Source organism: Pseudomonas vranovensis (assembly GCF_040438935.1).
Taxonomy (GTDB): Bacteria; Pseudomonadota; Gammaproteobacteria; order Pseudomonadales; family Pseudomonadaceae; genus Aquipseudomonas; species Aquipseudomonas vranovensis.
This window is the reverse complement of the sequence record NZ_CP159259.1, coordinates 4760001-4870479: the sequence shown is the minus strand read 5'-3', so window position 1 is coordinate 4870479 and position 110479 is coordinate 4760001. Positions and strand designations below refer to the sequence as shown.

110 protein-coding genes and 1 pseudogene (2 of these 111 only partly in view) are annotated in these 110479 nt (G+C 61.5%); 53 read left to right on the top strand and 58 right to left on the bottom strand.

The window, feature by feature from the left end:
• On the top strand, window positions 1-379 hold the 3' portion of the coding sequence (locus tag ABVN19_RS22540; RefSeq protein ID WP_028942575.1) for a transporter. It extends 569 nt beyond the left edge of the window; 379 of the gene's 948 nt are visible here — the last part of the coding sequence; its start codon lies off the left edge, out of view; it ends in the stop codon at window positions 377-379.
• A gap of 160 nt (window positions 380-539) precedes the next feature.
• Here the strand turns inward: ABVN19_RS22540 and ABVN19_RS22535 are convergent, their stop codons facing one another.
• Both ABVN19_RS22535 and ABVN19_RS22530 read right to left on the bottom strand, forming a co-directional pair.
• Window positions 540-1157 carry a hypothetical protein gene (locus ABVN19_RS22535; RefSeq protein ID WP_105641125.1) on the bottom strand — a complete coding sequence of 206 codons (618 nt, stop codon included), beginning with the start codon at window positions 1155-1157 and terminating at the stop codon, window positions 540-542.
• Between the two features lie 206 nt (window positions 1158-1363).
• Window positions 1364-2662: a sigma-54-dependent Fis family transcriptional regulator gene (locus ABVN19_RS22530; RefSeq protein WP_028942577.1), complete on the bottom strand. Its 1299-nt coding sequence runs from the start codon at window positions 2660-2662 to the stop codon at window positions 1364-1366.
• 270 nt (window positions 2663-2932) lie between these two features.
• Here ABVN19_RS22530 and ABVN19_RS22525 point away from each other — a divergent pair, with 270 nt between their 5' ends.
• The 3 genes from ABVN19_RS22525 to ABVN19_RS22515 are packed head-to-tail and all read left to right on the top strand — an operon-like array spanning window position 2933 to window position 5945.
• Window positions 2933-3817 carry an MBL fold metallo-hydrolase gene (locus ABVN19_RS22525; RefSeq protein ID WP_028942578.1) on the top strand — a complete coding sequence of 295 codons (885 nt, stop codon included), beginning with the start codon at window positions 2933-2935 and terminating at the stop codon, window positions 3815-3817.
• A gap of 38 nt (window positions 3818-3855) precedes the next feature.
• Entirely contained in the window at window positions 3856-5130 is a 1275-nt protein-coding gene (locus tag ABVN19_RS22520) for an FAD/NAD(P)-binding oxidoreductase (RefSeq protein ID WP_028942579.1), read from the top strand.
• Window positions 5127-5945, top strand: a complete 819-nt coding sequence (locus tag ABVN19_RS22515; RefSeq protein ID WP_028942580.1) for a sulfite exporter TauE/SafE family protein — start codon at window positions 5127-5129, stop codon at window positions 5943-5945. Before ABVN19_RS22520 ends, ABVN19_RS22515 begins: the two co-directional genes overlap by 4 nt.
• Before the next feature lie 3 nt (window positions 5946-5948).
• Here ABVN19_RS22515 and ABVN19_RS22510 read toward each other — a convergent pair whose 3' ends face one another.
• Window positions 5949-6836, bottom strand: coding sequence for a LysR family transcriptional regulator (locus ABVN19_RS22510; protein ID WP_028942581.1), 888 nt, complete (start codon window positions 6834-6836; stop codon window positions 5949-5951).
• A gap of 138 nt (window positions 6837-6974) precedes the next feature.
• On the opposite strand from ABVN19_RS22510, the gene ABVN19_RS22505 reads away from it, so the two are divergent.
• Both ABVN19_RS22505 and ABVN19_RS22500 read left to right on the top strand, forming a co-directional pair.
• On the top strand, window positions 6975-8624 hold the full coding sequence (locus ABVN19_RS22505; RefSeq protein ID WP_105641126.1) for a GMC family oxidoreductase N-terminal domain-containing protein: 1650 nt from the start codon (window positions 6975-6977) through the stop codon (window positions 8622-8624).
• 100 nt (window positions 8625-8724) lie between these two features.
• Entirely contained in the window at window positions 8725-10347 is a 1623-nt protein-coding gene (locus ABVN19_RS22500) for an MFS transporter (RefSeq protein ID WP_028942583.1), read from the top strand.
• 173 nt (window positions 10348-10520) lie between these two features.
• Here the strand turns inward: ABVN19_RS22500 and ABVN19_RS22495 are convergent, their stop codons facing one another.
• The 4 genes from ABVN19_RS22495 to glyQ all read right to left on the bottom strand — a co-directional run bounded on the left by ABVN19_RS22495 (window position 10521) and on the right by glyQ (window position 14888).
• Window positions 10521-11291 carry a lysophospholipid acyltransferase family protein gene (locus ABVN19_RS22495; protein WP_028942584.1) on the bottom strand — a complete coding sequence of 257 codons (771 nt, stop codon included), beginning with the start codon at window positions 11289-11291 and terminating at the stop codon, window positions 10521-10523.
• 61 nt (window positions 11292-11352) lie between these two features.
• Window positions 11353-11886 (bottom strand): D-glycero-beta-D-manno-heptose 1,7-bisphosphate 7-phosphatase, encoded by a 534-nt coding sequence (gmhB, locus tag ABVN19_RS22490; RefSeq protein WP_028942585.1) that lies wholly within the window; start codon window positions 11884-11886, stop codon window positions 11353-11355.
• Between the two features lie 3 nt (window positions 11887-11889).
• Window positions 11890-13944: a glycine--tRNA ligase subunit beta gene (gene glyS, locus ABVN19_RS22485; RefSeq protein WP_028942586.1), complete on the bottom strand. Its 2055-nt coding sequence runs from the start codon at window positions 13942-13944 to the stop codon at window positions 11890-11892.
• Entirely contained in the window at window positions 13941-14888 is a 948-nt protein-coding gene (gene glyQ, locus ABVN19_RS22480; RefSeq protein WP_028942587.1) for a glycine--tRNA ligase subunit alpha, read from the bottom strand. The genes glyS and glyQ overlap by 4 nt, the downstream gene beginning before the upstream one ends.
• An 82-nt stretch (window positions 14889-14970) precedes the next feature.
• Between glyQ and ABVN19_RS22475 the strand changes: the two genes are divergently transcribed.
• Complete coding sequence (locus ABVN19_RS22475) at window positions 14971-15522, top strand: DNA-3-methyladenine glycosylase I (protein WP_028942588.1); 552 nt, start codon at window positions 14971-14973, stop codon at window positions 15520-15522.
• Between the two features lie 39 nt (window positions 15523-15561).
• Complete coding sequence (locus ABVN19_RS22470; protein ID WP_028942589.1) at window positions 15562-16449, top strand: lysophospholipid acyltransferase; 888 nt, start codon at window positions 15562-15564, stop codon at window positions 16447-16449.
• A gap of 61 nt (window positions 16450-16510) precedes the next feature.
• On the opposite strand, the gene ABVN19_RS22465 is transcribed toward ABVN19_RS22470, so the two are convergent.
• From ABVN19_RS22465 to def, 5 genes are read right to left on the bottom strand one after another with little or no spacing between them, the layout of a single operon-like run.
• On the bottom strand, window positions 16511-16822 hold the full coding sequence (locus tag ABVN19_RS22465; protein ID WP_028942590.1) for a tetratricopeptide repeat protein: 312 nt from the start codon (window positions 16820-16822) through the stop codon (window positions 16511-16513).
• A gap of 11 nt (window positions 16823-16833) precedes the next feature.
• Window positions 16834-18207 carry a Trk system potassium transporter TrkA gene (gene trkA, locus ABVN19_RS22460; protein ID WP_028942591.1) on the bottom strand — a complete coding sequence of 458 codons (1374 nt, stop codon included), beginning with the start codon at window positions 18205-18207 and terminating at the stop codon, window positions 16834-16836.
• Between the two features lie 19 nt (window positions 18208-18226).
• Window positions 18227-19537 (bottom strand): 16S rRNA (cytosine(967)-C(5))-methyltransferase RsmB, encoded by a 1311-nt coding sequence (rsmB, locus tag ABVN19_RS22455; RefSeq protein WP_105641127.1) that lies wholly within the window; start codon window positions 19535-19537, stop codon window positions 18227-18229.
• Window positions 19534-20466, bottom strand: coding sequence for a methionyl-tRNA formyltransferase (gene fmt / locus ABVN19_RS22450; RefSeq protein WP_028942593.1), 933 nt, complete (start codon window positions 20464-20466; stop codon window positions 19534-19536). Before fmt ends, rsmB begins: the two co-directional genes overlap by 4 nt.
• A gap of 57 nt (window positions 20467-20523) precedes the next feature.
• Window positions 20524-21030 carry a peptide deformylase gene (def, locus tag ABVN19_RS22445; RefSeq protein ID WP_028942594.1) on the bottom strand — a complete coding sequence of 169 codons (507 nt, stop codon included), beginning with the start codon at window positions 21028-21030 and terminating at the stop codon, window positions 20524-20526.
• Window positions 21031-21272: 242 nt separating this feature from the next.
• Here def and dprA point away from each other — a divergent pair, with 242 nt between their 5' ends.
• Window positions 21273-22379, top strand: coding sequence for a DNA-processing protein DprA (gene dprA, locus ABVN19_RS22440; RefSeq protein ID WP_028942595.1), 1107 nt, complete (start codon window positions 21273-21275; stop codon window positions 22377-22379).
• Between the two features lie 37 nt (window positions 22380-22416).
• Window positions 22417-22974 (top strand): Sua5/YciO/YrdC/YwlC family protein, encoded by a 558-nt coding sequence (locus ABVN19_RS22435; protein WP_028942596.1) that lies wholly within the window; start codon window positions 22417-22419, stop codon window positions 22972-22974.
• A gap of 67 nt (window positions 22975-23041) precedes the next feature.
• On the opposite strand, the gene ABVN19_RS22430 is transcribed toward ABVN19_RS22435, so the two are convergent.
• Window positions 23042-24019 carry an NADPH:quinone reductase gene (locus ABVN19_RS22430; protein WP_105641128.1) on the bottom strand — a complete coding sequence of 326 codons (978 nt, stop codon included), beginning with the start codon at window positions 24017-24019 and terminating at the stop codon, window positions 23042-23044.
• Window positions 24020-24146: 127 nt separating this feature from the next.
• On the opposite strand from ABVN19_RS22430, the gene hemF reads away from it, so the two are divergent.
• Both hemF and aroE read left to right on the top strand, forming a co-directional pair.
• Window positions 24147-25073 carry an oxygen-dependent coproporphyrinogen oxidase gene (gene hemF / locus ABVN19_RS22425; protein ID WP_028942598.1) on the top strand — a complete coding sequence of 309 codons (927 nt, stop codon included), beginning with the start codon at window positions 24147-24149 and terminating at the stop codon, window positions 25071-25073.
• A 55-nt stretch (window positions 25074-25128) separates the two neighbouring features.
• Window positions 25129-25953 (top strand): shikimate dehydrogenase, encoded by an 825-nt coding sequence (aroE, locus tag ABVN19_RS22420; protein ID WP_105641129.1) that lies wholly within the window; start codon window positions 25129-25131, stop codon window positions 25951-25953.
• Between the two features lie 61 nt (window positions 25954-26014).
• Here the strand turns inward: aroE and ABVN19_RS22415 are convergent, their stop codons facing one another.
• The 3 genes from ABVN19_RS22415 to betC all read right to left on the bottom strand — a co-directional run bounded on the left by ABVN19_RS22415 (window position 26015) and on the right by betC (window position 30109).
• Window positions 26015-27586 carry a SulP family inorganic anion transporter gene (locus ABVN19_RS22415; RefSeq protein ID WP_028942600.1) on the bottom strand — a complete coding sequence of 524 codons (1572 nt, stop codon included), beginning with the start codon at window positions 27584-27586 and terminating at the stop codon, window positions 26015-26017.
• A gap of 72 nt (window positions 27587-27658) precedes the next feature.
• Window positions 27659-28579 carry a choline ABC transporter substrate-binding protein gene (choX, locus tag ABVN19_RS22410; RefSeq protein ID WP_028942601.1) on the bottom strand — a complete coding sequence of 307 codons (921 nt, stop codon included), beginning with the start codon at window positions 28577-28579 and terminating at the stop codon, window positions 27659-27661.
• Window positions 28580-28597: 18 nt separating this feature from the next.
• Window positions 28598-30109, bottom strand: coding sequence for a choline-sulfatase (gene betC, locus ABVN19_RS22405; RefSeq protein WP_105641130.1), 1512 nt, complete (start codon window positions 30107-30109; stop codon window positions 28598-28600).
• 114 nt (window positions 30110-30223) lie between these two features.
• Here betC and ABVN19_RS22400 point away from each other — a divergent pair, with 114 nt between their 5' ends.
• Window positions 30224-31129: a LysR family transcriptional regulator gene (locus ABVN19_RS22400; protein ID WP_105641131.1), complete on the top strand. Its 906-nt coding sequence runs from the start codon at window positions 30224-30226 to the stop codon at window positions 31127-31129.
• On the opposite strand, the gene ABVN19_RS22395 is transcribed toward ABVN19_RS22400, so the two are convergent.
• Window positions 31126-31743, bottom strand: coding sequence for an NAD(P)H-binding protein (locus ABVN19_RS22395; RefSeq protein WP_105641132.1), 618 nt, complete (start codon window positions 31741-31743; stop codon window positions 31126-31128). The genes ABVN19_RS22400 and ABVN19_RS22395 overlap by 4 nt on opposite strands.
• Window positions 31744-31820: 77 nt before the next feature.
• Here ABVN19_RS22395 and ABVN19_RS22390 point away from each other — a divergent pair, with 77 nt between their 5' ends.
• On the top strand, window positions 31821-32150 hold the full coding sequence (locus ABVN19_RS22390; RefSeq protein WP_028942605.1) for a DOPA 4,5-dioxygenase family protein: 330 nt from the start codon (window positions 31821-31823) through the stop codon (window positions 32148-32150).
• A 48-nt stretch (window positions 32151-32198) separates the two neighbouring features.
• On the opposite strand, the gene trpA is transcribed toward ABVN19_RS22390, so the two are convergent.
• Both trpA and trpB read right to left on the bottom strand, forming a co-directional pair.
• Window positions 32199-33011 (bottom strand): tryptophan synthase subunit alpha, encoded by an 813-nt coding sequence (trpA, locus tag ABVN19_RS22385; protein WP_028942606.1) that lies wholly within the window; start codon window positions 33009-33011, stop codon window positions 32199-32201.
• Complete coding sequence (gene trpB, locus ABVN19_RS22380) at window positions 33008-34225, bottom strand: tryptophan synthase subunit beta (protein WP_028942607.1); 1218 nt, start codon at window positions 34223-34225, stop codon at window positions 33008-33010. The genes trpA and trpB overlap by 4 nt, the downstream gene beginning before the upstream one ends.
• A 108-nt stretch (window positions 34226-34333) precedes the next feature.
• Here trpB and ABVN19_RS22375 point away from each other — a divergent pair, with 108 nt between their 5' ends.
• Window positions 34334-35230: a LysR family transcriptional regulator gene (locus ABVN19_RS22375; RefSeq protein ID WP_028942608.1), complete on the top strand. Its 897-nt coding sequence runs from the start codon at window positions 34334-34336 to the stop codon at window positions 35228-35230.
• Here the strand turns inward: ABVN19_RS22375 and ABVN19_RS22370 are convergent.
• Window positions 35227-35553 carry a DUF883 family protein gene (locus tag ABVN19_RS22370; RefSeq protein ID WP_028942609.1) on the bottom strand — a complete coding sequence of 109 codons (327 nt, stop codon included), beginning with the start codon at window positions 35551-35553 and terminating at the stop codon, window positions 35227-35229. The two genes, ABVN19_RS22375 and ABVN19_RS22370, sit on opposite strands and share 4 nt — an antisense overlap.
• 154 nt (window positions 35554-35707) lie before the next feature.
• Here ABVN19_RS22370 and ABVN19_RS22365 point away from each other — a divergent pair, with 154 nt between their 5' ends.
• Both ABVN19_RS22365 and ABVN19_RS22360 read left to right on the top strand, forming a co-directional pair.
• Window positions 35708-35923, top strand: coding sequence for a dodecin (locus ABVN19_RS22365; protein ID WP_028942610.1), 216 nt, complete (start codon window positions 35708-35710; stop codon window positions 35921-35923).
• 105 nt (window positions 35924-36028) lie between these two features.
• Window positions 36029-36250 carry a DUF1161 domain-containing protein gene (locus ABVN19_RS22360; RefSeq protein ID WP_028942611.1) on the top strand — a complete coding sequence of 74 codons (222 nt, stop codon included), beginning with the start codon at window positions 36029-36031 and terminating at the stop codon, window positions 36248-36250.
• A gap of 66 nt (window positions 36251-36316) precedes the next feature.
• On the opposite strand, the gene ABVN19_RS22355 is transcribed toward ABVN19_RS22360, so the two are convergent.
• Entirely contained in the window at window positions 36317-37321 is a 1005-nt protein-coding gene (locus tag ABVN19_RS22355) for an LLM class flavin-dependent oxidoreductase (RefSeq protein WP_028942612.1), read from the bottom strand.
• Between the two features lie 183 nt (window positions 37322-37504).
• Here ABVN19_RS22355 and ABVN19_RS22350 point away from each other — a divergent pair, with 183 nt between their 5' ends.
• Both ABVN19_RS22350 and ABVN19_RS22345 read left to right on the top strand, forming a co-directional pair.
• A complete protein-coding gene (locus ABVN19_RS22350) occupies window positions 37505-37930 on the top strand; it encodes an OsmC family protein (RefSeq protein WP_028942613.1) in 426 nt (141 codons plus the stop codon).
• A 73-nt stretch (window positions 37931-38003) separates the two neighbouring features.
• Window positions 38004-38237, top strand: a complete 234-nt coding sequence (locus tag ABVN19_RS22345) for a DUF1161 domain-containing protein (RefSeq protein ID WP_028942614.1) — start codon at window positions 38004-38006, stop codon at window positions 38235-38237.
• A gap of 3 nt (window positions 38238-38240) precedes the next feature.
• On the opposite strand, the gene ABVN19_RS22340 is transcribed toward ABVN19_RS22345, so the two are convergent.
• A complete protein-coding gene (locus ABVN19_RS22340) occupies window positions 38241-38654 on the bottom strand; it encodes a hypothetical protein (RefSeq protein WP_028942615.1) in 414 nt (137 codons plus the stop codon).
• 53 nt (window positions 38655-38707) lie between these two features.
• Window positions 38708-39121 carry a hypothetical protein gene (locus tag ABVN19_RS22335; protein ID WP_028942616.1) on the bottom strand — a complete coding sequence of 138 codons (414 nt, stop codon included), beginning with the start codon at window positions 39119-39121 and terminating at the stop codon, window positions 38708-38710.
• A gap of 68 nt (window positions 39122-39189) precedes the next feature.
• Here ABVN19_RS22335 and ABVN19_RS22330 point away from each other — a divergent pair, with 68 nt between their 5' ends.
• A complete protein-coding gene (locus ABVN19_RS22330) occupies window positions 39190-40311 on the top strand; it encodes an aminopeptidase (RefSeq protein WP_105641134.1) in 1122 nt (373 codons plus the stop codon).
• Between the two features lie 5 nt (window positions 40312-40316).
• Here ABVN19_RS22330 and ABVN19_RS22325 read toward each other — a convergent pair whose 3' ends face one another.
• A complete protein-coding gene (locus tag ABVN19_RS22325; protein ID WP_028942617.1) occupies window positions 40317-40967 on the bottom strand; it encodes an HAD family hydrolase in 651 nt (216 codons plus the stop codon).
• Between the two features lie 29 nt (window positions 40968-40996).
• Window positions 40997-41545, bottom strand: coding sequence for a gamma carbonic anhydrase family protein (locus ABVN19_RS22320; RefSeq protein ID WP_028942618.1), 549 nt, complete (start codon window positions 41543-41545; stop codon window positions 40997-40999).
• 91 nt (window positions 41546-41636) lie between these two features.
• Between ABVN19_RS22320 and prlC the strand changes: the two genes are divergently transcribed.
• The 5 genes from prlC (at window position 41637) to ABVN19_RS22295 (ending at window position 47790) form a co-directional block, all read left to right on the top strand.
• Window positions 41637-43688 carry an oligopeptidase A gene (gene prlC, locus ABVN19_RS22315; protein ID WP_028942619.1) on the top strand — a complete coding sequence of 684 codons (2052 nt, stop codon included), beginning with the start codon at window positions 41637-41639 and terminating at the stop codon, window positions 43686-43688.
• On the top strand, window positions 43685-43966 hold the full coding sequence (locus ABVN19_RS22310) for a YheV family putative zinc ribbon protein (RefSeq protein WP_028942620.1): 282 nt from the start codon (window positions 43685-43687) through the stop codon (window positions 43964-43966). The genes prlC and ABVN19_RS22310 overlap by 4 nt, the downstream gene beginning before the upstream one ends.
• Before the next feature lie 76 nt (window positions 43967-44042).
• A complete protein-coding gene (locus tag ABVN19_RS22305) occupies window positions 44043-45104 on the top strand; it encodes a PA0069 family radical SAM protein (RefSeq protein ID WP_105641135.1) in 1062 nt (353 codons plus the stop codon).
• 246 nt (window positions 45105-45350) lie between these two features.
• Window positions 45351-46070: a carbonic anhydrase gene (locus ABVN19_RS22300; protein WP_028942622.1), complete on the top strand. Its 720-nt coding sequence runs from the start codon at window positions 45351-45353 to the stop codon at window positions 46068-46070.
• Between the two features lie 187 nt (window positions 46071-46257).
• Window positions 46258-47790, top strand: coding sequence for a SulP family inorganic anion transporter (locus tag ABVN19_RS22295; protein ID WP_028942623.1), 1533 nt, complete (start codon window positions 46258-46260; stop codon window positions 47788-47790).
• A gap of 56 nt (window positions 47791-47846) precedes the next feature.
• Here the strand turns inward: ABVN19_RS22295 and ABVN19_RS22290 are convergent, their stop codons facing one another.
• Entirely contained in the window at window positions 47847-48494 is a 648-nt protein-coding gene (locus ABVN19_RS22290) for a hypothetical protein (RefSeq protein ID WP_028942624.1), read from the bottom strand.
• Between the two features lie 369 nt (window positions 48495-48863).
• Here ABVN19_RS22290 and coxB point away from each other — a divergent pair, with 369 nt between their 5' ends.
• From coxB to ABVN19_RS22270, 4 genes are read left to right on the top strand one after another with little or no spacing between them, the layout of a single operon-like run.
• The gene (coxB, locus tag ABVN19_RS22285) at window positions 48864-49991 is read left to right on the top strand and encodes a cytochrome c oxidase subunit II (protein WP_028942625.1); all 1128 of its coding nucleotides are present in this window, start codon (window positions 48864-48866) and stop codon (window positions 49989-49991) included.
• Window positions 49992-50043: 52 nt separating this feature from the next.
• Complete coding sequence (ctaD, locus tag ABVN19_RS22280) at window positions 50044-51633, top strand: cytochrome c oxidase subunit I (protein WP_028942626.1); 1590 nt, start codon at window positions 50044-50046, stop codon at window positions 51631-51633.
• Window positions 51634-51658: 25 nt separating this feature from the next.
• Window positions 51659-52228: a cytochrome c oxidase assembly protein gene (locus tag ABVN19_RS22275; protein WP_105641136.1), complete on the top strand. Its 570-nt coding sequence runs from the start codon at window positions 51659-51661 to the stop codon at window positions 52226-52228.
• Window positions 52229-52240: 12 nt separating this feature from the next.
• Window positions 52241-53128 carry a cytochrome c oxidase subunit 3 gene (locus tag ABVN19_RS22270; protein ID WP_105641137.1) on the top strand — a complete coding sequence of 296 codons (888 nt, stop codon included), beginning with the start codon at window positions 52241-52243 and terminating at the stop codon, window positions 53126-53128.
• A gap of 6 nt (window positions 53129-53134) precedes the next feature.
• Here ABVN19_RS22270 and ABVN19_RS22265 read toward each other — a convergent pair whose 3' ends face one another.
• The gene (locus tag ABVN19_RS22265) at window positions 53135-53338 is read right to left on the bottom strand and encodes a twin transmembrane helix small protein (protein WP_028942629.1); all 204 of its coding nucleotides are present in this window, start codon (window positions 53336-53338) and stop codon (window positions 53135-53137) included.
• 63 nt (window positions 53339-53401) lie between these two features.
• Here ABVN19_RS22265 and ABVN19_RS22260 point away from each other — a divergent pair, with 63 nt between their 5' ends.
• From ABVN19_RS22260 to ABVN19_RS22240, 5 genes are read left to right on the top strand one after another with little or no spacing between them, the layout of a single operon-like run.
• The gene (locus ABVN19_RS22260) at window positions 53402-54142 is read left to right on the top strand and encodes an SURF1 family protein (RefSeq protein WP_028942630.1); all 741 of its coding nucleotides are present in this window, start codon (window positions 53402-53404) and stop codon (window positions 54140-54142) included.
• Complete coding sequence (locus ABVN19_RS22255; protein ID WP_028942631.1) at window positions 54108-54701, top strand: hypothetical protein; 594 nt, start codon at window positions 54108-54110, stop codon at window positions 54699-54701. The genes ABVN19_RS22260 and ABVN19_RS22255 overlap by 35 nt, the downstream gene beginning before the upstream one ends.
• Window positions 54702-54710: 9 nt before the next feature.
• Window positions 54711-55793, top strand: a complete 1083-nt coding sequence (locus ABVN19_RS22250; RefSeq protein WP_028942632.1) for a COX15/CtaA family protein — start codon at window positions 54711-54713, stop codon at window positions 55791-55793.
• Window positions 55778-56677, top strand: a complete 900-nt coding sequence (gene cyoE, locus ABVN19_RS22245) for a heme o synthase (protein ID WP_028942633.1) — start codon at window positions 55778-55780, stop codon at window positions 56675-56677. Before ABVN19_RS22250 ends, cyoE begins: the two co-directional genes overlap by 16 nt.
• Window positions 56674-57306 (top strand): SCO family protein, encoded by a 633-nt coding sequence (locus tag ABVN19_RS22240; RefSeq protein WP_028942634.1) that lies wholly within the window; start codon window positions 56674-56676, stop codon window positions 57304-57306. Before cyoE ends, ABVN19_RS22240 begins: the two co-directional genes overlap by 4 nt.
• Before the next feature lie 66 nt (window positions 57307-57372).
• Here ABVN19_RS22240 and ABVN19_RS22235 read toward each other — a convergent pair whose 3' ends face one another.
• The 3 genes from ABVN19_RS22235 to ABVN19_RS22225 form a co-directional block, all read right to left on the bottom strand.
• Window positions 57373-58143, bottom strand: a complete 771-nt coding sequence (locus tag ABVN19_RS22235; protein WP_028942635.1) for a MetQ/NlpA family ABC transporter substrate-binding protein — start codon at window positions 58141-58143, stop codon at window positions 57373-57375.
• A gap of 62 nt (window positions 58144-58205) precedes the next feature.
• Window positions 58206-58877: a methionine ABC transporter permease gene (locus ABVN19_RS22230; RefSeq protein ID WP_028942636.1), complete on the bottom strand. Its 672-nt coding sequence runs from the start codon at window positions 58875-58877 to the stop codon at window positions 58206-58208.
• Window positions 58877-59884, bottom strand: a complete 1008-nt coding sequence (locus tag ABVN19_RS22225) for a methionine ABC transporter ATP-binding protein (protein WP_028942637.1) — start codon at window positions 59882-59884, stop codon at window positions 58877-58879. Before ABVN19_RS22225 ends, ABVN19_RS22230 begins: the two co-directional genes overlap by 1 nt.
• 105 nt (window positions 59885-59989) lie before the next feature.
• Here ABVN19_RS22225 and katE point away from each other — a divergent pair, with 105 nt between their 5' ends.
• The gene (gene katE / locus ABVN19_RS22220) at window positions 59990-62248 is read left to right on the top strand and encodes a catalase HPII (RefSeq protein WP_353632772.1); all 2259 of its coding nucleotides are present in this window, start codon (window positions 59990-59992) and stop codon (window positions 62246-62248) included.
• Between the two features lie 37 nt (window positions 62249-62285).
• Here katE and ABVN19_RS22215 read toward each other — a convergent pair whose 3' ends face one another.
• From ABVN19_RS22215 to zur, 4 genes are all read right to left on the bottom strand, one after another.
• Entirely contained in the window at window positions 62286-62999 is a 714-nt protein-coding gene (locus ABVN19_RS22215) for a PA5502 family lipoprotein (RefSeq protein WP_028942639.1), read from the bottom strand.
• A 129-nt stretch (window positions 63000-63128) separates the two neighbouring features.
• Window positions 63129-63911, bottom strand: a complete 783-nt coding sequence (gene znuB / locus ABVN19_RS22210; protein WP_028942640.1) for a zinc ABC transporter permease subunit ZnuB — start codon at window positions 63909-63911, stop codon at window positions 63129-63131.
• On the bottom strand, window positions 63904-64683 hold the full coding sequence (znuC, locus tag ABVN19_RS22205; RefSeq protein ID WP_028942641.1) for a zinc ABC transporter ATP-binding protein ZnuC: 780 nt from the start codon (window positions 64681-64683) through the stop codon (window positions 63904-63906). Before znuC ends, znuB begins: the two co-directional genes overlap by 8 nt.
• Window positions 64683-65165: a zinc uptake transcriptional repressor Zur gene (gene zur / locus ABVN19_RS22200; RefSeq protein ID WP_028942642.1), complete on the bottom strand. Its 483-nt coding sequence runs from the start codon at window positions 65163-65165 to the stop codon at window positions 64683-64685. The genes znuC and zur overlap by 1 nt, the downstream gene beginning before the upstream one ends.
• Window positions 65166-65231: 66 nt before the next feature.
• On the opposite strand from zur, the gene ABVN19_RS22195 reads away from it, so the two are divergent.
• Window positions 65232-66155 (top strand): zinc ABC transporter substrate-binding protein ZnuA, encoded by a 924-nt coding sequence (locus tag ABVN19_RS22195; protein ID WP_028942643.1) that lies wholly within the window; start codon window positions 65232-65234, stop codon window positions 66153-66155.
• Window positions 66156-66216: 61 nt separating this feature from the next.
• Here the strand turns inward: ABVN19_RS22195 and ABVN19_RS22190 are convergent, their stop codons facing one another.
• Window positions 66217-67167 carry a homoserine kinase gene (locus tag ABVN19_RS22190; protein WP_028942644.1) on the bottom strand — a complete coding sequence of 317 codons (951 nt, stop codon included), beginning with the start codon at window positions 67165-67167 and terminating at the stop codon, window positions 66217-66219.
• A 64-nt stretch (window positions 67168-67231) separates the two neighbouring features.
• A complete protein-coding gene (locus ABVN19_RS22185; protein WP_028942645.1) occupies window positions 67232-67519 on the bottom strand; it encodes a DUF2782 domain-containing protein in 288 nt (95 codons plus the stop codon).
• Window positions 67520-67593: 74 nt separating this feature from the next.
• Between ABVN19_RS22185 and polA the strand changes: the two genes are divergently transcribed.
• Window positions 67594-70356, top strand: a complete 2763-nt coding sequence (gene polA / locus ABVN19_RS22180) for a DNA polymerase I (RefSeq protein WP_105641139.1) — start codon at window positions 67594-67596, stop codon at window positions 70354-70356.
• 301 nt (window positions 70357-70657) lie between these two features.
• Here the strand turns inward: polA and yihA are convergent, their stop codons facing one another.
• On the bottom strand, window positions 70658-71290 hold the full coding sequence (gene yihA, locus ABVN19_RS22175; protein WP_101293813.1) for a ribosome biogenesis GTP-binding protein YihA/YsxC: 633 nt from the start codon (window positions 71288-71290) through the stop codon (window positions 70658-70660).
• A gap of 193 nt (window positions 71291-71483) precedes the next feature.
• On the opposite strand from yihA, the gene ABVN19_RS22170 reads away from it, so the two are divergent.
• The 7 genes from ABVN19_RS22170 to ABVN19_RS22140 all read left to right on the top strand — a co-directional run bounded on the left by ABVN19_RS22170 (window position 71484) and on the right by ABVN19_RS22140 (window position 78633).
• The gene (locus tag ABVN19_RS22170) at window positions 71484-71786 is read left to right on the top strand and encodes a cytochrome c5 family protein (protein WP_028942648.1); all 303 of its coding nucleotides are present in this window, start codon (window positions 71484-71486) and stop codon (window positions 71784-71786) included.
• Between the two features lie 33 nt (window positions 71787-71819).
• Complete coding sequence (locus ABVN19_RS22165; RefSeq protein ID WP_028942649.1) at window positions 71820-72437, top strand: c-type cytochrome; 618 nt, start codon at window positions 71820-71822, stop codon at window positions 72435-72437.
• A gap of 173 nt (window positions 72438-72610) precedes the next feature.
• Window positions 72611-73243, top strand: a complete 633-nt coding sequence (dsbA, locus tag ABVN19_RS22160; RefSeq protein WP_028942650.1) for a thiol:disulfide interchange protein DsbA — start codon at window positions 72611-72613, stop codon at window positions 73241-73243.
• Between the two features lie 12 nt (window positions 73244-73255).
• On the top strand, window positions 73256-74110 hold the full coding sequence (locus ABVN19_RS22155; RefSeq protein WP_028942651.1) for an endonuclease/exonuclease/phosphatase family protein: 855 nt from the start codon (window positions 73256-73258) through the stop codon (window positions 74108-74110).
• Between the two features lie 28 nt (window positions 74111-74138).
• The gene (locus ABVN19_RS22150) at window positions 74139-76100 is read left to right on the top strand and encodes a GGDEF domain-containing protein (protein ID WP_105641140.1); all 1962 of its coding nucleotides are present in this window, start codon (window positions 74139-74141) and stop codon (window positions 76098-76100) included.
• Window positions 76101-76161: 61 nt separating this feature from the next.
• Window positions 76162-76938 (top strand): N-acetylmuramoyl-L-alanine amidase, encoded by a 777-nt coding sequence (locus ABVN19_RS22145; protein WP_028942653.1) that lies wholly within the window; start codon window positions 76162-76164, stop codon window positions 76936-76938.
• A 75-nt stretch (window positions 76939-77013) separates the two neighbouring features.
• Complete coding sequence (locus tag ABVN19_RS22140; RefSeq protein WP_105641141.1) at window positions 77014-78633, top strand: EAL domain-containing protein; 1620 nt, start codon at window positions 77014-77016, stop codon at window positions 78631-78633.
• A 12-nt stretch (window positions 78634-78645) separates the two neighbouring features.
• Here the strand turns inward: ABVN19_RS22140 and ABVN19_RS22135 are convergent, their stop codons facing one another.
• Window positions 78646-80433 (bottom strand): KinB sensor domain-containing domain, encoded by a 1788-nt coding sequence (locus ABVN19_RS22135; protein WP_105641142.1) that lies wholly within the window; start codon window positions 80431-80433, stop codon window positions 78646-78648.
• Window positions 80430-81776: a sigma-54-dependent response regulator transcription factor AlgB gene (gene algB / locus ABVN19_RS22130; RefSeq protein ID WP_028942656.1), complete on the bottom strand. Its 1347-nt coding sequence runs from the start codon at window positions 81774-81776 to the stop codon at window positions 80430-80432. Before algB ends, ABVN19_RS22135 begins: the two co-directional genes overlap by 4 nt.
• Window positions 81777-81984: 208 nt before the next feature.
• On the opposite strand from algB, the gene ABVN19_RS22125 reads away from it, so the two are divergent.
• From ABVN19_RS22125 to ABVN19_RS22100, 6 genes are all read left to right on the top strand, one after another.
• The gene (locus ABVN19_RS22125) at window positions 81985-82821 is read left to right on the top strand and encodes a BON domain-containing protein (RefSeq protein WP_105641143.1); all 837 of its coding nucleotides are present in this window, start codon (window positions 81985-81987) and stop codon (window positions 82819-82821) included.
• Between the two features lie 172 nt (window positions 82822-82993).
• Window positions 82994-83266, top strand: coding sequence for a hypothetical protein (locus ABVN19_RS22120; RefSeq protein ID WP_028942658.1), 273 nt, complete (start codon window positions 82994-82996; stop codon window positions 83264-83266).
• Between the two features lie 39 nt (window positions 83267-83305).
• Complete coding sequence (locus ABVN19_RS22115) at window positions 83306-83470, top strand: DUF1328 domain-containing protein (protein WP_009401691.1); 165 nt, start codon at window positions 83306-83308, stop codon at window positions 83468-83470.
• Window positions 83471-83472: 2 nt separating this feature from the next.
• On the top strand, window positions 83473-83943 hold the full coding sequence (locus tag ABVN19_RS22110) for an inhibitor of vertebrate lysozyme family protein (protein WP_028942659.1): 471 nt from the start codon (window positions 83473-83475) through the stop codon (window positions 83941-83943).
• A 750-nt stretch (window positions 83944-84693) separates the two neighbouring features.
• Window positions 84694-86025, top strand: coding sequence for a glutamate/aspartate:proton symporter GltP (gene gltP / locus ABVN19_RS22105; protein WP_028942660.1), 1332 nt, complete (start codon window positions 84694-84696; stop codon window positions 86023-86025).
• A gap of 126 nt (window positions 86026-86151) precedes the next feature.
• On the top strand, window positions 86152-87381 hold the full coding sequence (locus ABVN19_RS22100; RefSeq protein WP_028942661.1) for a spore maturation protein: 1230 nt from the start codon (window positions 86152-86154) through the stop codon (window positions 87379-87381).
• Here ABVN19_RS22100 and ABVN19_RS22095 read toward each other — a convergent pair.
• The 9 genes from ABVN19_RS22095 to ABVN19_RS22055 all read right to left on the bottom strand — a co-directional run bounded on the left by ABVN19_RS22095 (window position 87363) and on the right by ABVN19_RS22055 (window position 97446).
• Window positions 87363-87992 carry an ABC-type transport auxiliary lipoprotein family protein gene (locus ABVN19_RS22095; protein ID WP_028942662.1) on the bottom strand — a complete coding sequence of 210 codons (630 nt, stop codon included), beginning with the start codon at window positions 87990-87992 and terminating at the stop codon, window positions 87363-87365. The two genes, ABVN19_RS22100 and ABVN19_RS22095, sit on opposite strands and share 19 nt — an antisense overlap.
• Window positions 87989-88927, bottom strand: coding sequence for an MlaD family protein (locus tag ABVN19_RS22090; protein WP_105641144.1), 939 nt, complete (start codon window positions 88925-88927; stop codon window positions 87989-87991). The genes ABVN19_RS22095 and ABVN19_RS22090 overlap by 4 nt, the downstream gene beginning before the upstream one ends.
• Window position 88928: 1 nt before the next feature.
• A complete protein-coding gene (locus tag ABVN19_RS22085) occupies window positions 88929-89732 on the bottom strand; it encodes an ATP-binding cassette domain-containing protein (RefSeq protein WP_028942664.1) in 804 nt (267 codons plus the stop codon).
• Complete coding sequence (locus tag ABVN19_RS22080) at window positions 89729-90871, bottom strand: ABC transporter permease (RefSeq protein ID WP_028942665.1); 1143 nt, start codon at window positions 90869-90871, stop codon at window positions 89729-89731. The genes ABVN19_RS22085 and ABVN19_RS22080 overlap by 4 nt, the downstream gene beginning before the upstream one ends.
• 42 nt (window positions 90872-90913) lie before the next feature.
• The gene (locus ABVN19_RS22075) at window positions 90914-91936 is read right to left on the bottom strand and encodes a DUF5924 family protein (RefSeq protein ID WP_028942666.1); all 1023 of its coding nucleotides are present in this window, start codon (window positions 91934-91936) and stop codon (window positions 90914-90916) included.
• 50 nt (window positions 91937-91986) lie between these two features.
• Entirely contained in the window at window positions 91987-93378 is a 1392-nt protein-coding gene (locus ABVN19_RS22070; RefSeq protein WP_105641145.1) for an insulinase family protein, read from the bottom strand.
• Between the two features lie 37 nt (window positions 93379-93415).
• The gene (locus tag ABVN19_RS22065) at window positions 93416-95074 is read right to left on the bottom strand and encodes a Na/Pi cotransporter family protein (protein WP_028942668.1); all 1659 of its coding nucleotides are present in this window, start codon (window positions 95072-95074) and stop codon (window positions 93416-93418) included.
• A gap of 217 nt (window positions 95075-95291) precedes the next feature.
• Window positions 95292-96065, bottom strand: coding sequence for a TerC family protein (locus tag ABVN19_RS22060; protein ID WP_028942669.1), 774 nt, complete (start codon window positions 96063-96065; stop codon window positions 95292-95294).
• A gap of 73 nt (window positions 96066-96138) precedes the next feature.
• Window positions 96139-97446 (bottom strand): CitMHS family transporter, encoded by a 1308-nt coding sequence (locus ABVN19_RS22055; RefSeq protein WP_028942670.1) that lies wholly within the window; start codon window positions 97444-97446, stop codon window positions 96139-96141.
• A gap of 305 nt (window positions 97447-97751) precedes the next feature.
• Here ABVN19_RS22055 and ABVN19_RS22050 point away from each other — a divergent pair, with 305 nt between their 5' ends.
• Window positions 97752-98153: a GFA family protein gene (locus tag ABVN19_RS22050; protein ID WP_036989540.1), complete on the top strand. Its 402-nt coding sequence runs from the start codon at window positions 97752-97754 to the stop codon at window positions 98151-98153.
• Between the two features lie 3 nt (window positions 98154-98156).
• On the opposite strand, the gene ABVN19_RS22045 is transcribed toward ABVN19_RS22050, so the two are convergent.
• The 10 genes and pseudogenes from ABVN19_RS22045 to ABVN19_RS22000 all read right to left on the bottom strand — a co-directional run bounded on the left by ABVN19_RS22045 (window position 98157) and on the right by ABVN19_RS22000 (window position 107914).
• Window positions 98157-100115 (bottom strand): DUF4105 domain-containing protein, encoded by a 1959-nt coding sequence (locus tag ABVN19_RS22045; RefSeq protein ID WP_105641146.1) that lies wholly within the window; start codon window positions 100113-100115, stop codon window positions 98157-98159.
• Window positions 100112-100432 (bottom strand): DUF2388 domain-containing protein, encoded by a 321-nt coding sequence (locus tag ABVN19_RS22040; RefSeq protein ID WP_028942672.1) that lies wholly within the window; start codon window positions 100430-100432, stop codon window positions 100112-100114. Before ABVN19_RS22040 ends, ABVN19_RS22045 begins: the two co-directional genes overlap by 4 nt.
• A 26-nt stretch (window positions 100433-100458) precedes the next feature.
• The gene (locus tag ABVN19_RS22035; RefSeq protein ID WP_028942673.1) at window positions 100459-100752 is read right to left on the bottom strand and encodes a DUF2388 domain-containing protein; all 294 of its coding nucleotides are present in this window, start codon (window positions 100750-100752) and stop codon (window positions 100459-100461) included.
• 120 nt (window positions 100753-100872) lie between these two features.
• Entirely contained in the window at window positions 100873-101190 is a 318-nt protein-coding gene (locus ABVN19_RS22030; protein ID WP_028942674.1) for a DUF2388 domain-containing protein, read from the bottom strand.
• Between the two features lie 296 nt (window positions 101191-101486).
• Window positions 101487-101702, bottom strand: coding sequence for a DUF1127 domain-containing protein (locus ABVN19_RS22025; protein WP_028942675.1), 216 nt, complete (start codon window positions 101700-101702; stop codon window positions 101487-101489).
• A gap of 319 nt (window positions 101703-102021) precedes the next feature.
• The gene (locus ABVN19_RS22020; RefSeq protein WP_028942676.1) at window positions 102022-103515 is read right to left on the bottom strand and encodes an acetyl-CoA hydrolase/transferase family protein; all 1494 of its coding nucleotides are present in this window, start codon (window positions 103513-103515) and stop codon (window positions 102022-102024) included.
• A 177-nt stretch (window positions 103516-103692) separates the two neighbouring features.
• Window positions 103693-105128, bottom strand: a pseudogene (locus tag ABVN19_RS22015) (NAD(P)(+) transhydrogenase (Re/Si-specific) subunit beta).
• Window positions 105129-105130: 2 nt separating this feature from the next.
• Complete coding sequence (locus ABVN19_RS22010; RefSeq protein WP_028942678.1) at window positions 105131-105448, bottom strand: NAD(P) transhydrogenase subunit alpha; 318 nt, start codon at window positions 105446-105448, stop codon at window positions 105131-105133.
• Between the two features lie 11 nt (window positions 105449-105459).
• Entirely contained in the window at window positions 105460-106581 is a 1122-nt protein-coding gene (locus tag ABVN19_RS22005; RefSeq protein WP_028942679.1) for a Re/Si-specific NAD(P)(+) transhydrogenase subunit alpha, read from the bottom strand.
• Between the two features lie 406 nt (window positions 106582-106987).
• Entirely contained in the window at window positions 106988-107914 is a 927-nt protein-coding gene (locus tag ABVN19_RS22000; RefSeq protein ID WP_028942680.1) for a LysR family transcriptional regulator, read from the bottom strand.
• 160 nt (window positions 107915-108074) lie between these two features.
• Between ABVN19_RS22000 and ABVN19_RS21995 the strand changes: the two genes are divergently transcribed.
• On the top strand, window positions 108075-109256 hold the full coding sequence (locus ABVN19_RS21995; RefSeq protein ID WP_028942681.1) for an acyl-CoA dehydrogenase: 1182 nt from the start codon (window positions 108075-108077) through the stop codon (window positions 109254-109256).
• Between the two features lie 14 nt (window positions 109257-109270).
• A protein-coding gene (locus ABVN19_RS21990; RefSeq protein WP_028942682.1) for a CaiB/BaiF CoA-transferase family protein crosses the window boundary here: on the top strand, window positions 109271-110479 show its 5' portion. Its footprint extends 12 nt past the window's final position; the window shows 1209 of its 1221 coding nt (coding positions 1-1209); the start codon lies at window positions 109271-109273; the stop codon falls past the right edge of the window.

The following is a 110479-nucleotide window of genomic DNA, read 5'->3' as shown; positions in this document are numbered from 1 at the left end:
GGCGTTCACACATCTCGACGGAAAAGGTGGCGAGTTCACCGTGTCCAGTGGGCTGGAGTTTTATACCGAGAACGATGCAACCAACTACCAGAACGGCGAGTTGTTCACCCTAGAGGCATTGTGGACCCATGGCTTGGGCGACGGCTGGGCCGCCGGCATGGCGGCAGGTTATATCCAGCAAATCAGCGATGACACCGGAGAAGGCGCCACCAGCGGCTTTCGCGGACGCTCCGTCGGTGCAGGTCCGGTAGTTGCCTGGACAGGTAAGTTTGCTGACACGCAGGTCAACATCAGTGCCCGCTGGGTACCAGAATTCGATACCAAGAATCGTCCTGAAGGCGATGGCTTTAGCATCAATCTAACACTGGCGTTTTTATAGAGGTGCAAGGCACGTTATTCGCACCGATGTGCGCCTAACGTGCCTCGAGGAGAAAGAGTTCGCCTAAAAACAGCGCCCCCTTTCTCTTTGTCGCTGTTGACTAGAAAGTTACCAGACCCTCAGCGACTCTCGTCAGTGAAACTGGGAGTTCTCAATCGACTTAACGGATGATCCGCGTGAGTTCATAGGGAGGATTCTGGATTTCACATGTACCTGTCCCATTTTTGAAGCCCTGAAAGTAAACAGTTTTACCGACGTAGTCCGGCTGCATCAGTTCCCCTGTACCACATGGACCAAAATCAGCTGAGACCTCGTAAAGCCGCTTGGAGAAATCAGCACCCTTTCCGGGCGAAACCGTCCCCTTAGCAGTACGACGGTGGCCGTTGGCATCGACAGTTACAAGCTCGATCCATTTGGTTCCACCGCTCTCATAGGCCTGAACGTAATTCCCTTGATTCGCTGGAAACTCAACACGTGCGATTTCGCTCGCTTCACTGGTGCCGGCGAGCATAGCCAGGGGAACAGCCAACGAAAACACAGCCTGAAGCATCAAACGCATAGATCTTTCCTCACTGTGGATGACAGCGGTGCGCTGGCCCTGCAACACAAGATGGGGGGCTACCTGTGTATTTAACCAGTGGATGAGGAGTTTTTTGAGGGGCCTGGTCGTGCTGGTGGATGTGTTCAGGAAAACAAGGGGCGATTCAATCAGCGCCGACAAGCTGCCATCAATAAGCACGGTTTCACCGTTCCTCAGCCGGTTCGCCTGCGCGCTCATGTTCCACGTGGAACCAACTATTGTGTGAGGCGAATAGGCTCTTCTCATTTTTTTTGTGAGTCCTAACCGGCGGTCTCACAAAAAAGGTGAGTTTTCGTCAATGTTTGCAGGGGCAACCGAATCATCTATTTTGTGAACCTACATCAGGTTCCCACACCCCAAAAACAAACCCCGGCCTCTGCCGGGGTTTGTTGTTTCTGGGGGACTTAAAGTCCAAGCTCGCGCAAACGCCGATACAGCGTGCGCTCACTCAACCCCAGGTGTTGCGCCAGCTCACTGCGAGAACCATCAAAGCTCTCCAGCGCATGAGCCAGTTGTCCGAGGGTGTCCTTGCTGCGCCGTCGTCCTGGTTGTTGTGCGTGCCTACCCTCCTCGCTTGCCAACTCGGCTGGCAGGTGTTCTGGGCGGATGACACCGTCATCGGCAAACAGGCGCGCCCGCTCAAGGATATTACGCAGCTCTCGGATATTGCCGGGGAAACTGTGCAGGCTGAGCTGCTTCATCACTTCGCTGTCGACCTGCGGCGCGGTCTTGCCGGCCATGCGCTGCAGCAGGCTTTCGACCAACAGTGGCAAGTCGTCTACCCGCTCCCGTAACGCCGGTAGGCGAATGGGAAAACCGCTGATACGGTAGTAGAGGTCTTCACGGAAAGTGCCGGCGGCGGCCATTTCCTTGAGCGGCTTGTGCGTCGCCGAAATCAGGCGGAAGTCGGAGTGGACGGTACGCAGGCTGCCCACCGGGCGAAAGCTTCCCGACTCGATCAGGCGCAGCAGTTTGACCTGCATGGCCAACGGCACTTCACCAATCTCATCAAGGAACAAGGTACCGCCATGCGCGGCTTCGGCCAGGCCGATCTTGCGCTGCAAGGCGCCGGTGAAGGCGCCCTTCTCGTAGCCAAACAGTTCGCTCTCGAACAGCGACTCGGTGAGGCCGGTGCAGTCGACCACTACCAGCGGACCATTGGCCCGCGGGCTGCCCAGGTGCAAGGCGCGGGCAAAGAGCTCCTTGCCGGTACCGGACTCGCCCTGCAAGAGCACAGGAATCTGCGCGGGTGCAGCACGCTGCAAGCTGGCCAGCGATGCCTGGAATGCCGGAGAGCGCCCTACCAACCCTTGCTGCTGTGGCTGTGCCGATGCAACGGCAATGCTGGTCAGACGCTCGACAAAGGCCACGACCTCACCCTGCTGATCGAGGATCGGCCGCAGTTCGACATCAACGTGTTCAGGCCCGCGCGGCGTGTGATGTACATGCAGCACCCGCTCCGGCGTGCGGCTCTCCCAGGCTTTGCGCATCGGACACAGCTCGCCTGCCTGGTCGCAGGGCACGGCGTAATGGTGGGAAACCCGATGGCATTTGCTGCCCACCGGGGGCTGGCCTTCGACACCGAACTGGCGTTGATACGCCGCGTTGGCCGCCAGAATGTTGTAGTCGGTGTCCAGCACGATGGTTGGCTGTGCGTCATGCTCAAGGTAGGACACCAATGCTTGGACGGCGGGGTCGGGCATTGCTCGCGAAGAATAAGACATAAGGCACCAGGAAAAGCACCCGAGCAGCTTAACTGAAGGCGAGAGCGACTGCCAAAAACTGCCAGGGACTGCCATGAGCTGACAGACCGAACGGCAGTCTGTCGCCGGGCACGCCATGAACCGCCACTGAAACCGGCGTTTTAGCGCAACCAAGGTCCGCTTGAACGGTGGCACACATCTTGATGACAGCTTGGCCAATGCCCATACACGGCTCGAAGCCATGGCACCTGGAAATTCTGGAGAGCGGTAATGATCATCGGCGGCAATTTGTATGTGGAAGCGTTGTTCGACGACGCGACCTCGACCATCAGTTATCTGGTGATGGATAGGAGCAGTAGTCAGTGCGCGTTGATCGACAGCGTGCTGGACTACGATCCCAAGTCCGGCCGTACCAACACTGCGTCGGCCGACAAGCTCATCGCCCGGGTCAAGGCGCTCGGCGGCCAGGTGCAGTGGATTCTGGAAACCCATGTGCATGCCGATCACTTGTCGGCAGCGGCCTATCTCAAACAGTCCCTCGGTGGCCAGGTCGCCATCGGCAATCAGATCACCCAGGTGCAAAAGGTGTTTGGTGCCCTGTTCAATGCCGATCAGGGGTTTGCCCGAGACGGTAGCCAGTTCGATGTGCTGTTCGAGGACGAGCAGGCATTTGCCATCGGCACTTTGCGTGCCCGCGCCCTGCATACACCTGGCCATACACCGGCCTGCATGACCTATGTGGTGGAGGTCGACGGGCAGTGCGTCGCGTTCGTCGGCGACACCCTGTTCATGCCCGACTACGGCACCGCTCGCTGTGATTTCCCTGGCGCCAGCGCGCGCACCCTGTACCGCTCGATCCAGCGCATCCTTGCCCTGCCCGCGGATACATGGCTGTTCATGTGCCATGACTACCTGCCCGGCGGCCGCGAGCTGCGCTACATGACGACAGTGGCCGAACAGCGCGCCAGCAATATCCATGTGCGCGAAGGCATCAGCGAAGACAGCTTCGTGGCCATGCGCGAAGCCCGCGATGCCACCCTCGATATGCCGGTACTGATCCTGCCGTCCGTCCAGATCAACATGCGTAGCGGCCAGTTGCCAGAGCCTGAAGCGAACGGTGTGCGCTACCTGAAGATTCCGCTCAACGCACTCTGAGCAACACCCCAGAATTATTATTAAAGGAATACCTTGCCATGCCTGCCTGCTCTACCCAATCGCCCCAAGGCGATCATCACAAGGTCCTGATTGTCGGCGCAGGGGCTGCCGGTATCGCTGCCGCCTCCAGCCTGATCTGCCGAGACCCGGCGCTGGATATCGCCATCATCGATCCGGCCGACACCCATTACTACCAGCCCGGCTGGACCATGGTTGGCGCGGGTATCTTCAACGCCCCCAGCACAGCGCGCAGCATGGCCTCGACCATTCCTTCCGGCGTTCGCTGGATCAAGGCGCGCGTCGAAAGCTTCGATCCCCAGGCGCAGACCGTCAGCCTGGATGATGACCGCGTGCTCAGTTACGAACAGTTGGTGGTGTGTCCGGGGCTGAAGCTCGATTGGAACGCCATCGAAGGCTTGAGCGAAACCTTGGGCCGCAATGGCGTTACCTCCAACTATCGCTATGACCTGGCGCCTTACACGTGGCAACTGGTGCAGAACCTTCGCGAGGGGTGCGCCGTGTTCAGCCAGCCGCCAATGCCGATCAAGTGCGCCGGCGCGCCACAGAAAGCCCTGTACCTGTCGTGTGATCACTGGTTGCGCAATGGTCGTCTGGGCAGCATCCAGGCGCAGTTCTTCAACGCGGGTGCAGTGCTGTTTGGCGTGGCGGACTACGTACCGGCGCTGATGGAATACATCGACAAGTACGCCGTGGATCTTCAGTACGCTCATCGCCTGGTGGCGGTCGACGGTCCGGGCAAGCAGGCCACGTTCATCCGCACCCTGCCCGATGGCAGCAGCGAACCCCATGTGCAGCCCTTCGACATGCTGCATGTGGTCCCACCGCAAGTCGCCCCCGACTTCATCCGCAACAGCCCCCTGGCTGACACTGGCGGCTGGATCGATGTCGACCCTGCCACCCTGCGTCATCGCAAATTCTTGAACATTCACGCGTTGGGGGATGGCATCAACACCACCAACGCCAAGACCGCCGCCGCCGCGCGAAAGCAGGCGCCGGTGGTTGCCAACAACGTGCTGGTCGCCCTTGGCCGCCTGCCAAACGTCGCGCACTACGACGGCTATGGTTCCTGCCCGCTGACCGTCGAGCGAGGCAAGATCGTACTGGCCGAGTTCACCTACGGCGGCAAAGTAGCGCCGAGCTTTCCGCGCTGGCTGCTGGACGGCCGTCGGCCAACGCGGCTGGCGTGGTTGCTCAAGGCGCAGATCCTGCCGCCCCTGTACTGGCGCTGCATGCTTAAGGGGCGGGAGTGGCTGGCCAAGCCCCAGGCTGCACCGGTCGAGGTTCGGCAGTGATCGAACAGCCTTTTGTTGCGACTGGGTTGGGGGCAATCATTGGCGCCGTGTTGGCATTGACTGGCGCCGGCGGCGGCATACTGGCCGTGCCGCTACTGGTCTTCGGCCTTGGCTTGTCGATGGTCGAGGCGGCGCCGGTGGGCTTGTTGGCCGTCGGTATGGCTGCCGCGGTAGGCGCGGCGCTGGGGCTGCGCCAAGGGGTTGTGCGTTATCGAGCGGCGGCCTTTGTCGCGCTGATCGGTGTTGTTGCCGCCCCGATTGGCTTGATGCTGGCGCACCAACTGCCGAACGGGCCACTGGCCTTGGCCTTCGCCGCCGTGCTGGTGTACGCCTGCGGGCGCATGTTGCTCAAGGCGCGCCGTGAGTTGCGCGGCGAGCCGCCCCTGGGCGAACGCAGCCTGATGCCTTGCGTACTGAACCCCTTGCAGGGACGTCTGCGCTGGACCCTGCCCTGCGCCCGGGCGCTGGCGTTCACCGGGCTGTTGTCGGGACTGCTTTCCGGGCTGCTAGGTGTGGGCGGCGGCTTTGTAATCGTCCCGGCCCTGAGCCGCTACACCAACCTGCCGATGAAGAGCATCGTCGCCACCTCGCTGGCGGTGATTGCCCTGGTATCCACTGGCAGTGTGGTCAGCGCCAGCATCGGCGGTGTAATGCATTGGGCGGTGGGCGCGCCGTTTGCCTTGGGCGCGGTGCTGGGGCTGCTGCTCGCCCGTCCACTGGCGAGTCGCCTGGCCGGGCCGCGTCTGCAGCAACTGTTTGCGACGGTGGGCATCTGCGCGGCAGTGCTGCTGGCGGCCAAAGCCCTGGGCAACTGAGGGCTACTCTGCGAGCAAGGCGCCCTGCTCTTCAGCGCACAGTGCCAGGAGGAAGTCCCAGACCACCCGCAGGCGGACTGACTTGTGCAGTTCGCGGCGGGTACAGATCCAGTAACTGCGCTGGATGGTCTCGCTGGGCAGCACTCGGACCAGCGCCGGGTCATGCCGGGCCATGTAGTTGGGGAGCACGGCAATGCCCAGCCCTGCCCGAGCGGCCTGTTGCTGGGCAATTACACTGGTGCTGCGAAACACCACGTTCGGCGCCCGGCAGAAGCTGTTGAGGAACAGCAGCTCCTGGCTGAACAGCAGGTCGTCCACGTAACCAATCCAGCTGTGCCTGGCCAGGTCTTCGCGGTGATGGAGTGCTGGCGCCTTGGCCAGGTAGTCGGGGCTGGCGTACAGCGCCAGCCGGTAGTCGGTGAGTTTGCGGGTGATCAACAGGTCTGCGTTGGGCCGTTCAAGGTGGATGCTGATTTCCGCCTCGCGGTTGAGGATGCTGACAAAGCGCGGCACTGCCACCAGCTCCACCTCCAGACCCGGGTAACGCTCGAACAGGCTGCCCATGCGCGGGGTGAAGAACATGATGCCGATGCCTTCGGTTACCCCCAGGCGAATCTTGCCCAACGGGGTGATGGCCTGGGTGATTTCCTCCTGCGCCAGCAGGGCAACGTTTTCCATGGCTTCGGCGTGCTTGAGCAGGGCCTGGCCGGAAGGCGTCAGTTCATAGCCCTGGGCGTGCTGAACGAACAATGCAGTGCCCAGGCTCTGCTCGATATTGTCGATATGCCGGGCCACGGTGCTATGGGTGGTGTTGAGGCGTTTAGCCGCGGTCAGCAGGCGACCGCTACGCTGCAACTCGAGAAAAAACCGCAGATCATTCCAGTCGAACATGCTTTTCCTTGTGAATGAATCGTTCACGAGACGTTGTTCTAAAACGCACAGCACTTGAGTGAAATCTAACGTTTTCATCTCGAAATTAATCAATAACATGGGTGGGGACAAGAATAATAATCAGGCGCGAGGTTGCCCATGCCATCAGCCGATCCTGTCTACGACTATGTGGTCGTGGGTGCCGGCCCAGCCGGATGCCTGCTGGCCAATCGTTTGTCCGCCGACCCGGGCTGCCGGGTGTTGCTGCTCGAAGCGGGCGGTCGCGACAACTATCCCTGGATTCACATACCGGTGGGTTACCTCTATTGCATCGGTAATCCCCGCACCGATTGGTGCTTCAAGACCGAAGCCCAGCCCGGCCTCAACGGGCGAGCCCTGGGGTATCCACGGGGCAAGGTGCTCGGTGGCTGCTCTTCCATCAACGGCATGATCTACATGCGTGGCCAGGCCGGTGACTACGACCGTTGGGCCGAGCAAGGCAATGCCGGCTGGGCCTGGAAAGATGTCTTGCCCTTGTTCAAGGCCAGTGAGAACCATTTTGGCGGGGCCAGTGAGGTCCACGGCAACGAGGGCGAGTGGCGGGTTGAACAGCAACGCTATTCCTGGGCCATTCTCGATGCCTTTCGCGAAGCCGCGGCACAGAGCGGAATCGATACCGTGGACGACTTCAATGGCGGCGATAACCAGGGCTGTGGATACTTTCAGGTCAACCAGCGTTCCGGCATTCGCTGGAACTCGGCCAAGGCATTCTTGCGGCCGGTACTCAAGCGACCCAATCTGACCGTCCTGACCGATGTGCTGGTGGATCAGGTGATCCTCGACAACGGTCGCGCTTCGGCGGTGCGGGCACGCTGGCAGGGTAACTGGCAACACTTCAGTGCCCGCCGGGAAATCATCCTGTGCGCGGGATCTGTGGGGTCGCCAGGCATCCTGCAGCGCTCGGGCATCGGCCCGCGTGGTTTGCTCGAAAGCCTGGGGATCGCCGTCCGTCATGAGTTACCCGGTGTCGGCGGCAACCTGCAAGACCACCTGCAGCTGCGCCTGATCTATCAGGTCAGCCAGGCGCGCACCCTCAATCAAGTTGCCAATAGCACCTGGGGCAAGCTGGGTATGGGCCTGCGCTACCTGTACGACCGCAGCGGCCCGCTGGCCATGGCACCCAGTCAGCTTGGGGCGTTTGTACGTTCAGGGCCAGAGCAGGCGTCAGCCAACCTCCAGTACCATGTCCAGCCGCTGTCACTGGAGCGTTTCGGCGAGCCGTTGCATCACTTTCCGGCCTTCACCGCCTCGGTGTGCAACCTGCGCCCGGCCAGCCGCGGGCGTATCGATATCCGCTCGGCCAACCCGGACGATGCCCCGCTGATCGACCCCAACTACCTCAGTGACACTGAGGACCTGCGCGTAGCCGCCCAGGCCATCCGCATCACCCGCAAGATCGTCCAGGCCCCTGCCCTGGCCGCGTTCAGCCCGAAGGAATATTTGCCCGGGCCAGATCTGCAGAGTGAAGAGCAACTGCACGAGGCCGCCGGCCAGATCGGCACCACCATTTTTCATCCAGTGGGTACCTGCCGCATGGGCAACGGGCCACTGGGTGTGGTCGATGACCAACTGCGCGTGCATGGCGTGCCGGGGCTGCGCATCGCCGACGCCTCGATCATGCCGCAGATTGTTTCCGGCAATACCTGCTCACCCACGTTGATGATTGCCGAGAAGGCGGCGCAACTGATTACACGGGGGACGTTATCCACAACCCGAATCGACGAAGAAAGCGCAATACCGACGCCCTGACCAGGGTGCGTAGCAGTAACGACGCCGGACGCGGTCTGCCAGCGTCGACAGTGGAACAACAAGAATAATCACTGGGGCCTTCAGGCCGAGGACAGCAACGATGTCGGATTACATTCAGGAGCAGGGCGCGACGACGGCCAGCAACAGTCGGCGTGAAGAGCGCAAGATCATTTTCGCGTCATCCCTCGGGACAGTGTTCGAGTGGTATGACTTTTTTCTCTATGGGGCACTGGCGGCGGTCATCAGCAAGCAGTTCTTTGCCGGCGTGAACGACACCACTGCCTTTATCTTTGCCTTGATGGCCTTTGCCGCCGGTTTTCTGGTGCGCCCGTTCGGCGCACTGGTGTTCGGGCGCCTGGGTGACATGATCGGGCGCAAATACACCTTTCTGGTGACCATCGTGCTGATGGGCCTGTCGACCTTCGCGGTCGGCCTGCTGCCTACTTACGCCAGCATCGGTATTGCCGCGCCGATCATTCTGGTGATTCTGCGCATGCTCCAGGGGCTGGCCCTGGGTGGTGAATATGGTGGTGCGGCGACCTACGTGGCCGAGCATGCGCCACCGGGCAAGCGTGGCTTTCACACCGGTTTCATCCAGTCCACGGCCACCCTCGGTTTGTTGTTGTCACTGCTGGTCGTTCTGGGCAGCCGCTACATCAGTGGAGATCAGTTCGAAGTCTGGGGCTGGCGCCTGCCGTTCTTGCTCTCGATCGTGCTGCTGGCGATCTCGACCTGGATCCGCATGAGCATGCACGAGTCGCCTGCCTTCGTGAAAATGAAGGCCCAGGGCAAGGCAAGCAAAGCGCCGATCCGTGAGTCCTTCGGCTCGTGGGCCAACCTCAAGGTGGTGCTCACGGCGCTGTTCAGTATCAACGCGGGGCAAGCGGTCACCTTTTACACCGCGCAGTTCTACGTGCTGTTCTTCCTCACCCAGATGCTCAAGATGGACCCCGCCCAGGCCAATACGCTGTTGATCATCAGCGTGGTAATCGGTGCCCCGTTCTTCGTGTTCTTCGGCTGGTTGTCGGACCGGATCGGGCGCAAGCCGATCCTGATGCTTGGCCTGTTGTTGGCCACCCTGCTCTACTTCCCGCTGTTCAAGGCCCTGAGTCATTACGCCAACCCGCAGATCGATGCCGCCAGCCGCCAGGCACCGATCGTGGTCATGGCCGATCCACAAGGCTGCACCTTCCAGTTCGACCCGGTGGGCAAGGCGCGCTTTGACAGCCCTTGCGACAAGGTCAAGACCTTCCTGGTCAAGCAAGGCCTCCCGTACAGCTCCGAGTCGGTTGCCACTGGCAGCGAAGTGGTAGTGACGGTCGGTGACCAGCGCATCAATGGTTTCGATGAGGCGGCACTGCGTGCAGCCATCGAGAAGGCGGGCTACCCGGCCAAGGCCGATCCTGCTGCCGTCAACGAAACTATGGTGGTGGTACTGATCGTGGCGATGATCCTGATCGCGACCATGACCTATGGTCCGTTGGCGGCGGTGATGGTCGAGCTGTTCCCGACGCGCATCCGCTACACCTCGATGTCGCTGCCCTATCACATTGGTAACGGCTGGTTCGGCGGCTTCCTGCCCACGGTGTCGTTCGCCCTGGTGGTCTACACCGGCGATATCTTCTATGGGCTGTGGTACCCGGTATTGATCACGGGGGTGAGCCTGGTGGTGGGGCTGTTCTGCCTGAAAGAAACCCGCGATGTGGATATCGACAAGGTCTGAGGTTTCCACGGGTACAAAAAAACCGGCGTAAGCGCCGGTTTTTTTATGCCGAGAGAAAACTTATGCACGATTTTCAGAAAACAGTCATACAGAAAAATAAGTATTTAAATTAATGGCTTAGCGAGTTTTTTGGCAAGAAATCCAAATACTGTACACACGTTATCCACAGAACGTCAGGCAACGCCTTCAGCGGTGTTTGGTGCGGCTGCCGGCAACGAACCCAGGTCGCGTTGGGTTTGCTCGTTCCAGGCGGCTGCACGGTCATTGAGGGCGGCGATAGCCCGAGGACCTGTGCCTTCGGCATACATGGGCTCGCCAATCACTACCTCGATGGTGCCAGCGCGCTTGCCCCAGCCCTGCTTGGGCCAGAACTTGCCGGCGTTGTGCGCAATTGGCAGCACCGGCAAGCCGGCATTCACAGCAAGGGCTGTACCGCCGCGGGAGAACTTGCCGATCTGGCCGAAGGGCACGCGAGTACCCTCCGGGAAGATCAACACCCAGACGCCGTCCTTGAGCAGCTTGTCGCCTTCGCTGGCGACCTGCTTGAGGGCCGCCTTGGGGTTGTCGCGGTCGATGGCAATCGGCCGCAGCATAGCCATGGCCCAGCCGAAGAACGGTACATACAGCAATTCGCGCTTGAGCACCTGGCTCAGGGGCGAGAAATAGGCGGAGAGGAAGAAGGTCTCCCAGGTGCTCTGGTGATTGGACAGAATCACGCAGGGAGTCTTGGGAATGTTCTCAGCCCCGCTGACCTTGACCTTGATGTTGAGAAACACCCGCGCCAGCACCAGTGCAAAGCGGCACCAGTAGACGTTGATGAAGCGATAGCGTGCGCTGAAAGGCAGAAACGGCGCGATGAAAAAGCTCAGGGTGCACCACAGCAGGGAGCTGGTGCCCAGCAGCAGGTAAAAAAGAAAAATTCTGATCGCCTGCAGGATCGACATAGCGGCATGTACCGTTGCGGGCTTGCCCGCCTAGTAAAAGTGCGCCTGGTTTGCAGGCGCGCTATTTGTGGATAAGTTCTCTGGCGATGGCTGCCAGATCATCGAAAATCAGCGTGTTCTCTGGAATGCCCTTGCTCAGGGTCTTCTCGCCTTTTCCGGTTTTTACCAGAATCGGTTGAGCATCGACGGCCAAAGCGGCCTCCAGGTCACCCTTACTGTCACCGACAAACCATACACCGGCCAGATCTGCCTGGTAGTGCGCGGCGATAGTGCGCAGCATGCCGGGCTTGGGTTTGCGGCAATCGCAGCCGTCATCCGGGCCATGGGGGCAATGGATAATCAGGCCGACTTCACCACCCTGCTCGGCCACCAATGCACGCAGGCGTGCATGCATGGCGTCGAGGGTGGCCAGTGGGTAGTAGCCGCGAGCGATGCCGGACTGGTTGGTGGCCACCGCCACCGTCCAGCCAGCCTTGCTCAACTGCGCAATTGCCTCGATGGAACCAGGGATCGGTATCCACTCGTCCAGCGACTTGATGTAGGCGTCGGAGTCCTGGTTGATCACACCGTCCCGATCGAGAATCAGCAGCTTCAAGACTTACCCCAGCAACGAAATGTCGGCCACGCCCAGGAACAGACCGCGCAAGCGGCTGAGCAAGGCATAACGGTTGGCCCGTACATTGGCGTCGTCGGCGTTGACCATCACCGCCTCGAAGAAGGCGTCTACCGGCTCACGTAGGGCTGCCAGGCGTGCCAGCGACTCGCTGTACTGACGGGCGGCGGCCATAGGCTGCACAGCTTGGTCGGCCTGCTGGATGGCCGAGTACAGAGAGAACTCGTTGGCATTGTCGAAGTACTTGGGCTCGACCGTGGCGGCAACCGTGCCTTCGGCCTTGCTCAGCAGGTTCGATACACGCTTGTTCACTGCTGCCAGGGCAGCCGCTTCAGGCAACTGACGGAAGGCTTGCACGGCCTGTACGCGCTGGTCGAAGTCCAGTGCAGAACCCGGCTTGAGTGCGCGCACCGACAGGTAGGTGGCAACGTCGATGCCTTCATCTTCATAACGCGCACGCAGGCGGTCAAAGACGAATTCCAGCACCTGGTCGGCCAGGCCGGCAGCTTTGACCTTGGCGCCGAACTGGGCAACGGCGAACTCCACCGCTTCGTTCAGGTTCAGGTCCAGCTGCTTCTCGATCAGGATACGCAGCACGCCCAGCGCGGCGCGGCGCAGGGCGTAGGGGTCTTTACTGCCGGTAGGCAGCATGCCGATACCGAAAATACCGACCAGGGTGTCGAGCTTGTCGGCGATGGCCACTGCCGCGCCCGTCAGGGTCGATGGCAATTCGGCACCGGCGCCGCGCGGCATGTATTGCTCGTTCAGGGCCAGGGCGACGTCTTGCGGCTCACCGTCGTTGAGGGCGTAGTAGTAGCCGGCAACGCCCTGCATTTCCGGGAACTCGCCGACCATCTCGGTGGCCAGGTCGCACTTGGACAGCAGGCCGGCACGGGAGGCGCGCTGGGCGTCGCCGCCGATGCGCTGGGCGATGAAGGCTGCCAGCTTGGCAACACGCTCGGCCTTGTCGTAGACGCTGCCCAGTTGAGCCTGGAACACCACGTTCTTGAGGCGTTCGTTGAAGGCTTCCAGCGGCTGCTTCTTGTCTTGCTTGAAGAAGAACTCGGCGTCGGTCAGACGTGGGCGTACCACCTTCTCGTTACCTTCGACGATCTGCTTCGGATCGCGGCTTTCAACGTTGGCGACGGTGATGAAGCGTGGCAGCAGCTTGCCGTCGGCATCCAGCAGGCAGAAGTACTTCTGGTTGTCCTGCATGGTGGTGATCAGTGCTTCCTGCGGCACTTCGAGGAAACGCTCTTCGAACGAGCACACCAGCGGTACCGGCCATTCGACCAAGGCGGTCACTTCATCGAGCAGTGCTGGCGGCACGATGGCGGTGCCTTCCTGCTGCATCGCCAGTTCGGCGGTACGCTTGCTGATGATTTCGCGCCGCTCGGCGAAATCTGCCAGCACATAGGCGCTGCGCAGGTCTTCGAGGTAGTTCGCCGGGGCGCTGATGCGCACGTCTTCCGGGTGATGGAAGCGGTGGCCGCGCGAGTCGCGGCCAGCCTTCTGGGCGAGGATGGTGCAGTCGATGACGTTGTCACCGAGCAGCATCACCAGCCACTGGGTCGGACGCACGAACTCTTCCTTGCGCGCACCCCAACGCATGCGTTTAGGGATCGGCAGGTCGTTGAGCGAGTCCTCGACGATGGTCGGCAACAGGCTGGCAGTCGCCTTGCCCGGAATGTGCTGGGAGAAGCGCAGCTTCGGGCCGCTCTGGTCGATTTCGTCCAGCTCGACGCCGCATTTCTTGGCAAAGCCCAGGGCCGCCTGGGTCGGGTTGCCTTCGGCGTCGAAGGCCGCCTGGCGTGGCGGGCCGTCGAGGTTGACGCTGCGGTCCGGCTGCTGGGTGTCGAGCTGACGGATCAGCACGGCCAGACGGCGGGGGGCTGCGTACACGTGCTTGGCGGTGTAGTTCAGGCCAGCGGCCTGCAGGCCTTTCTCGATACCGGCGAGGAAGGCATCACCGAGGCTGCTGAGGGCCTTGGGAGGCAGTTCTTCGGTGCCCAGTTCTACCAGGAAATCTTGAGCACTCATTGTGCAGCCTCCAGCTTGGCCAACGCTTCATCACGCAATTCAGGGGACGCCATCGGGAAGCCCAGCTTGGCGCGGGCTTGCAGGTAGCTTTGTGCCACGGCCCGGGCCAGGGTCCGTACACGCAGGATGTAACGCTGGCGCTCGGTTACCGAAATGGCGCGGCGGGCGTCCAGCAGGTTGAAGGTGTGCGAGGCCTTGAGCACCATTTCATAGGTCGGCAGCGGCAGTTCCAGTTCGATCAGGCGGTTGGCTTCGCTTTCATAGAAATCGAACAGCTCGAACAGCTTCTCGACGTTGGCGTGCTCGAAGTTGTAGGTCGACTGCTCCACTTCGTTCTGGTGGAACACGTCGCCGTAGGTCACCTTGCCGAAAGGGCCGTCGGTCCAGATCAGGTCGTAGACCGAGTCGACGCCCTGCAGGTACATGGCCAGGCGCTCCAGGCCATAGGTGATTTCACCGGTGACTGGCATGCATTCAATGCCGCCCACTTGCTGGAAGTAGGTGAACTGGGTGACTTCCATGCCGTTGAGCCAGATTTCCCAACCCAGACCCCAGGCGCCGAGGGTTGGCGATTCCCAGTTGTCTTCGACGAAGCGGATGTCATGAACCAGTGGGTCGAGGCCGATGGCCTTGAGCGAGCCCAGGTACAGTTCCTGGAAGTTCGCCGGGTTCGGCTTGAGCACCACCTGGAACTGGTAGTAGTGCTGCAGGCGGTTGGGGTTTTCACCATAACGGCCATCGGCAGGGCGACGGCTAGGCTGCACATAGGCGGCGTTCCAGGTTTCCGGGCCGACGGCGCGCAGGAAAGTGGCGGTATGGAAAGTGCCGGCGCCTACTTCCATATCGTAGGGCTGAAGTACCACACAACCTTGCTCGGCCCAGTAGTTCTGCAGGGCGAGGATCAGGTCTTGGAAGGTACGCACGGCTGGCGTAGGCTGGCTCACGAAATTCACCTGTTTCTAGGGCTGCGAATATAAAGAGCGGGAGTATAACCCGATTCGCGCAGGCCTCTACCCTTGGAGCCTTATGCCACGCTGCTTTTGGTGTACCGACGATCCGCTTTATCTGGCTTACCACGATAAGGAGTGGGGCACGCCCCAGCGCGACCCGACGCAGCTGTTCGAGATGCTGCTGCTCGAAGGCTTCCAGGCCGGGCTGTCGTGGATCACCGTGCTGAAAAAGCGCGAGCGCTACCGTCAGGTGCTGTTCGGATTCGACCCACAGCGCCTGGCGCAAATGAGCGACGAGGAAATCGAAGAGCGCATGCTCGACCCGGGCATCATCCGCAATCGCCTCAAGCTCAATGCCGCGCGGCGCAATGCCCGCGCCTGGCTTGAGCTGGAAAACCCGGGCGAATGGTTGTGGTCGTTCGTTGGCGGCTCACCGAAAATCAATCATTTCACCCAGCGCAGTGATGTGCCGGCCGTTACCGACGAAGCCAAGGCCATGAGCAAGGCCCTGCAGAAAGCCGGCTTCACCTTTGTCGGCCCGACCATCTGCTACGCCTTCATGCAGGCCACCGGCATGGTCATGGATCACACCAGCGACTGTGATCGCTACGCCGCGCTGCTGCGCTGAGGGGTACAATGGCCGGCTTGCAGAAAGAGGAACCAGCCTGTGGATAAATTCAAAGGCGCCTTGATGGTCGGGGCGTTGCGGTTGTTTGCCAAGCTCCCATGGGGTGCGGTGCAGCGGGTCGGTGCAGCGATCGGCTGGATCATGTGGAAGGTGCCGAACAGTTCGCGCAACGTGGTACGCATCAACCTGGCCAAGTGTTTTCCAGCGATGGACCCGGTAGAACGCGAAAAACTGGTGGGCCGTACCCTGATGGACATCGGCAAGTCGTTTACCGAAAGTGCCTGTGCCTGGATCTGGCCGGCCCAACGCTCGATCGACCTGGTTCGCGAAGTCGAAGGCCTGGAAGTCCTGCACGCCGCGCTGGCGTCGGGCAAGGGCGTGGTCGGCATCACCAGCCACCTGGGTAACTGGGAAGTGCTCAATCACTTCTATTGCAACCAGTGCAAACCGATCATTTTCTACCGCCCACCCAAGCTCAAGGCGGTCGATGACCTGTTGCGCGAACAGCGCGTGCAACTGGGCAACCGCGTGGCGGCATCGACCAAGGAAGGCATCCTGAGCATCATCAAGGAAGTGCGCAAAGGCGGTCAGGTGGGCATTCCCGCCGACCCCGAGCCGGCCGAGTCGGCTGGGGTCTTCGTGCCGTTCTTCGCTACCAGGGCGCTGACCAGCAAGTTCGTGCCCAACATGCTGGCGGGCGGCAAGGCGGTTGGGGTGTTCCTGCATGCCCTGCGCCTGCCGGATGGTTCCGGGTTCAAGGTGATCCTGGAAGCGGCACCCGAAGCGATGTACAGCGAAGACACCGAGACCTCGGCTGCAGCCATGAGCAAGGTGGTCGAGCGCTATGTGAGCCAGTACCCGAGCCAGTACATGTGGAGCATGAAGCGCTTCAAGAAGCGTCCGCCTGGGGAGGCGCGCTGGTATTGAAGTCGCTGTCGCGGGGCCAGCCCGCTCTTACACTGTAGGAGCGGGCTGGCCCCGCGATCACTTAACCGGCTTTATCCAGTTTCTTGAGAAACACAGTCATCTCTTTCTCGGCCTGCTTGTCACCATGAGCCTGGGCCGCCTCCAGCCCTTGCTGCCAAGCCCGCCGCGCCGCTTCCGGGTCACCGTGCAGTTGATGGGCCTTGCCCAGCAGCTTCCACGCCGCCGAATACTTCGGATCAAACTCGACGCAGCGCTGCAGGTGAACGGCGGCCTCGGCACCATTGCCTTCATCCAGCCAGGCTTTGCCCAACCCGAAGCGCAACAGGGCGTTATCCACACCCTTGGCCAGCATTTTTTCCAGTGATTCGCGCATGTCCTGCTCCTTCAGAAGAAGCTCAACCCTACATGGAACAGCTTCTCGACGTCACGGATGTACTTTTTATCCACAACGAAGAGGATCACATGGTCGCCCGCCTCGATCACGGTATCGTCGTGGGCGATAAGCACTTCTTCGTCACGAATGATCGCGCCGATGGTGGTGCCGGGCGGCAGGGCGATGTCTTCGATGGCCTTGCCGATCACCTTGCTCGATTTGGAGTCGCCGTGGGCGATGGCCTCGATGGCTTCCGCCGCGCCGCGCCGCAGCGAGTGAACGCTGACGATGTCGCCGCGGCGCACGTGGGCCAGCAAGGTGCCAATGGTCGCCAGTTGCGGGCTGATGGCGATGTCGATATCGCCGCCTTGCACCAGGTCGACATAGGCCGGGTTGTTGATGATGGTCATCACCTTGCGCGCCCCCAGGCGCTTGGCCAATAGCGAGGACATGATGTTGGCCTCGTCGTCGTTGGTCAGGGCCAGGAAGATGTCGGCCTCGGCGATGTTCTCTTCAAGCATCAGGTCGCGGTCCGAGGCGCTGCCTTGCAGGACCACGGTGCTGTCCAGGGTGTCGGAGAGGTAGCGGCAGCGGGCCGGGTTCATCTCGATGATCTTCACCTGGTAACGGCTTTCGATGGCCTCGGCCAGGCGCTCACCAATCTGCCCGCCTCCGGCGATGACCACGCGCTTGTTGGTTTCATCGATGCGGCGCAGCTCGCCCATCACTGCACGGATATGGGCCTTGGCGGCGATGAAGAAGACCTCGTCATCGGCCTCGATCACGGTGTCGCCCTGGGGCAGGATCGGCCGGTCACGGCGGAAGATTGCTGCCACCCGGGTGTCGACGTTGGGCATGTGCTCGCGGATCTGGCGCAATTGCTGGCCCACCAGCGGGCCGCCGTAGTAGGCCTTGACCGCTACCAACTGAGCCTTGCCGTCGGCGAAGTCGATCACCTGCAGGGCACCGGGGTGCTCGATGAGGCGCTTGATGTAGTGGGTCACCACCTGCTCCGGGCTGATCAGCACGTCGACCGGGATGGCTTCGTTGTCGAACAGGCCCGCACGCGTCAGGTAGGCCGACTCCCGCACCCGGGCGATCTTGGTCGGGGTGTGGAACAGGGTGTAGGCGACCTGGCAGGCGACCATGTTGGTTTCGTCGCTGTTGGTCACCGCCACCAGCATGTCGGCGTCATCGGCGCCGGCCTGGCGCAGTACGGTCGGGAACGAGGCGCGGCCCTGGACGGTACGAATGTCCAGGCGGTCGCCGAGGTCGCGCAGGCGCTCGCCATCGGTGTCGACCACGGTGATGTCGTTGGCTTCGCTGGCCAGGTGCTCGGCCAGCGTACCGCCGACCTGCCCTGCGCCCAGGATGATGATCTTCATCCGCTCTTCCCTTCTCTATTTATCCGCGCGCGGCGGCGATTTTGATCAGCTTGGCATAGTAGAAGCCGTCGTGTCCGCCTTCCTGGGCCAGCAACTGGCGGCCATGGGGCTGACGCAGGCCGGCCTGGGTCGCCAGGTCCAGCTCGCGAGCGCCGGGGGTGCGGGCGAGGAACGCCTCGATGACTTCGGTGTTTTCAGTCGGCAGGGTCGAACAGGTGGCGTAGAGCAGGATGCCGCCGACCTCCAGGGTTGGCCACAAGGCGTCGAGCAGCTCGCCCTGAAGGCTGGCCAAGGCCGGAATATCGTCGGCCTGGCGGGTCATCTTGATGTCCGGGTGACGGCGAATCACACCCGTGGCCGAGCACGGCGCATCGAGCAGGATGCGCTGGAAACCCTTGCCGTCCCACCAACTGGCGGTGTCGCGGGCGTCACAGGCAATCAGCTGGGCATCCAGCCCCAGGCGGTCGAGGTTTTCCCGCACACGGACCAGGCGCTTGGCTTCCAGGTCGATGGCAACCACAGCATCGAGACCGGCCTGGGCTTCGAGCAGGTGACAGGTCTTGCCGCCTGGGGCACAGCAGGCATCGAGCACGCGCTGGCCGGGGGCGAGATCAAGCAGGTCGGCGGCCAGTTGCGCGGCTTCGTCCTGGACGCTGATCCAGCCCTGATCGAAACCGGGCAGGCTGCGTACGTCACAGGCCTGGGCGAGCACAAAGCCATCGACGCTGAACTGGCACGGCGTGGCTTCGATGCCTGCCTCGCTCAGCAGCTGCAGGTAGGCATCACGGCTGTGATGACGACGGTTGACCCGCAGGATCATCGGCGGGTGCGCGTTGTTGGCGGCACAGATGGTTTCCCATTGCTCGGGCCAGAAGGCCTTGAGCGATTTCTGCAGCCAGCGCGGGTGGGCGGTGCGCACCACTGGATCGCGTTCGAGCTCGGCGAGAATGTCGCTGCTCTCGCGTTGTGCGCGGCGCAGCACGGCATTGAGCAAGGCCTTGGCCCAGGGCTTTTTCAGCTTGTCGGCACAGCCCACGGTTTCACCCAGGGCGGCATGGGCCGGAATGCGGGTGTACAGCAGTTGATACAGGCCTACCAGCAACAGCGCCTCGACATCGGCATCGGCCTTCTTGAAGGGCTTTTGCAGCAGGCGCTCGGCCAGGGCCGACAGCCGTGGTTGCCAGCGTGCAGTGCCGAATGCCAGGTCCTGGGTCAGACCGCGGTCTCGTACGTCGACCTTGTCCAGTTGCGCAGGCAGTGAGCTGTTCAGCGATGCTTTGCCGCTCAGCACTGCCGCCAGGGCGCGGGCGGCCGCCAGACGTGGGTTCATTGGCCGAGCACCGTGCCGGTGGCGAATTTTTCGCGGCGGCTGTTGAACAGGTCGCTGAAGTTCAGCGCCTTGCCGCCGGGCAGTTGCAGGCGGGTCAGGCACAGGGCCTGTTCACCGCAGGCGACGATCAGTCCGTCCTTGCTGGCGCCGAGGATTTCGCCCGGTTGGCCCGTGCCTGTGGATAACGTGGCGGCCAGGACTTTCACGGCTTCACCGGCCAAGGTGCTGTGGCAGATCGGCCAGGGGTTGAAGGCACGGATCAGGCGCTCCAGCGCAACGGCCGGGCGGCTCCAGTCCAGGCGGGCTTCGTCCTTGTTCAGCTTGTGTGCATAGGTGGCCAGGCTGTCGTCCTGCACCTCGCCTCGCAGCGTGCCGGCGGCCAGGCCAGCAATGGCCTGCAGCACGGCGGGTGGGCCCATTTCGGCCAGGCGGTCGTGCAGGCTGCCCCCGGTATCGGTGGCGCTGATGGGCGTGGTCACCTTCAGCAGCATCGGGCCGGTGTCCAGGCCTGCTTCCATGCGCATCACGGTCACACCGCTCTCGCTGTCGCCGGCTTCGACGGCGCGCTGGATTGGCGCGGCACCGCGCCAGCGAGGCAGCAAGGAGGCGTGGCTGTTGATGCAACCCAGGCGCGGGATATCCAGGACGGCCTGCGGCAGGATCAGGCCGTAGGCGACCACCACCATGAGGTCGGGCTTGAGCGCGGCGAGTTCGGCTTGCGCCTCGGCATTGCGCAGGGTCGGCGGTTGCAGCACCTGGATGCCGTTATCCACAGCCAGTTGCTTGACGGCGCTGGGCATCAGTTTTTGCCCGCGACCGGCCGGACGATCCGGTTGGGTGTAGACCGCCACCACGTCATAGGGGCTGTCGATCAGGGCCTTGAGGTGTTCGGCGGCAAACTCTGGGGTGCCTGCGAAGACAATGCGCATGGAGTTCTCGCTTAAAAAGAAAAAGGCTTGCCGGAGCAAGCCTTCTGGAAGAGGGGATCAAGCTTGCTGGCGATGCTGCTTTTCCAGCTTTTTCTTGATGCGGTCGCGTTTGAGCGTCGACAGGTAATCAACGAACAGTTTGCCGTTCAGGTGATCGCATTCGTGTTGGATGCAGACGGCCAGCAGGCCTTCGGCGATTTCCTCGAACGGTTTGCCGTCGCGGTCCAGCGCCTTGATCTTGACCCGTACCGGGCGATCGACATTCTCGTAGAAACCCGGCACCGACAGGCAGCCTTCCTGGTACTGGTCCATGTCGTCGGTCAGCGTTTCGAGCTCGGGGTTGATGAACACCCGTGGCGCGCTGCGATCTTCGCTCAGGTCCATGACCACGACACGCTTGTGTACGTTGACCTGGGTCGCGGCAAGGCCAATGCCAGGGGCTTCGTACATGGTTTCAAACATGTCATCGACCAACTGGCGGATGCTGTCGTCGACTTCCGTCACCGGTTTGGCGAGGGTACGAAGGCGCGGGTCCGGGAATTCGAGAATGTTCAGAATGGCCATAAGCGTATGAGCTGCACTGTGCGATGAAATACAAACATGAACACACATAATAAAGGGATTCGCCGGATTCGGCACCTGGCAAAGGTCGGCTAAGGTGTTTCAAGACAACCGCAGCCCTGTTTCGACAAGCCTGAAAGGCTGCCGCTCAGGGAGATCCTTCAACCGGTTGTCAAAGTATTATCAACAGAGTTATCCACAGCTTGTGCAAGGTGTGGATTCTCCCTCGATCAAGGATGATCGTCATGGCGCAGTTACCTTCCCCGGGCTGTTCGCCCGCCGAACTCGAGGCGCGTTTGCGCCTGCACCGGATGCCGGCACTCGGTCCGCATCGCTTCAACGTCCTCATTCAAGCCTTTGGCAGTGCCTCGGCAGCGCTGAGCGCGCCGGCGGGTGCCTGGTATTCGCTGGGTATTCCAGCGGCCAGCACCGAATCGCGCCGCAGCCCGCAAGTGCGCGAGGGCGCTGCGGCTGCATTGGCCTGGCTAGAGCGGCGCGACCAGCATTTGCTGATGTGGGACGACCCTGCCTATCCCGCCTTGCTGGCCGAAGTGGATGCAGCCCCGCCGCTGTTGTTCGTGGCCGGCGACCCTGCCCTGTTGGAGAAACCACAGCTGGCGATCATCGGCAGTCGCCGTGCGTCACGACCTGCACTGGATACCGCTGCCGCCTTTTCCCGCCGCCTGGCGCGGGGTGGTTTTGTCATCACCAGCGGCCTGGCCCTGGGCGTCGATGGTGCTGCCCACCAGGCGGCGCTGGATGTCGAAGGGCACACTATCGGGGTGCTGGGCACCGGCTTGCAGAAATTTTATCCACAACGTCACCGGGCCCTTGCCACGGCGATGATCGAGCGCGGCAGCGCGGTGGTTTCGGAGTTTCCCCTGGATGCGGGGCCGGTGGCGGGCAATTTCCCCAGGCGCAATCGCATCATCAGTGGGCTGTCGTTGGGCGTGCTGGTGGTCGAGGCAAGCCTGGCCAGTGGTTCGCTGATCACTGCGCGGCTGGCAGCCGAGCAGGGCCGTGAGGTGTACGCCATTCCGGGGTCGATTCACCATCCGGGGGCCAAGGGTTGCCACCAGTTGATTCGCGATGGTGCGTTGCTGGTCGAAAGCGTCGAACAGATCATGGAAACCCTGCAGGGCTGGCAGCGCTTACCGCCTGCAATCGGTGGTGAAACGACCGGTACGCGCCATGTTCTGGAGGAACTGCTGCTGGCGGCACCGCAAACCTGCGAAGCGCTTGCCAATAGCAGCGGCTGGCCGTTGCCCAGGGTGCTGGCGGCGTTGACCGAGCTTGAGGTGGCTGGCCGAGTCTGTAATGAAGCTGGACGTTGGTTTGCCCGGCCTGCCTAAGTACACTGCTCGTCAGCCTTTACGCGGAGTGATATCAATGGTGAGCAACTGGCGTGTGCAACAAGCTGCGCGTGAAATTCGAGCCGGTGCGGTAATTGCCTACCCAACCGAGGCGGTCTGGGGCCTGGGCTGTGACCCGTGGAACGAAGAAGCCGTGGACCGTCTGCTGGCGATCAAGTCTCGCTCGGTCGACAAGGGGCTGATCCTGATCGCCGATAACATCCGCCAGTTCGACTTCTTGTTCGACGACTTCCCGGAAATCTGGCTCGACCGCATGGGCAGCACCTGGCCTGGGCCCAATACCTGGCTGGTACCGCACCAGAACATGTTGCCGGAGTGGATCACCGGGGTGCATGACACCGTGGCCCTGCGGGTCAGCGACCATCCGGTGGTGCGTGACCTGTGTGCGCTGGTCGGGCCATTGGTGTCGACCTCGGCCAACCCTCAAGGGCGGCCAGCGGCGCGTACCCGGCTGCGGGTGGAGCAGTATTTCCGCGGCCAGTTGGACCTGGTGCTGGGCGGCGCCCTCGGCGGGCGGCGCAATCCAAGTGTGATTCGCGACCTGGTGACCGGCGATATCGTTCGGGCCGGTTGAGGCGGTAAGACCATCGCGGGGCAAGCCTGCTCCAGGCGCTGTAGAGCAGGCTTGCCTCGCGATCAATTCAAGGCAACAACACTGTAGACCCCACCGTACGCCGGGCCGACAACTCGGTCTGCGCCTTGGCCGCGTCACTCAGCGCATAGCGCTGCTGGATATCCACTGTCACCTTGCCGCTGGCGATCATTGCGAACAAATCATCGGCCATCACCTGGGTGTTGGCCGCGTTGTTGGCATAGGAGGCCAGGGTCGGGCGGGTGACATACAGCGACCCTTTCTGCGCCAGAATCCCCAGGTTGACGCCGCTCACCGCGCCCGAGGCATTGCCGAAGCTGACCATCAAACCCCGTGGTGCCAGACAGTCGAGGGAGGTCAGCCAGGTGTCCTGGCCGACGCCGTCGTACACCACCGAGCACTTCTTGCCATCGGTCAGTTCCAGTACCCGCTGCGCTACATCTTCACGGCTGTAGTCGATGGTTGCCCAGGCCCCCAGCGCCTTGGCGCGCTCGGCTTTTTCGGCGCTGCTGACGGTGCCGATCAGCCTGGCGCCCAGGGCCTTGGCCCACTGGCAGGCCAGCGAGCCGACACCGCCAGCGGCGGCGTGGAACAGAATGGTGTCGCCAGGCTGCACGGCGTAGGTCTGCTTGAGCAGGTACTGCACGGTCAGGCCTTTGAGCATCACCGCGGCGGCTTGCTCGTAGCTGATACTGTCGGGCAGCTTGACCAGGTTGGCCTCGGGCAGCACATGGACTTCGCTGTAGGCACCCAGCGGGCCGCCACCGTAGGCCACGCGATCGCCTACCTTCAGGCGCGTCACCTGATCGCCCACGGCTTCGACCACCCCGGCGCCTTCGGTGCCCAGTCCGGATGGCAACGCCGGTGGCGCATAAAGCCCACTGCGAAAGTAGGTATCGATGAAGTTCAGGCCGATCGCATGGTTACGGACCCGCACTTGCTGCGGGCCGGGGGTCGCGGGTTCGAAATCGACCAGATGCAGGACCTCGGGGCCCCCATGCTGGCTGAACTGGATACGCTTGGCCATCTGCACTCTCCTGTCGGTTCGCAAACCCCTATCGGACGCCTTTGCTTGATCGCCGTCAACTGCGGCCCGCCTGCAGCCGGTGGTATGCTACGCGCCGAATTTGTTCATGCCCGCTCCAGGTGACCTGATGACTAGCCGCACCGAGGCCGTGAAAGCCTACCTGCTCGACTTGCAAGACCGTATTTGTGCCGCCCTCGAAAGCGAAGACGGCGGTGCCCGCTTTGTCGAAGACGCGTGGACCCGCGAAGCCGGCGGCGGCGGCCGTACCCGAGTGATCGGCGAGGGCAAGATCATCGAAAAAGGCGGTGTGAACTTCTCTCACGTCTTTGGCAGCGGCCTGCCACCGTCGGCCAGCGCCCATCGCCCGGAACTGGCTGGCCGTGGATTCGAGGCATTGGGTGTGTCGCTGGTGATCCACCCGCACAACCCCCATGTGCCAACTTCCCACGCCAACGTGCGTTTCTTCATCGCCGAGAAAGAAGGTGAAGAAGCCGTATGGTGGTTCGGTGGCGGTTTCGACCTGACCCCTTACTACGGCAACGAAGAAGACTGCCTGCATTGGCACCAGGTGGCCGAGCGCGCTTGTGCACCGTTCGGTGCGGACGTCTATCCACGCTACAAGGCTTGGTGCGACCGCTACTTCCACCTCAAGCACCGTGGCGAGCCGCGCGGCATCGGTGGCCTGTTCTTCGATGACCTGAACGAGTGGGACTTCGACACCTGCTTCGCCTTCATGCGCGCTATCGGCGATGCCTATATCGAGGCCTACCTGCCGATCGTCCAGCGCCGCAAGGCCCAGGCCTATACAGCCCAGCAGCGCGAGTTCCAGGAGTTCCGCCGGGGCCGGTATGTCGAGTTCAACCTGGTCTACGACCGCGGCACGCTGTTCGGCCTGCAGTCGGGTGGCCGCACCGAGTCGATCCTGATGTCGCTGCCGCCGCAGGTGCGTTGGGGGTACGATTGGAAACCTGCATCGGGCAGTCAAGAGGCTCGCCTGACCGAGTACTTCCTGCAGGATCGTGACTGGATTGGCGAGGCCAAGCCCGTTCGCTGATACCGTTGTGGATAACTTTTCCGGCCAGACCGGCCCCGACTCAGGAACCGCGTGAATGGACCAGTACGTTGTATTTGGCAACCCGATCGGCCACAGCAAGTCGCCGCTGATTCACCGGCTGTTTGCCGACCAGACCGGCCAGCAGCTGGAATACAACACCCTGCTGGCGCCACTGGATGACTTCACCGCGTGCGCCCTGGGATTCTTCAAGCAGGGCCTGGGCGCCAATGTCACCGTGCCATTCAAGGAAGAAGCCTACCGCCTGGTCGATAGCCTGACGCCACGGGCCAAGCGCGCGGGGGCGGTGAACACCTTGAGCAAACTGGCCGACGGCAGCCTGCAAGGCGACAACACCGACGGTGCGGGCCTGGTGCGTGACCTGACCGTCAATGCCGCTGTGCAGCTCGCAGGCAAGCGTATATTGCTGCTGGGCGCCGGTGGTGCTGTTCGCGGGGTGCTGGAGCCGTTGCTGGCGCATAACCCGGCTTCGCTGGTGATCGCCAACCGCACCGTGGAAAAGGCCGAGCAACTCGCCCGAGAGTTCGCCGACCTCGGCCCGGTTGCGGCCAGTGGTTTCAGTTGGTTGCAGGAGCCTGTCGACCTGATCATCAATGCCACCTCCGCCAGCCTGGCCGGTGAGCTGCCGCCCATTTCCGCCCACCTGATCGAGCCGGGCGTCACCGTTTGCTACGACATGATGTATGGCAAGGAGCCGACGCCGTTCTGCCAGTGGGCCAGCGCACACAAGGCGGCCAAGGTGCTGGATGGGTTGGGCATGCTTGCCGAGCAGGCGGCTGAAGCGTTCTTCATCTGGCGTGGCGTGCGGCCCGAGACCGGGCCGGTGCTGGATGAGCTTCGCCGTCAGTTGGCGCGGGGTTAGGTCATTGAATCGCGGGGCAAGCCCGCTCCTACGATGGGAGCGGGCTTGCCCCGCGAAGGTTTCACCCCTCGAACCGTATCGGACAGTTCGCAGCGCCTTCCAGCTTGTGCAGTTCCTCGATCACCTGCGGCCGCGCCCGATGCAGCGTCAGGCTGCCTCCTGCCCGGCCCAGGCGCCGGGCCTCACGGTGCAGCATGTCGACCCCGGAATAGTCGATGAAGTTGATCTGCCGGGCGTCGATGATCACATCAGGACCTTGGCAGCGCTGCAGGCGCACTTGCAAGTAATGGCTGGCGCCAAAAAAAATCGACCCCCCTACCCGCAGCACGTCGGCATCACCTTCCCGTGATTGCTGCACCCGTGGGCGCGAGGTGCGCTTGAGGTAGAAGAACAGTGACGCCAGCACTCCGGCGTAGATGGCGGTCTGCAACTCCAGCAGCAAGGTCGCCGCCGCAGTCAGCGCCATCACCAGAAACTCGGAACGGCTGACCCGCCAAAGCGCGCGCATGCCCCGGTGATCGATCAATCCCCAGCAGATCAGCAGGATGCTGCCGGCCATGGCCGGGATCGGAATGTGCGCGATCAGGCCAGCGCCCGCCACGGCAAACAACGCCACCCAGAGCGCCGAGAACACCCCGGCCAGTGGCGAGCGGGCGCCGGCGTCATAGCTGAGCCCTGAACGGGTGAAGGAACCTGAGGACAGGTAGCCGGAGAAAAAGCTGCCGACCATATTCGACAGGCCCTGGGCACGGATCTCCTGGTTGGCATCGATCAACTGCTCCGAACGTGACGACAACGAGCGGGCAATCGACAGGCTGGTCACCAGGCCCAGCATGCCTACGGCCACGGCACTGGGGAGCAGGCGCAGGATCAGCTCCAGGTCCCATAGCGGCAATGGGCTCAAGGGGGGGAGTTGGCCGACGAAGCCGGGCACCAGCAGCACATGGCCAAACACGCCGGGTAACAGCCACACCAGCGCACTGGCGACGGCCAGGGTTATCAACAGGCCGGGCCAGCGCGGACGCAGCAGCTTGAGGGTAATGCCAAGGAGCAGGGTGCCAAGCCCCAGCCCAAGTGAAGACCAATCGACCTCGCCGGCATGGTCCATCAGGCTTTCCAGGGTTTTCAGGGCGGTGGCCTGGCTGGGCAGGTCGAGCCCCATCAGGTTCGGCAGTTGTCCCAGGGCAATGACCACGGCGGCGCCGAGGGTAAAGCCCAGCACCACCGAATGAGACACGAAGTTGACCAGCGCGCCGAAGCGCAACAGTCCCAGCAACCACTGAAAGACCCCTCCCAGAAACGTCAGCAGCAGAATCAGGGTGATGTAGTCGTCACTGCCGCTGATGGCCAGGGGGCTGACGCTGGCATAGAGCACGATGGAGATCGCCGCAGTCGGTCCGCAGATCAGGTGCCACGACGATCCCCAGAGGCAGGCGATCAGCACCGGTACAATGGCGGCGTACAGTCCGTACTCGGCGGGCAGGCCGGCGATAAGGGCATAGGCGATCGACTGCGGCAAGGCCAGGATCGCGCCACTCAGGCCCACCAGCAGGTCGCGGCGCACACTGCTCCGGGTCTGCTGGGGCAGCCAACTGAGGAACGGCAACAAGTGGTGGCGGTCAGGCCGGGCCATGAGCAGTCTCTATCGCAAGCACAAGCTGCACAGGGTGCGGTGTCTGCTGCGCCGGTGCAAGTCGCTGGGCCATTACAGGCTGGCTTTCACGGCTGACCGTGCATCGCCACCATCCAGGCGTGTCACACCTTCGAGCCAATGGTCGAGCTGGGCCGGATGCGCTTGCACCCAGGCCTTGGCCGCCGTTTCATAGCTGACCTTGTTATCCACAACCTGCGCCATGATGGTGTTCTCCATGTCCTGGCTGAACTTCAGGTTGTCGAACAGCCGCGCCACGTTCGGGCAGGCCTGTGGATAACCCTTGCGGGTCAGGGTGTAGACGCTGCCATTGCTGCCAAACCACTGTTCGCCTCCGCTCAGGTAGCGCAGCTTCATCTGCACGTTCATCGGGTGCGGTGTCCAGCCGAGGAAGGCGATGAACCGCTGGCGCTTGGCCGCGCGATGGACCTGGGCGAGCATCGCTTGTTCGCTGGACTCCACCAGCTTCCAGTCGCCGAGATTGAAGGCATTCCGCTTGATGATGTCCTTGAGTGACAGGTTGGCTGGTGACCCTGCGCCGATGCCATAGATCTTCTGATCGAATTGATCGGCAAAGTGCTGAAGGTCGGTAAAGTCTCGAACGCCTGCCTCCCACACATACTCGGGGACCGCCAGGGTGAACTGGGTGCCTTCAAGGTTGCGCGCCAGTTGTTGCACCTCGCCGCTGGCCACGAACTTGTCGTGAAAACCCTGCTGGGCCGGCATCCAGTTGCCGAGGAATACGTCCACCAAGCCATCCCTGAGCCCGCCATAGATGATGGGCACCGCCAGGCTGTCGACCCTGGTCTTGTAGCCCAGGCCTTCGAGCAACAGGCGGGCCACGGCGTTGGTGGCGGCGATATCGCTCCAGCCGGGGTCGGCCATTTTCACGGTGGTGCAATCGCTCTCGGCGCGGGCGCCGAGGCTGGCAAGGCTCAAGACAACCGCAATGATGCTTGTGGATAACCTTCTCATGACAGCCTCGCAGGGTGATTACTGGGCGGGTTGTGGATAACGTGCCTTGCGTTCCAGGTCGTCGAGATCGATGTGATTGCGCATGTACTGCTGGCTGGCGTCGACCATGGGCTGGTGGTCCCAGCTCTGCAGTTTGCCGATGGCCAGCGCCTCGGCCACCAGGCGGCGGCGATGCTGACTGTCGAGTACTCGCTGGCGCAGCAGCGGGATGTTCCAGCGTTGCCGGGCTTCATCGACAAAAGCCTGCAGCAGCGTCTGGTGGTCGGGACTACCGGCGAGGTTTTCGCGCTCCTGGGGATCGTGCTCCAGGTCGAACAGCAGGCAAGGATCGTCTTCGCTGTAGATGAGTTTGTAGGCGCCGCGGCGAATCATCATCAACGGCCCGACGGTGCCTTCGGCCATGTATTCGCCGATCACTTCATCGTGCCCGCCCTGCCCCTGCAGATGGCCCAGCAGTGAACGACCGTCGAGTGGCAACTGGGGGTCCAGGCTGCCTCCGGCGAGTGCTACGAAGGTAGGCAAGAGGTCGCAGGTGGAGACGGCCGCACCGACCCGTGCAGGCTTGAACTGCCCCGGCGCATGCACCAGCAGTGGCACCCGTGCCGACATCTCGAACCAGTGCATCTTGTACCAGAGACCGCGGTCGCCAAGCATGTCGCCGTGATCGCCGGAGAAGACAATCACCGTGTCGTCCGCCAGCCCGGTTTCCTCCAGGGTCTGCAGCAGCTTGCCGATGTTGCTGTCGATGTAGCTGCAGGCACCGAAGTAGGCACGACGTGCATCGCGAATCTTATCCACAGGTAGCGGCTTGTCCCACAGGTCGTAGACCTTGAGCAGGCGTTGCGAGTGGGGGTCCAGATCTGCTTGGGGGCAGTGCTGGCTAGGCAATGGAATCTCGTCGTCCTGATACAGGTCCCAGAAGGCCTTGGGGATGGTGTACGGGTCGTGAGGATGGGTCATCGACACGGTCAGGCAGAACGGTTGCTCACCGGCCTCGCGCACGTGATCGAACAAGTACTGGCGGGCCTTGAACACCACCTCTTCATCGAAATCCAGCTGGTTGGTGCGTATGCATGGTCCGGCCTGCAGCACCGAAGACATGTTGTGGTACCAGCTGGGGCGTTCGTCGGGTGCATCCCAATTGACCGACCAGCCATAGTCCGCGGGGTAGATGTCACTGGTCAGCCGCTCTTCGTAGCCGTGCAACTGGTCGGGTCCGCAGAAGTGCATCTTGCCCGAGAGGGCGGTGCGGTAGCCGAGACGGCGCAGGTAATGGGCGTAGGTGGGGATGTCGGCAGGAAAGTCCGCAGCGTTGTCGTAAGCGCCGATCTTGCTCGGCAGTTGGCCGCTGACCAGGGTGAAGCGTGAAGGCGCGCACAGCGGGCTGTTGCAGTAGGCGGCATCGAAAACCACGGCCTCGGCGGCCAGGCGACTCAGGTTCGGCATCCGGATTGGCGAGGGCGCGTAGATGGGCAGCATTGGCGCAGCCATTTGGTCGGCCATGATGAAAAGAATGTTCTTGCGCTTCATGGAGTCACCGCGTTCCATAGGTGTTCGTTATGGGAAACTGCTGTCATCGAGCATGCGGCTGTGGATAACAGGGGTAAAGCCTATGGCGGGCAATGACTGGGATTAGCAAAGCTTATGTTTGAAAGCCTTGATGGTTTATCACTGGACGCCTTGCGGGTGTTTGAAGCCGCTGCTCGCCAGCGCAGTTTCACCACGGCGGCGGTCGAGTTGGGTACTACCCAACCTGCCGTCAGCCAGCAGATCAAGCGACTGGAAAAACAGTTGGGCGCTCGCCTGTTCGATCGTATTTATCGCGGCATCGAACTGACCGAGGCCGGTCAGGTACTGTTCGACCAAGTCCATCAGGGCATGGCCTGCTTGGACGAGGGGGTGGCGCAGGTCAGCGGCCGCGACCAGCATGAGGTGCTTCAGGTCGCTACCGATTTCGCCTTTGCGGCCTACTGGCTGATGCCACGGTTGCAGCGCTTTCACCAGGCCAACCCGCAGGTGGATGTCAGCCTGGTGACCAGCGAGCGCAGCCACGCCATGTTGCGTCCGGACATCGATGTGGCAATCCTGTTTGGCGATGGGCGCTTCCCTCAAGGCGAAAGCCACTGGCTGTTCGATGAGGAAGTATTCCCTGTATGCAGTCCGCGGCTGGTCGAGCAGCACACTCTGCCCTTGCCGGCGCACAGCTTGCGGCAAATGCCCCTGCTGCATTTACGCGGCGAGAGTGCCAGCCGCTGGTTCGACTGGAGCGGTGTGTTTCGCCAGTTGAGCATTGCCAGCCCGCCGAGTCCCGGCCCGTTGCGTTTTGACAACTACACCCTGCTCATCCAGGCAGCCATCGCTGGTCAGGGCGTCGCCATTGGCTGGCGCCATCTGGTGGATGACCTGCTGGAGCAAGGCTTGCTGTGCCGGCCGATCCGCGAACAGGTGAGCTCTTCGCGTGGCTATTACGTGGTGCTGCCACCGCGCAAACGCCGGGGCGCGCTGATCGAGCGTTTTGTCGAATGGCTGCGCGACGAGCAGGCGCGCTAGAGTACGAAGTTCACATGCTCGCTGTGGTGCAGTTTGAGCTCCAGGGTATCGACCATCCCCGCAGCGACCCGCGCCAGGCGTTGCAGTGGCTCGGCAAGGCCCGGTTCGAGGGTGCCGTGGGTGTGATGGAAGTGCTCGATGCCCAGGCCAGCGACCGCCTGCGGGGCATTGATCAGCGTCCATTGCAGGGTGCTGCGCTGCAGCAGGTCGACCATATGGCCGATGCACTGGCGGTGTTGCTCGCTATGACCGTCGGGATGCTCGAGCACGCTGAAATCGCCGACCAGCAGGAGCCGGCGTATAGTCGTGCGAGACATGCCATCGACCAACGCGTGGACGGCATGAAGTTGTTCACGAGGGTCATCAGGTGCCAGCGCAGGCAACAGGCAGATGACCGCCGAGCTCCCTGCTGCACCTTGTTCGGCCTGGTCGGCATCCTTGAGCCCGCCATGCTTGCAGTGCAAGCCCGGCCGGGGTGCCAGTTGGTTGAGATCGTCGACGATCACGATCACTTCGTGCTGGCGCTTGAGCAGCTCGGCCATCAGCGCACTGCCCAGGCTGCTCAGGGCGCCGAACAGCGTGACCTTGAGGATGTAGGTTTCGGCATTTTTCACGTCATCACTCCGTTGCGTACGGGTGATTGTTTGACTCCCGGACTAAGGCCGGGGTTCGCAGAGATTCAGGAGTTTTCGTGCAGAGGATCAAGGGATATCACGCCCACGTGTACTACGACGCCAGCACCCTGGAGCAGGCCCGGCAGTTGTGTGAAGAGGCGGCCACGTTGTTTCCGGTGACCATGGGGCGCATGCACCAGAAGCCGGTCGGACCGCATCCGGACTGGAGCTGCCAGCTGGCGTTCGGGCCTGAAGTGGTGGGAGTGGTATTGCCATGGCTGGCGTTGTATCGGCGGGGGCTGGTGGTGTTTTTGCATCCGCTGACCGGGGATGAGCTGGCGGATCACCGGGATCATGCGATCTGGATGGGGGCTGTGCGGCCTCTGGATCTGTCGATCTTTGAATAGTCATCGCGGGGCAAGTCGAGACGTCTCGACTTGCCTCGCGATCAGGCTTCAAGCCTTGCGCGCAGCCCGCACACCCTGGGCCAGCGCCGAGCACAGCTCCAGCACATCACCCACGGCCTGCTCGGCCGTCTTGGCAGTGGCGATCTTGTCGACCAGCGCCGACCCTACCACCACGCCATCGGACAACCTGGCAATCGCGGCCGCTTGTTCTGGCGTACGAATACCAAAACCAACGCTGATCGGCAGGTCGGTATGCCGACGCAGGCGCTCGATTGCGCTGCTGACGTGTTCGGTGGTGGCCGAACCTGCACCGGTCACGCCCGCTACCGACACGTAGTAGACGAAGCCGGAGCTGCGCTCCAGCACACGCGGCAGGCGCACGTCGTCGGTGGTCGGGGTGGTCAGGCGGATGAAGTCGATGCCGGCAGCCTGGGCCGGGGTCGCCAGCTCGGCGTCGTGCTCGGGCGGCAGGTCGACGATGATCAGGCCATCCACACCCACTTCCTTGGCCTGGGCCACGAAGGCCTCGACGCCAAAGCGGTGAATCGGGTTGTAGTAACCCATCAGCACGATCGGGGTGGTCTGGTTGTCGACACGGAATTCGCGAACCATCTGCAGGGTTTTGGCCAGGGTCTGGCCGGCATCCAGAGCCCGCAGGGTCGCCAGCTGGATGGCTACGCCGTCGGCCATCGGGTCGGTGAACGGCATGCCCAGTTCGATCACGTCGGCACCGGCAGCCGGGAGGCCCTTGAGGATTGCCAGCGAGGCGTCGTAGCCCGGGTCGCCTGCGGTAATGAAGGTAACCAGTGCGGAGCGGCCCTCGGCCTTGAGCTCTGCGAAGCGTTGTTCAAGACGGCTCATGCCTGTTTCTCCTGGGCGGCCATATGGCTCATCACGGTTTGCATGTCTTTGTCGCCACGGCCGGACAGGCACACCACCATCAAGTGTTCCTTGGGCAGGGTCGGGGCGCGTTTGATCGCTTCTGCCAGCGCGTGGGAGGTTTCCAGGGCTGGAATGATGCCTTCCAGGCGGCAGGTGGTGTGGAACGCGGCCAGGGCTTCGTCGTCGGTGATGCTGACGTATTCGACGCGTTTCACTTCATGCAGGTAGGCATGTTCCGGGCCGATGCCAGGGTAGTCCAGGCCTGCAGAAATCGAGTGGGCATCGGTGATCTGGCCATCGGCATCCTGCAGCAGGTAGGTGCGGTTGCCGTGCAGTACACCCGGCACGCCACCGTTGAGGCTGGCAGCATGCTTGTCGGTGTCGACGCCATGGCCACCGGCTTCGACGCCGATGATCTGCACGCTGGTGTCATCGAGGAAGTCGTGGAACAGGCCCATGGCGTTGGAGCCGCCGCCGACGCAGGCGATCAGGCTGTCGGGCAGGCGCCCTTCCTTGGCCTGCAACTGCTCGCGGGTTTCCTTGCCGATAATCGACTGGAAGTCGCGGACCATGGCCGGGTACGGGTGCGGGCCGGCCACGGTGCCGATCAGGTAGAAAGTGTCGTCGACGTTGGTAACCCAGTCGCGCAGGGCCTCGTTCATGGCGTCCTTGAGGGTGCCGGTGCCAGCAGTGACCGGCACGATCTCGGCACCCAACAGCTTCATGCGGAACACGTTGGCCTGCTGGCGCTCGATGTCGGTCGCACCCATGTAGATCACGCAAGGCAGGCCGAAACGCGCAGCCACGGTGGCGGTGGCCACGCCGTGCATGCCGGCGCCGGTTTCGGCGATCAGGCGTTTTTTGCCCATGCGCTTGGCCAGCAGCACCTGACCGATGCAGTTGTTCACCTTGTGGGCGCCGGTGTGGTTGAGTTCTTCACGCTTGAAGAAAATCTTTGCGCCGCCGCAGTGCTCGGTCAGGCGCTCGGCGAAGTACAGCGGGTTGGGCCGGCCGATGTAGTCACGTTGGAAGTAGGCCAGTTGCTCAAGAAATTCGGGGTCGGCCTTGGCAGCTTCGTATTCGCGGGCCAGGTCGAGCACCAGCGGCATCAGGGTTTCAGCCACGTAGCGGCCGCCGAATGCGCCAAACAGGCCATTGGCATCAGGGCCGGCGCGGAAATTGGTCTGAGTCATGGGTCGCTCCAGGGCGTTATCAAGACGGGAATGGCTTTACTGTAACCACGACACGCGCGACTGAAAACCGATAAGATTGCGACAACATGTCAGGAAAACTCACACGTTATGCGCCAGGAACTCCCTCCCCTCAATGCCCTTCGAGCGTTTGAAGCCACTGCTAGGCTCGGTAGCGTCAGTCAGGCGGCCGAACAACTTCACGTAACCCATGGGGCCGTGAGCCGGCAATTGAAGGTGCTCGAAGAGCATCTGGGGGTAAGCCTGTTCGTCAAGGACGGGCGTGGCATTAAACTCACAGATGCCGGGCTGCGCCTGCGCGATGCCAGTTTCGATGCATTCGATCGCTTGCGCAGCGTGTGTACCGAACTGAGCCAGAGCGGCGCCGATGCGCCTTTCGTGCTCGGTTGCTCCGGAAGCTTGCTGGCGCGCTGGTTCATTCCACGGTTGGGCCGGCTCAAGGCGGATTTGCCCGAACTGCGCTTGCACTTGTCGGCAGGAGAAGGTGACCTCGACCCGCGCCGCCCGGGGCTGGACGCCCTGCTGGTGTTTGCCGAACCGCCGTGGCCAACGGATATGCAGGTGCATGTACTGGCCGAAGAGCGTATCGGCCCTGTCCTCAGCCCGCACTTTGCCGGCTTCGCCCGCCTGCAACAGGCGCCAGCCACGGCCCTGCTGGAGGAAACTCTGCTGCAGACCTCCTCACGCCCGCAAGCCTGGCCGAGTTGGGCCCAGCAACAGGGTATCGACCCCGAGTCGCTTCGCTACGGGCAGGATTTCGAGCACCTGTATTACTTGCTGGAAGCGGCAGTGGCAGGCTTGGGCGTGGCGATTGCACCACAGCCATTGGTGGCCGATGACCTGCGTGCCGGGCGGCTGGCTGCGCCCTGGGGCTTTTGCCAGACCCAGGCGGCGCTGGCGCTATGGGTGCCGCGACGCGCCGCAGACGGGCGCGCCGAGCAATTGGCCGGGTGGTTGCGCGCCGAATTGGCGCGCCAGGTCGCTTAGTTGCCGCGTTTGCACAACAGGTAGGCGGCCAGCAGGCCAAGGGCGCCGACGGCTACACCCGCGGTGGTCCAAGGGTGTTCCTGGGCATAATCGCGGGTGGCAAGGCCGGTTTGGCGAGTCTTGGTCTTCACCTCTTCGTAGGCATCGCTGAGCAGGCTGCGCGAGTGACGCAAGGCGTTCTCGGCGTTGCCCTTGAGCGTCTTCAGGGTTTTGCGCGACTCGTCCGAGGCATCGTCCTTGAGGCTTTCCAATGACTTGAGCAGGCTTTCGATCTCCGCTTCCATGCTTTGCAGCGACGCTTTACGCAGCGAATGGTTGGCCATGGTGACTCTCCTTCGAGGTGTGAGTGAGCTGTTCTGGTTCCGACTTCGCAGGTGTCAGAAAGTGCAGTCGAACTTTCTCCGGCGTTCAACCCTCGCAGGTAAAACAGCCCTGCACTGCTAGGCTCAAAGCTCACACCCGAAAAGGAGACTGCTCATGTCCGATCACCACACCTACAAGAAAATCGAACTTGTCGGCTCGTCGCCCACCAGCATAGAAGACGCAATCAACAATGCACTGGCGGAAGCCGGCAAGAGCATCAAGCACCTGGAGTGGTTCGAGGTAGTCGACACGCGCGGCCACATCAAGGACAACAAGGCGGCGCATTTTCAGGTAACGCTGAAGGTGGGCTTCCGTATCGCCAATAGCTGATCCGTGCCACTGGCTTGTGCGGATCAATTGGGTTACACAGTTCTGAGGCGGCCGGACGTGCGCCGGCGCCCCTCTCTACTTTGATCTGAACAAGGAAAGCGATCGATGAAGAAGTTGGTAGTTGCACTGGGACTGATGACGCTGGCAGGCACTGCGCTGGCTGCGGGCAAGCCCTGTGAAGAATTGAAGAGCGAAATAGCCGCCAAGATCGATGCCAAGGGCGTCAGTGGTTATTCACTGGAAATCGTCGACAAGGGCACTGCCGCTGGCGGCAAGGTCGTGGGTACCTGCGAAGGCGGGACCAAGGAAATCGTCTATAAACGTTGAATGCATCGCGGGGCAAGCCCGCTCCCACAATGGTTATGGGAGCGGGCTTGCCCCGCGATCAGTTCCTCAATCGCCCTGCATCACCTGCGCCAGCAGCTCGTAGGACCGGATCCGGTCCGCATGTTCATACACATCGCAGGTAAAGATCAGCTCATCGGCCTGGGTCTGCTCCAGCAGCACTTCCAGCTTGGCGCGGATCTTCTGCGGCCCGCCGACCATCGCCAGTCCCAGGAAACTCCCGACCGCCTCACGTTCATGAGGCAGCCACAAGCCGTCCATGGTCTGCACGGGCGGACGCTGCACCAGGCTCTGGCCGCGCATCAGGGCGAGGATGCGCTGGTATACCGAGGTCGCCAGGTAATCGGCCTGCTCGTCGGTATCGGCGGCGACCAAGGGCACCCCCAGCATCACATACGGCTTGTCGAGCACCGCCGAGGGCTGGAAATGGTCACGGTAAATGCGGATGGCCTCGTGCACGTAACGCGGGGCAAAATGTGAGGCAAAGGCATAGGGCAGCCCGCGCATACCGGCCAACTGGGCGCTGAACAGGCTCGAACCCAGCAGCCAGATCGGCACTTGGGTGCCATAGCCTGGCACCGCGATGACTTTCTGGTCCGGGGTGCGTGGCCCAAGGTAGCGCACCAGCTCTTCTACATCATCGGGAAAGTCGTCGGCGCTTCCGGAGCGCTCGCGGCGCAATGCGCGGGCGGTCATCTGGTCAGAACCGGGCGCGCGGCCAAGGCCCAGGTCGATTCGCCCGGGGTAGAGGCTTTCAAGGGTACCGAACTGTTCGGCGATCACCAGCGGTGCATGGTTGGGCAGCATCACGCCGCCCGCGCCGACGCGTAGGGTCGAGGTGCCACCGGCCAGGTAGCCGAGCAGTACTGCCGTTGCCGAGCTGGCGATGCCGTCCATGTTGTGGTGTTCAGCGACCCAGAAACGGTTGTAGCCGAACTTCTCCACATGCTGCGCCAGGTCCAGCGAATTGCGCAGGGACTGGGCCGGACCGGCGTCTGCGCGAACTGGAACCAGATCGAGGGCGGAAAATTTGGTGTCTGCAAGTCGCGTCATGGGCTGCTGAGCCTCCTGGGCAGTCGTGCGGCCGGCAGTACGCCAGGGCCTTTACTTCTCTGTATGGGCAGATCCCGAGGAATCAATGCCTGGGGTGAAATCGGGCTGAACTTGGCCGCACGGGGGGCCTCTGAACTTTAGGCAGCGCATCAACCCGCGCCGTTCCAACACCCAGGAGGCAGTATGAAAAAGACAGCATCAGCCATTTGGCAAGGCGGCCTGAAGGATGGCAAAGGCCTGCTCTCTACCGAAAGTGGCGCGCTCAAGCAGAACCCTTATGGGTTCAACACACGTTTCGAAGACCAACCAGGCACCAACCCGGAAGAGTTGATTGGCGCAGCTCATGCCGGCTGTTTTTCCATGGCCCTGTCGATGATGCTGGGTGAGGCGGGCTTTACGCCTGATCGCATCGACACCATCGCCGAGGTGACGCTCGATAAAAAGGACGATGGCTTTGCTATCACGGCTGTACACCTGATCCTCAAGGCCAAGGTCCCCGGCGCCAGCCAGGCGCAGTTTCTTGAGGTGGCCAACAAGGCCAAGGCCGGTTGTCCGGTGTCCAAAGTGCTCAATGCGACCATCAGCCTGGATGCCACCTTGGTGGGTTAAGTCAGAACCGGGGCGCGCTTCTTGTGGTCAAATGAGCGTCGGCAAACTATTTGCCGCCACAAGGAGCTGTCCCATGATTCGTGTCGCAATCGCTGTGCTGGCGTCATTGCTGGCGACTACCGCACTGGCTGCGCCCAAACCCTGCGAAGAACTCAAGGCCGAGATCGAGGCGAAGATCCAGGCCCGCGGGGTAACGTCCTATACCCTGGAAATCGTGCGTAACGACGAAGTCCATGACCAGAACATGGTGGTGGGCAGTTGCGACGGTGGCACCAAGAAGATCATCTACCAGAAAAATGATCGCTAGGCGTCAGGGGATGCAGAAGATGTCGTTGTCTTCTTCGGCAACGACTTTGCGCTGCGGGTCATAGAGATAGGCGCTCGGCTGCATGGCCGGCGCCCGAGCTTCGAGGCGGTAGCGTTTGCCGGCTTCGAAATGGTCGTAGCGCACTTTCAGGTAGCAGGTGCGGTCGACCGGATCGACCGAGAAACCACCGGCATACACCTCGTAGTCGAAACGCACGGTCAGCTCGTGCTTGCCGGGGGTGACCTGGAAAAAACGCCCGTCGCTCAGGCGCTCGCCGTCCAGGCGGTCGGCCATCAGCAGTTTGCCGGGTGTCATGGTGTAGAGGTCGACCCAGGCTTGCTTGTTATCGACTGGGGGCAAGGGGCTGGCGCAAGCCCCCAGGGTACTGAGGGCAATCAGCATCATTGGCTGGCGCATGGCAAACTCCCGCTTGCAAGCTACAAAGCACAAGCATAGCGCCATTCGCACTATCAGGTACGCTGGCAGCCCGCCGGTAGCCCTTTGCTCACCAATTTACCTTCGCCATCGAACAGCCTTGCCCAGGGTCGGAAACCAATACTGCCGGCTTCCAGGTGATAGCGCTGCCCGGCATTGAAATCCTTGTATTTCACGTTCAACTGGCAGTCGCGCCACAGCGTTTCGCTGGCTGGCCCGATATTGCTCGGTGTGACCGGGAACAGGTAACGCACGGTCAGCTCGTGGCTGCCCGGTGGTACTTCAAAATAGCGTTTGTCGGCCCAGTCGCGATCGTCCACTTGCACGGCATGCAGGGCTTCGTCCGGGCTCGGCGCGAGGTCGATCCAGGCCTGGTTGGGATCGGGGGCAGGCAGACCGGCACAGCCGGACAACAGCACAAAACCGCTAACGACAAGCAGTGTACGCATGGCAAAACTCCAGCCGGGCAAGATAGTCTTTAAGCGGATAAACCCTTGAGCGAGAAGACGGGACGCGGATGCTTCGACTATTTCTTTTGTTGCGCTCAAGTCACCGGGCACTCGACCGCATTTTTCGCTGTTTGGTTCCCCTGTCGCTGGGCGTTCTGCTGAACGGTTGTATCAGTGTCAGCTACTACGGGCAGCTGGCCAGTGGCCAATGGCAACTATTGCAGGCACGCCAGCCAGTCGCGGATGTGGTGGCTGATCCCGCCACCGCCCCGCAGCTACGCGAGCATCTGTTGCAGGCCGAACACGCCCGGGCGTTTGCCAGTTCACACCTCAAGCTGCCGGATAACCGCAGTTATCGGGTGTATGCCGACCTCAAGCGTCCCTTCGTGGTCTGGAACGTGTTCGCCACTCCGGAATTTTCCCTCGACCCGCAAACTCATTGCTTTCCGATTGCCGGGTGCGTCGCCTATCGCGGCTTTTACAGCCAGGGCGCGGCGCGGGGTGCGGCGGCGTTGCAGAAGCAGCAAGGGCTGGATGTGTACATCGGTGGTGTGGAGGCGTACTCGACCCTGGGCTGGTTCGATGACCCCATTCTCAACACCATGTTGCGCTGGGGGGATGAGCGCCTGGCCACGGTGATCTTCCACGAACTGGCGCACCAGCGGTTCTATGTCGCAGACGACACGGCGTTCAATGAATCCTTTGCCACGTTCGTCGAGCAGGAAGGCACCCGCCAGTGGCGCGCGGCTCGCGGTTTGCCAGCGCAAAAACAGAGCGAGAACGTGCAGCGCGACCAGTTTGTCGAGTTGGTGCTGGCCGGCCGGGAGCGGCTCAAAGCGCTGTATGCCGCACCACTGACCGCGCCTGCCATGCGAGCGGGAAAGCAGGCTGAGTTCGAGCGTTTGCGCCGGGAATACCGGGTGCTGCGCGATACCCAGTGGAAGGGTGTGGGGCGGTATGACGCCTGGATCGATGCACCGATGAACAATGCCAAGTTGCTGCCGTTCGGTTTGTACGATCAATGGGTGCCGGCGTTTGCGGGGTTGTTTGCCGAGGTGGGTGCAGATTGGCAGGCGTTTTATGAGCGAGTCGAGGCGCTGGGGCGATTGCCTTTGGTGCAGCGTCGGCAAGCCTTGGAAAGTATCGCGGGGCAAGCTCGCTCCGATGCGAGCGGGCTTGCCCCGCGATGACATCTTCAGCCTCGCACAAATGCCCGGTGCAGCTCACCCAACGTGGCAAAGTGATAAGCCGGTTGCTCCGCCGTCAGTTCTTCGTGGCTGCCAAACCCATACCCCACGGCGACTGCCTGCAGGCCATTGCTGCGAGCCCCGATCAGGTCGTGCTTGCGGTCGCCGATCATCAGGGTCTGCGCCGGGTCCAGTGACTCTTCGGCCAGCAGGTGGGCAATCAGCTCGACCTTGTTGGTCCGGGTGCCATCGAGTTCGCTGCCGTAGATCACCTTGAAGTGATGATCGAATTCAAAGTGGCGGGCGATTTCACGGGCGAACTCCCATGGCTTGGAGGTGGCGATGTACAGCGTCCTGCCCTGCCCGTTTAGGGCTTCGAGCAGTTCGTTGACGCCGTCGAATACCCGGTTCTCATAGAGCCCCGTTACCTTGAAGCGCTCGCGGTAGAAGTTCACAGCCTCCCAGGCCTTGGCCTCATCGAAGCTGTAGAACTGCATGAAGGCTTGCAGCAACGGCGGGCCGATGAAGTGTTCCAGGCGCGCCAGGTCGGGCTCGTCGATGCCGAGCTTGGCCAGGGCGTACTGAATCGAACGGGTGATGCCCAGGCGCGGGTCGGTCAGGGTGCCGTCGAGGTCGAAGAGGATGTTTTGCTGGTGCATGGCAATCTCGGTAAGGGCGTCAGGCAGGTTTACTCAGGCAGGTGGTAGCCTTCGGCCAGGTGCTGGTCCTTGAGTTTGACGTAGTTGCTGGCGCTGTAGGGGAAGAATGCCCGCTCCTTTTCGGTCAGGGCCCGGGCCTGTTTGACCGGGCTGCCGACGTACAGAAAGCCGCTTTCCAGCCGCTTGCCCGGCGGCACCAGGCTACCGGCGCCAATGATTACGTCGTCTTCGACCACAGCGCCATCCATGATGGTACTGCCCATACCTACCAGGATCCGGTTGCCCAGCGTGCAGCCGTGCAGCATGACTTTGTGACCAATGGTTACTTCGTCACCGATCAGCAGAGGGAAACCATCGGGGTTGAAGGGCCCGGCATGGGTGATGTGCAGCACGCTGCCGTCCTGCACGCTGGTGCGCGCACCGATGCGGATACGGTGCATATCGCCGCGGACCACGGTCAGTGGCCACACCGAGCTGTCAGCACCGATCTCGACATCACCCAGCACCACCGCGCTGCGGTCGACAAAGGCGCGTTCGCCCAGACGGGGGGTGTGGTTCTGGAAGCTGCGGATGGCCATGATAGGAGTTCTCTTTGGTATTGATAGGGCTGCGGTCGGCGTCGATTGTAATTAAGATGGTCCGGTGTTTCTTCTGCCAAGGTGTTTAACCGTGAGTGCGACCAACCCGCTACTGCAGTCTTATGACTTGCCGCCCTTCTCGGCAATCCGTGCCGAGCATGTGCAGCCGGCGATTGAACAGATCCTGGCCGACAACCGTACCGCGATTGCCCAGATTCTCAAGACCCAGGGCCAGCAGCCAAGCTGGGCTGGCCTGATCCTGGCCATGGACGAGCTCAACGACCGGCTGGGCGCCGCCTGGAGTCCGGTCAGCCACCTCAATGCCGTGTGCAACAGCGCCGAACTGCGCGAGGCCTATGAGGCCTGCCTGCCGGCATTGAGCGCCTACGCCACCGAAATGGGCCAGAACCGCGAGCTGTTCCAGGCCTATGAGGCACTGATTGCCAGCCCCGAAGCGGCAGGCTTCGATGTGGCCCAAAAGACTATTCTCGAACATGCCCTGCGTGACTTCCGCCTGTCGGGTATCGACCTGCCGGCCGATCAGCAGCAGCGTTATGCCGAAGTGCAGAGCAAGCTCAGCGAGCTGGGCAGCCGCTTCTCCAACCAGTTGCTCGATGCCACCCAGGCCTGGACCAAGCACGTCACCGACGAAGCCGCCCTCGCCGGCCTGACAGATTCGGCCAAGGCGCAAATGGCCGCTGCCGCTCAGGCCAAGGGCCTTGAGGGTTGGTTGATCAGCCTGGAGTTCCCGAGCTACTACGCGGTGATGACCTACGCCGAGGACCGCGCCCTGCGCGAAGAAATCTACGCCGCCTACTGCACCCGTGCCTCCGACCAGGGCCCCAATGCCGGCCAGTTCGACAACGGCCCGGTGATGCGCGAAATCCTCGACTTGCGCCAGGAACTGGCCGAGCTGCTCGGTTATGCCAACTATGCCGAGCTGAGCCTGGCCACCAAGATGGCCGAATCCAGTGATCAGGTACTGAGCTTCCTGCGAGACCTGGCCAAGCGCAGCAAGCCGTTCGCGGTGCAGGACCTGGCTCAGCTCAAGGCCTATGCCGCCGAACAGGGCTGCGCAGACCTGCAAAGCTGGGACAGTGGTTTCTACGGTGAAAAACTGCGCGAGCAGCGCTACAGCGTTTCCCAGGAAACCCTGCGCGCCTACTTCCCGATCGACAAGGTGCTGTCCGGGTTGTTCGCCATCGTCCAGCGCCTCTACGGCATCGAGATTGCCGAACTGAAAGGCTTCGACACCTGGCACCCGGATGTTCGCCTGTTCGAGATCAAGGAGCACGGTCAGCATGTGGGCCGCTTCTTCTTCGACCTTTATGCCCGCGCCAACAAGCGTGGCGGTGCCTGGATGGACGGCGCGCGCGATCGTCGTCGCGCCGCAGACGGCCAACTGCAAAGCCCGGTGGCCAACCTGGTGTGCAACTTCACCCCTGCCGCGCCTGGCAAGCCGGCGCTGCTGACCCACGACGAAGTCACCACCCTGTTCCACGAGTTCGGTCATGGCCTGCACCACCTGCTGACCCGCATCGAGCACGCCGGTGTTTCCGGCATCAACGGCGTGGCCTGGGATGCCGTGGAGCTGCCGAGCCAGTTCATGGAAAACTGGTGCTGGGAGCCTGATGGCCTGGCGCTGATTTCCGGTCACTACGAAACCGGTGCGCCGCTGCCTCAGGACCTGCTGGAGAAGATGCTGGCGGCGAAGAACTTCCAGTCCGGCCTGATGATGGTTCGCCAGCTGGAGTTCTCGCTGTTCGACTTCGAACTGCATGCCAGCCAGGGTGATGGCCGCAGTGTGCTGGAGGTGCTTGAAGGCATCCGCGACGAGGTATCGGTCATGCGCCCACCGGCGTACAACCGCTTCCCCAACAGCTTTGCGCATATCTTCGCCGGTGGTTACGCGGCTGGTTACTACAGCTATAAGTGGGCTGAAGTGCTCTCGGCCGATGCCTTCTCGCGGTTTGAAGAAGAAGGTGTGCTCAATGCCGACACCGGTCGTGCCTTCCGCGAAGCGATTCTCGCCCGTGGTGGCTCCCAGGAACCGATGCTGCTGTTCGTCGACTTCCGTGGCCGTGAGCCGTCAATCGATGCACTCTTGCGCCATTGTGGCCTGAGTGAGGAAGTGGCGGCATGAGTGATGCGCCCGTGATCAAGACGAAAAAACGCTTTATCGCCGGGGCTGTCTGCCCGGCGTGCAGCGAGCCGGACAAACTCATGATGTGGAGCGAAGACAGCGTTCCGCACCGCGAGTGCGTGGCCTGTGGGTTCTCCGACACGCTCAACGAGCAGGGGTTGTCGGTGCCCAAGGAACTGGGGACCCGGGTCAACAAGGTCGAGCCAAAGCCGGCAGAGGCCAAGGTACAGACGGTGCAGTTCTTCCCCAATCCGAAGCTGAAGAAGCCAGCCGAGTAAGGCGCGCGCCCGGCGGTACTGGCATCGCACAAACGCCCCGTGTACTGTATATAAAAACAGTTATCGGGGCGTTTTCATGTCTATTCCTCAAGGCCCGGTGCGGGGCCGTGGCACCACGAGCAATCCGCATAACCGCTTTGCCCCGAACCGTTCGGTGGCCGAGGACGATGGCTGGTATCAGGAAGTGCCCCTTACCCAGGGCACCGAAGTGCGGATCGAAACCGCCAAGACCATCATCACCCGCAACAACTCGCCTGACCTGCCCTTCGACCGCTCGATCAACCCTTATCGAGGTTGTGAGCACGGCTGCATCTACTGCTATGCGCGGCCCAGCCATGCCTATTGGGACCTGTCGCCCGGGTTGGACTTTGAAACCAAGTTGATCGCCAAGACCAACGCGGCGGCGGTGCTCGAACAGCAATTGAGCAAGCCAGGCTATGTGTGCGCACCGATCAACCTGGGCTCCAATACCGATCCCTACCAACCCATCGAGCGTGAACAGAAGCTCACCCGACGGCTGCTGGAGGTACTGCTGCGTTATCGCCACCCGGTCACCATCGTGACCAAGGGCTCGCTGATCCTGCGCGACCTCGATCTACTGGCCGAGCTGGCCCAGCAACGGCTGGTGGCGGTGATGATCAGCCTCACTACCCTGGATGATGAGCTCAAGCGCACCCTGGAACCCCGCGCCGCAGCACCCAAGGCTCGACTGCGGGCCATTCGTGTACTCAGTGAGGCGGGCATTCCGGTTGGCGTACTGTGCTCACCCATGATCCCGATGATCAACGACAGCGAGCTTGAGCACCTGCTCGAGGCGGCCAAGGCGGCCGGCGCGCTCAGTGCCGCCTACATGATGTTGCGCCTGCCCCTGGAAGTAGCGCCGCTGTTTGAACAATGGCTGCAGGACCATTACCCGCAGCGTGCCACGCATGTGTTGAGTCTGATCCGCCAAAGCCGTGGCGGCGAGCTCTACGACAGTCGTTTCGGTGCTCGCATGCGTGGTGAGGGTGTGTTTGCCGAGTTGTTGGCGCAACGCTTCAGCAAGGCGCTTCGTCGGTTGGGGCTCAACCGACGCGAGGGCTATGCCCTTGATTGCAGTGCGTTTTGTCCGCCAGGTGGGCAGATGTCGTTACTGTGAAAACAATAATGGGTATTGGCCATTAATGTTTTTTTGATACTATCTACTGCACTTGTTTCATGGTCTGGAACGCCTGTTCTAGAGCCTCCGAATTCAGTTTGAGTTAAGTTTCGCCGAGTAGCGTAGGAATTCAGCCAACGATTTAAGTGATTATTGGCTGGCACTTGTCATCTAAATGCCATGTGCTGTTCCAATCATCAACCCGGTAAAATGGACTTAACCTAAAACCGTCAAAGAGGATGAAACATGCCCGTAAAGGACCCATCCAAGGCTGTCCCGGAAGTGCCTGCCGAGAGTGCCGATGCCGCCCTGAAGCATATCGTCGATGGCTTTCTGCGGTTTCACCATGACGTATTTCCTGAGCAACAAGAGCTGTTTAAGAAGCTCGCCACCGCGCAGACGCCCCGTGCGATGTTCATCACCTGTGCCGACTCACGCATCGTACCTGAGCTGATCACCCAGAGCTCACCGGGCGATCTGTTCGTCACGCGTAACGTCGGTAACGTCGTGCCGCCCTACGGGCAGATGAACGGCGGCGTTTCGACCGCCATCGAATATGCCGTCCTGGCGCTGGGTGTACACCACATCATCATTTGCGGCCACTCCGACTGTGGCGCCATGCGCGCGGTGCTCAACCCCAACAGCCTGGAGAAGATGCCGACGGTCAAAGCCTGGCTGCGCCATGCCGAAGTAGCCCGCACCGTGGTTGAAGACAACTGCTCGTGCGGCAGCGAGCACGAAAGCATGCAAGTGCTGACCAAGGAAAACGTCATTGCCCAGCTGCACCACCTGCGTACACACCCTTCGGTAGCCTCGCGCCTGGCGGCTGGCCAGTTGTATATCCATGGCTGGATCTATGACATCGAAACCAGTCAGATTGAAGCGTACGACGCCGCCAGCGACAGTTTCCTGCCCCTGGCCGCAGGCCAGCCAATTCCCTGCGCTACGCCTAGAGGTCGCTACTAAGCGTCCCTGAAACTCCCGCAACACGCTGATTGACGGCCGCACCCGACGGGTGCGGCCTGGTCATCGGCTGCCTTGAATTCCCCTGATTGTCTGCCGGCTCGCCTGGCGGTTTGCGCCTGCACGTCTGTCAGGGGTGTGCCATCGGCCATTGGAATGGCTGTGAAACGAAAAAAGAAGGAGTGACACGGTGAACAAGACACAAGTCAAAGCGGCCTTGCCGCGTGAGTTGCTGGCCTCGGTGGTGGTGTTTCTGGTGGCCCTGCCGTTGTGCATGGGCATCGCCATTGCTTCCGGCATGCCGCCGGCCAAAGGCCTGATCACAGGAATCATCGGCGGCATTGTGGTGGGCTGGCTGGCCGGCTCGCCCTTGCAGGTCAGCGGCCCGGCTGCAGGCCTTGCGGTATTGGTATTCGAGTTGGTGCGCCAGCATGGCGTGGCCATGCTGGGTCCCATCCTGCTGCTGGCCGGATTGCTGCAGTTGCTGGCCGGGCGCTTACGCCTGGGCTGCTGGTTTCGGGTAACGGCGCCGGCAGTGGTTTACGGCATGCTGGCCGGCATTGGCGTGTTGATTGTGCTATCCCAGGTACATGTGATGTTCGACAGTGCGCCGCAGCCGTCGGGGCTTGCCAATCTGATGGGGTTTCCCGCCACGGTGCAAAAGGCACTGCCGCTTGAAACGGCGGGCAATGGCTGGCAAGCCGGTGCATTGGGGCTGGGTACCATTGCCGTGATGTGGGGCTGGGAGCGTATGCGGCCGCACGCTTTGCGTTTTGTGCCAGGGGCCTTGCTTGGCGTTGCCCTGATGACCGCAATCTGCATCTGGTTGATGCTGCCGGTGAACCGGGTGCAGGTGCCGGCTGACTTGAGCCAGGCCATCGACTGGTTGCGTCCGGCCGACCTGCTCAATCTTGCTGATCCCAATCTTTTGATTGCCGCCTTTGCCCTGGCCTTCATCGCCAGTGCCGAAACCTTGCTGTCGGCGGCGGCGGTGGATCGGATGCACAACGGTCAACGCTCGGATTTTGACCGAGAATTATCCGCCCAGGGTATGGGCAATATGCTCTGCGGGGTCTTGGGTGCGTTGCCGATGACCGGCGTGATTGTACGCAGCTCAGCCAACGTACAGGCCGGTGCGCGCACCCGGATTTCAGCGATTCTGCATGGGGTGTGGTTGCTGGCATTTGTGGTAGTGCTCAGCAGCGTGCTGCAGCAGATACCGGTGGCGAGCCTGGCGGGTGTGCTGGTTTACACCGGGTTCAAATTGGTCGACTTCAAGGCGTTTCGCGGTTTGGGCCGATATGGCCGGATGCCGATGTTCACTTATGCCGCGACGGCGCTGGCGATCATCTTCACTGACCTGTTGACGGGAGTGCTGCTTGGGTTTGCTCTGACACTTCTCAAGCTGGCGTTCAAGGCGGCGCGTCTGAAGATCAGCGTGGTCAGCCTCGACACACCGGGACATCTGGAACTCAGGTTGAGCGGTGCGGCGACCTTCCTCAAGGTGCCGGCCCTGGCCCAGGCGCTCGAAGGCATTCCGTCCGGCACCACGCTGCATGTGCCGTTGGCCAACCTCAGCTACATCGACCATTCATGCCTCGAACTGCTCGAGGACTGGGGGCGGGCCAATGCTGGCAATGGCTCGAGGTTGGTGATCGAGCAGCGTCGCCTGAAGCGGCGGGTGGAAGGGCGGGTGCGCACGACAGCGGGACTGGGGGCCTGATTCAGGTGATCGGGGGCAAGCTGCTTGTAGCCGCTTGCCCCGCTATTGCTAACACATCAGGCCGACTGATCCAGCTCCAGCCCTACGCCCAGTTGGCGCGACAAGCATGGCCAGCGCTTCCATGCGGCGCCGGTTGCCGGGCTGCTGAGTTTGTCGCGGTACTGCTCCACCGACTCCAGTGCGAAGCTCTCTTCATTGAGCATTTCGTCTACCGAGTGGTGTACCACTTCATCGAGCTGGTTGGCGAATTCTTCACCGATCAGTTGGTGGGCGATCAGGTTGGCCACGGTAGTGTCCAGCGGGATCAGCGGTTGATTGAAGTGCTTGATGTACAGGTCGTTCACTTCTTCCACCAAGCGATGCGCTAGGTAGGCTTCGTCCAGCAGACATCCCAGGCCCAGGTGGGTATTGGTGATGGCAGGCGGTTGCAGGAAATATTGCTCGGCGATTTTCAGCACCGGCTTGATCTGCGATTCGATACCGGCCTCGCGGGCAACGGAATTGGCAGCTTCCAGCATTTCTGGAACCTGCTCGATGTAAGCGCCGACGAAGCGGGTCAATGCACCTTGAGCGTCGATTTCAGGCAACTGGATCGAGGGGTGCAGGTGTGGCAATTGTTGGACGAGTTGCTCTTTCAGTTGGCCGGTTTCGGTCTCATGTTGATGGGCACGGGTGATCTGCTCGCGCAAAGCGGCGATGTTCATGACAGCTCCAGGGTAAAGGCGTGACAAACGGAAGACACTAAGTTAGCTCTATTCTGCAATCGACTAAGACGTATTTGGCATAACCCGAAGCCACTTATATTCTGCGATTATATCGAAATGCCATCATTGTGCCGTACGCCAGGCAGTCCGCGGGCTGGCGCGCAAACGTTCAACCTGTTCCCTTTGATTTCCCGCGTCGCGTTGCGTGGTCGAAGTCGCTGTCTATACTCCGGTTTGAAAGTGATTCGCTGATGAGGCCCGACTGCAGTTCGCAGGGGCTCGGTCGTCGAAGTTCGCAGTCTTGGCCGCCGTACCCTTAGCCGTAGGTCCACGCCTCCGGGATAACAAGAACGATAAGGGGAACCCGCAATGATGCGACATCCACATGTCTGGATGGGCCTCCTGTTGTGGTCGGTATTCGGTCAGGCCAACGCCGCCTGGACCGTGAACATGGCGCCAGGGGCGACTGAAGTCAGCAACGCAGTGTTCGACCTGCACATGACCATCTTCTGGATCTGCGTGATCATTGGCCTGGTGGTCTTTGGCGCGATGTTCTGGTCGATGATCATTCACCGTCGTTCGACCGGCCAGCAACCTGCGCATTTTCACGAACACACTTGGGTCGAGATCATGTGGACGGTGGTGCCGTTCCTGATCCTGGTGGCCATGGCCATTCCAGCGACCAAGACCCTGATTGATATCTACGATGCCAGTGAGTCGGATATCGATATCCAGGTCACCGGCTACCAGTGGAAGTGGCACTACAAATACCTGGGCCAGGACGTCGAGTTTTTCAGCAACCTGGCCACCCCCGCCGACCAGATCCACAACAAAGCCCCCAAGGACGAGCATTACCTGCTCGAAGTCGACCAGCCGCTGGTGCTGCCGGTCGGGGCCAAGGTGCGCTTTCTGGTGACTGCCGCCGACGTTATTCATTCCTGGTGGGTACCGGCCTTCGCGGTCAAGCGCGACGCCATCCCGGGCTTCGTCAACGAGGCCTGGACTCGGGTCGAGAAGCCTGGCATCTACCGTGGCCAATGCACTGAACTGTGCGGCAAGGATCACGGCTTCATGCCAGTGGTGGTCGAGGTCAAGTCCAAGGCCGACTACGACACCTGGCTCGGCGAGCGCAAGGCAGAAGCCGCCAAGCTCAAGGAGCTGACCAGCAAGGAATGGACGCTGCAGGAGCTGGTCGAGCGTGGTGACAAGGTCTACCACACCACCTGCGTGGCCTGTCACCAGGCCGAAGGCCAGGGCCTGCCGCCGATGTTTCCGGCTCTCAAGGGATCGAAAATTGCCACCGGGCCCAAGGAAGATCACCTGGGCATTGTCTTCCATGGCAAGCCGGGCACCGCCATGGCCGCCTTCGGCAAGCAACTGTCGGAAGTGGATATCGCCGCGGTTGTGACCTACGAACGTAACGCCTGGGGCAACAACAAGGGCGACATGGTCACGCCAAAAGATGTGCTGGCGCTCAAGCAGGCAGAAAGCAAATGAGCCGGCTTGACGCGTGTACCCGCACCAGCCACTGGACTGCAGGAGACAGGACATGAGCGCAGTGATCGACGACCACAGCCACGGTCATGACCACGCCCACGGACCGGCCAAGGGCCTGATGCGTTGGGTGCTGACCACCAACCATAAAGACATCGGCACGATGTACCTGTGGTTCAGCTTCATCGCCTTCCTGCTCGGCGGCTCGTTCGCCATGGTGATCCGCGCCGAGTTGTTCCAACCGGGCCTGCAGATCGTGCAGCCGGAATTCTTCAACCAGATGACCACCATGCATGGCCTGGTGATGGTGTTCGGTGCGGTGATGCCGGCGTTTGTCGGCCTGGCCAACTGGATGATTCCGTTGATGATCGGCGCGCCCGACATGGCCCTGCCGCGAATGAACAACTTCAGCTTCTGGTTGTTGCCGGCGGCCTTCCTGCTGCTGGTCTCGACCTTGTTCATGCCGGGCGGCGGGCCGAACTTCGGCTGGACCTTCTACGCGCCGCTGTCGACTACCTACGCACCGGAAAGCGTGACCTTCTTTATATTCGCCATCCACCTGATGGGCATCAGTTCGATCATGGGCGCGATCAACGTGATCGCCACCATCCTCAACCTGCGTGCCCCGGGCATGACCTTGATGAAGATGCCACTGTTCGTCTGGACCTGGCTGATCACTGCCTTCTTGCTGATTGCAGTGATGCCGGTACTGGCCGGAGTGGTGACCATGATGCTGATGGACATCCACTTCGGTACCAGTTTCTTCAGTGCCGCCGGCGGCGGTGACCCGGTACTGTTCCAGCACGTGTTCTGGTTCTTCGGCCACCCCGAGGTGTACATCATGATCCTGCCGGCGTTCGGCGCGGTCAGTTCGATCATCCCGGCGTTCTCGCGCAAGCCGCTGTTCGGCTACACCTCGATGGTCTACGCCACCGGCGCGATCGCGTTTCTTTCCTTTATTGTCTGGGCGCACCACATGTTCGTGGTGGGTATTCCGGTGGTCGGCGAGCTGTTCTTCATGTACGCCACCATGCTGATCGCGGTGCCCACCGGGGTGAAAGTGTTCAACTGGGTCAGCACCATGTGGGAAGGCTCGCTGACCTTCGAGACGCCGATGCTGTTCGCCATCGCTTTCGTCATCCTGTTCACCATCGGCGGATTCTCCGGACTGATGCTGGCCATCGCCCCGGCGGACTTCCAGTACCACGACACCTACTTCGTGGTTGCCCATTTCCACTACGTCCTGGTGCCTGGAGCAATCTTCGGCATCTTTGCCTCGGCTTACTATTGGCTGCCGAAGTGGACCGGGCACATGTATGACGAGACCTTGGGCAAGCTGCACTTCTGGCTGTCGTTCATCGGTATGAACCTGGCGTTCTTCCCGATGCACTTCGTTGGCCTGGCGGGCATGCCGCGGCGGATTCCCGACTACAACCTGCAGTTCGCCGATTTCAATATGGTCTCCTCGATTGGTGCCTTCACCTTTGGCGCCACGCAGATTTTCTTCCTGTTCATCGTGATCAAGTGCATCCGTGGCGGCAAACCTGCACCGGCCAAACCCTGGGATGGTGCCGAAGGTCTGGAATGGTCGGTGCCATCGCCAGCGCCCTATCACACCTTCCAGACACCACCGGAAGTGAAATGAACGGCCAGGGCCGAAGGAGAGAGTCATGAGTGAAGGTACTTCGCTCAAGCGCCTGGTCATACGGCTGATGCTGTTGACCGTGGTGATGTTTGCCTTCGGCTTTGCCCTGGTGCCGATCTACGACGTGATGTGCAAGGCCTTCGGCATCAACGGCAAGACCGGTGGGCAGTACGAGGGAACGCAGGTCAGTGATCCGAACCGCACGGTGAAGGTGCAGTTCATGTCGACCAATGCCAGCGACATGGTCTGGGAGTTCCACTCCACCGCCGACCAGATCGACGTCAATCCCGGCGCGGTCAACCAGATGGTGTTCATTGCCCGCAACCCGACCGACAGACCCATGAGCGCCCAGGCCATCCCCAGCATAACCCCGGCCGAGGCGGCGGCGTACTTCCACAAGACCGAATGCTTCTGCTTTACCCAGCAGGTGCTGCAACCGGGAGAGCGTATCGAGATGCCGGTGCGCTTCATCGTCGACCGCGACCTGCCCAAGGATGTGAAACATCTGACGCTTGCTTACACGTTGTTCGATATCACCGCTCGCCACCCGCCGGTTGCACAACTGGCGGGCCAGGACGCACAGGGCGCCCGATAAGGAGAACACTCAATGGCTTCGCATGAGCACTATTACGTACCGGCGCAAAGCAAGTGGCCGATCATTGCCACCATCGGCATGTTCATCACGGTATTTGGCCTGGGCACCTGGTTCAACGACCTCAAAGCCGGGCGACCTGACTCTCATGGGCCGTGGATCTTCTTTCTGGGGGCGTTGTGCCTGGCCTACATGATGTTCGGCTGGTTCGGTGCGGTCATCAAAGAGAGCCGCGCCGGGCTCTACAGTCCGCAGCTGGACCGCTCGTTCCGCTGGGGCATGTCATGGTTCATCTTCTCCGAGGTGATGTTCTTCATCGCCTTTTTTGGTGCCTTGTTCTATGTGCGTACCCTGGCCGGGCCGTGGCTGGGTGGGGAAGGCGCCAAAGGCGTGGCGCACATGCTCTGGCCGAACTTCGAGTTCGCCTGGCCGTTGCTCAATACGCCCGACCCGAAACTCTTTCCGCCACCCAAGGACATCATTGACCCTTGGCACCTGCCACTGATCAACACCATCCTGCTGGTCAGCTCCAGTGTCACCGTGACCATTGCCCACCACGCCTTGCGCAAGAACCACCGTGGCCCGCTCAAGTTCTGGCTGGCGTTGACCATCGCCCTCGGCGTGGCCTTTTTGATCCTGCAGGCCTACGAGTATCACGAGGCTTATACCGAACTGGGTCTGACGCTGGGCTCGGGTATCTATGGGGCGACCTTCTTCATGCTCACAGGGTTTCATGGCGCGCACGTGACCATGGGCACGTTGATCCTGTTCGTGATGCTGATGCGGATCATGCGTGGGCATTTCAATGCCGACAAACACTTCGGCTTCGAGGCGGCCAGTTGGTACTGGCACTTCGTGGATGTGGTCTGGGTGGGGCTGTTTATCTTCGTGTACGTGCTGTAGTGCCGGTTAGAACGGTGCGTGAGATACCAACTGGCCGCTGTAGAAGCCCCAGGTAATCAGCGCCAGGGTCAGCGCAGCGAGGGTGACCCGCACCGTCAGGGCTTTGAGCAGACGCGTGGAGTGTCCGTCGTCCTTGACCAGAAAGAACAGGCCACTGAACAAGCTGGCGATGGTGGCCAGCAGCATCAGGACAATCGCGGCTTTAAGCATGGCGAAACTCCGGGGGGATGCATTGATGACCTTAAGTATAGCGATTGACCATGGGGTGAACGGGTGAAGCCATTTCGCCCGGGCTGGGTGCCGACCCTGGTGGTGCTGATGCTGCTGCCTGGCTTGATTGCGCTGGGTTGCTGGCAACTGGGCCGCGCCGAGCAGAAGCGCGCGCTGCTCGTCAGCTATGCCGAACGGCAGGCCAGTGAGCCCTTGGGCGTTGCGCAAGTGTCGCAGTTGCAGGACCCGGCCTATCGTCGGGTGCATCTGTTCGGCCATTTCGATACCCACCATAGCCTGTTGCTCGACAACCGCATGCGTGACGGCCAGGTCGGCGTCGAATTGCTGCAACCCTTTCTCGATCAGGCCAGTGGCCAGTGGCTGTTGGTCAACCGCGGCTGGCTGCCCTGGCCGGACCGACGCAATTCCGTGCAGTTCACTACGCCGGAGCAAACCCTGAGCCTGGATGCCTGGGTGTACGTCGCGCCCGGCGCCACGTTCCAGTTGCACGCGGACCCCGAGGGCGGCGACTGGCCGCGCTTGCTGACGGCCATCGATGCGGCTCAACTGTGGTCGCAGCTGGGGCGCGAAGGCTTTGCTCATGAACTGCGCCTGGAACCGGGCCCGGCCAGCTATCGACTGGACTGGCCAGTGGTCGCCATGGGCCCGGAAAAACACCTGGGCTACGCAGTGCAGTGGTTTGCCCTGGCGTTGGCCCTGGTGCTGCTCTACCTCTACTTCGGCTGGCATAACAACAAGGAGAAACAGCATGGGAGTCGTCACGAGTCCACTCAACATGTCTGAAGGCAAGACGCCGTCAGGACGCGCCCGTGGGCGCCTGCAACTGATCCTTATCCTGCTGGTGGTGATCGGTCCGATGCTGCTCGCCACCGGCATGTACAAGTTCCAGTTCTGGGTGCCGGACAGCCGCAGCTATCACGGCGAAATGATCGGCAACGGCCAGAGCCGTGCCGACCTTGGGGTGAGCGCCGACGAGCAGCGCTGGCAGCTGCTGGTCAGTGCGCCCAAGAGCTGCGGCCTGGACTGCCAGCAACTGGTGTACCTGGCGCGGCAGATCCAGATCGGCCTGGGCCGTGATGCCAGTCGTGCCAGCCATGCCCTGGCCACTGCGCAGCCGGTGAGTACCGACTATCAAGCCCGACTCGAGCGTGAATACCCGCAGCTGCAGCGTTATTCGCTGGACCTGGGCAAATACGGCGTGCCCAGCCAGGGCAAGCAGGATGCTCAATTGTGGATCGTCGACCCCCACGGCAACCTGGTGCTGCGCTATGACGCCAGGGTCAAGGGCAAGGACCTGCTCAACGACCTGCGCCACCTGCTGAAACTGTCCAATATCGGGTAGGACTTCACCATGGCCAGACCTGGATTTCGCCTCGCTGTGTTCGCCACCTTGCTGGCACTGGTGGTCGTTCTGCTCGGTGCCTACACCCGCCTCACCCATGCCGGCCTGGGTTGCCCCGACTGGCCTGGTTGCTATGGCTTTATCAGCGTGCCCAAGACCGAGGCGCAGCTCGCTCATGCCGAGTTGCACTTCCCGGACACGCCAGTGGAAGCCCACAAGGGTCGCAACGAGATGGTCCACCGCTACTTTGCCGGCACGCTGGCGCTGGTGATTACCTTGCTCGCCTGGCAAGCCTGGCGCCGTCATGGACGCGAGGGACAACCTTATCGCCTGCCTTTGATGCTGCTGGGCGTGGTATTCGCCCAAGCGGCCTTCGGCATGTGGACGGTGACGCTCAAGCTGTGGCCGCAGGTGGTCACGGCGCATCTATTAGGGGGCTTTGCGACGTTGAGCCTGCTGTTTTTGCTGAGCCTGCGCCTGTCGCGGGCCTTCCCGCCCTTGCCCAGGCTCCCCTTGAGCGTGCGGCGGATCGCGGCCTTGGCCTTGCTGGTGGTGATCGGGCAGATCGCCCTGGGTGGCTGGGTGAGTGCCAACTACGCGGCAGTGGCCTGTATCGATCTGCCCACCTGCCACGGCCAGTGGTGGCCGCAGGCGGATTTCGCCAACGGCTTCCACCTGACCCAGCACATCGGCCCCAACTACCTGGGCGGGCAACTGGACAGTGATGCACGCACCGCCATTCATATCAGCCACCGCCTGGGCGCATTGATGGTCACCTGCGTGCTGTTGCTGCTGAGCTGGAAACTGCACCGTCACGGCCTGAGCAAGTTGGCGCGGCTGGTTCTGCTGGCGCTGGCCGTGCAGATTGGCCTGGGTATCAGCAATGTGCTGTTCCACCTGCCGCTTGCGGTCGCCGTGGCCCATAACGCAGGGGGCGCCATGTTGTTGTTGAGCATGGTGCTGGTCAATTACCGCATTCGCGTAGTGGCCAGGGCCAAGGCGCGCCGGGTAAGCCAGGGCTGGCGCCTGACGCCGCTTAACACGGGCGGTGTGGTTCATTATCTGGGAGATAACGCATGGCGACGCTTCTGAGTGAGCGCAGACTGCAGGCAGGCTGGCGCGACTACCTGGAGCTGACCAAGCCCAAGGTGGTGGTACTGATGTTGATCACCTCAATGGTGGGCATGTTCCTCGCCACCCGCGCCGGCGTACCGTGGACGGTGCTGCTGTTTGGCAACCTGGGCATCGCCTGCTGCGCCGGTGCGGCAGCAGCGGTGAATCATGTGGTCGACCGGCGCATCGATGCCTTGATGGCCCGTACCCATAAAAGGCCCCTGGTCGAAGGACGGGTAGCGCCCGCTGCGGCGCTGATCTTTGCCTTGCTGCTGGCGCTGTCGGGCATGGCCTTGCTGCTGGTATTCACCAACGCCCTCACCGCCTGGCTGACACTGGCCTCGTTGCTGGGCTACGCGGTGATCTATACCGGCTTTCTGAAACGTGCCACGCCGCAGAATATCGTCATCGGCGGCCTGGCCGGGGCGGCGCCACCACTGTTGGGCTGGGTAGCGATCAGCGGGCACATCAGTGCCGAGCCATTGCTGCTGGTGCTGATCATCTTTGCCTGGACCCCGCCACACTTCTGGGCCCTGGCCATCCACCGCAAGGAAGAGTACGCCAAGGCGGATATCCCGATGCTGCCGGTGACCCACGGCGAGCACTACACCAAAGTGCATATCCTGCTGTATACCCTGGTGCTGCTGGCGGTCAGCCTGCTGCCCTTTGTCATTCACATGAGCGGTTTGCTGTACCTGGCCTGCGCCGTGGTGCTGGGCGCGCGCTTCCTGCAATGGGCCTGGGTGTTGTACCGTGGCAGCCGGCCGCACGCGGCGATCAAGACCTTCAAGTACTCTATCTGGTACCTGTTCCTGCTGTTCATCGCGCTGCTTGTAGATCACTACCTACTGTTGAACCTATGACTCGAACCCAGAAAACCGTCTTCATCCTCGTTGCCCTGGTCGCCGTGATCCTCGGGCTTACCGTCAACAAGGTGCTCAATGGCCGCAGCGAGGGCAACCCCACCGAGCTGATCGACGCCGGCATCATTTTGCTGCCGCAAAGCCGCACCGTACCGAGCCTGGAGATGACCGACGAGAAGGGTCAGGCCGTGGCGGTGGATGAGCTCAAGGACAAGTGGTCGCTGCTGTTTTTCGGCTACACCTTCTGCCCGGACATCTGCCCGACCACCCTCGCCCAGTTGCGCCAGGTGAAAAGCGAATTGCCCAAGGAAGCGGCCGATCGGTTGCAGGTCATTTTGGTCAGCGTTGACCCCAACCGCGACACGCCGACGCAGTTGCAGCAGTACCTGGGCTATTTCGACAAGGATTTCCGTGGCCTGACCGGCTCACTGGAAAACATTCAGAAACTGGCCAACGCGGTGAGCATTCCGTTCATTCCGGCCGATACCAGCAAGCCGAACTACACGGTCGATCACAGCGGCAACCTGGCGGTGATCGGGCCGGATGGCAAGCAGCGCGGGTTCATTCGTGCGCCGTTCAACAACCAGAAGCTGGTTGCTCAGTTGCCTGGCTTGGTTAAGCGGGACTAAAAAAATCGCGGGGCAAGCCCGCTCCTACCGTGTAGGAGCGGGCTTGCCCCGCGATTGATTACAGCATCAGAACGCCGGCTTGACCGCGCCTTTGTACTTCTCTTCGATGAACTTCTTCACTTCCGGAGTGTGCAGGGCTGCAACCAGCTTCTTCACCGCGTCGGCATCCTTGTTGTCTTCACGGGTTACCAGAATGTTCACGTAAGGCGAGTCGCTGCCTTCGATGACCAGTGCGTCCTTTTCAGGGTTCAGCTTGGCTTCCAGCGCGTAATTGGTGTTGATCAGCGCCAGGTCGACCTGGGTCAGCACGCGCGGGATGGTCGCCGCTTCCAGCTCACGGAACTTGAGGTTCTTGCTGTTCTCGGTGATGTCCTTGACGGTGGACAGGATGTTGGTGTTGTCCTTGAGCTTGATCACACCGGACTTGTCCAGCAGCAACAGGGCACGGCCGCCGTTGGTGGCATCGTTGGGGATGACCACGGTGGCGGTCGATGGCAGCTCGTCGAGCTTCTTGTACTTGCTGGAGTACGCGCCCAGGGGCTCCAGGTGGACACCGGCAACGCTGACCAGGTGAGTGCCCTTGGCCTTGTTGAACTCATCCAGGTACGGTTGGTGCTGGAAGAAGTTGGCGTCCAGGCGTTTTTCGGCAACCTGTACGTTCGGCTGGATGTAGTCGGTGAACACTTTCACCTTCAGGTCCACGCCTTCTTTGGCCAGGGCCGGTTTGACGAACTCGAGGATCTCGGCGTGCGGCACCGGGGTGGCGGCCACGGTCAGGGTCTCGGCCTGGGCGGAGAAGGCCGCGACGGCGGCAACAACAGCAAGCAGCTTTTTCATCAAATCACTCCTTGTGAGGGCCGGTCCGGCCCCCGGTGCGTCGGCGTCGCCGACCCATGGGGTTACTTACGGGAAAAATGCACAACCAGTTTGTCGCCCACGCTCTGCAGTACTTGAACCAGGATCAGCAGCAGGACCACGGTGACAATCATGACGTCGGTCTGGAAGCGTTGGTAACCAAAGCGGATCGCCAGGTCACCCAGGCCGCCGGCACCCACTACACCGGCCATTGCGGTGTAGGACACCAGGGTGATGGCGGTGACGGTGATGGCCGCGAAGATACCCGGGCGGGCCTCCGGCAGCAGGGCGTTCATGATGATCTGGCGAGTGGTGGCGCCCATCGACTGGGTCGCTTCGATAATGCCGCGGTCCACCTCGCGCAGGGCGGTTTCCACCAGGCGGGCGAAGAACGGCGTGGCACCGACTACCAGCGGCGGGATGGCCCCGGCGACACCCAGCGAGGTGCCGGTAATCAGCACCGTGAACGGAATCATCACGATCAGCAGGATGATGAACGGCAACGAGCGCAGGATGTTGACCACCAGCGACAACAGGGCATACACGCCCTTCTGTTCGAACAATTGACGTGGGCCGCACAGGAACAGCAGCACACCCAAGGGCAGGCCCAGCAGCACGGTAAAGAACAGTGAGCCGAACAGCATGATCATGGTATCGACGGTGGCCAGCCAGATTTCAGCCCAGTCGACGTTGGCAAAGAAACTCAGGAATTCCATTAACGCAGTACCTCCATATGAACATCAGCCGCTGTGAAGCGGGCAAACGCCGCTTCCATGTCGCCGCCGGTGACGGCCAGGGTCAGCTGCCCATAAGGGGTGTCTTTGATGCGGTCGATGCGGCCCGCGAGGATGCTGTAGTCCACACCGGTTTCCCGGGCCACGGTGCCCAGCAGCGGCGCGTAGGTAGCGTCGCCCTGGAAGGTCAGGCGGATGATTCGGCCTGGCACGTGGGCGAAGTCGTCGCGCTGCTCGGCTTCGTCGATCTGCTCGTCTTCCTGGACGAAACGCTTGGTGGTCGGGTGTTGCGGGTGCAGGAACACATCGGCAACCGGGCCCATCTCGACGATCTTCCCGGCGTCCATGACGGCCACGCAGTCGCAGACCCGGCGGATCACGTCCATTTCATGGGTGATCAGTACGATGGTCAGCTTCAGCTCGCGGTTGATCTCGGCCAGCAATTGCAGCACCGAGGCAGTCGTTTGCGGGTCGAGCGCACTGGTGGCCTCGTCGCACAGCAGGATCTTCGGCTTGGTGGCCAAGGCGCGGGCGATGCCGACGCGCTGCTTCTGGCCGCCAGACAACTGCGCAGGATACTTCCTGGCATGGTCGGAAAGACCAACGCGGGCCAGCAATTCGTTGACGCGGGCGTCGATGTCCTTGCGCGACAGCTCGCCGGCCAGGGTCAGTGGCAGGGCGACGTTGTCGGCCACGGTCTTGGAGGCCAGCAAGTTGAAGTGCTGGAAGATCATCCCGACTTGTTGGCGAAAACGACGCAGGTCGTTGGCATTGAACGCGGTGACGTCTTCACCGTCGACAATGATCTTGCCGCCGCTTGGCGCTTCAAGGCGGTTGATCAGGCGCAGCAGGGTACTTTTACCGGCGCCGGAATGGCCGATCAGGCCGAACACCTGGCCGTCTTCGACACTCAGGTTGGTCGGGTGCAGCGCGGGGATGTCCCTACCGGCGACGCGGTAGGTTTTATGCACATTTTGAAACTCGATCACGTAGCGAACCTTGTGGGGCGCATGGAAATTTGGTCAGCGGTTAGCCGGGCGCGCATTTTAGCCTGTTCGTATAGAGGTTCTTAGCATTTATTTCGTAATAGACCAATGCTACGGGAATATCACGATCAGTGGTCAATCCGAATGAACGCTCGCAGGGCCTGGCCAGTCACTACTGAAAGGGCCCGCCGTGGGGTCGAACCAAGACTGATCGAGGAGAGCGTTCCAATGCCCAGCAAGAAGAATCCGCCCAAGGAAAGTCAACTGGCCGGCACCCAGACGCCGGACCGGGCCAACACCAACGCCAAGCTGCAGAGCCTGGAAGGCTTTCGTAGCGACGCCACCGGCCAGGCCTTGCGCACCAACCAGGGCGTCAAGGTCGCCGACAACCAGAACACCTTGAAGGCCGGGGACCGTGGGCCATCGTTGCTGGAAGACTTCATCATGCGTGAGAAGATCACGCACTTTGACCACGAGCGTATTCCTGAGCGCATCGTCCATGCCCGGGGTACCGGTGCCCATGGCTACTTCCAGGCCTACCAGTCCCATGCAGCGCTGACCAAGGCGGGGTTCCTGCAGGACCCGGAGAAAATCACCCCGGTATTCGTACGCTTTTCCACCGTCCAGGGGCCACGCGGCTCTGGCGATACCGTGCGCGATGTGCGCGGCTTTGCGGTGAAGTTCTTTACTGAGGAAGGCAACTTCGACCTGGTGGGCAACAACATGCCAGTGTTTTTCATCCAGGATGCGATCAAGTTCCCCGACTTCGTCCATGCAGTAAAACCCGAGCCCCACAACGAAATGCCGACTGGCGGCTCGGCCCATGACACGTTCTGGGACTTCGTCTCGCTGGTGCCGGAGTCGGCGCACATGGTGATCTGGGCGATGTCCGACCGGGCCATCCCGAAAAGCCTGCGCACCATGCAGGGCTTTGGCGTGCACACGTTTCGCATGATCAACGCCAAGGGCGAGTCGCACTTCGTCAAGTTTCACTGGAAGCCCAAGGCGGGTGTCTGTTCGCTGCTCTGGGACGAAGCGCAGAAGCTGGCCGGCAAGGACACTGACTATCACCGTCGTGACTTGTGGGAAGCCATTGAAACCGGCAACTACCCGGAATGGGAGTTCGGCGTGCAGATCGTGCCGGAGGCGGATGAGCACAAGTTCGACTTCGACTTGCTCGACCCGACCAAGATCATTCCTGAAGAGCTGGTGCCGGTGACGCCGTTGGGCAAGATGGTGCTCGACCGCAACCCCGACAATTTTTTTGCTGAAACCGAACAGGTTGCCTTCTGCCCCGGGCATATTGTCCCTGGCATCGACTTTTCCAACGATCCGCTGTTACAGGGCCGGCTGTTTTCCTACACCGATACCCAGATCAGCCGCCTGGGCGGACCGAACTTCCATGAAATACCGATCAACCGCCCGCTTGCGCCGAATCACAACGGCCAGCGCGACGCGCAGCACCGAGTGACGCTGGACAAGGGGCGGGCCTCGTACGAGCCGAATTCAATCGATGGTGGTTGGCCGAAGGAAACACCACCGGCGACCAGCGATGGCGGCTTCGAGTCGTACCCTGAACGGATCGAGGCGCACAAGGTACGCCAGCGCAGCCCCTCGTTTGCCGACCATTTCTCGCAGGCACGGTTATTCTTCAACAGCATGAGCAAGACTGAGCAGGAGCACATCATCAGTGCCTACAGTTTCGAGCTGGGCAAGGTGGAGCGCGAGCACATCCGCGCCCGGGAAGTGAACGAGATCCTCGCCAATATCGACCTGAAGCTGGCAAAGCGGGTGGCCGAGAACCTCGGCTTGCCTGCGCCGAAAAAAGGCACGGTGCAGGTTCCCGAGACCCGCCTGAAGCAATCCCCTGCGCTGAGTCAGTTGAACCTGCTGGGCGAGGGAATCAAGGGGCGCAAGGTCGCGGTGCTGGTCGCCGATGGGGTGGACGGCGACAGTGTCGATGGGCTGGTCAAGGCGCTGGAGGCTGAAAGTGCCCAGATCAAGCTGCTTGGCCCGACCTCGGCGGCGGTCAAGACCGCCCAGGGCAAGGCGTTGGTGGTGGACGCTTCGATGGAGGGGCTGCCCTCGGTGGCATTCGATGCGGTGTGGGTGCCAGCCGGCACGGCGTCGTTGCAGGCGCTGTCGGGCAACGGCGTGGCGCTGCATTTTCTGCTCGAAGCCTACAAGCACCTCAAGCCGATGGGCTTGGCCAAAGAGGCCCAGGCATTGCTCGACAGCTTGGGATTGAAAACCGATAGCGGTTTGCTCTTGGGCGACGACCCGAAAACCTTCCAGGCGTTCATCCAGGCCATCAGCAAGCATCGGGTGTGGGAGCGGGAGGCTGCAGCCCAGGCGATACCGGCCTAGGGGCTGGATCCGGGTGCCCGCGTGGGCACCCGATCACTCATGGACGGCGAGGTATCAACACCACCTGGGCAGGCTGGTCGCGATGGATTTCGTGGGACTGCTCAAGGGCGAATGCGCTATCGAGCTTGTTCACGCGCTTGCTCAGCAAGGTCTTGAGCCACGGTGCGTCATCTTTGCGCGGCACCTGGAACACCACGTCGCATTGATAATTCACCACATCGGCGGCGATATCATCGAGTTGCTTGCGCATCTGAGCAATGTTGCGCGTCTTCAGTGCGATGACGGTGCTCGGTGCGGTCGGGTCGATTACCCGGGTCTTGGGCCGGGCTTCGGCAGCCTTGAGAGCCGCTTCGGCTTTTTCCAGTTCGGCCTTGCGGGCCTGGGCAATGGCACCGTTGACCCCTCCGGTGAGTGCCGGTGCCTTGGGCATCAGCGCACGGGCACGGCTCAGCGCGGTGGCTGCGGCATTGACGTCGCCCTTCTGCAGGACGATCTGGCTGCGTTGCAGATACGCTTCGGCCAACTGGCGCTGGTATTGCTCGACACGGCTGTCGTTGGGCGCCTGGGCCTGCAGCGCGGCCAACTGGTCTTCAGCGGTGGCCAGCTCGCTGCTGGCAATGCTTTGCTCCAACTGCTGCCAGGCATCGGCCTGAGCAGGGATTGCGGCGTTGTCGGCCGGGGTGCTGGAGCACGCCGCCAGGATCAGGGAAAACGCGGCAAGGAGCAGATAACGGGAGGCGAACGGCTTCATTCCTGCGACTCTCTATTTGCGCAAAAAGCGAGCAAGTCTACACCCAGTCCGCAGACTCGAAAATAATTCTTGAGGCCCTGCATGATTTACAGGCTGCAGGATGCAACCGCTGGGGCTGCACCCTGCGGGTCAGCGCCGGGGCCAGGCCAGGCTCAGCAAGAATAGCACTGCCGCACAGACCACGATCGACGGGCCGGCCGGCGTGTCCTTGAACCAGGACAGCGCCAGGCCGCCGCAGACGGCCGTGACGCCAAGCAGGCTGGCGCCCAGGGCCATTTGCTCGGGCGAGCGGGCGTGGCGCTGGGCCGCAGCGGCCGGGATGATCAGCAGCGAAGTGATCAGTAGCACGCCGACGATCTTCATCGCCACGGCGATCACCACCGCAATCAACAACATCAGTGCCAGGCGCAGCGCCGCCACCGGCAGGCCTTCGACCATGGCCAGCTCTTCATGCACGGTCACGGCCAGCAGTGGCCGCCACAGCGCCACCAGCAGCAGTAGCACTGCGGCGCTGCCACCGAGGATCCAGACCAGGTCGCCCGGGCTGATCGCCAGCAGGTCGCCGAACAGGTAAGCCATCAGGTCGATGCGCACATCATGCATGAAGCTCAAAACTACCAGGCCCAGCGACAGGGTGCTCGGGGCGAGAATCCCCAGCAGGGTGTCGGATGCCAGCGGTTGGCGTTGTTGCAGGGTCACCAGCAGGATCGCCAGCAGCAAACAGCCGACCGTGACCGCCAGCGCCGGGCTGATGTCCAGCACGAAGCCCAGGGCCACGCCCAGCAGCGCGGCGTGAGACAGGGTGTCGCCAAAATAGGCCATGCGTCGCCAAACCACGAAGGAGCCCAGCGGGCCGGCAACCACGGCCAGGGCCAGGCCTGCGAGCAGGGCGTAGAGCAGAAAATCAGCCATGCTTGCAGTGTTCTCCGTGTACGTGCCCGCCTTGGGCCGGGGTAACCACCGAACCATGCAGGTCATGGGCGTGGTCGTGATGGTGATGGTAGATCGCAAGGCTTGGTGCATTGCTGCCGAACAGCTCGACAAAGGCCGGGTCGCCGCTGACCTGCTCCGGGTGCCCGGAGCAGCAGACGTGGCGGTTCAGGCAGACCACCTGGTCGGTGGTGCTCATGACCAGGTGCAGGTCATGGGAAACCATCAGCACGCCGCAGCCGTGGCGGTCGCGCAGGCGAGTGATCAAGCTGTACAACTCGGCCTGGCCAGCCACATCGACACCTTGCACCGGTTCGTCGAGCACCAGCAGTTCAGGCTCGCGCAGCAGCGCACGAGCCAGCAGCACGCGCTGCATCTCGCCGCCGGAAATGTTCTGGATCGGGCTGTCGATCACCTGTTCGGCGCCGACCTCATTGAGTGCCGCCAGCGCTGCGGCCCGATCTACACCCGGTACCAGACGCAAAAAGCGCAGTACCGACAGTGGCAGCGTTGCATCCACCTGCAGCTTTTGCGGCATGTAGCCGATGCGCAGTCGCGGTTTGCGCCAGACTTTGCCGGTGTGCGGCTTGAGCAGGCCGAGTACGGCACGCACCAGGGTGGTCTTGCCGGCGCCATTGGGGCCGATCAGGGTTACGATTTGCCCGGGCTCCACCGCCAGGTCAATGCTGTCGAGCACCGCCTGGCCGGAGAAGGCCACGCCAACCTGTTCAAGGCGAATCAACGCGTTGCTCATCAGGCGCTCCGACAGTTGCCGCACAGGCCGACGACTTCGACGGTCTGCGTTTCGACGCTGAACCCGACGTCCTTGGCGCTGGCAACGATGGCGTCGCTGATGCTGGTCTGCTCAAGCTCGATCGCTACATGGCACGCGCGGCAGATCAGGAACTGGCCCTGGTGGGCATGTTCCGGGTGGCTGCAGCCCATGAACGCGTTAAGCGACGCGATACGGTGCACCAGGCTGTTTTCCAGGAGAAAATCCAGGGCGCGGTAGACCGTGGGCGGTGCTGCCCGGCGACCGTCCTGCTCGCTCAGTACGGCGAGGATGTCGTAGGCGCCCAGTGGCTTGTGGCTCTGCCAGACCAGCTCCAGCACACGGCGGCGCAAGGCAGTCAGGCGCAGGCCCTGGCGCGCACACAGGGCATCGGCCTCGGCCAGGGCGCTGTGTACGCAATGGGAGTGGTCGTGGGGGCGGTTGGCCAGCGGGGTTTTAGGCATGGGCAGCGACGCTTCTGATTAGAGACGTTATTATGTTACCTGTTCCTGCCCCTTTGAGTGGTCATCGTGTCCCGATTTTTTGCCCTATTTGTCGCTTTTATCGCCACCCTGGTGATGGCCCAGGCACAGGCCGAAGTGCGTGTCCTGACCAGCATCAAGCCGCTGCAACAGATCGCTGCGGCGGTTCAGGAGGGCGTAGGCAGCCCTGAAGTGCTGCTCCCACCGGGGGCGTCCCCGCATCACTATGCGTTGCGTCCTTCCGACGTACGGCGGGTCAATGATTTCGACCTGCTGTACTGGATTGGTCCTGACATGGAAGGTTTCCTGCCGCGGGTACTCAAGGGCCGCAGCAAGTCGAGCGTTGCCGTGCAGGGCCTGTCGGGCCTGCAGTTGCGCCACTTTGGTGAAGACAGCCATTCCCACGATCACGACGACAATGCCGACGAGCATGATCACGATCATCGTCCTGGCAGCCTGGATGCCCACCTGTGGCTATCTTCGGTCAATGCCCGGGTGATCGCCGCGAAGATGGCCAGCGACCTGAGCACTGCCGATCCTGCCAATGCCGCCCGTTACCAGGGCAACCTGAAGGCCTTCGGCGAGCGTCTGGATGCCTTGGATGCGCGTTTGAAGAAGCGCCTGGCCGGTGTCAGTGGCAAGCCCTACTTCGTGTTTCATGAGGCCTTTGATTATTTCGAGTCGGCCTACGGCTTGAAGCACACGGGTGTGTTCAGTGTGGCGGCCGAAGTGCAGCCGGGCGCCCAGCACGTGGCGGCGATGCGCAAGCGTCTGCAGGAAGTGGGCAAGACCTGTGTATTCAGCGAGCCGCCGTTGCGCCCACGGCTGGCCGAAACCTTGACGGCCGGGCTACCGGTTACGCTGGCTGAGTTGGATGCGTTGGGCGGGACGGCGCCGGTCAGTGCGCAGGGGTACGAGCAATTGCTGGAGACGCTGGGGAACGATTTGGCGGGGTGCCTGGAGAAACTGTAGCGCCCTGATCGCGGGGCAAGCCCGCTCCTGCATGCAGGAGCGGGCTTGCCCCGCGATGGCTTTACAAGGCAAACGGCAACGCAATTTCCACGTGCTGGCGTGCTGCCAGGCGCACTTCAAAGTCGGCCGGGTCGTGAATCAGTACGTCCATCCCGGCGAACGATTCTGCAGCAATCAGGCGCGACAGCCAGAACCGCACGCAGGCAATGCGCAGCATCACCGGCCACAGGTTGGCCTCGGCCGAGGTGAACGGCCGCAGCGCCGCATAAGCCCCCAGCAGCGCCCGCGCCCGTGGGCCGTCGATCTTCCCGGCAGCGTCGCAGCACCAGTCGTTGAGGGTGATGGCCAGGTCATAGAGCATTGGCCCGGAGCAGGCGTTGTAGAAGTCGATCAGGCCGGTCAGGTGCGTGCCTTCGAACAGCACGTTGTCGCGGAACAGGTCGGCGTGCAGGTTGGCCCGCGGCAGGGCCATGATCTGCGCCTTGTGTTCCTCGATTTCGCCCAGGCAAGCCTGCAGCAACGGGCGTTGCTGTGGGTTCAGGCGCGGCATCAGCTCGGCGCCGGTCTCCAGCATCCACTCCAGGCCACGGTCGGTCTTGCGCTCCAGCACCTTGTCGCGGGTAGCCAGGTGCAGGTGGCCGAGCAGTTCGCCGATCTGAACGCAGTGCTGGTTGTTGACGTCCTTGATGTGCTTGCCCGGCAGGCGTGGTTGCAGCAGCGCCGGTTTGCCGGCCAGCTCGCGCAACGCCACGCCGTCGTTGCCACGCAAGGCATAGGGCACCGGCAGGTCTGCTTCATGCAGCACGTCGAGCAGTTCGATGAAGAACGGCAGGTCCTGGATTGGCCCGCGCTCGACCAGTGTCAGCACAAACTCACCCTGTTCGAGGCTGACGAAAAAGTTGCTGTTCTCGGTACCGGCGGCAATGCCCTGGAAGTCCCGCAGGCGACCCAGGCCGTACGGCGCCAGAAAGGTTTCCAGCTCAGGCCGGGTCAGGGGGGTGAAGACTGACATGATCAAAAATTGCCCATACGGGCACTTCTGCAGGGAAGTGCCAGGTTGATGTTAGGGGTACGCGTTACCACTCGAAGATTTTCCACGAGGGAATCAGCATGTCCGGCTGGTCGGAGCGGATGAAGTTGCCCTCCGAACCATCGGCGCGCACCAGGAAGTACGGCTTACCGCCTTTCGGCGTGACCTTGATGGCATACAGAAAACCATTCTGACGGTATTCCTGAATGGTCTTATCGCCTTCCGTGCGAATGGTTACATCTGGATCGGCCGTTGGCGCGTCATCCGCAGCCAGGGTGACGGCTGGCGTGACCGCCAACAGGCCGAGCAGCAACAGGCGATTTAGTGTACGCATGATAACCTTGTCCCTTTGTCGTCAATGTTCCGGACATTCTAGCGCCGGGCCCGTCGAAAAGGTTGATTCTGCACATGAGCCAAGCTCCCCTCGTCCTGGTGGACGGTTCCTCATACCTCTACCGTGCCTTTCACGCGCTGCCGCCGCTGACCACTTCAAAGGGCATGCCGACCGGTGCGGTCAAAGGCGTGCTGAACATGCTCAAGAGCCTGCGCAAGCAGTACCCGGACAGCCTGTTCGCCGTGGTGTTCGACGCCAAGGGCGGTACGTTCCGCGATGAGATGTTCGCCGAGTACAAGGCCAACCGGCCGAGCATGCCCGACGACCTGCGGGTACAGATCGAACCGCTGCATGCCAGCGTTCGTGCCCTGGGCTATCCGCTGCTGTGCGTCGAAGGCGTCGAAGCCGATGATGTGATCGGTACCCTGGCCCGCAGCAGTGCCGCCGCTGGACGCCCGGTGATCATCTCCACGGGTGATAAAGATATGGCACAGCTGGTCGACGGCCACATTACCCTGGTCAACACCATGACCGGCACAGTGCTGGACGTGGCTGGCGTACATGAGAAATTCGGTGTCGGTCCTGAGCACATCATCGATTTCCTCGCCTTGATGGGCGATAAGGTCGACAACATCCCAGGCGTGCCGGGGGTGGGCGAAAAAACGGCCGTGGGCCTGCTGACCGGCATCGGTGGCGGTCTGCGCGACCTCTACGAAAACCTCGACAAGGTGCCGGGGCTGGCCATTCGTGGCGCCAAGACGCTGCCGGCCAAACTCGAAGAACACCGCGATGCGGCCTTCCTCTCCTACGAACTGGCGACCATCAAGATCGACGTGCCACTGGACGTGGAAGTCGACGCGCTGGTGTGCGGCGAGCCGGATCGCGAGGCCCTGCTCGAGCTGTACTCGGAAATGGAGTTCAAGAGCTGGATCGATGAAGTCCAGCGCGAGGCAAAACGCGCAGGCCAGGAGATCATCGCCGACGAGCCTGAGCCTGTGGTCGAAGCCCGGTATGAAACCATCCTCGATCAGGCTCGCTTTGATGCCTGGCTGGAAAAACTGCGCCAGGCGCCGCTGTTTGCCTTCGACACCGAGACCACCGGGCTGGATGCGCAGCAGGCTCAACTGGTGGGCTTGTCGTTCGCCGTGCAGGCCCATGAAGCAGCCTACGTACCGCTGACCCATTCCTATATGGGGGTGCCCGAGCAGTTGGACCGCGACAGCGTTCTGCTGGCGCTCAAGCCGCTGCTGGAAGACCCGACCAAGCTCAAGGTCGGGCAAAACGCCAAGTACGACATGAACATCCTGGCCAATTGCGCCATCGGTGGCGATGTTGCCAACGGTATCCTGATGCAGGGCGTGGCCTACGACACCATGCTCGAGTCCTATGTGCTGGACTCCACCGCCACCCGTCACGACATGGACAGCCTGGCGCTCAAGTACCTGAACCACACCACCATCGGTTTCCAGGACATTGCCGGCAAGGGCGCCAAGCAGCTGACCTTCGACCAGATCGCTCTGGAGCAGGCCGGCCCCTATGCCGCCGAAGACGCCGACGTGACCCTGCGCCTGCATCAGGTGCTGCAGCAGAAGCTGGCCAAGGTACCGAGTGTGCAGCCGGTACTGGCTGACATCGAGATGCCGCTGGTGCCGGTGCTGGCCAAGATCGAGCGCCAAGGTGCGCTGGTAGACGCCAACCTGTTGGGCATCCAGAGCGTGGAGCTGGGTGACAAGCTGGTTGAGCTGGAGCGCGAGGCGTTCGAGATCGCCGGTGAGGAATTCAACCTGGGTTCGCCCAAGCAGCTCGGCGTCATTCTCTACGACAAACTCGGCATGCCGGTGCTCAGCAAGACCGCCAAAGGCCAGGCCTCCACTGCCGAAGCGGTGCTGGCGGAACTGGCCGAGATGGATTTCCCCTTGCCCAAAGTGCTGATGCAGTACCGCTCTCTGAGCAAGCTGAAAAGTACCTACACCGACCGCTTGCCGGAGCAGATCAACCCGCGCACCGGGCGCATCCATACCTCTTACCAGCAGGCGGTGGCGGCTACGGGCCGGTTGTCGTCCAGTGATCCGAACCTGCAGAACATTCCGATCCGCACCGCCGAAGGCCGCCGCATCCGCCAGGCGTTCGTCGCGGCGCCTGGCTACAAGCTGCTGGCAGCGGACTACTCGCAGATCGAGCTGCGCATCATGGCCCACCTGGCCAAGGACGAAGGCTTGCTGCATGCCTTCCGCAACGACCTGGACGTACACCGTGCCACGGCGGCCGAGGTGTTCGGTGTGGCGCTTGGCGATGTCACGACCGACCTGCGGCGCAGCGCAAAGGCGATCAACTTCGGTCTGATCTATGGCATGAGCGCCTTTGGCCTGGCCAAGCAGATTGGTGTCGATCGCAAGCAGTCCCAGGCTTACATCGACCGCTACTTCGCCCGCTACCCAGGGGTACTGGCCTATATGGAGCGCACGCGCGCCCAGGCCGCCGAGCAAGGCTTTGTCGAGACGTTGTTCGGCCGCCGGCTGTACTTGCCGGAGATCAACGCGAAGAACCCGGCCCTGCGCAAGGGCGCCGAGCGTACAGCCATCAACGCGCCGATGCAGGGCACGGCCGCCGACATCATCAAGCGCGCCATGGTGGCTGTGGATAACTGGCTCACCGAGTCCGGCCTCGATGCCCGGGTGATCCTGCAGGTCCATGACGAATTGGTGCTGGAGGTGCGTGAAGACTTGGTCGACCAGGTGCGCCAACAGATTCGTCCCTACATGAGCAATGCCGCTCAACTGGATGTTCCGCTGCTGGTAGAGGTCGGAGTAGGGGCAAACTGGGACGAAGCGCACTAAAAAAGTGGCGAAAATCGGAGAAAAGCTGCGGCATATCGTCGCGGCTTGCGGGGTGATATTTCCCGGCCGGGAAAGAAATTCCTCTCTTATCGCAAATAGTTTTTAAACGTCCGGAACTAAACCGGTGAACTGCGACTCAGAGTAACTGAATGGCTGGTGAAGCCCTTCGATGCTCCTATGTTGTGTTAAGTGTTGGCAGATATCTGGACCCCGCCCTAGCGGTCCGGAACTTGAACCCCGAACTTCCCCCTCCCCATACGAAGTCCGGGGTTTTTTTTGCCCGGCGTTTACCGGGCAGCCCTTATTCTGCGGGCTTGTCGGCCAGTTCCATCCACTTGGCCAGCACCCCGTAGGCTTCTTCCAGGCCTTGGCGCTTGGGCGCCGAGAACAGTTGGATGGTCACGGCATCGCCCCACCCCTTGCGGATTTCCGACTGCACTTTGAGCAAGGTGTTCTTGGCTGCGCCAAAGGTCAGCTTGTCGGCCTTGGTCAGCAGGATGTGCATCGGCATGCCGGCCGCTTGGGACCAGTCGAGCATCATCTTGTCGAAGTCGGTCATCGGGTGGCGCACATCCATCATCAGGATCAGGCCCTTGAGACACTCGCGGCTGCCCAGATAGGCCTCCAGGTGCTTCTGCCAGTGCTGCTTGAGCGGGATCGGCACTTTTGCATAACCGTAACCCGGCAAGTCGACCAAACGCCGTTCATCGTCCAGACTGAAGAAGTTCAACAGCTGAGTGCGCCCCGGGGTCTTCGAGGTGCGCGCCAGGCTGGCGTGGGTCAGGGTATTCAGGGCGCTGGACTTGCCGGCGTTGGAGCGGCCGGCGAAGGCTACTTCATAGCCCTGGTCATCCGGGCATTGGTCGACCTTGGCAGCACTGAGGGCGAATTTGGCCTGTTGGCAGAGACCGAGGATGGGGTTTTTGACTTGCATGGGATATCCGGTGTGGGTGTTGCCAGAGGCTGGCTCGGCAAGCGGTGTCGTTTCCGTTTCAGTAACGGGAGTATATAATGCCCCAGATTTTGTGTGCGCATTATCCCAGCGTAGGAGGATGTGCACGGGGGCTTCGGATTCAAGCTTGCGCATTAGAACGCAGTGCAGCCCCCAACCCTGAAAGGTCGTTCGCATGACGAAATGGCTGCTTGTTGTCGGTGTCTTGATACCGTTTTTCAGCGCTCAGGCTACACAGGATCCCGAGGCGTTGTACAACCGCAGTTGTGCGGCTTGTCACGCCGGGCAGCTGCCACAGGCACCGAAGGTGGGTGACCGTGGAGCCTGGGAGCCAAGGCTGGCGCAGGGTATGGAGGTACTGGTGGTGCATGTCACCCAGGGTTTCAAGGCTATGCCGCCGCGTGGATTGTGCATGGACTGCAGTGCCGAGGACTTCCAGGCGATCATCCAGTGGATGAGCCAGAGTCCCGATACATAACTCTTTCACCCTTAGCCGTAGTTGGATTAGCTGATGAACAAACTACTCGTGAGTCTGCTGTTGACCTTGGGCATCACCGGTGTTGCCTCTGCCGCAGAGCCTATCAAAGGGGATGCCGCTGCTGGTCAGGCCAAAACTGCTGTATGTGGCGCCTGCCACAATCCGGACGGCAATAGCCTGGCGCCGAACTTCCCTAAACTTGCAGGCCAGGGTGAAAAGTACCTGGAAAAACAATTGCACGACATCAAGTCGGGCAAGCGCACCGTGCTGGAAATGACCGGTATGCTGGCCGCCTTCAGCGACCAGGACCTGGCCGATATCGCCGCCTACTTCTCCAGCCAGAAAGGCAGCGTGGGTGCGGCGGATCCGAAGCTGGTCGAGCGCGGCCGCGCACTGTTCAATGGCGGCGACGTCGAAAAAGGCCTGCCAGCCTGCACCGGCTGTCACTCGCCTAACGGCGCGGGCATCGCCCTGGCCGGCTTCCCGCACCTGGGTGGCCAGCATGCCAGCTACGTCGCCAAGCAACTGACCGACTTCCGCGAAGGCAACCGCACCAACGATGGCGATGCCACCACCATGCGCACCATCGCCTCCAAGTTGAGCAACAAGGACATCGAAGCGCTGTCCAGCTACATCCAGGGTCTGCACTGATCCGCGCAGTAACGTTAACGCAGGGTTAATACTGCGGCGTGAAGATGAAAAGGGTGGCTTTGGCCGCCCTTTTTTGTGCCCGCTGCCGTTACACTAACGAACTCGGGCCCGCCTCGACCTGTCCTACGACAGGTCGCGTCGAGGCGACCAAATAGTCTGCTCAGGAGTGAAGCATGCGTAATCTGATTCTCAGCGCCACGCTGGTCGCCGCCAGCGTATTCGGTATGACCGCGCAGGCCGCAGAGCCTATCGAGGCCGGTAAGCAGTACATCGAGCTGAGCAACCCGGTACCGGTGTCGGTACCTGGCAAGATCGAAGTGGTCGAGCTGTTCTGGTACGGCTGCCCGCACTGCTACAGCTTCGAGCCGGTTGTGAATCCGTGGGCCGAGAAGCTGCCCGCCGATGTCAACTTCAAGCGCATTCCGGCCATGTTCGGTGGCCCATGGGATGCCCACGGCCAGATGTTCCTGACACTCGAGGCGATGGGTGTGGAACATGACGTACACGCCGCCGTGTTCGATGCCATCCAGAATCAACGCAAGCAACTGACCAAGCCTGAAGACATGGCCGACTTCCTCGCTACCCAAGGCGTCGACAAGGAGAAGTTCCTCGCGACCTTCAACTCCTTTGCCATCAAAGGCCAGGTGCAGAAAGCCAAGGAATTGGCGAAGAAGTACGAAATCACCGGCGTTCCGAGCATGGTCGTAAACGGCAAGTACCGCTTTGACCTTGGCACCGCTCAAGGCCCACAAGGTGTCCTGAATGTCGCCGACCAGTTGATTGCCAAGGAGCGCGCCGCCAAGTAAGCGGCGCCTACCATGCGCCGGTGGAGAACTGAGCGAGGCGTTGGCTTGCACGATCCGCGAGTCAACGAACATCACCTGCAGGCCAATGGCCTGCCAGAGGATGGCCGGCTGCGGCTGCTCAGTTTCAATATCCAGGTCGGTATCAGCACCGAGCGTTACCGGCACTACCTGACCAAGAGCTGGCAGCACTTGCTACCGCACAATGGGCGTGCCGGCAACTTGCAGAAAATCGGAGAGCTGCTGGGCGACTTCGATCTGGTGGCGCTGCAGGAGGCCGACGGTGGCAGCCTGCGCTCCGGGTATGTGAATCAGGTAGAGCACCTGGCCCAATTGGGTGCCTTCCCCTACTGGTATCAGCAGCTCAATCGTAACCTCGGGCGCTTTGCCCAGCACAGCAACGGCGTCCTCAGCCGACTCAAGCCCCAATTGCTCGAAGATCACCCCCTGCCCGGTCCGGCCGGTCGCGGTGCGATCCTGGTGCGTTTTGGCGAAGGCGAAGATGCGCTGGTAGTAGTCATGATGCACTTGGCCCTGGGTTCCAAGACCCGCGCCCTGCAGTTGGCCTACATCCGTGAGTTGATCGGCGGTTACCGCCATCAAGTGCTGATGGGCGACATGAACACCCACGCCAACGACCTGCTCGAGCACTCGCCATTGCGCGACCTGGGCTTGGTCGCTCCCCAGGTGCAAGCCACCTTTCCCAGTTGGCGGCCGCAGCGCTGCCTTGATCATATTCTGCTCAGCCCGAGCCTGACCCTGGAGCGGGTCGAGGTGCTGGCCCGGCCTATTTCCGATCATCTTCCGGTCGCGGTTGAGATTCGTTTGCCTGATGCCCTCGCTGTGGATACGCTGCCCGCTTTGAGCTAATTGCCATCACCCCTCTGCGGACCCAGGCATGACCGACGAAGCCCAGCGCTGGAAAGAAAAGTACCTCAAGAGTATCGAACAGCAAGAAAAGCTCGAGCGCCGTTGGGAAGCCCGCCTCGACCTGTTGCGCCGTGGCCTGGTGCGCAGCACCTTGGCCGCCGAAGGCAGCGACCGCGCTGTGGATCAGTGCATGAAGGAAATGCGCGAGGTCATCCGCACCGACAACATGGATGCAGCCCTCGCCGGCCTGATTCCGCGTCTGGAAAAAGCCGTACTCGATTCCGAGCAGCGCCGCGAAACCCGCATCGCCCAGGTCGGCACGGCCCTTACCGCATTGGTAGCCCAACTGCAGCGAATGCCCTTGCCCAGCGAGGTCAGTCGCTCGCTGAAGAAATTCGCCAAGCAAGTCGAGATGCGCGCCAGCCAGTCGCGCGAGATGCCGCTGTTGCTGGGTGAGCTGAGCAGCTTGCAGGACCAGGCACTCTCGGCGCTGGAACGACCGGAAGACGCGCCGCGTCCAGGCTTGTTGCAGCGCTTGTTTGGTGCTCGGGAAGCAGAGGGTGAAGCGCTGCAACCGGCCCTGGCCGAAGTCGCCCTCCGAGCCAGCATGCCCTCGGCTCCACCCTTGTTGCCTGAAAGGGATCTTGACGTCGGGACGCTTGATGCCGACGAGCTGCAACCGTTGCCGCCGGAGCATCCGCATACCCCTCAGGTGCCAACCCACACGCCTGTAGCCATTGAGGTTGAAGCTGATCCGCTGAGTGAGCCACAACTGGTGCCGGAGCCCGATGCCGAGCCGCTCGAGTCTATCCTTGAGCATGCCCCTGATGGGGCCGCAGCCGAGGTCGACCCAAGCCCGCAGGCTCAGTCAGAGGCAGCACCTGACCACCTCCAGCCTGAGGACACGGAAGCTCACTTCGCCCTGCCGGACGGTACCGAACCGACTTATAGTTCCGTCGCCGAACATATCGAACAAACCCTGCTCGGCCTGCTCGACGACCTGACCTTGCCCGAGCGCTACAAAGCTCAGGCCCAGTCGCTGCGCGAACGCCTGGAGCACGGCCTGAACTGGTACGAACTGCTGCCGGTGCTCGATGACCTGGCGGTGCTGATGCTGGCGATCAATGACAGCGGCCAGCACGAATTCGAGCGTTATCTGCAGCAACTCAACGAACGCCTCGAGTCCTTCCAGAGCCATCTGCATGAAGCTAGCGAAGGTCATGCCGACAATACCTCCGCCGCCCGCGACCTGGACAACCAGTTGCGCGAGCAAGTCGATGGTCTGCAAAGCAGCGTGCAAGGTGCTGCCGACCTGGACAGCCTCAAGCACATCCTGGAAAACCGTCTTGAAGGTTTGCTGGGCACTATGGATGCTCACAAGCATCAACGCGATCAGCGCGAGCAGGAAATGGCCAGCCGTCTGCACGGCCTGGCCGAGCGCGTGGCGAGCATGGAGCAGGAAGCCATGGGCTATCGCGAACACCTGGAAGAGCAGCGGCAAAAAGCCTTGATCGACCCCCTGACCGGCCTGCCCAACCGCGCGGCCTGGGCGGAGCAGGTTGATCAGGAGATTGCGCAGTGGCAGGAACAGGGTGGGCACCTGCTGATGGCCATTCTCGACCTGGACCACTTCAAGCGCATCAATGACAGCTATGGTCACCTGGCCGGCGACAAGGTGCTCAAGATTGTTGCCAATGTGCTGCGCAAGCGCCTTCGTCCCAAGGATTTCATCGCCCGCTTCGGCGGCGAAGAATTCGTGATGCTGATACCGCAGACAACCTTGGCGGCAGGTTGCCAGTTGGCCGAAACCTTGCGCGCAGCAATAGAAGCCTGTCCATTCCATTTCAAGGGCGAGCGCGTCACCATCACGCTGTCGATCGGCATCAGTGCGTTCCGTTCGGGCGAACGTAGCGACATCGTGCTCCAGCGCGCCGACGAAGCCCTTTACCGGGCGAAACATCTGGGTAGAAACCGGGTCGAACAGGGATAAGTGGCATCAGCGCGGATACGTTATGCTATTGCATTGCAGATCATCACATGTGCCCTTCCCCATGAAAGCCTTTATTACTGTTCTCCTGCTGCTGACCCTGGCAGGTTGTAGCAGTGGCCTGCGGATCGACCGTAGCCACCCTTCGGTCAACCAGGACGGACGCATCCAGTTCGTCGTGCTGCACTACACCAACGCTAACCTGGAGCGCTCCCTGCAATTGCTGACCCACGGTGAGGTCAGCAGTCACTACCTGGTGGGTGATTCGCCGGCGACCATTTATCAGTTGGTCGATGAAAACCGCCGTGCCTGGCATGCCGGCGATAGCCAATGGGACGGGCGTACCTGGCTCAATTCCAGCTCAATCGGCATCGAGATCGTCAACCCGGGCTTCACCGACACACCGACCGGGCGCGTCTGGCATCCGTACACCGAAGAGCAGATCCAGGCCCTGATCGCCTTGCTCAAGGACATCGTCCAACGCAACAACATTCAGCCCCGGTACATTATTGGCCACAGCGATATCGCTCCGTTGCGCAAGCTCGATCCCGGCCCCCTGTTCCCCTGGAAGCGCCTGGCTGACGCGGGTCTGGGCGTTTGGCCCGATGCCCGGGCAGTGGCCCAGCAGCAGGCTCGCTTCAACGTCAACCCGCCCAGCATCACCTGGTATCAGCAGCAATTGGCCCGCTTCGGCTATGCCATCGAGCAGACCGGTGTGTACGACGTCAGCACCAAGCATGTGCTGGCAGCGTTCCAGATGCGCTTCCGCCCCCAGCGCTTCGACGGGGTGCCAGACGCCCAGACAGCGGCCATGTTGCAGGTGCTCAACACCCGTCGATGAAAGGCGCCGCCCAACGGACAGGCTGAGTTGACCGCCAGTTGCTATACCTCTTGGTATTCAACGGGATGATTCTCGATGTCAGCTGCCCTGTCCATGCTGCGCCACCTGTTCTACCGCCCCTGGTTACTGGCCTCACTCGCGGCTTCGGCCAGCGCAATCCTGTTGCTTATTGCCAGCATCGGCGTGGCCATGCATCAGATGCAGCAGAGCGAAAGCGAGCAGATGAACGCCAGGGGTGAGCGGTTTCTCGAGCGCCTCGAGCAAATTTTCGGGCAACTGCGCGAAGGGGTTGACGAGCTGCAGGCCCAACCTATACGCGGCTGTGATGCCTCGATGCTACGGACGCTGCAGGAGGTCGCGTTCCGCTATCGCTTCGTCTATGAAGCCGCCTATGTCGATGGCACCGTCGCTTGCTCCAACCGGATCGGAGAGCAGATCATCAATCCGTTGCGCCCCCCGGATATCGAGGGGCCTACCTACAGTTACTGGCTCAACACCACCACCCAGCCGGACGACAACCTTGCCGCGCTGATGCTTGGGCGCGGCAAGTTTCTGGTCGCAACCTCCCGTGGTCATATCACCGATGTGGTCGACCTGCCGCCGGAAGGCAGCCTGCTGGTGGTGTTGGACAACGGTACCCGGGCCGTTCCGGTGCTCGGGCCGCCGCAGGCCTGGCCCCCGGCGGAGCAGTGGCCACCGACGTCCAAGGAAGCACTGCTGGAACTACCCGATCGGCTGATTTACCGCATGCCGACCAAATCGCCGGACTATCAACTGGTGCTGATCGCGCCACGGGCCAGCATGCCGCTGAAGATGAACGGGGTGCTTTGGCTATTATTTCCCGGCAGTCTCGTGTTGGCCTGGTGCATCGGCTGGCTGGTGCTGCAAATGGTGCGTCAGCGTCGCTCCATGAGCTCCGAATTGCAGATGGCTTTGCGCCGGGGCGAGCTGCAGGTGCTGTACCAACCCATTTTCGAGCTCAACAGTCGCCGCTGTGTGGGGGCGGAGGCTTTGGTGCGCTGGCGCCGTCCCGACGGCACGCTGACCAGTCCCGACCTCTTCATCCCCTTGGCGGAGAATACTGGCCAGATCCGCCAGATCACCGATTTTGTCCTGCAACGCGTGCTGGAGCAGCTCGGCCACCTGCTGCGCGCCAACCGACAGCTCTACATCTCGGTCAACCTGGCGGCCTGCGATGTGATGGTCCCCAGGATTGGCCGGGTCGCTGCGCGTCTGCTGGCCTTGCACCATGTATCTGCCAGCCAGATCGCCTTCGAGGTGACCGAGCGTGGGCTCATCGATGTGGTCGTTGCCCGCGACAACCTGCAAGCCCTGCGCGCGGTGGGCCATCAGGTGCTGATCGACGATTTCGGCACCGGTTACTGCAGCCTGGCGTACTTGCAGACGCTGCCGGTGGACTGCCTGAAAATCGACAAGGCCTTTATCGACGCCCTTGGCCATGATGCCGCCAGCAGCGGTGTGGCGCCGCACATCATTCGCATGGCCCACGCCCTGCAGCTAAGGGTGATTGCCGAAGGCATCGAGTATGAAGACCAGGCCCTGCTGCTCAATAGCGAGGGGGTCAACTATGGTCAGGGGTGGCTGTTCGCCCATCCGCTCAGTGCCCGTCAGTTCGTGGAACTGATCACGCGGGGACGGCGCATGGCGCCGCGGCGCATCGATGATGAAGCCTGAGGCCTGTTGGTCTCAGACGGGCAAGGCCATGTAGAACTGGGTGCCTTGCCCTGGGCGCGAATACACGCCCATGCGTCCGCCGTGCAACTGGACGATTTCCTTGCACAGTGCCAAGCCAAGGCCTGCCCCGCCTTTCTTGCGACCGACCTGGACAAAGGGTTCGAAGATCCGCCCCTGCTGCCCGTAAGCAATGCCTTCGCCATTGTCTTCGATGCTGATAATTACCCGCTCGTCATGGCGCCTGGCGTGCAGGCGAATGTGCCCAGCCGTTGGTGTATGCCGAACGGCGTTGTCGAGTAGATTGTCCATCACACGGTCGAGCTGCAAGGGGTCGGCCTGGATGCGTGGCAGGGGCGTATCCAGTTCGATCTTCAGCTCGATCTGCTTGTCGGCGGCTGGTCCCGCAAAGCGCTCGCATGCACGGGCCAGCAAGTCATCGACGGCGCAGGGGGTCAACTCCAGCTTCTGTTGGCCGCTCTGGTAGCGCGAGAAGTTGAGCAGGTCGTTGATCAACTGGGTCAGACGCTGCATTTCTTCACCGATGGTGTCGAACAGGTCGGTCTCTCGTGATTGCGGTGGGAATTCAAGGCGTTCGCGCAGCAGCCCGAAGGCCATGTGCATCCCCGTGACTGGCGTGCGCAGTTCATGGGAGGCGCGTAGCACAAATTCACTGCGCACCCGCTCGAAGGTTCGCTGTTCGGTGACATCGTGGAGGACCATGACAGCGCCGAGAATCTGCCCGCCGGCATGGCACATGGGCGTCAGGCTGTAGGCCAGCAAGCGCGGTTCTTCATCTATTTCCAGGTTCAGGTCTTCCGGAGGGCGGTCGAGGCTGCCGCCACGCAATACCAGGCGCAGTTGCTCGTCCAGCTCAGGGCGGTTCAGCGCTTCCCCCAGGCCGCTGCCCAGGCGGCTGTCATCCCAGCCCAGCTGGCGTTGGGCAACAGGGTTGATGTGCTCCAGGTGTCCCTGGCGATCGATGATCAGCAGGCCGTCATCAATGCTGTCGAGTACCGCTTGCAGGCGCTGCTGGCCCGCGAGCAGCTCATCGACGTTGGTGGCCTGATGCTTGCGAAGGGCTTCGGCCATCAAGCCGAAACGCCGAGTGAGCTGGTTCATTTCCACGGCCTGGACCACAGGCAGGGTGACGTCAAAATCGCCCTGGCCGATCTGGTCGGCAGCCTTTGCCAGTGCTTCGATGGGTTGGCCAAAGCGCCGGGCAATGCCGTGGGCGGTCACAAACCCCAGGATCAACACGGCCAGGCCCACCAGACCGAGCAGGCTGGAGATCAGCAGGGCGCGGTCATGGGCCTGTTGCTGGCTTTGTTTGATGTGCTCCAAGGCGTGCTTGTGGGCGTTGACCAGGTCGGCGCGCAGGGTATTGAAAGCCTGGCCCAGCGGATGGTCGGCGCCCAGGCTGCGCGCCGGTACACTGCTATCGCGAAACGCCTGGAGATAGTGTTGGTAATGCTGATTGGCCTGGGCAAAACCTTCATTGGCGGCTTTTTCTGCCTCATGGCTGGTGCCCTCGTCGAGCAACTGTTGGAATTGCGCTTGCAGGCGCTCCAATGCCTCGGTATTGGCTGAGTCATCAAGCATCAACGTCAGTTGCTCACCGAGGTTCTGCCGCAGTTTCAAGCCAAGGTCGAGCGTAACGGCATTCTCGCGGATCAATGTCTGTTGTGCGCTGGACATCTGCAGCACGCTGACCAGGCCCAGCAACAAGCCGAACAAGGCCACGGTAATCAGGGCCGAAATGCTGAGAAAAAGCCGCGTGCGCAGCTTCATCGTCCACTTCATAAGTTGTACTGCTTGCGCTTGCGGTACAGAGTCGAGGCGTCGATGCCGAGGGTCTTGGCGGCTTGGTCGAGGGTATCACTGGTTGCCAGCACCGCCCCGATGTGCGCCCGTTCCAGTTCGTCCAGGCTCAGCGCGGCACCAATGCGGGGAGCATTACTGGCCGGCTGCTCGGCCATGCCCAGGTGGCTGACTTCGACCCGCTCCTGGGCACAGATGATGCTGGCCCGCTCGATCACGTTGCGCAGCTCGCGAATGTTGCCCGGCCAGCGGTAGTTGAGCAGCGCTGCACGCGCTTCATCGCTGAAGCCACGGGCCGGGCGTGAGTACTCTTTGACGAAGCGGGCGAGAAAGCGATCGGCCAGGGCCAGGATATCTTCACTGCGTTCGCGCAACGGGGGCAGGTGCAGGGTAATGACGTTAAGGCGATAGAGCAGGTCTTCACGAAAGCGCCCGTCGCGAACCATGTCTTCCAGGTTGAGATTGGTTGCCGCCAGGATGCGCACATCGGCGCGACGGGTCACCGGGTCGCCGACCCGTTCGTATTCCTTGTCCTGAATAAAGCGCAACAGCTTGGGCTGAAGCGGTAGTGGGAAATCGCCGATTTCGTCGAGGAACAAGGTGCCACCATCGGCCTGGTTGACCCGGCCCAAGGTGCTTTCGCTGGCCCCGGTAAAGGCCCCGCGACTATGGCCGAACAACTCGCTTTCCATGAGCTCGGCGGTCAACGAGGGGCAGTTGATGGTCACGCAGGCCTTGCGGGCGCGTTTGCTCCAGCCATGAATGGCCCTGGCCAGCTCGCCCTTGCCGGTACCGGACTCACCGAGAATCAGAATGTTGGCATCGGTACTGGCTACCTGGCGGGCGGTTTCCAGCACCACCATCATGGCCGGGCTGTGCGAGTCCAGGCCATCCTTGGGTTTTCGCACCTCATCTTCCAGTGCTTCCAGGCGCGCAGACAACTGGCGCACTTCAAGCTGCTTGGCAGTGGCCAGGCGCAACTGGTCGGGGCTGCAGGGCTTCACCAGGTAGTCGGCAGCACCGGCCTGGATGGCATCGACTGCAGTGTCGACCGCCGAGTGGGCGGTGACGATCACCACACGCATCCAGGGGGCCTGAATGCGCATCTGCGCCAGCACATCCAGGCCGTTATCCTCGCCCAGGCGCAGATCGAGAAAGCACAGGTCGAAGACCTGGCGTTGCAGCAGGGTTTCAGCCTGGGCGGCGCTGTTGGCGGTGGCCACGCTGTAGCCTTCGTCTTCCAGGCAATAGCGGAAGGTACGCAGGATGGCAGTCTCATCATCGACCAATAGAATGCGGCCTTGATGTTCCTGGGCTGATTCCATTTCCTACGCTCCTTTGAGATTGATCTTGGTTAGTGTCAGAAAAATCGGGCAAGTTGCATGATTCGCTCTGATTCTTTCCTGCCCCTGCATGGTAGCCCTTAGCCTCGTACATATCTAACCGGCTGAATAAAGGGCGGTTGTAGATGCTGCCGGACCTTGGCGCTTCGGATGCGGTCCAATGATTCTCTGGCCTATCGGAGGTTGTCCCATGCCCGTTCCGCATCCCGTGTTAGTCGCCGCTACTGTGCTCTTATTGTTGTCGGTTGCTGCGTCTGCCGCTGAACCACAACCCCCTGCACGGCAGGAGGCGCGGCTGGAAGGCGCGTTGCAAACCGCCCTGGCGCTCAACCGGTTACTCAATCCATTCAAGATCGAGGTCGAGGTGCAGGCAGGAACGGCACGCCTGCAAGGCCAGGTCGAAAACGATGTCGAACGGCAACTCGCCGAGCAAGTGGCGCTGGCGACCCGGGGTATAGACAAAGTGCAGAATGACCTGCAGGTCAATGCCGACCTGGTCGAGCAGCCGCTTGAGCGCCGTGCCTATGCCCAGCGCCTGGAGGACGCGACCCTGGCATCGATCATTCGCGCCCGCTTGCTGTGGAGCACGCGTACCCAAGCATCGCCCATAGAGGTACAAAGCCGTGAAGGTGTGGTCACGCTGCGTGGCCAGGTCAACAGCGCCGAGGCCAAGGAGCTGGCAGGCGTGCTGGCAGGATCAACCGAAGGCGTCTTTCTGGTGAACAACCTGATCAGCCTGAGCGCTGCCGACATGGCCAGGCTGCGAGAAGAGCAGCAGGAGGTCAGGAGTGATCCGCAACTGAGCGACGCCTGGATCAACAACAAGGTCCAGATCAGTTTCATGTATAGCCGCAACCTCGATGGCCCGAACATCAAGGTCGCCACCCAGGATGGCGTGGTCAGGCTGTCGGGTGAAGTGGTCAGCGATGAGCAGAAAACCATCGCGGTCGAGGTTGCCCGACAGATCCGCGGTGTCAGGGGCGTGGATGCAGACATGCTCAAAGTGGCGACCAAGGTGCAGGGCTGATCATGCAAAACGCACGAGGCAACCGGGGCGATCGTGCAGGATACGTCCAATAAATGATCGTCGTTTTTTATAACTAGCTGATAAATAAGTATATTTTTAAACGAGAAAGGATGGCATGCGCTCTGCAATGACTACTGCAAGTCAACAGTAATCGCAGCAGGAGGAGCACGGCATGAACCGCCATCCCGCCACCCTAGTGCAGATATCACCGCTTCAGCTGCGCCAGGGGCTGTTTTTCAGCTTGGCACTGCTGCTGACCCTGATTGCCGGTCAGCTCTATCACAACTGGCAAGTTGCCCAGGATGCCCGGGCCTTTTCCGCCCGCGCCGCCCTGATGGTCAAAGCGCCGACCCCCGCCTCCGCCGTGCTGACGCAAGCAGCGCCCGCTGCAGCCAACGCCGCCACGGTCGAGAGCAGAATCCCCCGTGAACGCTGGGTGTTCTGAGGCAGAGGAACTCTTTCTAAAACGGTAAGGAGAATCACCATGTTGAGCTGGGCTATCACCTTCCTGATTATCGCCATTGTCGCTGCCGTGCTGGGCTTCGGTGGTATCGCCGGCGCCGCTACCGGTATCGCGAAGATCCTCTTCATTGTCTTCCTGGTGCTGTTCGTGGCTTCTTTCTTCTTCGGTCGTCGCGGTAGAGGTTGAACATGAAAGGGACGCTATACAGAGCCCTGGCTACCGCCCTGCTCGTGGGCGGCAGTACAGCGGCAATGGCGGCCAATGATGGCCAGGTCCGGGTCAACCAACTGTTGGCCTCGGACCCCGAATACCGGGAAACCTGGCAAGAGGCTGTCGAAAAAGAGGAGCGCCTGCCCGAGTGGGTGCTCAACCTCAGCGGGGTTTCCGAGCAACAGATGTCCGCCGTGGAGGAAGACGGCGACAAGTACTTGGTCGGCCCGCTCTGCGAGACCGAGCAGAAATGCCTTAACAAGCGGCTGATCGTGGCGTTCAGCTGGGACAAGGATGACGCTTACGGGATGCTGGTCGAGGTTCCCGAGGGCTTGCCGGGCGACAAGTCGCCCACCCGCCATGCCGATTACCGCTGGTTGGGCAAGCCGGACCCAGGCATGCAGCAGTTGCTGAAGGAGCAGCTCAAACGTGATCCGAACTGGTACTGAATGCCGCCGGGCCATTCATGTACATATATAGAAGCTGAACCTTTCGCCGTTTCCAGTTTCTATGATGCGCCCGCCTGAGGAAGGCTGGCGCATGACCAAGGGGCCGGGCTGCTCTGATTGTTTCAGGATCGGAGGGGCCTAGGGGTACAGGGAGTGCCCCCGATGAGGGCCGGGTCAGGTGAAGCAGCAACGGAAGTTTCAGGTCGGGCGACCCGCCTCAGGGGACATGCCTGACCGAGCTTCCGTAGCGCTTTGACTCTCTGTCGACATTCCTTCCTTCAGTTATTCCCTTTTCCTACAAAGTACGTCGACGCATATTTTCGCTCGACCGTATATCTATATTTTTTCGTCGCGTTTCAACCTTCGGATGAAAGCCATTTCACGCATTCGGATTGTCGAACAATGGCCTTTTGCATTCAGGTGGATACGTCCAAATCGGCCGTAATATGGCGCTTTGGCCATCGTCGGAATTCCGAACGAGCCGTTCGCAACCCCTTGGGACGCAAGTTTTGCTGCAGAAATATCATGCCGATTCGGCATGGGGTAGTCGTTTACGGCATTAGACGGGGCACCCTTGCGTGGGAATAGTTGCGCCTTTTTTCGCTGGCCTGAGCGTTCAAACGCTCGCTCGCGGTGACCTTCTACGGAGTCGCCTGCCGATAGCCACCACCGACCATTTTATGCTGGCAACAGCTCTGGGACGCGGTTGTCAGCCTGGTGCCCGTGTCCACTTCAAGAAAAGGTAACGACATGAAGAAGGCAAAGCTAAGCCTCGCCTGGCAGATCCTCATCGGTCTGGTACTGGGGATTGCAATCGGCGCTTTACTGAATCATTTCAGTGCAGAAAAGGCATGGTGGATCAGTAACGTCCTGCAACCTGCTGGTGACATCTTCATTCGCCTGATCAAGATGATCGTTATCCCGATCGTGATTTCGTCGCTGATCGTGGGTATCGCCGGGGTTGGCGATGCGAAAAAACTGGGCAGCATTGGCCTCAAGACCATCATCTACTTCGAGGTGGTCACCACCATCGCGATCGTGGTCGGCCTGGTTCTGGCCAACCTGTTCCACCCGGGTGCCGGCATCGACATGAGCACGCTGGGTACTGTGGATATCTCCAAGTACCAGGCCACGGCGGCCGAGGTTCAGCATGAGCATGCGTTCATCGAGACCATCCTCAACTTGATCCCATCGAACATCTTCGCAGCGCTGATGCGCGGTGAGATGCTGCCGATCATCTTCTTCTCGGTGCTGTTCGGCCTTGGTTTGTCGAGCCTGCAGGCCGACATCCGCGACCCGCTGGTGAAAACCTTCCAGGGCGTCTCCGAAGCCATGTTCAAGGTCACTCACATGATCATGAACTACGCGCCAATCGGTGTGTTCGCGCTGATCGCCGTGACCGTTGCAAACTTCGGTTTCGCCTCGCTGCTGCCATTGGCCAAGCTGGTATTGCTGGTGTACTTCGCCATCGCCTTCTTCGCCTTCATGGTGCTGGGCCTGATCGCTCGCCTGTTCGGCTTCTCGGTGATCAAGTTGATGCGCATCTTCAAGGATGAGCTGGTGCTGGCCTACTCCACCGCCAGTTCCGAGACCGTGCTGCCGCGTGTGATCGAGAAGATGGAAGCCTACGGTGCGCCGAAAGCCATCTGCAGCTTCGTGGTTCCGACCGGCTACTCGTTCAACCTGGACGGCTCGACCCTGTACCAGAGCATCGCGGCCATCTTCATCGCCCAGCTGTACGGCATTGACCTGTCGCTGAGCCAGCAGCTGCTGCTTGTCCTGACCCTGATGGTCACCTCCAAGGGTATCGCCGGTGTTCCGGGCGTGTCCTTCGTGGTGTTGCTGGCCACCCTGGGCAGTGTCGGCATTCCGCTGGAAGGCCTGGCTTTCATCGCCGGTGTAGACCGCGTGATGGACATGGCGCGTACCGCCCTGAACGTGATCGGCAACGCCCTGGCTGTTCTGGTCATCGCTCGCTGGGAAGGCATGTATGACGATGCCAAGGGCCAGCGCTACTGGAACTCCCTGCCGCACTGGCGCAGCAAAGAAGCTGCACCTGCCGGCAAGACTGCCAACCACTAAGGTGCAGCCTGGCTGAACAAGAAGCCCCGACCTGGTCGGGGCTTTTTGCATTGTGCCCCCGAGGACCGCGCGCCCCCGGGGGGCAGCTGTGGCATCATTTGTCGCAACTTTGTGGGGGAACATCGGATGCTCAACGGCCTTTGGCTTGGTTTTTTCGTGGTCGCGGCCATCTCCGCGCTGGCGCAATGGCTGGTGGGCGGCAACGCCGGAATTTTTGCCGCAATGGTCGAAAGCATCTTTGCCATGGCCAAGCTGTCGGTCGAGGTGATGGTGCTGTTGTTCGGGACCCTGACGCTCTGGCTGGGCTTTCTGAAAATCGCCGAGAAGGCCGGTATCGTCGACTGGCTGGCCAAGATACTCGGCCCCCTGTTCGCCCGGCTGATGCCCGAAGTGCCGCCCGGTCACCCGGCCCTGGGTCTGATCACCCTGAACTTCGCCGCCAACGGCCTGGGCCTGGATAACGCTGCTACGCCTATTGGCCTCAAGGCCATGCGCGCGCTGCAGGAGCTCAACCCCAGCTCGACGACCGCCAGCAACGCGCAGATCCTGTTCCTGGTACTCAACGCCTCGTCCCTGACCCTGCTGCCGGTGACCATCTTCATGTACCGCGCCCAGCAGGGCGCCATGGACCCCACCCTGGTGTTCCTGCCCATTCTGTTGGCCACCAGTGCCTCCACGCTGGTCGGCCTGCTGTCGGTCGCCGTCATGCAGCGCCTGCGCTTGTGGGACCCGGTGGTGCTGGCCTACCTGATACCCGGTGCGCTGCTGCTGGGCAGTTTCATGGCGTTTCTCGGCACCTTGTCGGCCACAGCGCTGGCCGGGCTGTCGTCGATCCTGGGCAACCTGACCTTGTTCGGCCTGATCATGCTGTTCCTGGTGATTGGCGCGTTCAAGCGCGTGAAGGTGTACGAAACCTTCGTGGAGGGCGCCAAGGAGGGCTTTGACGTCGCCAAGAGCCTTCTGCCCTATCTGGTTGCCATGCTCTGCGCGGTCGGCGTACTGCGTGCCTCAGGAGCCCTGGAGCTGAGCCTGGACGGTATCCGTCATGTGGTGGAGTGGCTGGGGATGGATACGCGCTTCGTCGAGGGCCTGCCCACCGCCCTGGTCAAGCCGTTCTCGGGGAGCGCGGCGCGGGCCATGCTGATCGAGACCATGCAGACCCACGGCGTCGACAGCTTCCCAGCCCTGGTGGCGGCGACCATCCAGGGCAGCACCGAAACCACGTTCTACGTGCTGGCAGTGTATTTCGGGGCGGTCGGTATCCAGCGCGCCCGCCATGCGGTGGGCTGCGCCTTGCTGGCCGAGTTCTCCGGGGTGGTGGCGGCCATCTGTGTCTGCTACTGGTTCTTTGCCTGAACCTGGTTGGCCTGGGCCAGCGTCCAGGCCACCAGTTGCATCATCAACTGGTCAGTGGCGCTGCCGAAGCCGTTGACCACTGCCGGTACCTGCTTGTTGGCGAGTGGCTGACGCACTTCAAAGCGCCGGCTGGCGAGAATTCGCTGGGTGCGGCCTTCAACCAGCCGCGCGTCGTAGCGAATCAGCACCTCTAGTCCGTTGGCACTGTATTCGCTCTGAAAGGCCTGCAGCTCCCCTGCCAGCTCATAGTCGGCCTGCAGGTTGCTGTCATCGGCACTGAGCTGCGGCACCCGGCCATCACGCTGGAAGGCGTCGAGCATTCGGTTGCGCAGCAGCAAGGGCGCCGGGTCGCTCCAGCGCGCGCCCTTGTAGGTACTGACCAGGTTGCCTTCCGGGACCACGGCAATTTTCGGGCTGTTGAGCACATCGCTGGCCAGGGGCTTGTTCACCCGCAGCGACCAGTTGACCACCGCACTTTGCGGTGCCGGGCGGCTGGTTTGGGCCGACGGCAGGCGATAGACGTCGGCAGGTTCGGCCTCTGGCAGGATCGAGCAGGCGCTGCCCAGGCTCAACGCTGCAGCCAGGGCCAGGTAGCGGCAGGTACGACTCATGGCGTGAACTCCTTGTTTGTGTCACGGCCGAGCAGGTAGCCGCTGGGGTTGGCTTCCAGGCGCTGGGAAATCGCCTTCAGCGAATTGAGCGTTTCGCGCAGTTCACGAATGGCCGGGGCCAATTGGTTCAGCCCTTGGGCGCCGTCATTCAGGGCTTCGCGGTTGTCATTGAGCAGGCTGTTGATGGTGGCGGTGCTCTGGGCCAGGTTCTGCATGGCCAGCTCTGCGCTGCCGAAGGCTTGCTTGCCCTGGCTGTTGAGCAGGCCATTGGCGTTGCGCATCAGCTCGCTGGTTTGCTGGAGCATGGAACTGGCCTGATTACCGACCTGAGCCAGTTGCTGGATGGCAGTACGGATGTCACCGCGCTGCTCGCTGATGGCTGAAGTGGTCTTCTCCAGGTTGGTCAGGGTCTTGCCCAGGTTGGTGGCGTTGTCTTCGGAAAACAGGGCGTTGGCGTTGTGTACCAGCATGTTGATGTTGGTCAGGAGGTCGCTGCCGTCATCAAGCAGCCGGGCAATGGGTGACGGCGAGGCATAGATCACCGGTAGCTTGCCATCCTTGCCCTTGAGTTCCGGGCTTTGCGGCGTACCGCCGCTGAGCTGGATGAAGGAGGTACCGGTGATGCCGGTCAGGGTCAGTTTGGCTCGGGTGTCTTCCTTCACCGGGGTATCGGCGCTCAGGCGCACTTGCGCCAGTACCCGACGCGGGTCCTTGGGATCAAGGCGCAGGCTGGTGACGTCGCCCACCTTGATGCCGCTGTACTGCACCGAGCTGCCCCGGGACAGCCCGGACACCGCTTCGTTGAACACCACTTCGTAATCCTTGAAGGTGCTGTCGACGCTGGATTTGGTCAGCCACAGGCCGAACAGCATGGCGCCGGTGACCACAATGACCGTGACCAGGCCGATCAGCACGTGATGTGCACGGGTTTCCATCTCAGAGCTCCTTTGCCACTGTGGCGGCCTGATACGCCGCGCGACCACGGGGGCCGTGAAAATATTCGTGAATCCAGGTGTCGTCGGTGTCTTCGACCTGGGCAATGGGACCTGCCACCAGTACTTTCTTCTGCGACAGCACTGCCACTCGGTCAGTGATGGTGTAGAGAGTGTCGAGGTCGTGGGTGATCAGGAACACGCTCAGGCCCAGGGCATCGCGCAGGGTCAGGATCAGTTGGTCGAAGGCCGCCGCGCCGATCGGGTCCAGGCCTGCGGTAGGCTCATCGAGAAACAGGATGTCGGGATCAAGGGCCAGGGCCCGGGCCAATGCAGCGCGCTTGACCATGCCGCCGGAGAGTGACGAGGGGTATTTGTCGGCGGCGGAAATCGGCAAGCCGGCCAACGCCAGCTTGACTCCGGCCAAGTGCTCGGCATCGGGCCGGGACAAGCCCGCGTGCTCGATCAATGGCAGGGCGACGTTCTCGGTCACGGTCAATGAAGAGAACAGCGCGCCCTTCTGGAACAGCACGCCAAAGCGGCGTTCGACCTTCGAGCGCTGCTCGTCATTAAGGCCCGTGAGGTCCTGTCCAAATACCTTCACCTGCCCTTCGTTGGGCCGCCGCAAGCCGACAATGCTGCGCAGCAGCACCGACTTGCCACTGCCCGACCCGCCCACCACGGCCAGGATTTCGCCACGGTACAGGTCAAGGTCCAATTGCTCGTGCACGCTCTGGGTGCCGAAGCGGTTGCAGATGCCCCGGGCTTCGATCACTGCCTCGCGGCCGTCGGTGGTTGTCTGACTCACCAGCCCATCTCCATGAAGAACAGTGCGGCTATCGCATCCAGCACGATCACCACGAAAATCGACTGCACCACGCTGGAGGTGGTGTGGGCGCCCACCGACTCGGCGCTGCCGCTGACCTTGAACCCTTCCAGACAGCCAATGGCGGCGATCAGGAAGGCAAAGAACGGTGCCTTGGCCAGGCCGACCAGAAAATGCTGCACACCAATATCGCTTTGCAGCAACGACAGGAACATGGCTGGCGAGATATCCAGCGACAGCGCACAAACCACGGCCCCGCCGATGATCCCGCAGATCATTGCCAGGAACGTCAGCAGAGGCAGTGCGATCAGCAGTGCCAATACGCGCGGGACCACCAGCAGCTCTACCGGGTCCAGGCCCAGGGTGCGGATAGCGTCGATCTCTTCGTTGGCCTTCATCGAGCCGATCTGCGCGGTGAAGGCACTGGCGGTGCGGCCGGCCATGAGGATGGCGGTCAGCAGTACGCCGAATTCACGCAGGAACGAGAACGCGACCAGGTCGACGGTGAAGATACTGGCGCCGAACCCGGCCAGTACTGTCGCGCCCAGGAAGGCCACCACGGCACCCACCAGAAAGGTCAGCAAGGCGACAATGGGCGCTGCGTCCAGGCCGGTCTGTTCGATATGGGCGACCACTGCCGTGACGCGCCAGCGCCGGGGCTGGAACAGGCGAAGGAAAATAGTCTGCAGGATCAGGCCGACAAAGCCCAGGATCTGCAGGGTGTCCTGCCAGAGGGTGTCGACCGCGCAGCCGATGCGGCTGAGCAACTGGATGAGTACCGATTGCTCGGGTTGTTTTTCCGGGATGCAGAAATTCTGCACCGAGCAGTAGACCGTCTGCAGCAGGGCGCGGCTGGCTTCGGGCAATTGTGCTGATTCGCTCAGGTGCGACAGGCGTTCGGGCCCCAGCAGTTCGACCAGCAAGGCGGCACCGGCGGTATCGAGCTTGCCCAGCTGGCTGAGGTCGACTTCGGTGTGCTGGTCGTACTGCTCCTTCACGCTGTCGCTGTGCTGCTTGAGCTCGGCGTAGTGGGCCAGGGTCCAGTCACCGACGATCTGCAGGCGTGACGGTGTGCTTGCGGTGTCCAGGGTTGCGCCAGGCGAGTTGATCATAAGCTCCATGCTGTCTGGCGGCGCGGTACTGCGCCGCCACAGAGCATAGCGTTACTGGCTGGCGGTTGCTTGACCATCGTCAATCACACGAAAGCGCAGCACGCCGATGACCTGGCCATCTTCGGTCAGCACCCTCACCTGCCAACGACCCACCGGATTGCCGGGGAAGTTCTGCTTGTGGGTCCAGGCCCGGTAGCCTTCCTTGCGCCCACCATGAATGTCCAGGGCGATGCGATCGACCTCTTTGCCGTCGAACTGCCACACATGGTAGATGCGTTCGTTCAGCCCGCGGGGTGCATTGATGGCGGTAAAGGCGTAGAGGCCGCTGCTGCGGATCTGGCTGGACTTGATCTCGTTTAGGCTCTTGCCGGGGGTACGATTCTCGACCTGGGTACTGACCGCTACTTCTGTCATCCACAAGGTTGCCGGCGGCACCCAGGAGCGCAGCATCCAGCCGCTGGCACCGACCGCCAGGGTCATGACCACCAGCATCACACCGCGTCGCCAATGGCTGATCGGAAAGCTGCTGGCAAGGCTCGGGAACGACAGCAGCATGGCAATACCCAGTGCCAGCTTGAAGCTCTGCGAAGTGGTCAGGTGCAGGATGATCGGTAGCGCGGTGAGCAGCGCGGCGAACAAGGTCAGGGTATGCAGCGCGAGGAACAGCCAGCGTCGCGGGGCCAGCCACTTGTAGTACAGCGGGTCGACGATCGAAATCAGCCCGGCAGCGCCCAGCAGGCCGGTAAACACCAGTTGGCCGCTGTTCCAGGTGGTGGTGACGAAAAAGAACGGGAGGACGAAGAACAGACTCTCCTGGTGGATCATCTGCGTGGCGTAGCGCAGCAGCGGCTGCGGGATCTCGCGCTTGAAGACTTTGGCGAAGAGTTTGGTGAAGGTGTTTTCCAACATCAGCCAGATCCAGCTGATCAGCATGACGATGGCGATCCAGCTCGCCAGACTTTCCTGGCGGTCGACCAGCATGAAACTGGCAATACCGGAGATGAAACCGCCGAGGGCGATTACGCCGGGATAGCGCTTGATCAGCTCGATCAAGCGCTGGAGATACTGAGGCATTAGAGGTGTTCGCAGGGTGAGGTAATAAACGCTTACAGGATTTTAACCCATTACCTGTAGGAACGGCGGTGCATGCGGTGTCTTATCCACAGCAGGATGCCTGCCAGGATCAGCCCCAGGCCCAACGCAATCAGGCCATACAATTCGTTGTAGCTGATCAACGGTCGTTCGATACGCACATACCCAGGCTTGACCAGCAATTGTTTCAAGGCCAGGTTGGCATCCTCCAGGCTGACCCGGCGCAGGGTTCGCGCCGGATCAGAGAAGCGGCCGTCGAGGTAATCGTTCAGCGCACCCCAGTAGTAGTCCGCCAGGGCCGAGTTGCCCTGGGTAGTCCAGGCCTCACGGTCGATCGCCGCTTGCTTGATCCGGGCGAAAGTGGCCGGGTCCAGGCCGTTCTTGCGTAACCGGTCGAGCATGTCGCCCAGCGCTTGCTCGGCTTCCTTGAGGTCGGCACGGTCCACGTCGGCATTGAGGCTCATCACCCCGGTGTCGCCAAAGGTTTCCCGTTGGGTATAAGGCCCGTAGGACACACCGTGCTTGAGCCGCAGCTCTTCATACAGCGCCCAGTCCAGGTACCGCTGCAGCAGGTCGAAGGTCTGCCCGTGGTCGTTGTCCAGTACCGGCTCCAGGAACAGCCAATGCAACTTTGCGCTGTCGCCGAGCCAGCCCCGGTCCAGTTTGCGGCGGGCGTCGGCTTTTTGTGTAACACCATCCAGTGCCCGGCGCTCGCCCGGCTCGGCGGGCGTGAGCTCGCCATAGGAGCGTTCCAGGTAGGCCGGCAGCAGCCGGTCAAGGCCGCCGACCACGATCAGGCTCATGTTGTTGGCGGCGTACCAGTGTTGCCGCAGGTCATTGACCTGTTCGAGTGTCATTTCGTCGATCGCCGAACGCTCGGCGCATTTGAGCCCCAACTCCACTGCCAGTTGGTCGCTGGAGCGGTGGCCGATGTCCTGGCGATCGAGCCAGCGTTGCAGGTGGGTGTAGTGTCCGCCGTCCTCGCGCTCCACGATTCGCTTTGACAGTGCCAGGTCGTCTTCATCGATCTCGGTGTCCTTGATCACCGCCAGCAACAGGTCCAGAACCTTGCGCTGGTTGCGGGCGGGGGCCTCGATCACGAACGTGGTATCGGCACTGCTGGTATAGGCATTCCATTCTCCGCCCAGCGCCTGCATGCGCTTTTCCAGGCCGCCTTCGCCGCCTTCGTCGATGCCACTGAACAATAAATGTTCGAGAAGGTGCGGAAGCTCTTGCTGCGCGCAAGGAAAGTCGTCGAAGCCGACGCCGACCACCAGTCGGATCGACACATGGTTGCGCTCATAGCCCGACTTGAGCAGTACCTGCAGGCCGTTGGGCAGCAGATAGCCCTCGACCTGCGAGCGGTCGAGGGCAAAGCCAGGCAGGGTGCCTAACAGCAGGCACAGGAACAACAGGCAACGCATGGCGAGCTTCCTTGCGGGAGTTCTTGAGGGGGATCGATCAAGGTGAATGGGCATCATCCGGCACGCTGTCGAGCAGCAGGCCGCCGGTATCGGAACCACCCAATACCACATAGGCACTGCTGCAGAACAAGGAGTTCAATCGTTTCATATCGGCAATCAGCTCCAGGTGCAAGGCACTGGTCTCGATACTTTGCACCACTTTACGTTGCAATCGGCTGACATGGGCGTGGGCCAGGCGCCGCTCCTGGGCACGGAAGCGACGCTTTTCCCGCAGCAACTGGCGGGCACTTTCCGGGTCGGCGCTCAGGAACACCGACAGCCCCAGGCGCAGGTTGGCAAGCAACTGGCCGTGCAGCCCGGCCAGTTCTTCCAGGCCAACGTCGGAAAACTCCCGGCGTTGAGAGGTCTTCTGCTGCTGCACCTTGCGCAGCATGCGCTCGATCAGGTCGCTGGCCAGCTTGAGGTTGATCGCAAGTTCGATGATTTCCGCCCAGCGCTTGCTGTCCTGGTCGCTGAGGTCTTCGCGGGGCATTTGTGCTAGGTACAGCTTGATGGCGTTGTTCAGGGCCTCGACATCCTCACTCAGGCTGCGAACCTGCTGGGTCATCGCGGTCTGAGTACCGCGCAGCACGCCCTGCATGGCTTCGAGCATGTTGTCGATCAGGTCGCCCATGCGCAGGGTTTCGCGCACCGCGTTGGCCAGGGCCAGGCTGGGTGTGCCAAGGGCTGCAGGGTCCAGGTGGCGTGGGCGGGCGCGGCCATTGGTTTCCGACCGCTCCGGCAGCAGCCAGCTGCACAGGCGGGCCATCGGGGTGACGGTCGGCAGCATGATCAGGCAGCGCAAGCTGTTGTAGAGCAGGTGAAAGCCGATCACCAACTCCTGGGCGCTGAAGGTCAGGGTGTCCATCCACTTCACCAGTGGGTCGAGCACCGGAATGATGAGAATCAGGCCGATCAGTTTGTACAGCAGGCTGCCCAGGGCTACCTGGCGCCCGGCGGCGTTCTGCATGCTGGTGGTGAGAAAGGCCAGCAGGCCGCTGCCAATATTGGCACCGATGACCAGGCCGATGGCCACCGGCAGGCTGATCAGCTCGGCGCCTGCCAGGGTGGCGGTCAGCAGTACGGCGGCCAGGCTGGAATAGGAAATCAGGGCAAACAGGGCGCCGACCAGGGCGTCGAGCAGAATGTCGCCGGTCAGCGAGGCGAACAGCACCTTCACGCCTTGGGCCTGGGTAATCGGCGCCGCGGCTTCGACAATCAGTTGCAAGGCCAGGATGATCAGGCCCAGGCCGATACCGACGCGACCCAGTTGCCCGGCGCGGGTCTGCTTGCGCGACAGGAAGAAGATCACCCCGAGGAAGATCAGCAAGGGCGACAGCCAGGACAGGTCGAAGGTCAGTACCCGTGCCATCAGGGCGGTACCGACGTCGGCGCCGAGCATGATCGCCAGCGCCGGCGTCAGGGACATCAGGCCCTGGCCCACGAAGGAGGTCACCAGCATTGCCGTGGCGTTGCTGCTCTGCACCATGGCGGTCACCAGGATGCCGGCGACGAATGCCAGCGGTCGCTTGGACATGTTCTGGCTCAACACCCGCCGCAGGTTTGATCCGTACACCCGCAGGATGCCGGTACGCACGATATGGGTGCCCCAGATCAGCAACGCCACGGCGGAAAGCAGATTGAGCAGGGTCAGCATTGAACAGGCCCCCTGTTGAAGCGCCCCAGCGGGGCAAATGGATGGTGCCGTGAGCCTGGCCTGATCGCAGGCGGTTTTTCCCAGTGCTCACTTAAGCTGTAGTCGGCTAGCGGCCGTGGCGCCAGCATCGCATAGCCGACAGGGGCTTTGAAACAGAGCCGTCATGAAGACGGATGAAAAAAGGGCCCCGAAGGGCCCTTTTTATTGACGCTCTGGGTTACTGACCCGGAATGTCCTTGCGAAGTTTCACCGGCTCGCCCTGCTCCTGGTTCTTCTTGCGTGCCATGGCGGTGCGCATCTTGATGTTGATGGCTTCGACCGCCAGCGAGAAGGCCATGGCGAAGTAGACGTAGCCCTTCGGAACATGCACTTCAAACGCTTCGGCGATCAGTACGGTACCGACCACGATCAGGAACGACAGGGCCAGCATCTTCAGCGACGGGTGCTTGTCGATGAAGTTACTGATGGCGCCGGCGCAGAGCATCATGACCAGCACGGCCACGACAATCGCAGCAATCATCACCGGGACGTGAGAGACCATGCCGACGGCGGTGATCACCGAGTCCAGGGAGAACACGATGTCGATGATGGCAATCTGGATGATGGTGTAGAGGAACTTGCCGCCTTTGCCAGTCGGCTCTTCGTGGGTTTCGTCCTCGCCTTCCAGGCCGTGGTAGATCTCCTGGGAGCTTTTCCACAGCAGGAACAGGCCACCGAAGAACAGGATCAGGTCGCGACCGGAAATACCCTGGTCGAACACCACGAACAGGTCGGCCGTCAGGCGCATGACCCAGGTGATCGACAGCAGCAGGAGGATACGGGTAACCATGGCCAGGGCCAGGCCGAAAATCCGGGTGCGCTGCTGCATGTGCTTCGGCATGCGGCTGACCAGGATCGAGATCATGATGATGTTGTCGATGCCAAGAACGATCTCGAGGGCCGTCAGTGTAAAAAAGGCAACCCAGATCTCTGGGCTGGTCAGCCATTCCATGTGTATTCCTTCGTGCGGTATTTGCAGGGCGCCCGGGCAAGGAGCGCCACTGCGATTGGTCGAATCTGTAGATTTATAGGCTGCTGAACACTGGGAAAATTCCCATGAGCAGCGCGGCGAACATTATGCACAGGCAGACCAGCACTGCCCACTTCAGGGTGAAGCGCTGGTGATCGCCGAAGTCGATGCCAGCCAGGGCCACCAACAGATAGGTAGAGGGTACCAGTGGGCTGAGCAGGTGCACGGGCTGGCCGACGATCGACGCGCGGGCCATCTCCACCGGCGAGATTCCGTAGTGGCTGGCTGCCTCTGAGAGCACTGGCAGAACACCGTAGTAGAAGGCGTCGTTGGACATGAAGAAAGTGAACGGCATGCTGACGATGGCGGTGATCACGGCCAGGTACGGGCCCAGGGCGTCTGGAATCACGGCCAGCAAGCTCTTGGACATTGCTTCGACCATGCCGGTACCGGAAAGAATGCCAGTGAAGATACCGGCGGCGAAAATCAGGCCGACCACGGCCAGCACGCTGCCGGAGTGCGCCGCCACGCGGTCCTTCTGCATTTGCAGGCACGGGTAGTTGACGATCATGGCGATACTGAAGGCGACCATGAACAGCACCGGCAGCGGCAACAGGCCTGCGACCAGGGCAACCATCAAGGCAGCGGTCAGGGCGCCGTTGAACCAGATCATTTTCGGCCGACGGGCGTCGGGGAACTGCGACACGCTGATTTCACTGTGGTCGATTTCGTCACCTGGCAGGTGCAGTTCACCCAGGCGGGCGCGCTCACGCTTGCCATACATGTAGGCGATGGCAAGGATCGCCACGACACCGGCGAGCATCGCCGGAATCATCGGTACGAAGATGTCCGAAGGGTCGACATGCAGGGCGCTGGCCGCGCGGGCGGTCGGGCCGCCCCAAGGGGTCATGTTCATCACCCCGCCCGCGAGAATGATCAGGCCTGCCATGATCCGGGGGCTCATGCCAAGGCGGCTGTACAACGGCAGCATGGCCGCCACACAAATCATGTAGGTGGTGGCGCCGTCGCCGTCCAACGACACGACCAGGGCCAGCACCGCGGTGCCTACCGAGACTTTCAGCGGGTCACCCTTGACCATCTTGAGGATCTTGCGCACCGCAGGATCGAACAGGCCGGAGTCGATCATCAGACCGAAATACAGGATGGCGAACATCAACATGACCCCGGTTGGGGCCAGTTTGGTGATGCCTTGCAGCATCATCGGGCCGATATCGCCCGAGAATCCGCCGAACAGAGCGAACAGGATCGGTACCAGGATCAGGGCAATCAAGGCCGACAGGCGCTTGGTCATGATCAGGTACATGAAGGTGATGACCATGGCAAAGCCGAGGAAGGTCAGCATGGGAGTACTCCAGGCATATCGCGTCGAAAAAAGAAACGGGTCGGGCGGATCAGCGCGCGAGGCGCGGCGCATGGAGTAGCGAAGGGAGTGCAGCGGGGAGGCGGTTGAAAGCGGACATCAGAATCACCATTGTTGTTGTTAATTGGGCCAGGCGGCTGAGAAAAAAATCAGATGCTCTGACTGACCGGTCTGTGCCGGAAGTAGGATTCATCCTAAATCGACAAGCTTTCAGCCAGCTTTCGCTGGCCCAATGGCGACGAGAGGTGCATTGTTTGCTATCGGCCAATGGCCGGGAGGAGGATGCGATGAGCGAAACGTACGAAGGTGGCTGCCACTGCGGCGCCCTGCGTTATCAGATCAGAGGGCCGTTGACCGACGTTGCCCATTGCCATTGCTCGGTTTGCCGACAGGTCAGCGGTGGTTTGCTGATCACCTGGGTGACCCGCCCCTGCACTGACTTCCAATGGCTCAGCGGTACGCCACAACGCTACGACTCCTCACCCAGCTGTGTGAGGTATTTCTGTAGTCGCTGTGGGGCTCATGTGGCACTGACCACTGATTTGAGCCCTGAGACTATCGATATTACGGTCACTACCCTGGATAACCCGATGCTGGCCCAACCCAAGCGGCATATCTGGACCGACAACCGCCTGCCCTGGCTGCACCTGGATGAGCACCTGCCAGGGGAACCGCACGAAACCCTTTAGCCGTCAGGGGAGCTGCAGGCCACCCGCGGCCTTGTGCAGGGCGCGCAGGTGCTCGCCCACCTGTTTGATGTTGGCCTCTACGGCGGCGATTTCGGCGGCGCGTGCTGGGCCCAGCAGCGCACGCACTTCTTTATCCAGGTCGGCGCTTAGGGTTTGCAGTTGCTGTTGCCGTTGGCTGGACTCGCTGATCAATAGCGCCCGCTCACTTTCCTGCGGCAATCCATAGCCCTTGCTGCCAAGCAGCTCGGCCGGACGACTGAGAAAACCGCTGTTGGCCAGAATCTGCTGCAGGGTGCCGTTGGCTTTGGCAACGTTTGCATCGTTCTGCTCCCTGCCGGTCAGGTAGCGCTGCTTGACCTCGTCCTGTGCCAGTAGCAGTTGTCGACGCAGGCTGGCCTGTTCCAGCAGGAGCAAGGCGGCGCTGGTGCGCAGGTCAGCCTGCTTGAACCACTGCTGGCGCTGCGTGGCAGATTGCTCCAGCCACGCCTCGACACTGTCCTGGGGGATCGGTAATTGCTGCTTGAGGACCAGGAACATGGCCTGGTAGCGGTCGCGATAGGAGTCGAAGCGGTACCCCAGGCGCAACGCCTCCCGGGGGTCATCGAGAACGCTGACATCGGCCAGGCCGCGCCCTTCCAGCACCTCCAGCAAGCCGTTGGGCATGATGCTGTCCAGGTCGTTCAGGCGCGGGTTGGCGGTGCCGCTGCGTAGCAGTTTGAGGGTTTCTACCGCGCAGTTGTTGGACAGGAAGTAGTAGTTGCCGTCGTAGCTCCAGTGCATCTCCGCCGCCTGGCGAACCAGGCTTTCAAGCTCGCTGCGATCCAGCTTGAGCGGAATCGACGCCAGGCTGCGCAACTCAGTCTTGGTGTACTCATCGATGACCTGGGCCAGCGGAAGGACAAACAGGCGCGAGGGGTAGGCGCCGGTGAGGCCGTCCCAGCTCGACAGCTGCACATCATTGACGAACGCCCGGTATGACAGCACCAGGTGCTGGTCCAGATCGAGGCGGCAGTCAGGCCCACGCGGACGCCCCGGGGCGCAGATCACCAGACGCAGCATGCTGTGGCCCCAGCGGCTGACCCAATTCTGATTGGCTTCAGCCAGCAGGTAGTCCACGGCATAGACGCGTTCGGGATCGATTTCACCCAGCGGTGCCTTGGCAAAGTCGTTGCCAGCATTGAGAAACGGCAGTGCCTGCGTGCAGGCCGGATGGTCCGGTGCCCAGTCGAAGTGGTCCTTGAGATAAGTCTGCAGGGCGGGCCGGCGGCAGGCAAAGCTTGGGTCAAGGAGGAAGTACTCCATGTTGACCGCTATGAACTCCTTCGGACTGCTCAACTCGTAGCTGTCCGGGCTGCGCGCCACCTGGCGATTATGTTGCTCGCGCTCCCCTCGCCTGCCTACATATTGCTGCCAGCCGGCCAGGTCAAGCAGGCGCGGATCATCACTGAGAGTGAAGCGTCGGTCGGTTTGTCCGCGGCATTGTTCGGGCAGGCCTACCTTGCCCTGGCTGCTCATATGGCGAGTACACTGGGTGATCAGGCGCCGGTCAGCGCCCTGCCAGAGCCGTGCACGGTCATAGATGTGGGTCAGTTCGTGCAGGACGGTGGCCAGCAGCTCTTTGCGAACAGTGCCATGGGGGCGTCCGGTCTTCTGGCTGGCAGCGCTGCCGTCAGTGAGGCTCGGCAGCAGCTTTTGGTTCAATTCGAGCGTCGAGACAAGCGATGCCTGGCCGTAGGCATCCTCCGGCATCTTCGCGCTCCAGCTGACTTGGATGCGTCGATCCAGGCGCGTCTTGAAGCGGGGCGGCAGCGCCTGCATCGCTTCATCAAGCAACGCCTGGCTGGCCTGTTGCTGTGCAGGCGTCAGGCCGTCGGTTTTGAGCTGCAGTTGCAGGTCCGCCAACGCAGGCGCGCCCAGCAGTGTCAGCAGGCCGCCCAGCAGCCCGGCGCGCAGGTTTTTCACAGGGCAAGAATGGCTTCGGCCAGGTCCTGGTCACTGGCGTGGCGTGCTTCAGGCACACGCTGGCGCAGGGTGTCGAAGGCGGCTTCGAGCTGGGCACCACGGATGTTGCCGTTGCTGGCGACATAGCTGGCGGCATCGTCACGGGCTTCGCGCACCACTTTGGAATCGCGGATCGAGGTGGTGGTGTCGGAAGTGAAGTCGATCGAACGACCGAAAGCGCGCACGATGATGTTGCTGGTGGCCACCAGGGTTTGCGCCTGGGCGATGTCGGCCAGCAACAAAAGGCCAAGGGTGGCGGCAATCAGCGGGTTACGCATGGAGCATCTCCGGAAGAACAGGGTAATCATTGGACGAGAATTGCCTGCGCCAGTTCAAGGTCGTCGACATGAAGTTCAGGGTTGGTCTGGCGCAGGCGGTCGAGCGCCGCCTGCAAGCGGGCGCCTCGTAGCTGGCCGTCGCTGGCGACAAACGCCGCTGCAGCATCCTGGGCATCGAATAGCAGTTTGCGATCGAAGGGTGCCGAGGTCACCTTGCTGGTGACGTAACCACTGACGACAAGGTTATTGGTGGTGAGGTCCAGTGCCTGGGCAGAACCGCCCCAGCACAGCACAAGCAACAGCAATGACAGATAACGCATGAGTCTCGGTGGGCTAGTGAGTCAGCCGGCAAGGCTATCCCAATGCGCTGGCGAGAACCAGCGCAGGGTGCCCGGCTTCGTTGCATGTTGTTACATGCCCGAAGCCGGAGTCAGGCGACCTCAGATCGCCAGAATGGCCTGGGCCAATTGCGCGTCGCTCGCTTGCAGGGTCGGTGCCTGCTGACGGATGTGGGCGAAAGCGCTCTCGAGCTTCACGCCGCGAATTTCGCCGTGACTGGCAACGAAGCTGGCAGCGTCGTCACGGGCGGCACGCACGATCTTGTCGTCACGGAACGAGGAGGACACATCGGAAGTGGCGTCGGTGGAAGCAGCTACGCCGCGAACGATGGTGTCGGTTGTCACGACGAAGCTGGTGGCGTTGGCGGTGGAAGCCAGGGCCAGCAGCAGTGCGGCGCCAACAAAGCGTGAACGGTACATGGTCGATCTCCTGAAAAATACGGGTACTTGTGTCAGACGCACGCTCAGCTTGTTGAGCTACTTATTGATACCAAGCTGGGTGCATTAAGCGTATCACGCGATCAGCGTCCGTGAATTGGACAGGATACCAGCAAGAATTATCAACTGTACCTGTTAAAAATAACTCTGTGAAAACTGTATCTATCATTGCTGTAGCCGCTCTATTCCGCGGCTTCAGAACGACAAAACCCGTCAGCAGTCACCTGCGACGGGTTTTGTGGAATTCGAGGTGCCGGCCTTGGCCAGCGAGCCCTGCATCAACGCCAGAACGGCTTGCTCAGCTCTTCGTAGCGTTGTGCTTCGCTGATGCCGGCGTCGGCCAGCAGGCGAGAGTCCAGGCGGGCCAGCTGGTGGCGGCTGGCGATGCGGCGTTGCCACAGCATCAGGTTAGCCAGAACGCGCAGTGGCAGCGCAGCCTTGGATTGTTTGGCGGTGTTTTCGAAAACCAGGCCGGAACTGAGGGTACGTTCCATGATGTCATCCTTCCGCTTGTGGCGGCATTAGGTAGTGATTTAACTGATGCCAATGATCCTCCTCTGTCGTCCATAACAGTAGATACAGTTCACCTGCATTGTGATGGGCCAGTTAACTGTTTAAGGGCACTGTTGCACTCGAAATAGGCGTAACTGTACCAGTCAGCACTTAAATGGTGCATTTATGTGCAGGAGAAGAAGGATGTAGCGGAAAACCGGGGTAAAAACACCGGTACAGTAGAACAGTTTTTGAAAATCAATCGGTAGCAACTGTTCAGCCGGTGAGCATTGCGCATCACCGGCTGTATTACAGTACGACTCAGCTGGCGAGCATGCGCCCGGTTTCTTCCAGATTTTCGTGCCATGCCAGGGCTTCACGCAGGATGTGCGGGGTATGACCGCCGCGCTCGCACGCGCGGGTGAAGTAGTCATTCAGCGCATCGCGATAGTCCGGGTGCACACAGTTGTCGATGATCACCCGTGCGCGCTCACGGGGCGCCAGGCCACGCAGGTCGGCAAGGCCCTGCTCGGTGACGAGAATGTCCACGTCGTGTTCGGTGTGGTCAACGTGGCTGACCATTGGCACAACGCTCGAGATCGCACCGCCCTTGGCGATGGACTTGGTGACGAAGATCGCCAGGTGCGCGTTGCGGGCGAAGTCGCCGGAGCCGCCAATGCCGTTCATCATCCGCGTGCCGCAGACGTGGGTGGAGTTGACGTTGCCGTACAGGTCGAACTCAAGGGCGGTGTTGATGCCGATGATGCCAAGGCGGCGGACCACTTCAGGGTGGTTGGAGATTTCTTGAGGGCGCAGGACCAGTTTGTCCTTGTAGCGCTCCAGGTTGCCGAATACGTCAGCGTTGCGGCGGGTCGACAGAGTAATGGAACTGCCCGAGGCAAAGCTCAGCTTGCCGGCGTCGATCAGGTCGAAGGTCGAGTCCTGCAGTACTTCGGAGTACATGGTCAGGTCTTCGAACGGCGAGTCGATCAGGCCGCACATCACTGCGTTGGCGATGCTGCCGATGCCGGCCTGCAGCGGGCCGAGCTTGTTGGTCATGCGCCCTGCTTCCACTTCCTTCTTGAGGAAGTTGATCAGGTGGTTGGCGATGCCTTGGGTTTCGTCATCCGGCGGCAATACGGTGGACGGCGAGTCCGGCTGCTCGGTGATGACGATACCGACAATCTTGGCCGGGTCGATCGGAATTGCGGTGCTGCCGATACGGTCATCGACTTTTACCAGCGGGATCGGCGTACGGGTCGGACGGTAGGTCGGGATATAGATGTCGTGCAGGCCTTCGAGGTTGGCGTTGTGCGCCATGTTGATCTCGACGATGACCTGTTTGGCGAAAATCGCGAAGCTGGCCGAGTTGCCCACCGAGGTAGTCGGTACGATGTGGCCCTGCTCGGTGATGGCGATCGCTTCGATGACCGCGATGTCCGGCAGTTTCAGCTGTTGGTTGCGCAGCTGTTCCACGGTTTCCGACAGGTGCTGGTCGATGAACATGACCTTGCCATCGTTGATGGCCTTGCGCAGGGTGCTGTCGACCTGGAATGGCATGCGACGGGCCAGAACACCGGCCTCAGTCAGTTGTTTGTCCAGGTCGTTGCCCAGGCTCGCGCCGGTCATCAGGCTGATTTGCAGCGGCGACTGTTTGGCGCGTTCGGCCAATGCATGGGGTACAGCCTTGGCTTCGCCGGCGCGGGTAAAACCGCTCATGCCGACGGTCATGCCGTCCTCGATCAGGCCAGCGGCATCAGCCGCACTCATTACCTTGCTGTGCAGGGAGGACAAGCGGATACGATCACGGTACATGGATTGTTATCTCGGGCTACTAAAGCTAGATGCGCAGTCTAGTGTTTTAGCAACGCGCCGTCCCGCGACCAAGGTCGAATGCTAAGCCCTGAACTAGAGCCTTCTGTCGGCTGGCAGGGCATGAAAAAGCCCCAGCCGGTACCGCGCTGGGGCTATTTGTCACAGCCTGGAAAAGGCTTAATCGACAGCCTTGACCATGTCTTCGATGACCTTCTTGGCGTCACCGAATACCATCATGGTCTTGTCCAGGTAGAACAGCTCGTTATCAAGCCCTGCATAGCCGCTGGCCATGGAGCGCTTGTTGACGATGATGGTCTTGGCCTTGAAGGCTTCGAGGATCGGCATGCCGGCGATCGGCGATTTCGGATCGTTCTTGGCCGCCGGGTTGACCACGTCGTTGGCACCGAGCACCAGCACCACGTCGGCCTGGCCGAACTCGGAGTTGATGTCTTCCATCTCGAACACCTGGTCGTACGGCACTTCGGCTTCCGCCAGCAGTACGTTCATGTGACCCGGCATACGGCCTGCCACGGGGTGGATCGCATACTTCACGTTCACACCATTGTGGGTCAGCTTCTCGGTCAGTTCCTTGAGCGCGTGCTGGGCGCGGGCCACCGCCAGGCCGTAGCCCGGGACGATGATCACGGTATCGGCGTTGCTCAGCAGGAAGGTTGCATCATCAGCCGAACCGGACTTCACCGGACGAGCTTCCTGGGCACCTGCTGGCCCCGCGGCGTCTGTTGCAGCGCCGAAACCGCCGAGGATCACGTTGAAGAACGAGCGGTTCATCGCCTTGCACATGATGTACGAGAGGATGGCACCAGACGAACCCACCAGGAGCCGGCAATGATCAGCATCGAGTTGTTCAGCGAGAAGCCGATACCGGCCGCCGCCCAGCCCGAGTAGCTGTTGAGCATCGACACTACCACCGGCATGTCGGCGCCACCGATTGGGATGATGATCAGCACGCCCATGATGAACGCCAGGATCAGCATCAGGGCAAAGGCGCTGTAGCTACCGGTGAAGGTGAAGATCAGGCCAAGGCCGATGGTGGTCAGGCCCAGGATCAGGTTGAGCTTGTGCTGGCCGGTGAACTGTACCGGTGCGCCCTGGAACAGGCGGAACTTGTACTTGCCCGAGAGCTTGCCAAAGGCAATCACGGAGCCCGAGAAGGTGATCGCACCGATGGCTGCACCCAGGAACAGTTCCAGGCGGTTGCCGGTAGGGATCGGGTCGCTGATGCTGGAAACGATACCCAGCGACTGCGGCTCGACCACGGCGGCAATGGCAATGAACACTGCCGCCAGGCCGATCATGCTGTGCATGAAGGCGACCAGCTCAGGCATCTTGGTCATTTCAACGCGCTTGGCCATGATCGAGCCGGCTGTGCCGCCGACCAGCAGGCCGACAATGACATAGCCGATGCCATCAGTGGCCAGCTCTGCACCCAGCTTGTAAATCAGGCCGATGGTGGTGATGACCGCCAGGGCCATGCCGAGCATGCCGAACAGGTTGCCGCGCCGCGACGTGGTCGGGTGCGACAGGCCCTTGAGCGCCTGGATGAAGCACACCGAGGCGACGAGGTAGAGAAGTGTTACCAGGTTCATGCTCATGTTTACTGCTTCCCCTCAGCCTTTGCGGCTTTCTTCTTGAACATCTCCAGCATGCGCCGGGTGACTAGAAAACCACCGAATACGTTGACCGCTGCCAGGGCCACCGCGAGGGTACCCATGGTCTTGCCCAGCGGAGTCACGGTCAGGGCGGCGGCCAGCATGGCGCCGACAATGACGATGGCGGAAATGGCGTTGGTAACCGCCATCAGGGGGGTATGCAGTGCAGGTGTGACGTTCCACACCACGTGGTAACCGATATAGATCGCCAGCACGAAAATGATCAGGTTATAGACGCCGTGAGAGATCAGCATGTCTTCCATTGTCTGGCTCCTTATCCGTTCTTGCGGATGATCTGGCCGTCGCGGCACATCAGGCACGCGGCGACGATATCGTCTTCGAGGTTGATCACAAGCGCGCCGTCCTTGTCGAACAGCAGCTTCATGAAGTCGAGCAGGTTGCGGGCGTACAGCGCCGATGCATCCGCCCCGACCTGCGCGGGCAGGTTGGTCGGGCCGACGATGGTCACGCCGTTCTCCACCACCACTTGATCAGCCACGGTCAGCGGGCAGTTGCCGCCCTGGGCTGCAGCAAGGTCGATGACCACAGAGCCCGGTTTCATTTGCGCAACGGTGTCGGCGCTCAACAGCGTCGGCGCCTTGCGGCCTGGAATCAGCGCGGTGGTGATGACAATGTCAGCCTGCTTGGCGCGCTCATGCACCGCCTGGGCCTGACGCTGCATCCAGCTGGCCGGCATCGGGCGGGCGTAACCACCGACGCCTTCGGCACATTCGCGTTCTTCATCGGTTTCGTAGGGCACGTCGATGAACTTGGCGCCCAGCGACTCGATCTGCTCTTTTACCGCCGGACGCACGTCGGAGGCTTCGATCACCGCACCCAGGCGCTTGGCCGTGGCAATGGCCTGCAGCCCCGCAACGCCCGCACCCAGAATCAGTACGCGAGCGGCTTTGACGGTACCAGCGGCAGTCATCAGCATCGGCATGAAGCGTGGATAGTAGTGAGCGGCCAGCAGCACCGACTTGTAGCCGGCAATGTTGGCCTGCGAAGACAGCACGTCGAGGCTCTGCGCCCGTGAGGTGCGCGGCGCCGCTTCGAGGGCGAAAGCGGTGACGCCGCGTTCGGCCATCTTGGCAATGGTTTCGTTGTTGAACGGATTGAGCATCCCCACCAGGACGGTGCCGCTGTTGATCTGGGCCAATTCGCTGTCGTTGGGTGCTACGACCTTCAACACCAGCTGTGCACCAAACGCATCGGCAGCGCTGCCAATAGTGGCGCCTGCTGCTTCATAGGCACTGTCCGGAACGCTGGCGTTGATGCCGGCGCCGCTCTGGACGGTGACCTGATGCCCCTGACCAATCAGTTTCTTGATGGTTTCCGGGGTTGCAGCAACCCGTGTTTCGCCCGTCTGCGTTTCGAGTGGAACACCAATGTGCACGTCAAATCTCCTGCGTGATCTTTTGTTGGTAAACCAGCGCACTGCGGATGGTGCGTCTGGGGCGGCCGATCAGCACGATCCCGCCGAATTCAGGCGGGGCGCGGCATTTTGCAGGCGATTACGGAATCGCTTCAACCAGTTTTGAAGGGTGACGGTAATCAAACTACAAGTCACCCTGTGACCGAATGTCGCAAGAATAGGCCTGGAGCCCGCCAAGTACGGGCTTCAGGGAGATTACGGTAAATTTTGAAAAAATTCCGCCGAATTCTCTGAATGCCCAGTTCAAAACGCGATTTATGCTGTGAAGGCCGCATAAACAGCAGGGTTAAGGGCTATTGGATGGGGGCAATAACAGTTGTGTGAATTGCGACATTTCCGTACATCTGTAGGGTTAAGTGTTTATTGACTACGGGGTCAGGTTGTTGCTTTGATCCTTATGGGCTGCGGCGTAGCGGCCGGCTTCGGCAACTAGCCAGTCGCGAAAGGCACGCAGCGAAGCAGATTCCACCTTGCGCTCCGGGATCATCAAGTAATACGCCTTGATGCTCGACAATGCATGCCGGTTGGCGATAGCCAGGCGCCCTTCAGCCAATTCGCGCTGGATCAGGAACGGTGGAATCAGCGCAACTCCCATCTCATGCATGGCCGCCTGTGCAAGCATCGAGAATAGCTCATAGCGCGGGCCGGTCATGTCCCGTGGGACGTTCATGTCGAGGCTGTTGAACCATTGGCGCCAGGCGTAAGGCCGAGTGGTCTGTTGCAGCAAAGGCAGTTGTGCGAGCTGTACGGGCTCAAGTTCCCCTGCGCCGCCCAGCAGCGCCGGGCTGCAAACCGGTACCGGGTTCTCGCCCATGAGCCGATGGGACTGCGTTCCCGACCAATCGGCATCGCCGAAATAGATGGCGGCATCGAAGTTGGTGTCGGCAAACAAGAACGGCCGAGTGCGGTTGGTCAGGTTGACGGTGACCTCGGGGTGGCGCAGCTGGAAGTCCTTGAGCCTGGGCAACAGCCATTGGGTGCCGAAGGTCGGTACCACGGCCAGTTCGATTACATTGGCGCCCTGCTGGCCCATCACCGACAAGGTATCGCGCTCTACAGCGTCAAGTTGTGCAGCTACGCGGCGGCTATAGGAAAGGCCCGCCTCTGTGAGCTTTACCCCGCGACGTGAGCGGCGGAATAGCTGGACATTGAGAAACTCCTCCAACCCGGCGATTTGCCGACATACGGCCCCCTGAGTCAGGGCCAGCTCCTGGGAAGCCTTGGTAAAGCTCTCGTGCCGGGCTGCGGCCTCGAAGCACACCAAGGCGGTGGTGCTGGGGATCTTGCGTCGCATGTACGTCAACCTCACTAATAAGGCACACAGAGTGGCTTTGTTCGCATTACGGAGTGAGAAATTATCACAAGACCTTGCGCATTCCTCGTTTGTCTCGTCGGCTGATCGGGCCTAGGATCAATGCACAACAACTCTGGTCCCATCTTTCGAGGATTCGCCCATGGCCGGTAAAGCAAGCTTCAACTGGATCGATCCGCTGTTGCTGGATCAACAGCTCACTGAAGAAGAGCGCATGGTGCGTGACAGCGCTTATCAGTTCGCCCAGGACAAGCTGGCCCCGCGCGTGCTGGAGGCCTTCCGTCATGAGCAGACCGACCCGGCGATCTTCCGTGAGATGGGCGAAGTCGGCTTGCTCGGTGCAACTATCCCGGAGCAATACGGCGGCAGCGGCCTGAACTACGTGTGCTACGGCCTGATCGCCCGGGAAGTGGAGCGTATCGACTCTGGCTACCGCTCGATGATGAGTGTGCAGTCCTCACTGGTGATGGTGCCGATCAATGAATTCGGTAACGAAGCGACCAAGCAAAAGTACCTGCCCAAGTTGGCCAGCGGTGAGTGGATTGGCTGCTTCGGTCTGACCGAGCCTGACCATGGTTCCGATCCGGGCTCGATGATTACCCGTGCCAAGAAGGTCGAAGGCGGCTATCGCCTGACCGGCAACAAGATGTGGATCACCAACAGCCCTATCGCTGATGTGTTCGTGGTCTGGGCCAAGGACGATGCCGGCGATATCCGCGGTTTTGTATTGGAAAAGGGCTGGGAAGGTCTGAGCGCCCCGGCGATTCACGGCAAGGTCGGCCTGCGTGCCTCGATCACTGGTGAAATCGTCATGGACAACGTCTTTGTGCCGGAAGAGAACATTTTCCCGGAAGTGCGTGGCCTCAAGGGTCCGTTCACGTGCCTGAACTCGGCTCGCTATGGCATCTCCTGGGGGGCGCTGGGTGCTGCCGAAGCCTGCTGGCATACCGCTCGCCAGTACACCCTGGATCGCAAGCAGTTCGGCCGCCCGCTGGCCGCCAATCAGCTGATCCAGAAGAAGCTGGCCGACATGCAAACCGAGATCACTCTCGCTCTGCAAGGCTGCCTGCGCTTGGGTCGTATGAAGGATGAAGGCACTGCTGCGGTCGAGATCACTTCGATCATGAAGCGCAACTCCTGTGGCAAGGCGTTGGATATCGCTCGCCTGGCGCGTGACATGCTCGGCGGCAATGGCATTTCCGACGAGTTCGGCGTGGCTCGTCACCTGGTCAACCTGGAAGTGGTCAATACCTACGAAGGTACCCACGACGTGCATGCGCTGATTTTGGGTCGTGCGCAAACCGGCATCCAGGCCTTCTATTAATAAGGAGCCAGCCCATGGGCGCGCTATCTCATCTGCGGGTGCTGGATCTGTCACGCGTGCTGGCCGGGCCGTGGTCCGGGCAGATTCTTGCCGACCTTGGGGCCGAAGTGATCAAGGTCGAGCGCCCGGGGACCGGCGATGATACGCGCGCCTGGGGCCCTCCCTTCCTCAAGGACGCCTATGGCGAGAACACCAGCGAGGCGGCCTATTACCTCTCGGCCAACCGCAACAAGCGGTCGGTGACCATCGATTTCACTCAGCCTGAAGGCCAGCGCCTGGTGCGCGAGCTGGCGGCCAAGTCGGATGTGGTCATCGAGAACTTCAAAGTGGGCGGCCTGGCCGCCTACGGGCTGGACTATGAAAGCCTGAAGACAATTAACCCGCAGCTTATCTATTGTTCGATTACGGGCTTCGGCCAGACCGGACCGTATGCCAAGCGTGCAGGCTATGACTTCATGATCCAGGGGCTGGGTGGGCTGATGAGCCTTACTGGTCGCCCTGAGGGTGATGAGGGCGCCGGGCCGGTCAAGGTGGGGGTAGCGTTGACTGACATCCTCACGGGGTTGTACTCGACCGTAGCCATTCTGGCTGCCCTTGCCCATCGTGACCATGATGGAGGCGGCCAGCATATCGATATGGCGTTGCTCGATGTGCAGGTGGCGTGCCTGGCCAATCAGGCGATGAACTACCTGACTACCGGCAACCCGCCAAAGCGGCTGGGCAATGCTCATCCCAATATAGTGCCTTACCAGGACTTCCCTACTGCCGACGGTGATTTCATCCTCACTGTGGGTAACGATGGCCAGTTCCGCAAGTTCGCTGAAGTGGCCGGGCAGCCGCAATGGGCGGATGACCCGCGCTTTGCTACTAATAAGCTGCGCGTAGCCAATCGGGCCGAATTGATTCCACTGATCCGTCAGGCAACGGTGTTCAAGACCACGGCCGAATGGGTTGCTCAGCTGGAAAAGGCTGGTGTGCCCTGTGGGCCGATCAATGACCTGGCGCAGATGTTTGCCGATCCCCAGGTCAAGGCGCGGGGATTGGCAATTGAGATTCCGCATCCCCTGGCTGGGGTTGTGCCGCAGGTGGCAAGCCCCATCCGCTTGTCCGCGACACCAGTGGAGTATCGCAATGCGCCACCGCTGCTGGGCGAGCATACGGAACAGGTCCTGGGCGAAGTGCTGGGGATGGCCGCGGCGGAGATCGGGCGGTTGCGTGGTGCA

What these genes read in the sequence shown, in the direction of transcription:
- ABVN19_RS22535 (WP_105641125.1), bottom strand. Translation starts at nt 1,157, where the DNA reads ATGAGCGCGCAGGCGAACCGGCTGAGGAACGGTGAAACCGTGCTTATT.
- ABVN19_RS22530 (WP_028942577.1), bottom strand. Translation starts at nt 2,662, where the DNA reads ATGCCCGACCCCGCCGTCCAAGCATTGGTGTCCTACCTTGAGCATGAC.
- ABVN19_RS22525 (WP_028942578.1), top strand. Translation starts at nt 2,933, where the DNA reads ATGATCATCGGCGGCAATTTGTATGTGGAAGCGTTGTTCGACGACGCG.
- ABVN19_RS22520 (WP_028942579.1), top strand. Translation starts at nt 3,856, where the DNA reads ATGCCTGCCTGCTCTACCCAATCGCCCCAAGGCGATCATCACAAGGTC.
- ABVN19_RS22510 (WP_028942581.1), bottom strand. Translation starts at nt 6,836, where the DNA reads ATGTTCGACTGGAATGATCTGCGGTTTTTTCTCGAGTTGCAGCGTAGC.
- ABVN19_RS22505 (WP_105641126.1), top strand. Translation starts at nt 6,975, where the DNA reads ATGCCATCAGCCGATCCTGTCTACGACTATGTGGTCGTGGGTGCCGGC.
- ABVN19_RS22500 (WP_028942583.1), top strand. Translation starts at nt 8,725, where the DNA reads ATGTCGGATTACATTCAGGAGCAGGGCGCGACGACGGCCAGCAACAGT.
- ABVN19_RS22495 (WP_028942584.1), bottom strand. Translation starts at nt 11,291, where the DNA reads ATGTCGATCCTGCAGGCGATCAGAATTTTTCTTTTTTACCTGCTGCTG.
- glyS (WP_028942586.1), bottom strand. Translation starts at nt 13,944, where the DNA reads ATGAGTGCTCAAGATTTCCTGGTAGAACTGGGCACCGAAGAACTGCCT.
- ABVN19_RS22475 (WP_028942588.1), top strand. Translation starts at nt 14,971, where the DNA reads ATGCCACGCTGCTTTTGGTGTACCGACGATCCGCTTTATCTGGCTTAC.
- ABVN19_RS22465 (WP_028942590.1), bottom strand. Translation starts at nt 16,822, where the DNA reads ATGCGCGAATCACTGGAAAAAATGCTGGCCAAGGGTGTGGATAACGCC.
- trkA (WP_028942591.1), bottom strand. Translation starts at nt 18,207, where the DNA reads ATGAAGATCATCATCCTGGGCGCAGGGCAGGTCGGCGGTACGCTGGCC.
- rsmB (WP_105641127.1), bottom strand. Translation starts at nt 19,537, where the DNA reads ATGAACCCACGTCTGGCGGCCGCCCGCGCCCTGGCGGCAGTGCTGAGC.
- fmt (WP_028942593.1), bottom strand. Translation starts at nt 20,466, where the DNA reads ATGCGCATTGTCTTCGCAGGCACCCCAGAGTTTGCCGCCGAACACCTC.
- def (WP_028942594.1), bottom strand. Translation starts at nt 21,030, where the DNA reads ATGGCCATTCTGAACATTCTCGAATTCCCGGACCCGCGCCTTCGTACC.
- dprA (WP_028942595.1), top strand. Translation starts at nt 21,273, where the DNA reads ATGGCGCAGTTACCTTCCCCGGGCTGTTCGCCCGCCGAACTCGAGGCG.
- ABVN19_RS22435 (WP_028942596.1), top strand. Translation starts at nt 22,417, where the DNA reads ATGGTGAGCAACTGGCGTGTGCAACAAGCTGCGCGTGAAATTCGAGCC.
- ABVN19_RS22430 (WP_105641128.1), bottom strand. Translation starts at nt 24,019, where the DNA reads ATGGCCAAGCGTATCCAGTTCAGCCAGCATGGGGGCCCCGAGGTCCTG.
- hemF (WP_028942598.1), top strand. Translation starts at nt 24,147, where the DNA reads ATGACTAGCCGCACCGAGGCCGTGAAAGCCTACCTGCTCGACTTGCAA.
- aroE (WP_105641129.1), top strand. Translation starts at nt 25,129, where the DNA reads ATGGACCAGTACGTTGTATTTGGCAACCCGATCGGCCACAGCAAGTCG.
- ABVN19_RS22415 (WP_028942600.1), bottom strand. Translation starts at nt 27,586, where the DNA reads ATGGCCCGGCCTGACCGCCACCACTTGTTGCCGTTCCTCAGTTGGCTG.
- choX (WP_028942601.1), bottom strand. Translation starts at nt 28,579, where the DNA reads ATGAGAAGGTTATCCACAAGCATCATTGCGGTTGTCTTGAGCCTTGCC.
- betC (WP_105641130.1), bottom strand. Translation starts at nt 30,109, where the DNA reads ATGAAGCGCAAGAACATTCTTTTCATCATGGCCGACCAAATGGCTGCG.
- ABVN19_RS22400 (WP_105641131.1), top strand. Translation starts at nt 30,224, where the DNA reads ATGTTTGAAAGCCTTGATGGTTTATCACTGGACGCCTTGCGGGTGTTT.
- trpA (WP_028942606.1), bottom strand. Translation starts at nt 33,011, where the DNA reads ATGAGCCGTCTTGAACAACGCTTCGCAGAGCTCAAGGCCGAGGGCCGC.
- trpB (WP_028942607.1), bottom strand. Translation starts at nt 34,225, where the DNA reads ATGACTCAGACCAATTTCCGCGCCGGCCCTGATGCCAATGGCCTGTTT.
- ABVN19_RS22375 (WP_028942608.1), top strand. Translation starts at nt 34,334, where the DNA reads ATGCGCCAGGAACTCCCTCCCCTCAATGCCCTTCGAGCGTTTGAAGCC.
- ABVN19_RS22370 (WP_028942609.1), bottom strand. Translation starts at nt 35,553, where the DNA reads ATGGCCAACCATTCGCTGCGTAAAGCGTCGCTGCAAAGCATGGAAGCG.
- ABVN19_RS22365 (WP_028942610.1), top strand. Translation starts at nt 35,708, where the DNA reads ATGTCCGATCACCACACCTACAAGAAAATCGAACTTGTCGGCTCGTCG.
- ABVN19_RS22360 (WP_028942611.1), top strand. Translation starts at nt 36,029, where the DNA reads ATGAAGAAGTTGGTAGTTGCACTGGGACTGATGACGCTGGCAGGCACT.
- ABVN19_RS22355 (WP_028942612.1), bottom strand. Translation starts at nt 37,321, where the DNA reads ATGACGCGACTTGCAGACACCAAATTTTCCGCCCTCGATCTGGTTCCA.
- ABVN19_RS22350 (WP_028942613.1), top strand. Translation starts at nt 37,505, where the DNA reads ATGAAAAAGACAGCATCAGCCATTTGGCAAGGCGGCCTGAAGGATGGC.
- ABVN19_RS22345 (WP_028942614.1), top strand. Translation starts at nt 38,004, where the DNA reads ATGATTCGTGTCGCAATCGCTGTGCTGGCGTCATTGCTGGCGACTACC.
- ABVN19_RS22340 (WP_028942615.1), bottom strand. Translation starts at nt 38,654, where the DNA reads ATGCGCCAGCCAATGATGCTGATTGCCCTCAGTACCCTGGGGGCTTGC.
- ABVN19_RS22335 (WP_028942616.1), bottom strand. Translation starts at nt 39,121, where the DNA reads ATGCGTACACTGCTTGTCGTTAGCGGTTTTGTGCTGTTGTCCGGCTGT.
- ABVN19_RS22330 (WP_105641134.1), top strand. Translation starts at nt 39,190, where the DNA reads ATGCTTCGACTATTTCTTTTGTTGCGCTCAAGTCACCGGGCACTCGAC.
- ABVN19_RS22325 (WP_028942617.1), bottom strand. Translation starts at nt 40,967, where the DNA reads ATGCACCAGCAAAACATCCTCTTCGACCTCGACGGCACCCTGACCGAC.
- ABVN19_RS22320 (WP_028942618.1), bottom strand. Translation starts at nt 41,545, where the DNA reads ATGGCCATCCGCAGCTTCCAGAACCACACCCCCCGTCTGGGCGAACGC.
- ABVN19_RS22310 (WP_028942620.1), top strand. Translation starts at nt 43,685, where the DNA reads ATGAGTGATGCGCCCGTGATCAAGACGAAAAAACGCTTTATCGCCGGG.
- ABVN19_RS22305 (WP_105641135.1), top strand. Translation starts at nt 44,043, where the DNA reads ATGTCTATTCCTCAAGGCCCGGTGCGGGGCCGTGGCACCACGAGCAAT.
- ABVN19_RS22300 (WP_028942622.1), top strand. Translation starts at nt 45,351, where the DNA reads ATGCCCGTAAAGGACCCATCCAAGGCTGTCCCGGAAGTGCCTGCCGAG.
- ABVN19_RS22290 (WP_028942624.1), bottom strand. Translation starts at nt 48,494, where the DNA reads ATGAACATCGCCGCTTTGCGCGAGCAGATCACCCGTGCCCATCAACAT.
- coxB (WP_028942625.1), top strand. Translation starts at nt 48,864, where the DNA reads ATGATGCGACATCCACATGTCTGGATGGGCCTCCTGTTGTGGTCGGTA.
- ctaD (WP_028942626.1), top strand. Translation starts at nt 50,044, where the DNA reads ATGAGCGCAGTGATCGACGACCACAGCCACGGTCATGACCACGCCCAC.
- ABVN19_RS22275 (WP_105641136.1), top strand. Translation starts at nt 51,659, where the DNA reads ATGAGTGAAGGTACTTCGCTCAAGCGCCTGGTCATACGGCTGATGCTG.
- ABVN19_RS22270 (WP_105641137.1), top strand. Translation starts at nt 52,241, where the DNA reads ATGGCTTCGCATGAGCACTATTACGTACCGGCGCAAAGCAAGTGGCCG.
- ABVN19_RS22265 (WP_028942629.1), bottom strand. Translation starts at nt 53,338, where the DNA reads ATGCTTAAAGCCGCGATTGTCCTGATGCTGCTGGCCACCATCGCCAGC.
- ABVN19_RS22255 (WP_028942631.1), top strand. Translation starts at nt 54,108, where the DNA reads ATGGGAGTCGTCACGAGTCCACTCAACATGTCTGAAGGCAAGACGCCG.
- ABVN19_RS22250 (WP_028942632.1), top strand. Translation starts at nt 54,711, where the DNA reads ATGGCCAGACCTGGATTTCGCCTCGCTGTGTTCGCCACCTTGCTGGCA.
- cyoE (WP_028942633.1), top strand. Translation starts at nt 55,778, where the DNA reads ATGGCGACGCTTCTGAGTGAGCGCAGACTGCAGGCAGGCTGGCGCGAC.
- ABVN19_RS22240 (WP_028942634.1), top strand. Translation starts at nt 56,674, where the DNA reads ATGACTCGAACCCAGAAAACCGTCTTCATCCTCGTTGCCCTGGTCGCC.
- ABVN19_RS22235 (WP_028942635.1), bottom strand. Translation starts at nt 58,143, where the DNA reads ATGAAAAAGCTGCTTGCTGTTGTTGCCGCCGTCGCGGCCTTCTCCGCC.
- ABVN19_RS22230 (WP_028942636.1), bottom strand. Translation starts at nt 58,877, where the DNA reads ATGGAATTCCTGAGTTTCTTTGCCAACGTCGACTGGGCTGAAATCTGG.
- katE (WP_353632772.1), top strand. Translation starts at nt 59,990, where the DNA reads ATGCTACGGGAATATCACGATCAGTGGTCAATCCGAATGAACGCTCGC.
- ABVN19_RS22215 (WP_028942639.1), bottom strand. Translation starts at nt 62,999, where the DNA reads ATGAAGCCGTTCGCCTCCCGTTATCTGCTCCTTGCCGCGTTTTCCCTG.
- znuB (WP_028942640.1), bottom strand. Translation starts at nt 63,911, where the DNA reads ATGGCTGATTTTCTGCTCTACGCCCTGCTCGCAGGCCTGGCCCTGGCC.
- znuC (WP_028942641.1), bottom strand. Translation starts at nt 64,683, where the DNA reads ATGAGCAACGCGTTGATTCGCCTTGAACAGGTTGGCGTGGCCTTCTCC.
- zur (WP_028942642.1), bottom strand. Translation starts at nt 65,165, where the DNA reads ATGCCTAAAACCCCGCTGGCCAACCGCCCCCACGACCACTCCCATTGC.
- ABVN19_RS22190 (WP_028942644.1), bottom strand. Translation starts at nt 67,167, where the DNA reads ATGTCAGTCTTCACCCCCCTGACCCGGCCTGAGCTGGAAACCTTTCTG.
- ABVN19_RS22185 (WP_028942645.1), bottom strand. Translation starts at nt 67,519, where the DNA reads ATGCGTACACTAAATCGCCTGTTGCTGCTCGGCCTGTTGGCGGTCACG.
- polA (WP_105641139.1), top strand. Translation starts at nt 67,594, where the DNA reads ATGAGCCAAGCTCCCCTCGTCCTGGTGGACGGTTCCTCATACCTCTAC.
- yihA (WP_101293813.1), bottom strand. Translation starts at nt 71,290, where the DNA reads ATGCAAGTCAAAAACCCCATCCTCGGTCTCTGCCAACAGGCCAAATTC.
- ABVN19_RS22170 (WP_028942648.1), top strand. Translation starts at nt 71,484, where the DNA reads ATGACGAAATGGCTGCTTGTTGTCGGTGTCTTGATACCGTTTTTCAGC.
- ABVN19_RS22165 (WP_028942649.1), top strand. Translation starts at nt 71,820, where the DNA reads ATGAACAAACTACTCGTGAGTCTGCTGTTGACCTTGGGCATCACCGGT.
- dsbA (WP_028942650.1), top strand. Translation starts at nt 72,611, where the DNA reads ATGCGTAATCTGATTCTCAGCGCCACGCTGGTCGCCGCCAGCGTATTC.
- ABVN19_RS22155 (WP_028942651.1), top strand. Translation starts at nt 73,256, where the DNA reads ATGCGCCGGTGGAGAACTGAGCGAGGCGTTGGCTTGCACGATCCGCGA.
- ABVN19_RS22150 (WP_105641140.1), top strand. Translation starts at nt 74,139, where the DNA reads ATGACCGACGAAGCCCAGCGCTGGAAAGAAAAGTACCTCAAGAGTATC.
- ABVN19_RS22145 (WP_028942653.1), top strand. Translation starts at nt 76,162, where the DNA reads ATGAAAGCCTTTATTACTGTTCTCCTGCTGCTGACCCTGGCAGGTTGT.
- ABVN19_RS22140 (WP_105641141.1), top strand. Translation starts at nt 77,014, where the DNA reads ATGTCAGCTGCCCTGTCCATGCTGCGCCACCTGTTCTACCGCCCCTGG.
- ABVN19_RS22135 (WP_105641142.1), bottom strand. Translation starts at nt 80,433, where the DNA reads ATGAAGTGGACGATGAAGCTGCGCACGCGGCTTTTTCTCAGCATTTCG.
- algB (WP_028942656.1), bottom strand. Translation starts at nt 81,776, where the DNA reads ATGGAATCAGCCCAGGAACATCAAGGCCGCATTCTATTGGTCGATGAT.
- ABVN19_RS22125 (WP_105641143.1), top strand. Translation starts at nt 81,985, where the DNA reads ATGCCCGTTCCGCATCCCGTGTTAGTCGCCGCTACTGTGCTCTTATTG.
- ABVN19_RS22120 (WP_028942658.1), top strand. Translation starts at nt 82,994, where the DNA reads ATGAACCGCCATCCCGCCACCCTAGTGCAGATATCACCGCTTCAGCTG.
- ABVN19_RS22115 (WP_009401691.1), top strand. Translation starts at nt 83,306, where the DNA reads ATGTTGAGCTGGGCTATCACCTTCCTGATTATCGCCATTGTCGCTGCC.
- ABVN19_RS22110 (WP_028942659.1), top strand. Translation starts at nt 83,473, where the DNA reads ATGAAAGGGACGCTATACAGAGCCCTGGCTACCGCCCTGCTCGTGGGC.
- gltP (WP_028942660.1), top strand. Translation starts at nt 84,694, where the DNA reads ATGAAGAAGGCAAAGCTAAGCCTCGCCTGGCAGATCCTCATCGGTCTG.
- ABVN19_RS22100 (WP_028942661.1), top strand. Translation starts at nt 86,152, where the DNA reads ATGCTCAACGGCCTTTGGCTTGGTTTTTTCGTGGTCGCGGCCATCTCC.
- ABVN19_RS22095 (WP_028942662.1), bottom strand. Translation starts at nt 87,992, where the DNA reads ATGAGTCGTACCTGCCGCTACCTGGCCCTGGCTGCAGCGTTGAGCCTG.
- ABVN19_RS22090 (WP_105641144.1), bottom strand. Translation starts at nt 88,927, where the DNA reads ATGGAAACCCGTGCACATCACGTGCTGATCGGCCTGGTCACGGTCATT.
- ABVN19_RS22080 (WP_028942665.1), bottom strand. Translation starts at nt 90,871, where the DNA reads ATGGAGCTTATGATCAACTCGCCTGGCGCAACCCTGGACACCGCAAGC.
- ABVN19_RS22075 (WP_028942666.1), bottom strand. Translation starts at nt 91,936, where the DNA reads ATGCCTCAGTATCTCCAGCGCTTGATCGAGCTGATCAAGCGCTATCCC.
- ABVN19_RS22070 (WP_105641145.1), bottom strand. Translation starts at nt 93,378, where the DNA reads ATGCGTTGCCTGTTGTTCCTGTGCCTGCTGTTAGGCACCCTGCCTGGC.
- ABVN19_RS22065 (WP_028942668.1), bottom strand. Translation starts at nt 95,074, where the DNA reads ATGCTGACCCTGCTCAATCTGCTTTCCGCCGTGGCGTTGCTGATCTGG.
- ABVN19_RS22060 (WP_028942669.1), bottom strand. Translation starts at nt 96,065, where the DNA reads ATGGAATGGCTGACCAGCCCAGAGATCTGGGTTGCCTTTTTTACACTG.
- ABVN19_RS22055 (WP_028942670.1), bottom strand. Translation starts at nt 97,446, where the DNA reads ATGCTGACCTTCCTCGGCTTTGCCATGGTCATCACCTTCATGTACCTG.
- ABVN19_RS22050 (WP_036989540.1), top strand. Translation starts at nt 97,752, where the DNA reads ATGAGCGAAACGTACGAAGGTGGCTGCCACTGCGGCGCCCTGCGTTAT.
- ABVN19_RS22040 (WP_028942672.1), bottom strand. Translation starts at nt 100,432, where the DNA reads ATGCGTAACCCGCTGATTGCCGCCACCCTTGGCCTTTTGTTGCTGGCC.
- ABVN19_RS22035 (WP_028942673.1), bottom strand. Translation starts at nt 100,752, where the DNA reads ATGCGTTATCTGTCATTGCTGTTGCTTGTGCTGTGCTGGGGCGGTTCT.
- ABVN19_RS22030 (WP_028942674.1), bottom strand. Translation starts at nt 101,190, where the DNA reads ATGTACCGTTCACGCTTTGTTGGCGCCGCACTGCTGCTGGCCCTGGCT.
- ABVN19_RS22025 (WP_028942675.1), bottom strand. Translation starts at nt 101,702, where the DNA reads ATGGAACGTACCCTCAGTTCCGGCCTGGTTTTCGAAAACACCGCCAAA.
- ABVN19_RS22020 (WP_028942676.1), bottom strand. Translation starts at nt 103,515, where the DNA reads ATGTACCGTGATCGTATCCGCTTGTCCTCCCTGCACAGCAAGGTAATG.
- ABVN19_RS22010 (WP_028942678.1), bottom strand. Translation starts at nt 105,448, where the DNA reads ATGGAAGACATGCTGATCTCTCACGGCGTCTATAACCTGATCATTTTC.
- ABVN19_RS22000 (WP_028942680.1), bottom strand. Translation starts at nt 107,914, where the DNA reads ATGCGACGCAAGATCCCCAGCACCACCGCCTTGGTGTGCTTCGAGGCC.
- ABVN19_RS21995 (WP_028942681.1), top strand. Translation starts at nt 108,075, where the DNA reads ATGGCCGGTAAAGCAAGCTTCAACTGGATCGATCCGCTGTTGCTGGAT.